Source organism: Amphritea sp. GJ51-11 (assembly GCF_055808735.1).
Genome location: NZ_CM147881.1, coordinates 662,255 through 777,597 on the forward strand (window position 1 = coordinate 662,255; position 115,343 = coordinate 777,597).

The window sequence follows — 115,343 nt, forward strand, 5'->3', positions numbered from 1 at the left end:
CAAGCAGACTATTCGGCAAGCTTGCGCAGCACCAGCGAGGACACCTTTCTATTGCTGACTGCCGCGGCGCTCGAACCAGTGATTAGCGAAGATATTCCACAGCTGCGTAGTATCGTCAATGAAACCGCTCGATTACAGCCGGACATCCATGCTATCCGAGTCGTGAATGAAGAGGGGGTTTTGCTGGCTTCATCCTCTCGTGATGAAGACAAAGTGAGGCATCACCTCGTGAGCTTCTCCAAAGAGCTAATCTTTGAGTCTGAGTTGTTTGGAGTGTTGTCAATTGACTGGAGCACCGAACGCCTCGATAACGAGGTGATACATCATATTAATATGATGCGTTACTGGGTGATTGCGTCATTACTCACATTAACCCTGATTATTCTGGTGTTGATCCATTTCTTTGCTGTTCGCCCGATCGGTAAAATTCATCAACACCTGCTAGCCCTCAATCGAGGTAATTTAAAAAGCCGTATCGATATCCATTGTTCACGCGAACTGTCGCTGCTGAGTAATGCGGTCAATAACCTTGCGGATGCGTTGGCGATGCAGAAACTGCGGGAAGCGGAGCTTGAGTCAGCTCGGCGAGAGTTATTCGAAGCCAAAGAGATTGCCGAAATTACCCTACACTCCATCGGCGATGGTGTCATTTCGACCGATGTTGATGGCAATGTGCAGTACCTCAACCCGATCAGTGAACGATTAACCGGGTGGCGTACCGACGAAGCCCGTGGCCAGCCGATTGAAAAGGTGTTTAACCTTATTGATGAGATCACTCGTAACGCCTTGCCCTGTATTATCCGTCGCTGTTTAGAAGGCACTGAGACCGTTTCGTCTGAGAGCCATCCGTTGCTCATTGGCAGGAACGGGCTGGAGTCCGCAATTGATAATGCCGGTTCTCCTATTCGCAGCCGCAGTGGTGAGGTTATCGGTGCGGTGATGGTCTTCCATGATGTGACCGCATCCCGAAATATGACCCGTGAACTGCAATATCAAGCCGCTCACGATAGTCTGACCGATCTGATCAACCGAAAAGAGTTTGATCGACAACTGTTTCAGTATCGGGAAGACCTGCGTCACAAGGATCAGCGGCATACGCTGTTATATATCGATCTTGATCAATTTAAAATTGTGAATGACACCTGTGGTCATGCGGCTGGGGATGCGCTGTTACAGCAGTTGTCGCAGCTTATCGGCAACGAGCTTCGTCGAGGAGATATTTTTGCTCGGCTTGGCGGCGATGAATTCGGAATCTTGCTCAACGAGTGTCCGCTGTCGTTCGGTATCGAGATTGCGGAATCGATCCGTCGATCGGTCGAGCGCTTCAGGTTTGTTTGGAATGATATTGGTTTTTCTATCGGATCGAGTATTGGCATAGTGGCGATCACTTCGACATCGGCCGATGCTGCGCGCCTGCTTGAGCAAGCAGATGAAGCCTGCTATTCGGCGAAGGAACTCGGTCGAAACCGATATCATGTGTACACCGCTAAAGATGACCAGGTGATCGGTCGCCAAGGTGAGATGAACTGGCTCGGTAAAGTAAATGCGGCGCTCGCAGAAGACCGCTTGGTGCTATATCAGCAAACTATTTTACCGTTGCAACAGGGAGGTTGTAGTGAAAACCATATTGAAATCTTGGTTCGTTTGGTTGAACCCGATGGTAGCTTGGTGCTCCCCTGCGCCTTTATTCCCGCTGCCGAGCGCTATGGGCTGATGCCTAAGGTTGATCACTGGGTTGTGAGCCACACGATGGATTGGTTTAGGCGGAATCCAGAAAAAATGAAGGCGTTGGTGCTGTGCAATATCAATCTATCGGGTAAATCGTTGTCGGATGATGCGTTGCTTAGCTACATCGAAGCGCAGCTTGATTCGCCCGAAATTGATGCCAGTAAGTTCTGTTTTGAACTAACAGAAACCGCGGCCGTATCGAACTTAGCCTTGGCGCTCAACTTTATTCAGCGACTCAAACAGAAGGGATGTCTGTTCGCGTTGGATGATTTTGGTAGTGGCATGTCTTCTTTTGGCTATTTAAAAATTCTACCGGTCGATTATCTAAAAATTGATGGCATGTTTGTCAAAGATATCGTCCACGACAAGACTAGCCGCACCATGGTGGCATCGATCAACGAAGTTGGCCATGTTATGGGCAAGCGTACTATTGCCGAGTTTGTTGAAAACGACGAAATACTCGAACATCTAAGAGAGATGGGCGTCGATTTCGCACAGGGCTACTGCATCTCACGGCCGGCCGCGCTGGAATAAGAGTATTGTGGTCGAGAATTTCTCGGTGATCGCTTTGAGTGTCAGCGCGTTGTTTGGTTTTAATATTCCCTTTTCGTTCCTATCTTTAATTTCGATTCCCTCGTTGTTTAGGGCTGTTTTTAGCCGTAAAACATAAACAATAAAAGCCTAATGTCATGCCTATTATATTTTGTGACTATCGGTCATAATCTGACTATTAGTTCTTATGGGTGTGTAAATCGTATGAATGATCGTAAAGCGAGAGAGTTTGCGCGCCGTGAACAGGATATTCTCGATGCGACGCTGGCGTTATTATTGGGTGAACAATGGGAAACCCTCAGCGTCGATAAAATTGCGCGGCATACGGGGATTGGTAAAGGCACCGTTTACAAGCATTTTGGCTGTAAAGATGATATTTACGCCCGGTTATTATTGGATAATTACCAGCGCATATTGATGCACTTTCAACAGATAGCGGCGGATAAAAGCTTAACCGGAGTGCAACAGGTGCGTCGTATGCTGATATACGCATTTGAGCATCATCGGGATAATATTGCTGAGCAACGCATGCATGTGCACTTTATTCAGAATGCGTTTCGTGAACGTCTTAGTGGTACTTATCAACAGCAACTCATAGAGAATGAGCAACACTTTACCGCAGCCTTTGGCCAAGCGATCCAGCAAGGCATTGCCGAGGGCGATGTTAATCCGGATATGCCACTCGATGTGATGATGGCGGGTATGAAAGCGACGTTTGAAGGCGCCATGATTATGCTACAAGAAGATAGCGGTTGTTATCAGTCGTTGATACAGACCAGAGAACAACAAAACACCTATATGAACCATGTGGTTGATTACATGATCGCCGCCCTTATCCGTCAGCCAATCGGTGAGCAGAAATGAAGATGAATAAATCAGTCTTAATGGCCGTTATTGTTGCTATCGTGATTGCTGTGTGGATGGCATCGGGTATGCAAAAAGAGGCAGAGCCTGCGCCACAAGCGCCATCAGACCAAGATAAGTCGCTAATGAAAGTTAAAGTTGAACATTCGAGCGCGAATCGAGTGCAACAGTTCGTTTTGGTGCAAGGGCATGTCGAGGCGAATCGATCTATCGATATCAAAGTAGAGGTTGATGGCCGTGTTGCGGCACTGATGGTCGATGAGGGGCAACGTGTGAAGGCCGGGGATCAGCTGATGCAATTATCGGCTGATTATCGTACCGCGCAGTTGGCCGAAGCTAAGGCTGTGTTAGCCCAGCGCAAAAGTGATTTGGCCGCCAGCCGTCAGTTGAAAACCCGCGGCTTACAATCCGAGAGTAAACTGTTTGCCGATGAAGCGGCGGTGCAGGCAGCCGAAGCGCAGCTGGCAAAAGCACGTTATGAGTCACAGGGTACACGCATTGAAGCGCCTTTTGCTGGGGTGCTAAATAAGCGTATGGTTGAACTCGGTGACTATATGAAAGTCGGTGATGTACTGGGCGAGTTGGTTGACGATGGCACGGTTAAAGTGACCGCTCAAGTGCCGCAGCACAGCGTCGGGCGCTTGGTCGAAAGTCAGAGGGTTCAGGTTGTTCTGAGTAATGGCCAGGAGATGACCGGTAGATTAAGTTTTATTGCCCCGGTTGCCGATGCGGTTACCCGCAGTTACCGGGTTGAAGTACAGATTCCGAATCCGTCGCACCAGCGTATTATTGGTTTGTCGGCAAGCCTGCAACTGCCTGCTGGTGAAGCGCTCGGCCACCTTTTACCCGGTTCGGTTCTAGGATTAGATGCTGCAGGTAATCTGCAAGTAAAGTTGGTTGATGACAATAATCGGGTCGTTACCGTGCCGGTCGAGATTATCCGCACCGATACGGAGGGATTCTGGCTGAGCGGCTTAGATAATGAGGTGCGCATTATCACCATCGGGCAAGATTTTGTTGCCGTTGGGGAAGAGGTTGAACCGGTAAGCGATACTGAATTGGCGCCGGCATCCGCCAATGACGCGCCGCTGCAGGAGGGTTGATCGATGATTGCAGCCTTGATTGCCGTGGCGATAGACCGTAGCCGCACCACGATTCTTATTCTGCTGTTTTTTCTTATTGGCGGGATGGCCGCGTTCCAGAGCATCCCTAAAGAAGCCGAGCCCGATGTGGCGATTCCCATTATTTATGTCTCTATTGGTTATGAAGGTATTTCGCCGGATGATGCGGTGCGCTTGTTGGTGCGGCCGATGGAGAAAGAGCTGAAATCGATCGAGGGCATTAAAGAGATGCGTTCGATCGGCTCCGAAGGGCATGCATCCGTTACCCTTGAGTTTGATGCCGGGTTCGATAGTGACACCGCACTGCAGGATGTGCGTGAAAAAGTCGATATTGCCAAGGGTAAGTTACCTTCCGGTGCCGACGAACCGCAAATTCATGAGGTTAACGTCGCGCTGTTTCCGGTGTTGAATATTGCTATTTCGGGTCCCGTTTCCGAGCGCCTAAAACTTAAAGTCGCTAAAGATCTGAAAGATGAAATTGAAGGGATTGCGGGGGTGCTTGAAGTTGATATCGGCGGCGAGCGTGAAGAGTTAATGGAGATCCTGATTGAGCCGCAATTACTCGAAAGCTATCAACTGAACTTTGAAACGGTGCTGAACGTTGTGGCTCAGAATAACCAGTTGGTCGCGGCGGGTGCGGTTGATACGGGCAGTGGGCGGCAAGTATTGAAGGTGCCTGGGGTGGTCTCCGATTTGGACGATATGCTCAATATGCCGATAAAGTCTGACGCTGGCACCGTTGTGACGGTTGGCGATGTGGCCACTATCCGTAAAACCTATAAAGACCCTGAAGGCTTTGCTCGCGTGGGTGGCGGTGATGCTATGGTGCTGGAAGTTAAGAAAAAAGTTGGCGCCAATATTATCGAAACAATCGAATCAGTGCAGGCGATTGTGGCAGAGCGGAGCCAGTTTTGGCCGCAGGGTTTACAGTATTCCTATATTTTGGATCAATCCACTCAGACACGCACTATGCTGAGAGATCTGATGAATAATGTCTTAAGTGGCATTGTGTTGGTTATGATCGTGGTCTTAGCGGTGATGGGATTGCGCACCTCATTGCTGGTGGGCTTGGCGATTCCAGGCTCTTTTCTGGCCAGTATGATGGTGCTGAATCTAATCGGTTTCACGCTTAATATCGTGGTGTTATTCAGCCTGATTTTAGTGGTTGGTATGTTGGTCGATGGCGCTATTGTCGTTGCTGAACTGGCCGAACGCCGCATGAGTCAGGGGCTGAGTGCTCGAGAGTCTTTTCGTTATGCGGCATCACGGATGGCGTGGCCGGTAATTGCCGGGACGGCGACCACACTGGTGGTATTTATGCCGTTGATGTTTTGGCCGGGGGTGATCGGTGAGTTTATGAAATACTTACCGGCAACGGTGGTGGTGTGTCTCACGGCATCTCTGTTTATGGCATTGATTTTTCTTCCGGTGCTAGGCGCCATCAGTGTGCGTAAACAAACGGGCACCATTGGTAGTGATGAATACGAACTGCCGCAAACCCCCGTGAACCGAGCTTATACACGATTGATGGCTAAGTTGCTGCACTATCCAATTACGGTGCTACTGGTGGTCTTGATGGCGCTCGGCAGCAGCTATGCCGCCTATGGCGTGTTTGGCAAAGGGGTGGAGTTTTTCCCCGATGTTGAGCCTGAAATGGTGTTGATTAATTTACATGCGCGGGGCGATTTATCCATCTATGAAAAAGATGCACTGTTAAAGCAGGTCGAAGCCCGAGTGATGGATGTTCCCGGTCTTAAGTCGATTTATGCCCGCAGCTTCAATCAAGCCTCTAATGATACCGCTGAAGATGTTATTGGGGTGATTCAGTTTCAGTTAGATGATTGGGACACGCGGCCAAAAGCCGCCGAGATTCTGGCCCTGCTACATAAGCGAACAGCGGACCTACCGGGTATTAAAGTCGAAACCCGCAAAGCAGAAAGTGGCCCGAATTCAGGTAAGCCGATTAAGCTGTTGGTCAGTGGTTATGACAGCGAAGTACTCTATCAAACGGTCGCGGATATTCGTCAGATGATGACAGAGATGGGCGGCTTTTCCGGGGCAGAAGATGACCGACCATTGCCGGGGATTGAGTGGCGGATTCTCGTTGATCGGGAGGAAGCCGGTCGTTATGGTGCCAGCATTGCCCTCGTTGGGCAGGCGGTTCGTTTGATCACCAACGGTATTAAAGTCACGGATTATCGTCCCGACACCTCTGACGATGAGGTGGATATTATGATCCGTTTCCCCGAGGATAAACGCAATATTGATCAGTTGAGGCAGATGCAGCTGAGCACCAGCTTTGGCATGGTGCCAATGTCTAACTTTATTGAACTTGAGCCCGCGCCGAAAACGGGGATGTTGAAACGGGTCGATAGTCGCCGAGTGATTACTATTCAGGCGGATGCGCAAGATGGCTATCTGGTTAATGATTTGGTGGTCGCGATGCAAAAGCGTTTCGCGCAGCATACCTTTGACCCTCAGGTGCGTTTAACCTTTAAAGGTGAAGATGAACAGCAGAAAGAGACCGGTGACTTTTTGATCAGCGCGTTTGGCACCGCACTGTTTTTGATGGCTTTGATACTGGTTACTCAGTTCAACAGTTTATACCAAGCGGGATTAGTGTTGTCGGCTATCGTTTTTTCTACCGCCGGGGTGTTGATCGGTTTGATGGTGGCGGGGCAAACATTTGGGATTGTTATGGTGGGTGTAGGTATCATCGCTTTAGCCGGTATTGTTGTGAATAATAATATCGTGCTGATCGACTGTTATAACGATCTGCGTAAGCAGGGGCGGTCTCCCTATGATGCGGCGTTACAAACCGGTAGTTTGCGTTTACGCCCGGTAATGCTGACAGCGATCACCACGGTGCTCGGTTTGCTACCGATGGTGTTGTCGATGAATATCGACCTGCTGAATCGGGATATCAGTTTTGGTGCGCCATCAACCCAGTGGTGGACCCAGCTCGCCAGTGCGATTGCCGGTGGGCTGTCGTTTGCTACCATACTGACGTTGTTCTTAACACCTTGTTTGCTGGTGTTAGGTGAGCGAAGGCTGTTTAAAAAGCGAGAATAGACACGTGCTGTGAGCTAATGAGCGGCACAGTCGTACTTACCGACTGGCCGCTTTAGCGAAGTTTTTTACGCCGTGATTATTTCAGCAAAAAGCCTTTTTCTTTCAGGAATGCGAGCATGTGTGGCCGTGCTTCTTTAACGAGCATGCCGGACATCTGTTCGCTCCACGTCATCTCTTTATTGCCACCGGTGCGGGTTTGGTAATATTCGCGCACTGATTTGTCGTAATCGGCGATGGTTTCCTGATTACCGTTGTTGTTATAGCTATCTTGTTTGAGCACAACTTCAACCGGCAGGCGTGGTTTAACCTCTGGATCCTGATCAGGATAACCGAGGCAGAGGCCAAACACAGGATAAACCAGTTCAGGCAGGTCGAGCAGCTCTGCAACGCGGGCGATCTGGTTGCGGATACCGCCAATATAGACGATGCCGAGACCAAGAGATTCCGCTGCAACGGTCACGTTTTGCGCGAATAGGCCAACATCAACGGTGGCGGTAATAAACTGCTCGGTGAAGCCTGAGTTGATTTCGGCATCATTCATCTCGCAAGCCAGTTTCAGTCGCTGCATATCGGCACAAAAAACCAGAAAAACCGGAGCTTGACCGACATAGGCCTGACCGCCAGAGCATTCCACTAGTTGGTTGCGCTTGTCCTGATCATTGACCTGAATAACCGTGCAGGCCTGAATGAAGCTGGACGTGGCAGCCGCTTGTCCGGCCTGTATCAGCGTATTCAAAGTGTCCTGTGGAATAGGCTGATCGGTAAATTTACGGATTGATCGGTGACTGTTTAATAGTTCGATAACGGCGTTCATCGGTTATTCCATTTGGGTATCGGTGGTGAAGGTCTGCCGGAAGGTTAAGTTGATACGCCCCTCCAGCTGCCGACTGGTTTTTGGCACACTGTGATGCCAGTAATGTTGTAACTGACCTGACATTATCAGCAGAGAGCCGCTATTGAGCAAGTGTTCTTGTCGGGCAATATTTTTATCATAACGGTGGCGCAGCAGAAAACGGCGGGACTGCCCTAAGCTCAAGGAGGCGATCACCGGATTTTTGCCAAGTTCGGGTTCGTCGTCGCTATGCCAGCCCATACTGTCTTGGCCGTTACGATAATAATTAATCAGCACGGTATTAAAGGGCTGCTGGCTAAGTGCTTCGATGCGCCCTTTGATAGCTGCTATCAGCGGGTGCCAGGGTTCTGCTTGTAGTGACAGGCCCGAGTAACGGTAATGTATGCCCGGCTCGCCTTGAAAACACTGCAGCCGCGGAATGCTAACAGCGCGGCCAAACATACGGATTTCGGGTTGCTGCCAATGTAGTTCTTTCAGTAGCGATTGATAGAGCCGTTGAGCCGCATCAGGGGCGATAAATGCTGACTCGAAGTGTAGCTCTCCCTGTGGCAGGCGCGTTTTACTCATGCCTGCAGCAGTTCCTGGGTTGCCCGCGCAATGGCTGATGCGATTTCAATCTGGTTGCTGGGATGGGGGATCGTGCGGCTGGTGATAACCTCAGCAACTGCTTGCAGTTCGGCATAGGCATCGGCGGCAAAGATCCCATGCACGGCAATACAGGTGGTGCGAGGCATTCCCGCGTGCTCGAGATGGTTGATGGTTTCCAGCATGGTACGGCCGCTGGAGATGATGTCATCGACTAACACCGGCGTATGCAGACGCCAACGCTCAACCTCCGGGAGGGTTACTTCCACGTCATAGTCGCCGCGGCGAATTTTATGGAGAACCTGAAAGGGGGCGTTAGCCAGCTCGGCCACCTGAGAAACCCACTGTTCGCTTTCGCTATCGGGACCGATGAGTAGGGGTTTAGGGATATGGGTTTTAATCCAATCGGCGATGAGCGGCGCAGCATGCACCACTCGAGAGGGGATGCTGTAGATCTCATCTAACGAGTCGTAACGGTGTAGATGAGGGTCGACGGTAACCATAAAGTCGAGGGAGTCCGAGATCAATTTGGCAAATGGCCGTGAACTGACACATTCACCGGCATGAAACTGCTTATCTTGCCGCATATAGGCCAGATACGGGGTAATCAAGCCAACTTTTAGCGCGCCCATTTGCCGCAGTGTATAACTCAGCAGTAGTAGCCTGAGTATCTTACTGTCCGGCTGATAGAGGTTGCAGAAGATTACGATGTTATGGTCTTGGCAATCGGTGAGCACCCGTAGGTAACTTTCATCATCGGGAAAGCGACGTAGCTCTATCTTACCGAGCTGTGCATCGAGGGCTTGGCACAGTTGGGCTGCGAGTGCCGGATCGGATTCTAAGTTAATCAGAATGGTTTTCAATGATGCTCTCCTCGGTGTTTAGTCTGATGATGTCAGGGTGGCTTTCCAGATATTCGACGGCATAGTTAAGTTCGCCGGAGCTTTCCGCATGGATGGTTAACAAGGGGTCATGGATATGCACCTGCTGACCGACTTTGACATGGATCTCTAAGCCTGCGGTTAAGTCGACAGGTGCCCCAGCTAATTTGGCGACCTGTGCCAGACGGCGATTGTCCACTTGAGAGACGATACCCTGTTTATCCGCCATGAGTTTAAATAGGTAGGGCGCTTCACCGGGTTGCTTCATACCGCCCTGAGCCATACAGATGGCGGTAAATTTTTTCCATGCAGCACCACTTTCTAGCACCGTACTAGCTTTGGCAACGCCACAGCCGGGTTTTTCTACCCCGGCCATTTCTAACATAGTGCCGGCCATTGTGAGGGCTCTTTGCTTTAGGTCTTGGGGAGCATCAGCCGCGTTTTGTAACACCGCAATCACATCTTTTGCTTCGAGGGCCGGGCCAATACCGTTGCCTACCGGTTGGCTGCCATCGGTGTATAAAATTTTAATATAAATCCCCAGTTGCTCACCTACTTTCATAAAAGAGGCGGCCAGTTTATCGGCAGCTTTTTGTGAGCGCACTTTGGCGGTAGGGCCGACCGGAATATCGATTAAAACATGGGTGGCGCCGGCGGCGATTTTCTTCGACAGCACCGAAGCGATCAGTTGCCCTTCGCTATCAATATCGAGGGCGCGTTCGACCTGAATTAAAATGTCATCCGATGGGCTTAGGCGGACTGATCCACCCCAGGCGAGACAGGCACCTTCTTGTTTCACCACCTGTTTCATCTGTTCGAGTGACAGACTCACTTCGGTCATGGTTTCCATAGTGTCAGCGGTACCCGCGGGAGAGGTAATAGCCCGGGATGAGGTTTTCGGCATGGTCAGGCCGCTGGCTGCTAGAATCGAGACTACGATTGGCGTGGTGCGATTGCCCGGTAAGCCGCCAACACAATGTTTATCGATCACCATGGGTTGGCCCCAGTCGATGCGGCTACCGGAATCGATCATCGCCCGGGTCAGCGCGGTAATCTCGAGATCATTGAGTTTGTCATCGCCGCAAGCGGTGATAAATGAGGCAATATGCACATCGGCATAACGGCCATCAACGATATCGTTAATGATCTCTTGAAACTGTTGCTTGTTGAGTGTGTGGCCATACACTTTGGCCCGCACATGGGACAACGACTGCACCGGTCTCGGGTGAGAGAGCCAGACATTATCGTCGGCATTGAGTTGCAACCGAAGCCAAGCGGATTCGGAAAAACCGATTTGGCCTCGACGCAGCATTTCGCCGGTAATAATGTTGAGGGTCGCTATGATCTTGCAATGTTCGGTGTGTACTAGTACCCGGGAGAGGGCAGAAAAGCCCTCCGAGCGGCATACCGGGCTGTCGGCTCTTAGATAGATGATGGGTTCTTGACGGGTATCGATACCTAACCTGCGGGCCTGTAGGGTTGTGGCTCGTTCGGGGGTGGAAATCATCGTTGCTTTGCTCCCAATCCAGACGGTAGACGGCTGTCTGGCTGCCAATTTAGCGTGGTCTTTTGTCTTGTTTATAGCAGAGATTCTTCATCTGTGTACATGTCATTGCCACTTTTATTGATCCATCGAAGTGATCTGAGCTAAGACAGGTGGCGCGATATTCGATTGCTGATAGAATGTCGCCTACTTCAAAACTGATAGACAAAGTGGAACATCATGGAACGCAGATTCAGACTGGTATTGGCTTGCCCGGATCGACTGGGTATCGTAGCAATGGTAAGTAATTTTATCTCTAGTCATGGCGGCTCGATTGCCGACGCCAATCAGCATTCTGATAGTTCTACTGGCTGTTTTTTTATGCGGGTGGAAATTGTTACCTCCCGAGGAAGTTTCGACCGTGAACAATTGATCGAACAGTTTACGCCGATTGCTCAGTCCTTTCAGATGCAGTGGGAAATAACTGACGCGTCAATACCTAAAAAAGTGGTATTGATGGCCAGCCGCGACTCCCATTGTCTTGCCGATTTGCTGTATCGCTATCATGAAGGCGAACTGGATTGTGAGATTCCCTGTGTAATTTCCAATCACGATGATCTGCGTAGCATGGTCGAGTGGCATGGCATTCCTTACCACCACGTACCGGTGGATAAAGAGAATAAACAGCCCCATTTTGATCGCGTGCATCAGCTGATTGTGGAGCATGAAGCCGATACCGTTGTGCTGGCCCGTTATATGCAAATTTTGCCAAGCAGCGTATGTGATATTTATCGCCACCGGATTATCAATATACATCACAGTTTCTTGCCTTCTTTTGCCGGAGCGAAACCTTATCATCAAGCCCATGAGCGTGGTGTAAAACTGATCGGTGCTACCTGCCATTACGTGACCGAAGAACTCGATGCCGGGCCTATCATTGATCAGGATGTGGTGCGGGTAAGCCATCGTGACCTGCCAGAAGAGATGGTGCGCTTAGGTAAAGATGTTGAAAAAACCGTGCTATCACGAGGACTGCGCTGGCACTTAGACGATAGAGTCTTGGTGCACGGTAATAAAACCGTTGTCTTCAATTAATACCGAATGGGTCGTTTGCGGCCATCTTTTTGTCTAAAGAATCAATAATCGTCTAATTGATAGACATCGGACAGTGTTTTGTTGTGTTCTCCTGAGCTACTATGAATTTAGTATAAGCGCCGGAGTCACCGGCCTGTTTGACTATTTTGATATCCGGTTGGAGGATTCTTGATGCTGCGATCTGTTAAAGCCAGCGATTACATGGCTGAACAACTCATTACTTTTACTCCCGAAACTGATCTGTTTGAGGCGATAAATCAGTTGTTAGAACACCGGATTACCGGCGCCCCAGTGCTCAATAAAGAGGGCCAGTTGGTGGGGCTTTTGTCCGAGGCTGATTGTTTGAAAGCGATTCTGACACTGACCTACCATGAAGAAGAGATGGGTGGCCGGGTTGGCGATTATATGTCGCCCGAAGTGTTCACCATCGCTCATGATGCCGATATTATTTCGGTGGCAGAAGAGTTTATTACCAACAAAAGACGTCGCTTGCCGGTGCTAAAAAATGGTAAACTGATCGGCCAGATCAGTCGCCGTGATGTCTTACGTGCCGTTGAGCAATTCGCTCAAGATGGCTGATCCGGTTGGTATCAGAGCCGTTGTTTTAGATGTCTATCGCTGTTAGGTGAGAGACTGAGCAACGTTGACGGCAGTGGGCTTTCGCATCGCTGCCGAATAGATCGCTCTGTGGTGTCTCTCTGCGTTAGATTATTGGAATCATTATGAGTTTCCGCTTTCCGGAAAAACCCGTACTGTTTTACCCCTCGCTGGCACGTACGGCAGGCTCTGATGAAGCGATCCTTTTAGCGATTTATCACGATTATATTCAACTGCATGGCTTACCTGATAAAGAGGGTGTGCCATCGGCGGTATTAAGCCGTTCTGAATGGCTGTCATTGGCGGCTTTTTGGGATGAAGAAAAGCTGGCGATGGTCACCAGTAGCTTGGTGTCGCAAGGTTATGTGCAAGCCTCCTTTGGCCATGGACGGGCGATTAAGTTGGCGTTGGTGACCGATAGTGACCAGCCGACTGAGCCGATGGCGACAGGCCATTTTTCCGCACCGTCTGAGGCCCCCGAGGCGGTGATTGTGCAGGAGCTTCCGGTGGTTGAGCAGCCGCCTGAGCGTAATGAGATTAGTCGTCGAGTACAGCAGGCTCAGCCGCGCCGACTCGGCCCAGCGCCAACCTTTGGTGGCAGCATTGGTTGGTCGAAAAGCCGCCAGGTAACCCCGAGCCGTCAGACCACGCCAGAAAATGATTTTGCTAGTCGATTAAATGAGATTGAAGAGAAAAACCAAAAACTACACGCCATGTTTTTGGGCTGGAAACCGTCGCGGACGCTGCTTGATATGTTGCCGCGCCACAGTATCCCCGAGCCTTTTGCTGAGCAGTTGCTAGATGAGTTTATTCTCTATTGGCTGGATAAAGACCGTAAAGAATCTAATTGGGATCAGAAATTCCTTGCTTGGGTTAAGCGGGAATGGATTAATAAACAGACACGAGATGCACGCAAACAGCGGGCAGACGAAGCAAATAAAGGTGTAAACCATGAAAACACCCGCCCAGATAATCGGGAAAAGCGCAAGCGGGTTACCGCAGCCATCATGGACATCAAGGACACCGATTGGTGAGCCCGGTGCGGCAGCTGAATCAACGGTAATCAATAACGACACTAAAACCCTAATCAATATGCTGTTTGCTCGCTTTATGGCGATTTACGGGCATAAGTTTAAAAGTTGTTTTGAGACTCAGGATGAGATCCGCATCGCCAAGCGTGAGTGGGCGCTGAGCATGCAAGGTTACAGCGAGGCGGAACTGGTGTCGGCGATCAATCGCTGCAAAGAGACATTGGCGTGGATGCCGACTATTTCAGAATTTATTACTATTCTGAACGAGCAGAGCGGTGATTTTGGTTTGCCGCCAGCGAAAATAGCCTACGAAGAGGTCTGCCGTTATGCGGATCATCCTACCCAGCATGACTGGACCCATATAGCGCTCTATCATGCGGGTAAAGCCACCGGTTGGTTCCGCTTACGCTGCGAAACAGAAGATCGAGTCTATCCTGATTTCCGTTATAACTATCAGGTGATCTGCCGTCGGGTACGTGCCGGTGAAGACCTGAGTGTTGAGGTGCCGGTGGCGCTGGAAGATAAAAGCGATAACACCTTGGTGGCCTTTATTCAGCGCTGGGGTGAAGAGCAAAATCTCAGCCCTGAAAAAGCCAGCACCTTGTTGTTCTACCTTACTAAGCCTGCCGGAACGGATGTGCGTGAACGCTTCCGTGAGGCTAGTCAGCAACGGGCGGAAAGCTGGGGGCTGACGGTCAAGCTACCGGATGACTATCAGTCGTAGTCGCTTTTAGCGTTTTTTATAGATCAATTTTTAGCCCTCTACTCAGAGGGCTTTTGTTATCCACTGTGCTCGTTTGTCTTATCCATCTATTTTATTTATTAGCCGTACTGAGATAATTGGGCTTGGGGTTAACTGTTTGGGCTATGCTGCTTTATCCAGATGATTTCAAGCTAGACAAACTCAATGGAATGAAGCACATTCTACTCTTCCTCTAATAAAAAAGGTTTTAGTTATGTTTAGCCATGTAATGCTGGGTGCCAATGATATTGAAAAGTCTAAAACTTTTTATGATGCGGTTCTGGGTGAACTAGGGTATGAAGCGGGTGTGTTAGATCCCCACGGACGTTATTTTTATTTCAGTGATACGGGTATTTTTGCACTGACTAAACCGATCAATGGTGAACCTGCCTTTCATGGTAATGGCACGACGACGGGCTTCGCTGCTAGTTCACCAGCAGTGATCGATGCTTGGCATGCTGCAGGAGTAGCCGCCGGTGGTGAGACCTGTGAAGAGCCTCCCGGTGTTCGTGTGAGCGGTACTCGGAAATTGTATCTAGCCTACTTGCGTGATCCCTCCGGTAATAAGATCTGCGCTGCTCATTTTATGTCTGAAGGTAAATAACCGCATAGTGATAGCCGGTATCAAAGGGCGAGCGATGTGCTCCCCATTGATGCCGGTTTTTTTATGCCTGGTTTTTGACGGAGTTTTTTTAACACAACGCCTTAGTTCGGCTGTTAGAGAAAACCGTCGCCAAACATCCCGCCAATTGCTCGGCTCAGGGCATCGCTGCGTTCCGGTGAACGGAACTGCTGCAGTGAGAGCGCTCGCAGCGTCGGTATAAACATCAGATCTGCCATGACGCGATTAAAACAGGCTTGTCCGGCGTTATTCTCGGCGAGGGTTGCTAAAAACAGTTGCAGCAGCTGTGGATATTGCAGGCTGGCCCAGCAGCGACTCGCCAATGCCGCGATTACTTCGGCTTCACGGCCGTAATGACTGGTCAATACCTGGCTGAGTACGGCTACTTTTTGTTCGCACTCGGGGGTCTGTGAAATAGCCCGTATCAACGCCCCAATTTGATTGGCTGAGGCTTTCGCTTCAGCGACGTTGTCTGCTAGACGTTGACGGATAGCGGTGCTTAATGCCTCACCAGGCTGGATATGCTCGATAAAGGTACAGGCCGCTTCCAGAGGAACGTCGGGCAGTTGTGAGAATATTTCGGCTAATTTCTGTTCATTGTTATCCTCTTGGTGACGGATAACATAGTCGGCAATACCTTGATAGCCAAGGGTGTCCCAGCTGTTCAGATCGGCTTGGCCATGAAAATATTGCTTAGCCGCGGTATAAAAGGATGATGCTGGCTGTCGTGTTATCTGTTTAGCGGTGGCATGAAAGGCCGCCATTTTCTCTTGGTCTGGGGTGAAGCTAAAAGGGTTATCTTTTAGTGCATCACGATATTCAGTGGCATCGGTGGGTTGGTCTAATGGCCCCTTGCCCATGCTATTGCTGAGGTTCTGTAGCAAGCGATGAAGAAAGTCATCCCGTGCTGCTTGCACTAAGAAGCCCTGCTCGTCTAAAGGTAGTTTGAGAAACCAAACAACATTTTCCTCGGCGTGTTTAGGGTTCCACATCAATATGGCGACCCAGGCTTGATGCAGAAAAGGGCTGGGGTAGGGAATCTGTCCCATCTCAACTTTGCGAAAGCTATCGGGGGATAGTTTGCTAATGCAACGGCCCATATCGAGAATGCGGAACTGTGCTTCAGTTTGCCGGATAAAGTCGGTCAGTGTTTCAAAGTGTGCCATTCTGCTGCCTGTGCCTGATAAGGTGAAAACGCCGGCTATTTTAACAGCGTGGACAGGACAGATACAGCGACGGTTGTTATCAATAGGGATTATCAATCGTTAGCTATTGGGCTTATAAAAGCAGTCGTTCACAGAACTGTTTTGGCGTAGGAGGCTTATTAGTGCAAACAAAGAGTTTAACGGAGGAAGGCGTCGGCGCAATGGGGGGCCATTGCGCCGTAATAGGCAAAGCGGATTAACGCTTGCGTGCTTGCTTCAGGGTATCAGCAATCAAGAAGGCGAGTTCTAGTGCTTGATCGGCATTCAAGCGTGGATCGCAGTGGGTGTGGTAGCGATCGGCCAAGCCCTCTTCAGTGATCTGGTAAGCACCGCCAACACACTCGGTAACATTTTGACCGGTCATTTCAAAGTGAACTCCGCCGGCATAGGTGCCTTCGGCGCGGTGTACTTCGAAGAAACCTTTCACTTCTTTCAGAATGCTACTCACGCTGCGAGTCTTGTAACCGCTGCTGGCTTTAACGGTATTGCCATGCATGGGGTCAGAACTCCAAACTACATTGCGGCCTTCTTCTTTAACTTTACGTGCCAGTGGCGGCAGCATCTCGGTGATGTTGTCGGCACCCATGCGGCTAATCAGGGTCAATCGGCCCGGCAAGTTGTTCGGGTTGAGGGCGTCAATCAACTGGATCAGTTCATCGGGTTTCATGCTTGGGCCGACCTTAACACCGATCGGGTTTTCTACGCCGCGCAGAAACTCAATATGTGCGCCGTCGAGTTGCCGGGTACGGTCGCCGATCCAGAGCATATGGGCCGAACAGTCATACCAACGGTTAGTCAGGCTGTCTTGGCGGGTGAGTGCCTGTTCATAATTGAGCAACAGCGCCTCATGAGAGGTATAAACGGAGGTTTCTTTCAGCTGTGGAACATTATTGCTGCTGATGCCGCAGGCCTGCATAAATGCCAGAGTATCGTCGATCTGATTGGACAGATGTTGATATTTTTCTCGCAGCGGGCTTTTTTGTACAAAGCCGAGGTTCCATTGATGCACTTTGTGCAGGTCGGCAAAGCCACCCTGAGCGAAGGCGCGCATCAGGTTAAGGGTCGAAGTCGACTGATGATAGGCACGGATGAGTCGCTGTGGGTCGGGTTGTCGTGCAGCGGCATCAAAGGCAATATCATTGATAATATCGCCGCGGTAGCTTGGCAGTTCAATCCCGCCAACGGTTTCGGTGCCAGCAGAGCGAGGCTTAGCATATTGTCCGGCAATTCGGGCTACTTTGACGACAGGGCAGCTACCGGCGAAGGTCATTACCACCGCCATCTGTAGTAGCACCTGAAAGGTATTACGGATGTTGGTCGCACTGAATTCAGCAAAGCTCTCAGCACAGTCGCCACCCTGCAGGAGAAAGGCTTTACCTTCGGCAACGTCGCCCAGTTGTTGATGCAGTGAACGTACTTCACCGGCGAATACCAGCGGTGGCATCTGTGCCAGTTCTGCTTCTACCTGTTTGACCGCATCACTGTCCTGATATTCAGGCTGTTGCAGAATGGGTTTGCTTTTCCAGCTTTCTGGAGACCAGTTATCCATCAAAAAAATACCGAGTTGAAAGGAGACTATTTAAGGGGCTTTTATAGGGCCTTAGTTTAGCGCTGTTCGCCTTTTCAGGTAAGGGCTGAACGGATAAATTACAGGCTTTTAGCCTGTCGATACCGCTGTTAGGCAGAAAAACCGGGCATCAGCCGCAGCGTACTTAATACTCTTCTCTGTTTTGTGTTGTCTATCGCTGTCATTTTGCTGACAAGCTGAGCTCAAATGGCCCTTGGTGAGCAGTTGTGGTGCGGTTATGGAGGTGTCTAGGCGGGGGTAAAGGTAGATTGGCAGAATTGATATTGATGGGGCCGCGGGTTATTTTTACGGCCTGTCGCCGGTGAATTTAATCGGCTAAATGCGCTACAACACTAAAATAAGTGAGAAATTATGTCTGAACAGGATAAGCAGAATGGCTTGAAAGTGCGCACCGAAGTGATGGGGGAAACTTTTGTTGCCCGGGCGCAGGCCAATACCACCCCCTTGACTGAGCCGTTGCAGGAGTGGATTAACGAGCATGCTTGGGGGTCTACTTGGCAGCGGCAAGGCTTGCCTCGTTCGACCCGGAGTCTGGTGACCATTGCGATGTTAGCGGCCTTGAAAGCGCCCGCTGAAATGAAGGGACATGTGCGAGGTGCACTCAATAATGGCTGTACGCCTGAAGAGATTCAGGAGGTGTTGCTTCATTCAATAGTCTATTGTGGCGCACCGGCGGCACAGGAAGCTTTTCGAGCAGCGCAAGAGGTATTGGATGAGTGGCAGAACAGCTAGCGGCTAAATGCTTTTATGAGTGGTTTTAGTTGATCAATGAGTTGATTCGGAAACTGCCGGTAATCAGGGTAGGGGGTAAGAATAATATTGTCCCGCTGGAATAGCCGGCTGTTGTCGTCGAGAGCGATAAACTGTTGTGGATCAAACCCAAGCCGCTGCCAGTTGGCTTTGCCGGCGACAATATGTAGGCGCTGCGGGTTTTGGCTGTGTTCGAGTAGCTGCTCAGAGAAGCAGATCGCTTCGTGTTGTTGTAATAGCTGTTGATCTCGGTATTCGCGCCAGTGTGTATCGGATGATTGCAGCTTGGCCAGAATGATTAGGATTTTCCGCCAATGGTTGCCGTTTAAGGAGCATAGCCGATCGTAATCGAGCGGCTGTTGTGGGTCGATTAACGGTGGTGTTGGCAGATAGAGAAGGGTGGTTGCACTATCTGTGTTGCCGAGCGCTTGGCCCGTGAGAGGAGCGCTGGACAGTATCTTGTCTGACTTGGTAAGGGGGTCGAAGGCGGCACTCATCAGGCTGACTTAATACCGCTTAGGTTACGGAAGGTGATCTCTTTGGCGGTGTTTAGAAAGTCGACCATAAAGTCGGCATCTTTCTGATCATCGCGAATCGCCGCATAGAGAGTACACCAGACCCCTTTTTCGCCGAGCGGGCGAGAGGTGATGTATTCCTGTTCAATGTACTGATGAATGGCCCAGTTAGGCAGTGCAGAGACACCTCGACCACTGGCCACCAGTTGCATAATCATCACGGTGAGCTCTGAGGTGCGCACCTCTAAGGGGTCGACGCCAGCGGGGTCGAGGAAATGTTTAAACACATCCAAACGGTGTTGTTCGACCGGGTAGGTGATGAGCGTTTGCTGTTCTAAATCCTGCGGTTGAATAACTTTGCGGGCCACCAGTTGGTGTTGTTTGCTCATCGCCAGCACCGATTCATAAGTGAACAGTGGGATATAGGCGATACCATTGCGTTCTTCTGGGGCGGCGGTGATTACTAGATCAATATCCCCCCGCGCCAGTGCCGGTAACGGCTGAAAGCTAAAGCCTGTGGTTAGGTCCATTTCAACTTCGGGCCAGTTTTGGCGGAAATGATCGATGGTGGGCATCAGCCAATCAAAGCAGCTGTGGCATTCAATGCAGATATTAAGCCGCCCGGCTTCACCGCCAGCTAAGCGGGCGATATCCCGTTCGGCGTTGCGAATCATCGGCAGTACTTCTTCTGCTAGAGTGAGGATACGCTGGCCGGCGCTGGTAAAACAGATCGGTTTAGTTTTGCGAATAAACAGCGAGCAATCTAAACGGTCTTCAAGGTCTTTAATCTGATGTGAAAGTGCGGACTGTGTCAGATGGATACGTTCGGCAGCTTCAACCAGACTGCCCGCATCCCTCAGTGCAGAAAGGGTTTTCAGGTGTCGAAGTTCGATCATGCTGGCAGGCCTCAGAGTTTATGGTGTGAGTCAGAGTATAGTATGAATTCCACTCATGCGGGATCTTTGAATACGATAAGGCTCGCCCAAAGGCGAGCCTAGTAATACTAGAGGCTTGATGAAGCGGCCGGTATGACCGGCTTTGATGGTTATTTGGCTGGCTTAATCAGCAAAAATTCCAGCAGCGCTTTCTGCGCATGCAGACGGTTTTCTGCTTCGTCAAAGACCACGGAACGTGGATCATCCATCATCTCACCGCTAACCTCTTCACCCCGGTGGGCGGGGAGGCAGTGCATGAAAATGGCATCGGGTTCGGCCAGGTCCATCAGCTCAGTGGTGACCTGAAAGCCTTTGAATTCGCGTTCCCGTTGTTTCTGTTCTTCTTCTTGACCCATTGAAGCCCAAACGTCAGTCACCACCAGATGGCTACCATTAACGGCTTCTTCTGGGGTGCGGAAGATACTTACCCGGTCGCTGTTAGCGGCAACCAGTTCAGGATTTGGATCAAACCCTTCAGGGCAGGCGATCTGCAGTTTAAAGTCGAACTGGCGGGCGGCATTGATATATGAATGACACATATTGTTGCCATCGCCGATCCAACTGACGGTCTTGCCTTTAATTTCGCCTCGGTGTTCAAGGAATGTCTGCATATCGGCTAGCAACTGACATGGATGGTAATCATCGGTCAGTGCATTGATCACAGGCACGCGAGAGTTGGCGGCAAAATTGGTCACAATTTCGTGCTCAAAAGTACGAATCATCACCACATCACACATACTGGAGATGACGCGTGCGCTGTCCTCAATCGGTTCACCGCGACCCAGTTGGGTATCTCGTGATGAAAGGAATAGGGCGTGGCCTCCTAACTGAGCCATCCCTGCTTCAAATGAAACCCGGGTGCGGGTGGATGATTTTTCAAAAATCATCGCCATCACTTGGTTGGACAGCGGCTCGTAAATTTCGCCGTTGTTACGAATCTGTTTTAGTTCAGTGGCGCGACGAATCAGCTTATTCAGTTCTTCGGGCGTCAGATCCAATAGGGTGAGAAAGTGTCTTGTCGTCATAATTTAGAAAGCCCGCCCAAGCAGGCTTTTGCTCAATGTCAGTTATTCGTCAGCCATATAGACTTTGATAATACGGGATACGGTGTTAACCAGTAGTTCCGCTTCGGTGTCGCTCATGATGAGTGGTGGCAGCATGCGTACGACTTTACCACCACCGGTTACGTTGAGCAGCACCCCTTTTACTTTACAGAGTACGGCAAGTTCCGTACCGGCTTCGGTCAACTCAATCGCTAATAGTAAGCCTTGATGGCGGATTTCTTTGACATAGGAAGCATCACCGAGTTGCTCACGAAAGCCAGCGGCGATTTTGTCGCCTAGTTCAGCGGCGCGTTGATCCAGTTTTTCGCTGGTAATCGTGTTTACAACGGCCAGTGCGGCTGCGCAGCAGAGTGGGTTACCACCATAGGTTGAGCCATGGTTACCCGGAACAAAGACTTCCGCTGCTTTACCGCGAGCCAGACAGGCGCCAATAGGAACGCCATTGCCTAGTCCTTTAGCGGTGGTGACAACATCAGGCAGGATGCCTTTTTGCTGGTAAGCAAAGTAGGTCCCGGAGCGACCATTACCGGTTTGTACTTCATCCAGCATTAGTAATAGATCGTTAGCGTCGCAGATATCACGTAGCTGTTTGAGGTAATCATCGGCCGGAATGATGATGCCGCCTTCGCCTTGAATCGGTTCAACCAGAATGGCAACCACATTGCTATTGTTGGTGATAATGTTTTTAACTGCTTCAACATCGTTATATGGAGCACGTACAAAACCACTCACTAGGGGTTCGAAGCCCGCTTGAGCAGAGCGATTGCCGGTGGCACTGAGAGTGGCCATGGTACGGCCGTGGAATGAACCTTCAAAGACGATCGTTGTTGGCGTGTCGATGCCTTTCGAGTGACCGTATTTGCGGGCAATCTTAATCGCTGCTTCATTCGCTTCGGCACCAGAGTTGCCGAAAAAGACGTTGTCCATTCCGGAAATTTGGGTCAACCGTTCAGCAAGACGTTCCTGATGAGTGATGGTGTACAGGTTGGATGTATGAATCAGCTGGCTGGCCTGCTCACAAATGGCGGTTGTTACCGCTGGGTGGGCATGGCCAAGGCCGCAGACAGCAATACCGCTGAGGGCGTCCAGATATTTATTGCCATCTGTATCAAACAGCCAGCAGCCCTGTCCGTGATCAAATGCAACGGAAAGGCGCGTGTAAGTATTCATAACGGGCTGTGTAGACATTTAAGTCCCTCTATTAGTCCCTCTATACAATGCAAACCTATGTTCGCTTGTATCGGGCCGCCGAACGGAAAAACCAGCCATTCTATTTACTTGCCTTAGAATAAGCAAGATAGGCGGCTGAAGTTGCTGTTACTTGAGATTGAATGTAGTCGACCCCATATAGTTTTGCATGCAGTTTTTCTAATCAGCGTTTATGATATCGGCGAGCACTGTGTTGATTATTTTTGCGCTATACCTGAGTAAATTGATCGGGTTTATGCTAGGATTTCTTCATCCAATATTGATTAATGCCAGACATCTGGCGACCAGTTAAAGCATAGGTAAGTTTATGAGCGTTGTAGATACGATTAAAGAGCAACTTGAATCCAACGATATCCTTTTATACATGAAGGGTACTCCACGTTTTCCACAGTGTGGATTTTCCTCCCGCGCGTCTGAAGCGATCATGTCTTGTGGTGCTCGTTTTGCATTTGTAAATATTCTGGAAAGTCCTGAAATCCGTGCCGAGCTGCCTAAATATGCCAACTGGCCAACCTTTCCACAACTGTGGATTAAAGGTGAGCTGATCGGCGGTTGTGACATCATTGCTGAAATGGCGGCTAATGGTGAGCTGAAAGAGTTGATCGATTCTGTTGCTTCTGAAGATGATGCAGCAGCAAGTTAAGCCCGTTTGATGATGGAGAGCGGCGTCGTTGATGCCGTTCCTGATTTTACGAGGGTTTGATAGATACAGTTTATCGTTAGCATAGTTGTCTTTTATTAGTGTTCTTATGCGACAGGCACTAAGCTGTTCTACTTAAAATTTTCACGTTATGTAAACCTTTAGTTTGCATAATTGTTTTGCACATTATTTAACAATGGAGATATAAAATGGGCGTATTAGTAGGTAAGCAAGCTCCGGATTTCACCGCTGCAGCGGTACTGGGTAACGGTGACATTGTTGATGCATTCACGCTGTCTGAAGCCATTAAAGGTAAGAAAGCGGTAGTTTTCTTTTACCCACTGGATTTCACATTTGTTTGCCCGTCTGAGCTGCTGGCTTTTGATCACCGCATCGAAGAGTTTACTAAGCGTAATGTTGAAGTAATTGGTGTTTCTATCGATTCTCACTTCTCTCATAACGCATGGCGTAACACCCCTGTTGATCAGGGTGGTATCGGTCCTGTTAAGTACACACTGGTTGCTGATATGACTCACAGCATCTGTCAGTCTTACGATGTTGAATCTGAAGGCGGCATGGCTTTCCGTGGTTCTTTCCTGATCGACGAAGATGGTCTGGTACGTCACCAGGTTGTTAACGATCTGCCACTGGGTCGTAACGTTGATGAGATGCTGCGTATGGTTGATGCTTTGGCATTCCACCAGAAAAACGGTGAAGTTTGCCCAGCAGGCTGGACTGAAGGCGACAAAGGTATGGATGCATCACCAGCAGGTGTTGCTGCATATCTGAGCGAAAATGCTGACGCTCTATAATCGTTAGCACTCAGTACTAAAATAAAAAAACGCGCCTTCGGGCGCGTTTTTTGATGAGGCGGTTTTATTTGTTGGTATAAGACAGGTAAAACCGTTTTATACAGTAGTTATTCGAAGCGGGATTCGGCCATCTGCCAGCCGCCAAGGTCTTTCCAGCGATTGACGATTGTGCAGAATAACTCGGCTGTTTTCATTGTGTCGTACAGCGCAGAGTGAGCTTGCTTACCATCAAAATCGATATCCGCCAGCTCACAGGATTTAGCGAGTACGGTGTGACCAAATGCCAGGCCCGCAAGGGTCGCGGTGTCAAAGGTTGAAAACGGGTGGAACGGGTTGCGTTTGATATCACAGCGTTCGGCGGCGGCGGTGACAAAGCCGTGATCGAAAGAGGCGTTGTGGCCGACCAGAATAGCTCGTTTGCAGTTATGGGATTTGACCGATTTGCGAATCGGCTTGAAAATTTTCTCCATCGCTTCGGCTTCGGCGATGGCGCCACGTAACGGGTTGAACGGGTCTATACCAGTAAAGTCCAGTGCAGACTGTTCTAAGTTGGCACCTTCAAATGGCTCAACATTATATTCGTAGCTCTGGTCGATCATGATATTGCCATCATCATCCATCGTGAGGGTGACGGCTGCAATCTCTAATAAAGCATCGGTTTGTGAATTAAATCCGGCAGTTTCCACATCGATAACAACAGGCAGGTAGCCGCGGAAACGATTCGACATTGGGTGCTGGTACTGAGCGCTTCTGTTCAATGCATATCCTTAGTGGCTGATTTCAACAGCCTATATTGGTAATTCGCTAGGCTTAGTGTAAAGACTTGCTCTGGTTTTCACAAATAACTCTGTAGTGCTTCGTTGGAACTGGGTTGGAGTGATAGACTCTAAAGCTCTTTTAGTTATTGCCGATACAAAAGGGGCAAGCTAACTTGTTAATTTTTCTGGGTTCCGGTTGTTTATGCGCGTAGCTGTTTTGTCTCTTCTGTTGATGTTTTCTCTGCCGGGGTTTGCGGTGGGCTATTCTGCGTCTATTGAACAGTCTAAATGGGAGCTCGAAGCATCTAAGTTTAGCTGCCGTTTATCGCAAAAAATCCCACTGTTTGGTGATGGTGAGTTTAATCAAGAAGCGGGCGAAACCGTGCGTTTTACCCTTAAGCCGCTACAGGGCCATGGTCTGAAAGGGCAGGTGCAGATTATTGAGGGTGCTTCGCCTTGGCAGCCGGGGATTGCCCCCCGTGAAATTGGTGAGGTGACATTTGCGAGCAATGGCACGATATCGGTGCCGACCGGCTATTCGCAGCAGATGCTAGGTAGTTTATTTCGTGGCCGGATGCCAACTTTTTTAGCCCAAAACTGGGCGGATACCGGTGAGTCAGTACGTATTGGTTTGTCGGCGGCTAATTTCCCGCCTGCCTATGAAGCCTATACTGATTGTATTTCGGGTCTACTGCCGGTTAATTATCGACAGATAGCCCGTACTGCCGTGCTATTCCCCTCGGCACAGTGGCAGTTGTCTGATTCAACCAAAGCGCGTCTCGATCTGATTGCGATCTATGTGAATAATGATGATTCGGTGAAAGCCGTCTTTGTTGATGGGCATTCTGATGCTCAGGGGCGGCGATTGGCAAACCGAGATCTCTCAAAAAAACGGGCCGAAGCGGTGACCACCTATCTTGAGAAAAAGGGGGTTAGTCCTGATCGCATTACGACCCGTTATCATGGTGAGCGTTACCCGGTAGCACAGAAGAATGATCGTCTAACTCGGGATCGTAGCCGTCGCGTGACCATCCGTTTAGACCGTAATTAATGATTACCTGCGGCGTGAAGGCAGATGATTTTCTGCCCCTGTTACTCTGTCGTAATCGTGGTACAATTGCGCCCTTTCCTTTTTTAGGTACCCGTTAAAGACAACGATGCTCTTGGCGGGCTGATTTGCGTTGGAGCCTCTCTATTATGTCCGATATCAAAAAGGTTGTGCTGGCCTATTCCGGCGGCCTTGATACTTCTGTAATCGTTCGTTGGTTACAAGATACTTATAACTGTGAAGTCGTTACCTTTACCGCTGACCTAGGTCAGGGGGAAGAAGTCGAGCCTGCTCGTGCCAAAGCCGAAGCGCTGGGTGTGAAAGAGATCTATATCGAAGATCTGCGTGAAGAGTTTGTGCGCGATTTTGTTTTCCCGATGTTCCGTGCCAACACTATCTACGAAGGTGAATACCTGCTGGGTACCTCCATCGCCCGTCCGTTGATCGCTAAGCGATTGATCGAGATCGCCAATGAAACTGGTGCCGACGCCATCTCTCATGGTGCGACCGGTAAAGGTAACGATCAGGTACGTTTCGAGCTAGGTGCTTATGCACTGAAACCTGGTGTTCAGGTTATCGCGCCATGGCGTGAGTGGGATCTGACGTCCCGCGAAACCCTGATGAACTACTGTAAAGAACATAATATCCCTGTTGATTTCTCCACTAATAAGAAGAAATCACCTTATTCTATGGATGCTAACCTACTGCACATCTCTTATGAGGGTGACATTCTGGAAGACCCATGGGCTGAAGCTGAAGCGGATATGTGGCGTTGGTCTGTCTCTCCTGAGGAAGCACCGGATGAGGCGACTTATCTTGAGCTGACTTATGATAAGGGTGATATTGTTGCGATCGACGGCAAAGAGATGAGCCCAGCAACTGTACTGGAATACCTGAACAAGGTGGGTGGCGAAAACGGCATTGGTCGTTTGGATATCGTTGAGAACCGCTTTGTTGGTATGAAGTCTCGCGGTTGTTATGAGACTCCGGGGGGCACCATTATGTTGCGTGCACACCGGGCGATTGAATCCATCACCTTAGATCGTGAAGTCACGCACCTGAAAGATGAGTTGATGCCTCGTTATGCTAAGACTATCTACAATGGTTTCTGGTGGTCTGAAGAACGTAAGATGATGCAGCAGATGATTGACTTCTCTCAGCGTAACGTGAATGGTGATGTACGCCTGAAGCTTTATAAGGGTAATGTTATCGTTGTGGGTCGTCGTTCTGAGAATAGCCTTTTCGACGAGAGTATCGCTACGTTTGAAGATGATGCGGGTTCTTACGATCAGAAAGATGCGGCTGGCTTTATCAAGCTGAATGCATTGCGGATGCGCATTGCCGCTAGTAAAGGTCGCGATCTGCTGAACGACTAAACGCGATTAAGTTAACAAAGCCCTGATATGTACCCATATCGGGGCTTTTTTATGGCTGTCATACTTTGATAGTTGCCTGATTTATATGATACTTTGATAAATTCTATTCTGATGTAAAGCCTATGGAAATCAGTTACTCGGATAAAAAAGTACTGATTGTTGATAACCGTCTTGAAGACCTTGCCGAACTCAAAATGATTTTGGCCAACATGGGTGTGTCTGATATTCAGGTGGCCTCATCGGTCAATATGGCGTTAGTGTTGTTACGCGAGACGCCATACGACCTGTGTTTTGTTGTCTTTGATTTAGGCAAAGAGCATAAGAATGGACTGCAGTTAATTCAAGAAGCGACTGCTGAGCGGGTGCGCCAGTTCTCGACTATTTTTTCCCTCGTGGTTGATCCTGATCGTTCTAAATTATTGTTCGGTTCACTCGATAGCTCCCCTGATACCTATATCTCCAAGCCCTATTCCGAGCCCAAGGTGCGTTTTCGGCTGGAAAAAATCATGCGGGTAAAGCAGGTTATTCGGCCGTTGGATGAATTGCTTGATCAGGGGCGTTTGCCGGAAGCGTTAAAAATGTGCGCTCAGTTGATTAAAAGTTATCCGGCATTGCGTCTTTATGTGAGTCGCTTTCGCGGCATTATCCTGCTGCAGGAGAGACTGTTTAGTAAAGCTGGGCAGTTGTTCTCATCGATTGTATCGCAGCGGGATCAGCCTTGGGCGCGGGTTGGCCTTGGCGCTGCGCTGTGTCAGCAGGGCGACTATCTGAATGCTCGTCAGGTATTACAGCAAGTGATCGATGAATCACACTTCTGTGTAGAGGCTTATACCTGGTTGGCGCGGACTTACCGTTCGCTGGGTGAGCGAGGAGAGGCGATCAGTCTATTGCGAAAGGCGGTTATGTTACAGCCAACGGTGCCAGAGTTACTGGGCTCCTTAGGTGGCTTGGCGGCGCAGAATCAGGAATGGAATGTGGCGGTGGACGCCTACACTCAAGCGATAAAGCATGCTCGGCAGAGCTGCTTTCAATCTGAGGATTATTATTTCAGTTTAGTGGCGGCCTTATTAGCGCGGGATAATTTTGATCGAGAGATCGAAGAAAACGCTATTCGAACCCTAGAAGATGTTATCCAGGCGTTTCCTGATGCCGCTATTGTGCAGTTTAAATCGCGCCTTATGGTGGCGCAGGTGTATGGACGGGCTGGTGCCTCAGAGCGAGCCGATCGGGCTGCACGGAATGCCTTCGATCTGTTTTGTGAACTCGATCTAACGGAGCAAGCTGAGTGGATTGAAGTGTTTCTTGAAGGGATGGAGGGGACCTCTGTCGAGAGTGATGCGCAGATGTTCAAGCAGCGCGTTAACCGTGACAGTGCGGCGTTGGAGTGGGGGAAGTTGAATATTCAGGGGATGCTGGCATATCGCAGTAAAAATTACCGTAAAGCGCTGGGCTTTTTTGTCCGTGCCGATAGTATTTTACCGGGCAACCCTAGCCTAACCTTAAATCTAGTACAGACCGCCCTTGAACAGGCTAAGGTGCCGGGAGATGAGCGTTATGAACTACTGCTGCAATGTGATAATGCACTCTACAGTATTAACTATGGTGCTTTGAGTGTGCGACAGCAGAAGCGCTATCTTACTTTGTCCGAACGGTGCGCGGATATGGTCAAAATAATGGCAGAAGGGAAGCGCGACGCCGAAGAGAATATTTGATCCTCTTCGTTAGTCTGCCTTCTTTTTAATTCCTTTACGCGGCTTCGCGTTTAATCACCATTGATGAGGCGAGCCTTGATTGACGGGCTTCTTATTCAAGCATTCTTATTTGAATATCCAGTGTGGCCTGCACACTTTTTGCTGTAGCTATGACTCAAAGTAAGATGGAATCGTCATCGGTCAAAATTGAACCGCCGATCTCTGATGCCGAATCGTCGTCGCTTTGATACGCCGAACGGGCCAGTTTTCGGGTGAGGAGCTTCTGCTGCGCCGCTTCGGGTAGATCAGTAAACAGGATCGTTTGTTTCGAGATGAGTAGATCGATGAGATCTTCAATGATCCGGCTGACTTCGGTATCCGACTTCTCGAGAATTTCCTGTGGACTATCAATGTTGTTATTGCTGGAGAGAAAGCGAATAACATCAGGATCTGAAATATCGGCGACCGTGGCGTGTTCAGTCGGATGTGCGGACAATGAAGTGACCTGTCCCTGTTCATTTCTGATTGCATACAACATAAGCCAAACTTCCGCAGATTTTAATTTGAATGAAGCTAAGTATGGCGGCGATTCTTTGGATGGGTCAAGTGTGGGTGGGCAGTTTGGGTACAAATGCCGCTAATTGATTTTCTTTGCTAACGGTTTGATGATGGCCCTTGGATTGCATAATGAGGAGTGGCTATATAAAATCCACTCCTTAAACGAGCTTCCTAAAGGGTTGCAATGCAGATCATGTTTTTATGATCGCGGCAGCCCTTTTTTATTGTGCCGAGAGATTATGAAATCCCATAAAATTCATCAAGCACCGATTCCAATGCGCACCGTTGGGCCCATTAAAATCAGTGGGCATATACTGAATGAAAAAGTTTCAGTGCCACTGGCGACCTATGAAACGCCTTTGTGGCCATCGGTCGGGCGCGGCGCTCGGGTTTCCGTATTGACTGAAGAGGGTATTAAAACCACGGTAGTCGATGAGCGGATGAGCCGTTCCATTCTCTTGGAGGCCGACGATGCGTTTGAAGCCTTTAAAGCGCTGGAGTCGATCAAAGCCCGCAAAGATGATTTGAATCAGATAGTGGCGACCTCGAGTCGGTTTGCCAAGCTGATCGACATGAATAGTCAGATTGTAGCCAACTTGATCTATCTGCGGCTTGAATTTACCACCGGCGATGCTTCGGGCCACAACATGGTGACCAATGCCGCGGATAAACTGATCCCGTGGATTTTGACTGAGTATCCTCAGCTGCGCTATTCCTCTATCTCGGCCAATTATTGTTCAGATAAAAAAGCTACCGCGGTTAACGGTATTCTGGGGCGAGGCAAGTATGTGATCAGTGAAATTCTGATCCCCCGAGACCTGTGTGAACGCCGCCTGAAAACTACCCCGGAAAAGATAGTCGATCTCAATATTAAGAAAAACCTGATCGGCACCATGTTGGCCGGTGGCCTGCGCAGCGCTAATGCTCACTATGCCAATATGTTGTTGGCTTTCTATCTTGCCACAGGGCAGGATGCCGCCAATATTATTGAAGGCTCTCAGGGGATTGTCCATGCCGAAGTGCGCAACGGCGATCTGTATTTCTCCTGCACCCTACCTAACCTGATTGTTGGCAGCGTCGGTAATGGTAAAGGGATCGATTTTGTTGAACAGAATTTAGCGGCCCTAGGGTGTAAAGAAGATCGAGAGCCGGCAGCGAATGCACGCCGTTTGGCAGCGATCTGTGCGGCGACGGTGTTGTGTGGCGAGTTATCCTTGATGGCGGCGCAAACCAATCCGGGCGAGTTGATGGAATCTCATCTTAAATTGGAACGCTGATGTCTGATCAGACCAACGATCGAAAAATTGAACATATCCGCGCCATTGAAAAAGATCCGTTAACCGATCGTGATGGTCGTTTCTTTGATCAGATTCAACTCTGTCATCGGGCGTTGCCCGACAGAGCGTTGGAGCAGATTGATACCTCGGTCGAGTTTCTCGGTAAAAAACTGAGTTTCCCGCTGCTGATCTCCTCGATGACGGGGGAGACCACTCGCTGATTAAGACCATTAACCGTAATTTAGCCGAAGCGGCAGAGCGGACCGGCGTGGCATTGGCAGTGGGTTCTCAGCGGGTGATGTTTACGCAGCCTTCGGCGCGAGACAGTTTTGATCTACGGGCCTATGCACCAAACACAGTGTTATTGGGCAATATTGGTGCGGTGCAGTTGAACTACGGTTTCTCGCTGGAACAATGTCAGCAAGCGGCAGATGTGCTTGGTGCCGATGGCCTGTATCTTCATCTGAACCCACTGCAGGAAGCGGTCCAGCCGGAAGGCGATACCAATTTTGTCGGTTTACAGGCGAAGATCGCCTCCTTAGCGGCGCAGTTGAAGCAACCGGTGCTGCTGAAAGAGGTCGGCGCAGGCTTGTCACCGCCGGATATTGAAGCGGGTATTGCGGCGGGAATTAAGTGGTTTGATATTGCCGGTTGCGGCGGCACCTCGTGGAGTCGCATCGAACATCACCGCAGTGAAAGGAGCGGCGATGATCTGGGCATCTGCTTCCAGGATTGGGGCATTCCGACGCCTCAAGCACTAAAATTAGCTCAACCGTATCAAAATAGTGCGGCTTTCATTGCCAGCGGCGGTCTCAGGGATGGGATTGATATGGTTAAATCTGTTATACTCGGCGCCTCGCTCTGCGGCATGGCCGCACCGTTCCTGAAACCGGCAATGGAATCCGCCGATTCAGTGGTCAGGGTAATAGAGCAACGCCGGCGTGAATTTACTACAGCGATGTTTTTGCTGGGCATGCCGGATGTAAATAGTTTATTTATGAATCGGGCTCTCATTCTGGGCGAGCGTTGAGGATTTTAAGTACGTATGTCCGTCGGTATTGATGAAATCAGCTTTTACACTTCCAACTATTTTCTGGATCTGAAAAACTTGGCCATGGTCCAAGAGATCGAGGTTGGAAAATATTATCAGGGTATCGGGCAGGAAAAGATGGGAATGCCTGCCCCAGACGAAGATATCGTGACGATGGCGGCAAATGCGGCCCTGCCTCTGATTGAGCGGGTTGGCACTGATGCTATCAGTACGGTGATGTTCGCCACTGAAACGGGAATAGACCAATCTAAGTCTGCCGGTGTTTATGTGCACCGCTTGCTCGGCTTGACGTCTAAGTGCCGTGTGGTCGAATTGAAACAGGCTTGTTATAGCGCTACGGCGGCTATTCAAATGGCCTGTGCGCTGGTGGCCCGTCAACCGCAACAGAAAGTTTTGGTAATCGCTTCAGATGTGGCCCGTTACGATCTCGGTACGCCCGGTGAAGCGACTCAGGGCTGTGGTGCGGTAGCGATGCTGATTGCGGCGAATCCTCGCTTGGTCGAATTAGATCCTGAAGTGGGAAATCACACCGAAGATGTGATGGACTTCTGGCGCCCCAATTACCGTTCTACCGCCTTGGTGGATGGTAAGTACTCGACCAAAATCTATCTGCAATCCTTGAAGCATGCGTGGGAGCACTTCCGCGAAGTTAGCTCCCTAGCGTTCACGGATTTTCAACATTTCTGTTATCACCTGCCTTTTACCCGAATGGCGCAAAAAGCCCATAAGCATCTGGCGCGGGTGAATCAGAGCGTGTTAACCCCCGAAATGCTGGACCTTCAAGTAGAGGATACGTTGCGCTACAACCGTATTATCGGCAACAGCTATACAGCGTCGATGTATATTGGTTTGGCTTCACTGTTAGAAAACTGTAAGGATAACTTGTCCGGTAAGCGGATCGGTTTTTTCAGTTATGGTTCCGGTTCAGTCGCTGAATTTTTCTCTGGAAAAGTCGTGGCGGGCTATGAAAAGTGTCTGCATGTGGATAAACATCGGGCGATGTTGGATGCCCGGAGCGAAGTTTCCTACGACGAATATCTAGCACTCTATAATGACACCGACCCGGTTGATGGCGGCGTTCATTCTAAGGCGGAAGGCACCACCGGGCGTTTTCGTTTGGTTGGCATTTCCCACCACAAGCGTGAATATATCGCCTGCTAAGGAACGTCTTTGATGAAGGCTTGTGCCCCCGGTAAGCTGATTCTCAGTGGAGAACATTCAGCCGTATATGGGGCACCGGCTATCGCCCTCGCGGTGAATCGTTATATCCGCTGTCACAGCACCTTTACCTCAACTAACGACTTAACACTCCATCTACCCGAAGCCGGTTGGCAGGCGCAGATGAGCTGGTCTGAGTTACGTTATTTAAATGATAATCTAAACCAGCGTTTCGCTCAGTTTGAACAGGGCGAGTTAGGCGCAGGTAATATCCTTGAAGCACCACAGCAACTGGCCTTATATGCCCTGTGTCAGTGCTTACCTGATAACGACCCCGATACCGGTTTAACCCTCGAAATTCGTTCTGAACTACCTTTAGGATCGGGCATGGGGTCCTCAGCGGCATTGAGTGCGGCGGTCACCTGTTTGGCACAAGAACTGTTTTCTACTTCCCTTGATACTGCCGCACTGTTTCAGCGAGTTCGTTATTGTGAGCGCCTGTGTCATGGACGCGGTGGTTTGATTGATGCGGCCACCGTCAGCTATGGTGGGATGGTCAAGGTTGCTGAGGGCGCAGTGACACAGTTACCGGTGCAGTTAGCTAGCGGTTGGTATTATATTCATACCGGCGTGCCGGCGGTGGGCACCGGTGAGTGTGTTGATTATGTGCGCGGGCGATTTGCTGATGCACCTATTTGGCAGCGCTTTGCCACACTGACTGAGCAGCTTCGCGAGGCTATAGTCGCAGGCGATGATCCTCGTCTCTTGATTCAACAAAACCATCGGTTGCTGTGCCAGATTGGAGTGGTGCCGGCACCAGTACAGCACTTTATTAGCCATCTGGAAAGTTTAGGTGGTGCGGCGAAAGTGAGCGGGGCAGGGGCGGTGGCCGGTGATTTCGGCGGCGCTTTGATTGCTTATTTACCGGGTATCGATGTGGACGCCGCCTGTCAGTCAGCAGGGTTTCGTTATATGGCGATTGAAGAAGATAGAGAGGGAGCCCGACTTGAAAATTAAGGTGACAGCCCCCGGCAGCCTGATGTTGATGGGTGAGCATGCGGTATTGTTTGGCCATCGAGCATTGGCCTGTGCGGTCGATAAACGGATAAGTGTTACGCTAACGACGCGAACCGATCGCTTGGTGAATATTGATTCGGCATTGGCACAATACCGTGGCAGCCTCGACGCTTTAACTGCAGAGCCCGCATTAAGCTTTGTTTTGACCGCTATCGAACGTCAGTTACCACGGTTAACTCAGGGGTTTGACCTGCGGATTCGTTCTGAGTTTTCCCATACCGTTGGTTTAGGTTCGTCTGCGGCAGTGACGGCGGCGGTGGTGGCTGCATTACTGGCGTTGATCAGCGGAGTAGATCGTGATTATGATCCTCAAAGCTTGTTTGAGGAAGCTTTGGCGGTGGTGCATCAGGTACAGGATGGTCGTGGTTCGGGCACTGATTTAGTGGCGGCGGTATATGGCGGCGTGGTGGGATACACCGTGGCACGAGCCGGCGCTGTACCACAGGTACATCGCTTGCAGGGCATTCCGACGATCAGCTTGTTCTATGTGGGCTATAAAATGAAAACTCCGGATGTCCTCAAACGGGTAGAAGGCTTTGCCGCGCAATCGCCAGAACTGTATGCCAGTTTGTACCAGTTAATGGGCCAGACCACCGAGCAGGCTGAGCAGGCGGTGGATAGCGCTGATTGGCCACAACTCGGTCGGCTGATGAATATTTATCAGGGGCTGATGGATGCCTTGGGTGTAAATGATGCCTATTTGGCCGAGATTATCTATTCGCTGCGCAGCTCTCCCGATGTGCTAGGAGCTAAAATTTCCGGCTCTGGGTTGGGGGATTGTGTCTTGGCGTTGGGGCATCCGGCGCAGCTGCCGCTCTCTTATAAGCGCTCGTATGAAGGGGCGGATGAACAGTATTATGAACAGATACCAGTGGCCGTGTCGGCGAAGGGGGTAACCGTTGAGTATGTCTGAGCCGATAACAAAACAAAGTGTCATTGCGAACTATCTGCCCACCGTGGTGGCTCCGGTCGCTGACCATATCGATGCCGTTTTTGCGCCGAGCAATATTGCCCTGTGTAAATATTGGGGCAAGCGTGATGTCGAGCTGAATCTGCCGATTAACAGTAGTCTGTCGATCTCATTGGCACATTTAGGCAGTAATACCGCTATCTCGGTTAGCGATGAAGATCAGGTTTGGCTCAATGGTCAACGAGTGGCTGCGGATGATAAGTTTGCCTGTAAGGTGATCGCCTTTATCGAGCTGTTTCGAGGCCCTAATGGCTTACCGGTTAAGGTCGATACGCAAAATAATATTCCCACTGCCGCTGGATTGGCGTCTTCTGCATCCGGTTTTGCGGCCTTGATGCTGGCGATCGATGGTTTTTATGGGTTGCAGCTCGAACCGGCATTATTGTCGGCCTTTGCTCGTATGGGCAGTGGTAGCGCGAGTCGTTCGCTCTATCAGGGGTTCGTTGAGTGGCAGATGGGGGTTCAAGAAGATGGTATGGACAGTATTGCCCTGCCATTAGCTAACCGTTGGGATAGTTTGCGAATCGGTTTGGTGAAGGTTAATATTGCGGAGAAAGCCGTGGATTCTCGCTCGGGAATGAACCGCACCGTAGCCACCGCGCACCTGTATCAAAGCTGGCCATTGCAGGCGGCTGCTGACCTTGAGCGTTTGCATCAGGCGATTGCTGATAACAACTTTACCCTGTTAGGTGAAACCGCCGAACAGAACGCCCTGTCTATGCATGCCACCATGATTGCTGCTTGGCCGCCGTTATTGTATTGGCAGCCGGACTCTGTCGCGGCGATGCAAACTATCTGGCAGGCCCGAGCTGCAGGGGTTGAGGTTTATTTCACCATGGATGCGGGGCCAAATATTAAACTGTTGTTTACGGCGGATAGTGAAGCGGCGGTAAAACAGTACTTTCCCGACCTGGATGTCATCGCTCCCTTTGGCTGATTCCCGCCATACTCACTCATCGGTGATCCCGTCAACTGAAGCCAGCGGCTTTCTGCTGACGAGGCAGCAGTTTGACCGCGCCGATGGTATCTGTTTTCAATTTTGGCTGAAAGCCGCTGGCGGCGCTTTTCCGGTGACGGTAACGGCGCAAGAGGCGGTGTTTTTTGTGCTGGAAGAGGATATCCCTCGGATAGAATCCCTGCTGGCAACGCCGCTAAAGACATCATCGGCAAGCCTCGCGGGTTGGCGCTTGCAGTCACTGCCGCTGAAGGATCTCCAACAACGTCCCGTCTATGGTCTGTACAGCCAATCATTAGCAACGTATCGCCAGCTTATCGACCTGCTGAAAACCTACGCGATTCCGATGATTGAAGAGGATATTCGTCCGGTGGATCGGTTTTTGATGGAGCGGTTTATTCAGGACAGCGCTCGGGTGCGTTTCAGTGAGCATTCGGCACAGTTACAGCCGACAACCTGTGAGCCTCAGTTAACCATGTTGTCGGTGGACATTGAGACCACGATGCGGGCGGATCGTATCTTTTCGATTGGTCTGTACAGCGCACAGATGGCTAAAGTGCTGATTGTCGGTGATGGACCGAATGAACCTTGGCTAGAGTATGTAAACGATGAGCGGGCACTGTTGCAGGCGTTCGTACGTGAAGTCGAACGTTGTGATCCGGATATTTTTATTGGCTGGAATGTGGTCGGTTTTGATTTTCGGGTACTGCAAGAGCGTGCTCGCCGCCTGCAGGTGCCACTCAATTTAGGCCGTGATGGCAGCCGGATACAGGTGATTCAATCGGCTAACGGTAAATGGTTTTGCCGTATGGCGGGCCGGGTAGTGTTGGACGGTATCGATACCCTTAAAGGAGCCACTTATCAGTTTGAAAGCTTCTCGCTGGAATATGTCTCTAATCAGATGCTCGACCGGGGCAAGCTGTTAGGACAGCAGATGGATGAAGGCATGAACCGTGGTGAGGAGATTCAGCAGGTTTATCGTGACGACCCTCGCAAGCTGGCGGAATATAACCTCGAAGACTGTAAGCTGGTGTGGGATATCTTCGAACATGCACAGCTACAGCATTATTTAGTTGAACGGAGTCGTTTGACGGGTTTGCCGTTGGATAAGGTCGGTGGTTCGGCCGCTTCGTTTGATAACCAATATCTGCCGCGGTTGCACCGTCAGGGGTATGTTGCTCCGGTGTATGCCTCCGGTGAGTCACAGATGGGTGCGCCGGGTGGCTATGTGATGGAGTCCCGCCCCGGGCTATATCATCAGGTGCTGGTGCTCGATTTTAAAAGTCTATATCCCAGTATTATCCGTACCTTTATGGTCGACCCTTATGCGCTAGCGGAGGGCACCGGCAGTGAATGTCCTGAGGGTGATCTAGTGCCGGGCTTTAACCATGCTATTTTCACCCGCCAAGGCGCTATTCTACCGGATATTATCGAGCGACTGTGGCAAGCAAGGGACAGCGCTAAAGCGGAGCAGAATGCACCGTTATCCCAAGCCATAAAAATTATTATGAATAGTTTTTACGGTGTGCTGGGCTCGGATGTGTGTCGCTTCTTCGATCAGCGCTTGGCGGGTTCAATCACCTTGCGGGGACACGAAATTCTTACCCGTACCAAAGCAAAGATTGAAGCAGAGTTTGGCTATCAGGTGATCTATGGGGATACCGATTCGGTGTTTGTTTGGCTCGGCGACGAGTTCCCCCAAGCGGATGCGCCAGCAGAGGGGCGCAAGCTAGAGCAGTTTCTTAATCAATGGTGGCAGGAAGAGATACAACAGCGTTTCGGTTTGCCTTGTCACCTCGAACTGGAATATGAAACCCACTACCGCCGTTTTTTGATGCCGACTATGCGTCACTCAGAAAAAGGTACTAAAAAACGTTACGCGGGTATTCGTCATTTTGCCGATGGGCATGAAGAGCTGATATTCAAAGGGCTGGAATCGGTACGTTCCGATTGGACACCACTGGCTCGTCGGGTGCAGCGGGAACTCTATCGGTTGGTTTTCAGTGATGCGTCCTACGTGGATTATCTAAAACAGATCGTGGCGCAGATGAAGGCCGGGCAGTTAGATGCTGAACTGGTCTATCGGAAACGCTTACGTCGACCGTTAGATGAATACAGTAAAAACCGCCCACCCCATGTGCAGGCGGCGTTGAAAGCGCGACAGCAATTTGTTCGTGAGGGCAAAACCCGGACATTCTCTGCCGGGATGTTTATCGAATATTTAATAACCGTTAACGGTCCAGAACCGTTGCTGTTTGCCCGCTCCCCAATTGACTATCAGCACTATCTTGACCGGCAGCTAGCACCGGTGGCCGATAGTATTTTGATGTTCTTAGATGATAGCTTCGAAGCACTCCACGCTCCGCAGATCGATCTGTTTTAATCGAGGCATAGTTAAAGCATTAGGTTTTAGCGATAGCCGGCTTGCTTTAACAGCACCACCGCTTGCTCCCTAAACTGACCGCTGGCGGCGACATTGTGTTGGTCTTCAATAAATTGTCCCCGTCGTCCGATCTGTCGGGCAGGATAGACCTTCTTGTTAACCGGGTATTCGAGGCTCAGTTTTGCATACTGTGCTTGGGTCTCTTTTAGTGTTAGCCACTCCAATAGGTCTGTGGCACCGGCTTTATTCGGAGCATGGGCCGTAACCGCCGCTCCGGTGATATCAACATGTACCCCACTGCTGTCCTGATCGGCCCAGAAGAGTTTCAATGGGGTGTCGGGGTGGTCATGTTTATAACGGGCAAAGTAATAACTGTTGACGATGCTGACCTCACAGAGGTTTTGTTCCAGCGCTGGGAACATTTGCGCATCCTCGGCGAATGGACGAACCGCTAGATTATTAACCCAGCCTTGCAGGGTTGCGAGGGTTTTCTGTTCGCCATCGCGATTGATCATCATGGCGACCAACGCTTGAGTGTAAGGTTGTTGTGAGGTACGCAGGCAGAGGCTGCCCTCCCATTTAGGGTCGGCGAGATCAGTGAAACCTTTGAGTTCGCTTTTATCCAGCGTGGTGCTGTTATATATCAGTGTCTGAGTGCGTTTTGAAAAACCGAACCAGTAATTGTCCGGGGCACGAAGATGCTCGGGCACATTGTTGGTTAAGGTGGATGAATCGACGGCAGCAGTGAGCCCTTTTTGTGTTGCCAACCACAAGGAGGCAGCTCCGGTGGTTAATAATAGATCGGCTTTACTCTGCTCGCCTTCCGCTTCTAAGCGGGCGATTAGCGCGCTGGCAGGTTCCACTAGGTAGCCCACTGGAGTGCCGGTTTCGGCGGAATAACGATCAAGTAGGGGAGTGAGATAACTGGCATTTTTAGTCGAATACACCAGTAATTCTGGCGCGGCCTGCAATGGTCCACACAGGCTGGTCGCCAATAATAGGGTTAAGGTACGCGATAAATATTTCATAATATGTCTTACCTATAAACGAAGAAGATTAAGAAGGCGTGGCCCACTGGCGTATCAAGTTGTGGTAGATGCCGCTTAGATTGACGACCTCAGAGTGCGCGGCGCCCAGTTCAGTAGTGAGTTTTTGCACTGAATTATCCAGCTCAAACAGCATCTCTCGCTGCTGGATATCTTTGACCATGCTTTGTATCCAGAAAAAGATGCCACCCGGGCGCCGCGTGTCACTGGTGAGACCGAGTGCAGGCTGGTGGAGGGATAGAGCACCATATCACCGGCGGCTAACTTGACGGTTTGAGTGCCATATTGGGTTTCGATACTGAGTTCGCCACCATCATATTCATCGGGATCGGCGAGAAATAGCGTGGCCGAGAGATCTGTTCTGAGGGTCAGGTTTGTACCGGGTATTTGCATCAGTGCGCCGTCAACATGTGCGCCATAGGTTTCGCGTTCACTGTAACGGTTAAACTTAGGCGGGTAGATGCGATCCGGCAGGGCCGCGGAAATAAAGGCCGGATGACGGGACAGGCTTCTGAGAATATGGTTACCGAGGCTGATCGCTGGTTCTTGGGTGTCATCCAGTTGCTGATTGCGTTTTACATGGCGGGCAATCGAACCTGCAGTGTTCAGACCATCTTGCCAAGGGGCATTGTCTAGGTGCTGGCGAAACTGTTGGACTTCATCGCGGGTTAATATTTTTTCAAGCGTAATGAGCATATTAATGTCCTGATAACGTAGTCTGCAGTTGTGTTGCTCTGATTGCCGCGAGTGATGCGCAGCCGGTCATGGCCATACAGAGTTCCAGTTCTTCACGTAGCAGTTTGATCATATGGGCAACGCCTAATGCACCGGCGACGCTGAGGCTATACATTTGTAGCCGCCCGATCAGTACTGCGTCGGCACCGAGAGCGATCGCTTTGAAGATATCGCTACCCGAGCGGATGCCGCTGTCGAAGAGTAGCGGGAAGTCATCACCTACAGCGCATCGAATGGCAGCTAAGACGGATAGACTGGCGGGAGCGCCATCGAGAGTGCGTCCGCCATGATTGGACACAATAATACCTGCGGCGCCAAGGGCTTTTAGTTGTAGAGCATCGTCGGGATGCATAACGCCCTTAATGATTACGGGGACTGGGCTGGCTTTGATCAATTCTGCGAGATGCTGTAGCGCGGGTGCCTGTTGCCGGTAACGGGCAAAGATAGGGCTATCACCGGGGCGCTGTTGCAGTGGCTCGTCAGGGCGTTGATGGGCAAGGTTCGCTGCTGAGATGTTGCCAGGCAGTTTAAAACCAGCACGAATTGCGCGGATACTGGGGGCTTGAATGGCGGCATCGAGGGTGACCACAATGGCTTCATAGCCAGCGGCGAGGGCGCGGTTAATCAGGGCGTGAGTATCCTCTGGGCGAGATTGAAAGTAGAGTTGAAACCAGCGGGGTGGTTTAGCGCGGGCCACAATTTGCTCGAGTGTTACAGACGCTAGGGTACTGGTGATCATACAGCTGTCAGTCGCCTCTGCGGCAGAGGCGGTTTCCCGTTCTCCCTGAGGATGCACCAGTGATTGGTAAGCAACCGGAGCTAGAAACACCGGGTGCTTGAAATGTTGGCCAAACAGTTGCGTCTCAGTGTTGGCGTTAGTTAAATCGGCGAGTAGCCTTGGGACTATGGCCCAGTCTTCAAAGGCCGTTTGGTTATTGCGTTGGGTTATATCATGACCACTGCCACCGGCAATATAAGCCAGAGTATCGGCTGGAATAAAGGCTTGGGCCAGCTGTTCATAGTCGTAGGCGCAGGCAATATCGGCCGGAATATAATCCAAGGGAGGAAGAGGCTTTTTGATATCATTCATGGTGGGTTGATAGGTTTTTAAAGTAAGTCAGGGCAGCCGTGGCTGCCCTGTAACGGATGACCGTCGAGGCTACTTTAGAAACTGTACTCCATGGTCAGTTGAGCATTACGCTTGTCGCCGATGTAGACAAATGAGCCTGAGCGATAGGCGGCGAGGTAGTAATCTTTGTTGAACACATTACCGACATTAAGACGGAACTTCAGATCACGATTGGCTTGATAAGTCGCAAAGGCATCGAAGACGGTGTATTCAGGCACACCCAAGTCTTCATTGGCAGCAGTATCAGGCTGTCCGACATAGCGAGCGCTTTCATAGGTGGCGGTACCGCCGAAGGCGAAGGCAGACGTGGCTTGATATCGCAGTTGCAATGACGCCGATTTGTCGGCGAAGTTAGCCAAGGTTTTACCTTCGTTAGACGCTGTGATTGAATCCAATACCTCAGCATTCATGATGGCAAGACCTGCTTGCACACTTAAGCGGTCAGTTAAGTTACCCGCCAGCCCTAATTCAATACCTTCAACGCGGTTTTTACCGGTATTCAAGCTTCCTTCGGTGCTATACGAATCGCCGGTTGGTTGTTCCATCACATCATGTTTAGTGATGCGGAACACTGCCGCGGTTGCTAATAACTTGTCATCCTGCAGACGCCACTTGGTACCGAGTTCCCAGCTTTCTGTACGTTCTGGATCACCCAAACGCGGATCACTAGAATCGACACAGATACCGCCATAACCACAGCTAGTGCCAACATCAGACTCACCGCCGTTCAGGTTGGTCGCAGTGGAGAAGCTGGCGTAGATATTAGCGCGAGGGTTAATATCATAGCTGGCACCGACGTGACCATTCCAATAGCCGCCATCGTCTTTGAACTCGTAAGGGACTCGGCCGTTACCATCGCCTGCATCAAAGTTAGCGATGTTGCTGTAGTCATAGTAATCATGACGAATACCACCGAACACGGTCCATTTATCGGTTAGGTCGACGGTGTCCATCAATGACAGGGAGATAGTTTCAACATTCCAATCGGAATCTTGATTACCCTTACTGATATCCCGTTGCATCAGATTATTAATGTCACCTACACTGCCACCGCTAGCATCAGTCAGGCAGTAGGCACCGCCGACACCGCCACGGCCACTGGTGGAACAGTTGGTCGCACCGGTTGAGCTAGTGTTATACACCCCGTTGAGAACACTTTGGTTACTGTATTCTGCACCGATGACCAATTCATGATCGAGGCCGCCGATCTCTTGAGTGGTGATCAGGTTTAATTGGTTAGCGAAGTATTCTACTTCTTGCCAACCTTGGTGATTGTTTAAGCTCACGGAGGAGTAACCGTTGGTGCCGTTGGTGGCATCGGCATCGGTTGGGTATGCCGTGGTGGCGCTGGCGCCGGTGGTTACATAACCGTTATCTGTGGTGCCATAACGGGTCAAGTTAACCAAGCGTGTTTTTGGATTGATCTCATAACCCATACGCACGGTAAAGGTGTCAACGGTTGATTCAAGAAAGTCTTCATCCTGTACATAGGATGGAACATCTTTGACAACCTTGCCGGTAGAACGGTCGATATAGGTGCCCAGATCCGGGCTATCGGTGCCTTCAAAGTGATAGTAATCGGCAGTTATTTCCAGCTTATCAGTTGCTTGATGAGACAGTGACAACGCTGCACCGATACGTTCACGGTCGGCAGGGTCACGATCGGGCACATCTTCTTCTGCATGCAGGATATTAGCCCGGAAAGCCGTGTCGTAGTTGATCACTTGGTTGGTATCGAGGGTTACCCGGTGATAGTTATCGGTACCGATACCCGCAGAGACCTTGGTAAAATCGTACTCGGTGCTAGCGCGTTTAGTGGCGGAGTTCACTGCGCCACCGGTGGTGCCTCTGCCGGCAAAAGAGGAACTTGGACCTTTACTGATTTCGACCTGTTCAACGGCAAAGCTTTCCCGCACGGTCATGCCTGGGTCACGTAAACCATCGATGAAAATATCGCTGCGTGCTTCGTGCCCACGGATGATATAACGGTCACCAAAGGCGTTGCCGTTTTCGCCGGTGCCTAGGGTAATACCCGGTTGTCCATCAAGGATGTCACGTAGATCGCTGCGTCCAGAATCAGCGATTTCAGCGGCGGTCAGCACCGTAATTGTTTGTGGTGTCTCAGCTAGCGAACGGGTTCTACGTGGATCTGAGACTCGCTCTGCCAGATAAGGTGCGCCAGGAACTGCATAAGGGTTAGTATCGGGAGTGACGGATTCTTCAATCTTGAGTTTATCCAACGCAATACTGTTGTCATCTGCGGTTGCTACGTTTGCCATGAGGGCGCCCGAAATAGCCAGTGCCAGTGTACTCGGCGCAAAACCAGAGGTTCTATGCTTGCGTATCGACTGCGTGGGCGTGTTAACAATAGCGTCGTTCGCTATCGCCATGTTCTTCATAGTGACGTTGTTCATCTGTGTTCCTTAAAACAATTTGCGGGTTGGATTGAGTGAAAATTCCACAGGAAGCGTTAGCTCAAGATGACTGCTGGTTAGCTCATCAGGAATCGAAGCGAAGGGGCTTGCGCGAACAAGCATCTCAACGGCTTCCTGATCGAGACGCGGATCACCTGAACTGTTGATGACTTCGGACGATTCTACTTTTCCGTTCTTCCTGATAACGAATTTCACGACAACTACTCCGGTGACACCGTCTTTTCGGGCGCTGCGGGGGTAGCGTTTAAAACGTGCGATTCTGGCCATAACCCGGGCAAGATAACTCTGCCGGGCGGCAGGGTTGCCACCAGTTTCTACACGTTCACCCACACCTGTTGCTCTTGTCTGTGCGTGCGAGGGGACTGGTTTCTGTTCTGACTCAGGGGTTGTTTCAGAACGGGGCGCAGCCGTCTCAGGTTTCGTTTTTTGTTGTTTATCAGGCGTCGGCTCTGCTTTTGGCACAGGCTTCGGCTCGGTTGTGGGCTGCACTGGTTTTGGTTTCGGCAGCGGCACGGGTTGCACTTCGCTTTTTGGTTGTTGTTGCTCCTTTTCGGGTTGCTTTTCAGGTTGAGGCTCCGGTTCTGTTTCAGACTCGGGTTTAACCTCAGGTTCTGCTTGGGGTTCTTCTAGCGGTGTTTCTTCGCTATCTTTTTTCGGTTGATTCGGGGTTTCCATAAAGCTACCGGCTAAGCCAACACTGACTTGCAAACCATCTTGGCCTTCAGCGATTGCTCCTTCGGTATTAATCGGTTTCATCCAGATCATCAAGGCTGCTAGGTGTACGGTGATCGCGGCGACAATACTGAGGGTCACTTTTCGAGTGGTGATCATCAGCTCTGCTCCGTCGCGATTAACAGCGACTTAATGCCAAACTGTTGTACAACCTGAAGCACCGGGTCTAACGCGGATGATGGTAGATCTCGGTGAATATGGCAGATCACCACGGTCTCCGGTGTCAGCGTCAGGCTGCGCAGCGCGGCTTTTAGGTCTTGATGGCTAGGTTGGCCATTCAGAGTGAAGCTGCCAGAGGCCGAGATTTTGATCTCCAGTTCTGACATCTTTAGTTCACTCTCACTGTTTGATGCTGGAATCTTCAACTGTGCATCCTGGGCTTCAATATGCCCTGCTAGCATGAAAAAGATCAGTAGCAGGAAAACGATATTGATAGCAGGGATCATGCTGTTATCGAGATTATTCCGCTGTGATGAACGGTTGTGTATGGTAACAATCTTCATTGGCTTACCGACGGGCTTAGATCCAGCTGTAAAATTCCCATTGAACGAAGCATATCGATCAGGTGGATGGTGTCCTGTACTTTAACGCTCGATACCGCCGCCAGCGTCACAGACGCTTGGTTGTCGGCCATAGTGCGCAGTTGCTCGGTAAACGATGCAGCATCAATAGCGTAAACCGTCCCGTCTAGCTCGGCCTTTTGTTCGGGCAGGAGACGTAGGTTATGACTGCGGTTTTCGCTGCTTTGGGTACCGGGTGCCGATGCTTCAAGTTCTAACTGCCGGGTTTTGCTGAAGGTTGAGGACAGCATAAAAAATAGCAGTAGAATAAAGACCACATCGATCAGCGGTGTCAGGCTGATTGACTGTGATGCACGGGGAGTGACCTCAAGCAGCACGCTGATGCTCCTGCAACGATAATGGGGCGGCTTTAGCCTGATATAGCGGGCAAGTGAACACCTGGGTAACTGAGTCATTGATTAGCATGGCAACGCGTTCAACTTTGCGTTCTAAAATACTATGGGCTGTGGCGACAGGAATGGCGACGGCTAGACCGACGGCGGTCGTCAATAATGCCTGCCAGATACCGCCAGACAGCACGGAAGGGTTAACACTGTTACCGGCCGCTTCCATCTGTTGAAAAGCAACGATCATGCCCAGCACAGTACCCATTAAGCCGAGCAGCGGACTTAGACTGGCGATGACTTCCAACGGGCGAAGCAGGGCTCTAAGCTGGTTAACTAAGCGGTTTGCTTGTCGGGATAACTCTTCTTGCAGCAGTGCTTGATCTTGTTGCTCTGCGACACCTTGCATGGCATAACGAATAATATTGGCGACAGGGCGGGTGGGGTGCAGCGCTTTGACCGCACCAGCGGGGTCATGGCTACGCCATTTTTTCAGGCTTTCGGCAATGTCATGGGTGCTTTCCGGTTTGGTAACCGCAAACTGCCAGAGTTTGAGAAAAATAATACTGAGCGAGAACACGGATAGGGCGATTAAAATCCATACGACCGGACCGCCGATTTCGATCATATTGATAATCGGGTCAAAATTCTCACCGAGCAGGTCGTGGCCTATATTCTCGCCATTGATGCTCGTTGTTGCGTTTAGGTCGATACCGTTTTCAGCCCCTGAGACGCTGTTAAGCGGCACGCTTAAGTCGTTATTTACATCGGCGATGAGACCCTCTTCTGAAGCTGTGGTTGGGCTAGGGACTGTCTCAGTCGAAGACGCTGGGAGAGAGTGACTGAGCGTAGTTGGCTCTATAGAACGGTTGTCAGAAGGTGTGCTCAAAACGGAACCTAAATATTAATGGTAGTGAGAATGATTCGCATTATAAGGTTGTGGGGTTTTGATTTTCAAGGTGTTTCTGTAAAAAAATTTGAATTTATTACAAAGCTTGCTGTCACGGTGGCGGCAATGTGTGGTTTAGATAACCACTGCTATTGGTACAATTACAGTCGTTTTAAGGGTACTGTAGATGAGCTATGTAGCCCGTCATAATAGCGTTTCAGATGAATGGCTATGAACGATTTAAAGATCTAATAAGCGCCGTATTGCACGGTACTTTTTCAATTAATTTTATGAGTAATAAGCTTTGCAAAAACCTTTGATAAATTCTCAGCAGGGCAGTGGGCAACCACAGATGCAACCGGTTTATTTACGAGTGAAGGATCAGCTTTGGCAATGGATCCTGCTTGAGCGGCTAGGCAGTCAAGCGCGTTTACCAGCCGAACGGGAGCTGGCGCAACGTTTTAAAACGACCCGGGTTACTCTGAGACAGTCGTTGGGTCAGTTGGAGGCCGAAGGTAAAATTTATCGTTCCAATCGGCGAGGTTGGTATGTTACGCCACAACGGCTCGACTATGATCCAGCCAAGGATGTTGGCTTTTATCAGATGGTCGCAGGACAGGGTTATACCCCAGCCACGGAAACGTTGAGTAAAACCATGCAGGAGGTGCCCGAATGGATGGCTCAACGTGCAGGTTTAGCTATGCAAAGCGATATCTGTTATCTGCTGCGCCGCCGCTCTATCGATGGCCGTTCGGTGCTGCTGGAACACAACTATATTAACCCGCAACACTGTCCTGATTTACTCTTACAGGACACCGATCGATCGCTCTGGCAGCAACTAAGAGAACGCTACGACCTGCAACCCTCTAAGCGTCAAATTGAATTTTATCCACAGGCGCTAGACGGAATAGCTGCTGAGGCGTTGGGTGTCAATCCAGGCACCGCAGGGCTTTGTCTACAGCGCTTAACCTATGATCAGCAGGGTCGTTTTCTCGAGTTTGATCAGGAGTACTGGATTCATGATGCGCTCAAAGTGACGGTTAACGTCGCTTAGCGCATAACAGCTGCTAATACCTCAAACATTTTGTATTGATACGTCACTAAAAATTCATAGTAAAAATCTGGTCTATACCAGATAATGCTTCTATCGTTTTTTAAGTGGTAGACATCAGATGGCTGAGCTAGCAATACCCCCTTTTCTACTGACCCCAGGGCCAATCACGACCAGTATGACCGTCAAGCAGGCGATGCTGTGTGATTGGGGCTCTTGGGACAGTGATTTTCGCGCGATGACCCGTTCATTATGTGAACAATTGGTCGCCTGTATTAGTGATACGGGGGAGTTTGTCTGTGTCCCCTTGCAAGGCAGTGGCACTTTTGCGGTTGAAGCTACGCTAGCAACGTTAATACCACAGCAGGGTAAAGCATTAGTGCTGATCAACGGCGCTTATGGTCGGCGAATGACGCAGATACTGGATTATTTAGGCCGTGCTTATGTTGTGCTCGATAAAGGGGATTACGCACCGCCGCGGGCAGACGAAGTTTCGGCCATATTGCAGCAGGATAGCGGTATTAGTCATGTATTGATGGTGCACTGCGAAACCAGTTCTGGGATTTTAAATCCAGTGGCTGAGATTGCGGCTATCGTCGAGCAACATGATCGACGTTTGATTATCGATTCGATGAGCGCTTTTGGTGCTATCGATATTCGCGCTACAGACTTACGCTTTGATGCGCTTATCTCTTCTGCTAATAAATGTTTTGAAGGGGTGCCAGGATTTAGTTTTGCTCTGCTTCGGCGCACGGTACTAGAAGCATCAGCGGGCAATGCGCACTCTCTGAGTTTAGATCTCTTGGATCAATGGCGTTATATGAACGCCACAGGGCAGTGGCGTTTTACTCCTCCTACCCATGTAGTGGCCGCATTTATACAGGCTCTACGTGAACATGCAGCCGAGGGCGGTGTCGCAGGGCGTTTTACCCGCTATCGCCGTAATCAACAACGGCTGGTGGAAGGGATGAGGCAACTTGGCTTTACAACATTGCTAAGCGATGAATGGCAGTCGCCGATCATCGTGACCTTTTTATCACCTACCGATCATTACTTTAGTTTTCAAGGTTTTTACGATCGCCTTAAAGCCCGCAATTATATTATTTATCCGGGCAAACTGACGGTCGTGGAGAGTTTTCGGCTGGGCTGTATTGGGCAGTTGTATGACGCTGAAATTGACGGCCTTTTAGAGGCGGTTAGAGACGTGATGGATGAATTAAAAAGTGTGCAAGTGCAACCTTAGTAATAACCTAACAAGTAGCCGGTTAACGGCTCAGGAGTATCGTATGTACCGTTATGAACGTCAGTATACAGGCCCTTTACAGGCGCTAATTATGGATTGGGCGGGCACCACCGTCGACTTTGGTTCGTTAGCCCCTATTCGGGCTTTTCAAAGTCTATTTGCCGCTCAAGGGGTGCCTATTTCCGAGGCTGAGGCACGTGGCCCGATGGGCGTTGAAAAACGAGAACATATTCGACAACTCTGCGCTTATCCACGTATTCACGCGGCTTGGATTGAACAAACTGGAGCGGCTCCGGTCGATGCTGATATCGACCGGATGTATAACGATTTTATTCCTATACAGGTAGCGGCGATTGCTGAAACCGCAGTATTGATTCCTGGCTTGCTAACGCTGCTTGAATGGGCCGAGGCGCGTGAGATTAGGATCGGAGCTAATACCGGTTATGCAGACGTTATGATTCAAGGGTTACTGAGCGAAGCGGCGGCACAAGGCTATCGACCGGCTTCCACCGTTTGCGCGACACAGGTGCCGAAGGGGCGTCCTTATCCTTATATGGCGATGATGAATGCGATTGAGTTGGGGGTCGAAAACCTCGCTGCTTGTGTCAAAATCGACGACACCCTCAGTGGTATTGATGAGGGCCTGAATGCGGGAATGTGGACGGTTGGTGTGGCGATCAGCGGTAACGAAGTCGGTATGAGTTTAGCGGCTTGGAATGCCTTAGATGATGCCGAGCAACAGACGTTGCGGTATAAAGCTTACGACCGCTTTAATCGCGCAGGAGCGCACTATGTTGTTGATAGTGTTGCCGATATCATTCCGGTGTTAGAAGAGATTGAACTGCGCCTTGCTGCCGGAGAGAAGCCCTAATTAGCTGATTTTCATCAGTGGATTCTTGCCCGTCAACACGGTTTTCGAGGGGTGGTATCCACTGATGTTACATTGCATATTAGTCTTTTTTATCGATGGTTATTTCAATCGATTTACTGTTGCCGGCAAACCACTTCTGAAGATACAAAGAACCGATAATCGGGGCCGTGCCCTCATCGGGAACTTCTTTATAACGGACACTGTTTTTGGTTTCTTTTTCGTACTCAAAGGTCACAACTTTTTTAGTCATCAATTTTTCCACTCAGCTATTGTTTCGGTGAACCGGTGATTATCGGCTTGGCATGTTCGGCGCTAGGTTTCGCGACGGGCCTACGCCATCGGGTAAATGTCAAAGGGTGTCGAATAAAGCATTACTGGCTCAATCTGCCTAACAGGCATCAGTGTAATCATTGAGTCGCGCAAAAACATCTTTTAACTGGGTATTAAACCGCTTTCATTGAGCATAGTGGGGGGGGGCGGTAACTGTTTTCGGTTTGATAGGTGCTTAGGCGTTGTTGCGCTACCCTGTGCTGCGACAGGATGGCCACACCGCCAGAACAGCGGTGTGGGATTTTACCGGTTAGATGAGATCGAAGCGATCTGCGTTCATGACTTTTGTCCAAGCGGCGACAAAATCCTCAACAAACTTTTCTTTATTATCATCCTGAGCGTAAACCTCGGCATATGCCCGTAGGATCGAGTTAGAACCAAAGAGGAGGTCGACCCGACTGGCCGTCCATTTGACCTGATTCGAATCCCGCTCAATGATTTCATAGAGGTTACTTGCGACAGGCTTCCAACGATAATTCATATCCGTTAAATTAACGAAAAAATCGTTGGTGAGTGCGCCGGGCTGGTCGGTGAAAACACCCTGCTGAGTTCCGCCGACATTGGTGCCGATAACGCGCATTCCGCCGATCAGGACGGTCATCTCATGGGCGCTAAGTCCCATCAATTGGGTACGATCGAGCAGTAGCTCTTCCGCTGTGACCACATAATCTTGCTTCAACCAGTTACGGAAACCATCGTGCAATGGTTCTAGTACATCAAAAGAATCGGCATCGGTGAGCGCCTCGGTGGCATCACCTCGGCCCGGCGAGAATGGCACATTGATATCTACCCCTGCTGCTTTGGCCGCGAGTTCGATGCCGACATTGCCCGCTAATACGATCACATCGGCGACACTTGCACCGGTATCGGCGGCGATAGCCTCAAGCACTGGCAACACTTTAGTGAGACGTTCAGGCTCGTTGCCCAGCCAGTCTTTTTGTGGACTCAGGCGGATACGGGCGCCGTTGGCACCGCCCCGTTTATCTGAACCACGGAAGGTTCGAGCGCTGTCCCAAGCGGTACACACCATCTCACTGACGCTTAAGCCACAGTCGGTGAGGCGCCGTTTAACGGCTTGAATATCATGACCGGTGCTGCCGGCTGGAACAGGGTCTTGCCAGAGGAGGGTTTCTTGCGGCACGTCTGGGCCAATATAACGCGCTTTAGGCCCCATATCTCGGTGTGTTAGTTTGAACCAAGCCCGTGCAAAGACATCCGAGAAGTATGCTGGATCACGGTAGAAACGCTCGGAGATCTGACGGTAGTCAGGGTCCATTTTCATGGCCATATCCGCATCTGTCATGATGGGGTTGTGGCTCAGTGAAGGGTCTTCAACATCGGCGGGTTTATCTTCCGCTTTGATATTGATGGGTTCCCACTGCCATGCACCTGCCGGGCTTTTCTTGAGTTCCCAGTCATAATTGAGCAGCAAGTCGAAGTAGCCGTTATCCCATTGGGTTGGGTGGGTGGTCCAGGCGCCTTCGATACCGCTGGATACGGTATCACGCCCGATGCCCCGTTGGGTTTTGTTGAGCCAACCAAAACCTTGATCTTCTAATTCGGCACCTTCCGGATCAGGACCGAGTAGGTTGGCATCGCCGTTACCGTGACATTTACCTACCGTATGACCACCGGCGGTCAGGGCGACGGTTTCTTCATCATCCATTGCCATACGTTCAAAGGTGACGCGGATATCGTGGGCGGTCTTGAGCGGGTCGGGTTTGCCATCCACGCCTTCCGGGTTGACATAAATAAGGCCCATCATCACCGCCGCCAATGGATTTTCTAAATCACGCTCGCCGGAATAGCGACTGCCTTTACTGCCGCTTGGGGCTAGCCACTCTTTTTCAGAGCCCCAATAGGTATCTTTTTCGGGATGCCAAATATCTTCTCGGCCAAAGGCGAAGCCGAAGGTTTTTAGTCCCATCGACTCATAAGCCATGGTGCCTGCATAGGCAATTAAATCAGCCCAGCTCAGTTGATTGCCGTATTTCTTTTTGATTGGCCAGAGTAGGCGGCGAGCTTTGTCTAAATTAACGTTGTCCGGCCAGGAGTTTAGTGGCGCAAAGCGTTGGTTGCCGGTACCTGCACCGCCGCGCCCATCAGCGATACGATAGGTGCCGGCGGCGTGCCAGGACATGCGGATCATCAAACCGCCATAGTGCCCCCAGTCTGCCGGCCACCAAGATTGGCTGTCGGTCATCAGTGCTAGCATATCCTTTTTTAGCGCCGCTACATCGAGCTTTTTGACTTCATCCCGATAGTTGAAGTTTGCGCCCATCGGGTTGGTCTTATGATCGTGTTGATGCAGAATGTCGAGGTTTAGCGACTTAGGCCACCACTCCATATTCGACATGCTGCTTTCTGTCGCACCCCCATGCATTACTGGGCATTTATTATTCGACATCAGTTGCTCTCCTGTTATGGGTGTCTCGTACGTCAAAAAGGTTATTAACTGCGCACATTGATATTGCACCTTCAACCCAGTATCGGCCGTTTAAATGGGCTTGTGAAACTGTAAATTTTGATCTCGACGATAGCTTTTTCCTATGTCTTAGACATGCAGCCTAGTGCATAGCAACGGGCTTTGCTGCGTAATGACATCGCGACTGATGATGTTTAGGCTTATCGAGAAGGGGATAAGGTTATCCGCAGGCAACCGTAGTTAACGGTAATCGTGAGGGTAAATCGTTTCTTGGTTGCTTCTTAACCTATTGAGGTTCGATAACAGGCTTTAGTATGCACTGCGGTATTTTTTATCTTCAGAGGTCGTCGCTGTTTTGGGTTCAGTTGTACTAAGCCCTCGAGTGTGGGTGAGGGGAGTTATTTGTCACTCAAAAAATCTGTTATACACCTGAGCTAAGAACCTGTTATTGCAGGGTATTTAGCGTGTGCACAATGGTTTTTTATAGAGATATCTTCTTTAAATTTAGACATTTAAAAGAATATTTATAATTAATTCATAGATAATTGTTGCACCGCAACATAGAAGGGTTGTAGTATCACTACATCAACCACATTTCTTTATGGGTACACATCATGTTCAAGACTCTTCCTACTGCTGACTTCTCTGCTTTTGGCGCTCCAATTCAAAAATTGATCGAGCTAAACACCGCTACTTTTACTAAAGCATTCGAGCTTCAGAAAGCAGCTATCGAAAAGCAGATCGCTCAAGCGCAAGCGGACTTTAAAGCGTTCTCTTCAATCAAAGACGTTGAAGCTTTCACCGCTTTCGTTACTGTTAAATCTGAAGAAGCTAAAAGCAAAATCGAAGCGCTGCAGACTGAAGCTCAAGAAGCTGCAGAAACGTCTAAAGCTTACTTTGCTGAAGTTCAGGCTATCCTGACAGCTGGTAAAGAATCAGTAGCTGCTGCACCTGCACCTAAAGCGCCTGCTAAAGACGCTGCATAAGTTACGCTATTCTAAAAAAGCCTCCATCAGCAATGATGGGGGCTTTTTTGTATCTAGAAATCATAGAATTGCTAAAAAGAGGTATCAGGCACGCCGGGAAGGGCATGGTTGTGGAGCCAATATCATCATAAAAAAGCCGCAATTAGACAGCGTCTTGCTGCTACATTGCGGCGCATAAATCGGCTTAACCTGCTTGTGCATATCGGTTAAGTTGTTGGAGCCAGAGTTTTTCTATGCTGAGCGGTCGTGTAGCACCATAAATAGCGCCGGATGCATGGGTGTTGTAGGCCCATAATTGGTTACCGAAATCATAATGCCACCACTCACTGGGTAGGTTTGAGAACCCCGCTTGTGTCATCGCATTAAAAAGCAGTCTGCGATTATCTCTGGCTGAGATATCATCTTGTTTGAGGGACTTTTCTAACGCATAGGTCCAAGATCTGGGGCTGGCTTCATCAAAAAGCGAGCCCATATCTAATAATCGTCCATCGATGTCAGCCAAGGTTACATCAACCGAACCGCCAGTTAGGTGGGGGCTCGGTGCTTTCGGGTCCGTGCTTGGTGGAGAGACTAAATTCCTCGCTTCTAGGTTAACTTCATCAGGGCTTAGTGCTTTGTTCGCATGGCTGATTAGATTGACCAGCGTATCGAACAGATACTGTTGTACCGCGAAAGGCCGCCAACCATCTAATACAACTAGTTGTAAGTTATCAGGAAGAAAACTGGCAGCACGCAGTAAACGCTCAAGCACCTGAGATCGAACATGGCACTCAGGAATGGCGTTAGCCACGCCCATCTTGAAATAGGCCGGATAGATACCCATTTTCTTGGAGATACTCACCGGCACTAGGGGGTCGTAGTTCTCGATAATCGATGTTGACTGATAGATATCCCAGTCAGGCATTTTTTGCTCAGGAATCGGAATATTCATATATTTATTTAAACAGGCTTGGAATAAAGAGAGTAAGAGATGGAAACAGGATGACAGTGATTAATACGGCCAATGCCACCATTACGAACGGCCAGATAGCTTTAAACATCACAGTTAGATCTAACTTACTCACCGCTGCCGCAACAAAGACACAGGCGCCCATCGGCGGGGTGATCAAGGCGATGGTAATGTTCATCGTAATGATGATGCCTAGGTGTACCGGGTCTACGCCAGCGTGTAGCGCGATGGGTAGAAATACCGGCGTTAGCAGCATCAAGGCTGACACTTCTTCCATCAGCATACCAACCCCAAAGGTGATTAGGCTAAGCATCAGCAAGATCGTGATAGGGCTGTCTACGTAAGGGGTTAGCAATACGGCAAACTGCTCAGGCACTTGAGCATAGGCAAGCAGCCAACTCACCACGGCGGAAGCGCCAATAATTAAAAAGATAGCGCTGGTTAATAATGCTGTTTCGACCAGCGCTGTCCAAGCGGCTTTTAGTGACAGGTTGCGGCTGATGATTCCAATCGCAAATGCGTATCCGACGATGAGTGCCCCGGACTCTGTTGGCGTGACAAAACCAAATACGATACTTGAAACGATAATAAAAGGTGCAGCGAGTGCCGGTGACGCCTTAATTAAGGACGTTAAAATATTTTTTAGGGTTGGCTTATCGTGCTGAGCCGTTAAATTCGCTTTTCTCGCGTAATACCAATTCATGGCCATAAAGGCCAAGCCTAAAGCCAAGCCTGGAATGACGCCGCCTAAAAACAGGTCGCCGACCGAAGTATTGGTTAATGAGGCATAAAGAATCATGAAGATGCTTGGCGGAATAATAGGCCCGATTAATGAGCTTCCTGCCGTTAGGCCCGCAGCATAGCTAGTTGAGTAGCCCTCTTTTTTCATTGCTGGCACCAGCAGTGAGCCTAAAGCTGAGGTATCTGCTACGGCAGAGCCATTCACCCCTGCAAAAAAAACGCTTGATACAACATTTACATAGCCGAGCCCACCGCGTAGGTGACCGACCATTGAATTTGCCAGTTTAATCAACTGAGGCGTCAGTCCAGCACCATTCATAAGGTTACCGGCTAAGATAAACAGCGGTATAGCCATCAGGGCAAAGACATCGATGCCACCAAACAGCTGCTGTGGCAACATTCTGGCGGCTAAATCGATATCGATAAACAGGAATCCGGCGAGAGCGGCCACAAGCAAGCAAACAAACAGTGGCAGGCCTAAAATTACATTAACAACGAATGTGCCTAATAGTGCTAGTAACATACGGGCTTCTCCGAAGTATATTTCTCGTGATAAAACGGTCCCATCAAGAGGGAAACCAAAGCGAGTAATCCAAATCCGATGGGCATAGCCATTAAGGGGATCGTTTTGCTAACGCCTAATCCCATGGTGGTAAATTTGGCTACAGAGAGAGCGTAGTTTGCACTGGCATAGCAGACAAAGATGCTTAAGCCCGTGATTATCAACCAATGATAAACCTGCAGTGCGCGACTTAGTTTGCCTGTTAACATTTGCTGCAAAATAGTGACTCGCATGTGGTCATCTCGCATATATACAACGGCGGCGATTAACATCACGCTAGTAATGATGAGATAGCGAGATAATTCATCCATCCAGATCGGTGAATGGTTAACTAAATACCGGGCAATAACGCCATACAGTAGGATAATTACATTCGCACATAATAGTGCTGTTGATAGATTGAGAAGGGCGGTTGTTAGCTTGGAACGGATTCTTTTTATATTCATTATTGGCCTCACAAGGGGCTCTAGCGAGCCCCCCTTTATCTCGATGTTACTTTACGTTTTTTGCATCTTTGAGTGCCATATCAATCCATGAGCTGTCGATAGACTGCTCAGCTAACCATGCAAGGAACGAAGGCTGGCCAACCTCTTTGAATTTTTGCAGTTCTTCAGCGGTAGGACGGTACACCTCCATGCCATTTTCAGCCAAATACTGAATGCGAGCTTCAACCTGGCTTTCAACGGCCGTGCGGTTGATGTTATTCGCTTCGACAATCGCTTCTTCAAGTAGTTTACGGTTTTCATCACTGAGGTCTTTCAGCAACTCATCATTGGCGACCAGGAATTGATCCGAGTACTGAATATTTGCCAGCGTTAGGTGCTTCTGAACTTCATTAAGGCTGCCCAGAATAATATACATTGGCGGGTTCATCTGGCCATCGGCTACACCGGTACGCAGCGCGAGATAAACTTCTGTCCATGGGATTGGCGTGCCTGATGCCCCAAATGCTTCATAGAGGGCGACCTGGCTTTTATCCATGGCGCGAAAGCGTAAGCCTTCAAAATCTTCAGGGGTATGAATAGGACGGGTGTTGTTGGTGAATGCTAGGAAGCCACCTTCTTCGACAACGGCCATCATATGAGCGCCGGTCTTTTCATAGAAGGCTTTACGGGCAGCTTTCCAGTACTCGCCTTCATCGAAGAAAGTACGCGCACTATCAAAACCATCAAACATAAATGGAATGGCACTGACAAAAATTTCAGGGAACAGCGGAGAGATACCGCCAAAAGACGCAACGTTCAGGCTCGGCGTGTTGATAACCTGCTCCATACGTTCTTCCTCTTCACCTAACATACTGTTGGGGTAGAGGCGAAGAGTGAGGTCTCCTTGGGTTTTTTCTTCAACTATCTTTTTAAGGTTTGTGGCAAAAAGGTGTACGGCATTTTCTTCAGCATTAGGTGCGCCGTTGTAGCTCAGGTTGATTGTTTGAGCATGCACGTTCGCAGCTAATGCCGCGATACCGACGCCCAATGTTAGCTTCTTTATACAGCGTAACGCTGTGGAACTATTGAGACTGACTTTCATTTTTACCATCCTATTTTTATAAGTGAAGAGACCTCGATCATACTAGTTGCGTTGTTGACATCGCAATATGTCTTGTGTTGCATAAAAGTCAACACTGTATTTCGTCGGCATTGAACATTAAAAATGACATCGAATGCTTTAAATGATCTAAAAATGCTTGCGCCGCTAATGTTAGTTCTCTGCCTTCTGCGCTCAATACGCGTGCATGGGCTTGGGATAAGGTTGGATGTTCCATCGATATTACGGATATCTTTCCGGCTCTAATCTCTTCAATTACGGTAAATTTGGGCATGAATGTAATCCCCATGCCGGATGTGACAAAGTTTGTTAAAACGGCCACTGAGTTCGTTTTAAGTTGAGGTTCAAGCCTTACATGGCTTACCTCTTCAACAAAGCTAACCAACCGGCCCATACCCGTTGAACGATCGATAAGGGCTAACGGATAGTTAAGAATATCTTCAATCGCTAGAGGTGCGGTAGTGTTTGAAAGAGGGTGGTCACTGGGCATAATCAGATCGAGTGGATGCCGCTTTTCGATTAAACAGTTCAGCTTGGGGTGACGAGCCGGGGCGTAGGTGATGGCAAAATCAATTTCATTATCTTCAAGCATCTGTACTGCATCCAGAGCGCCAGCCATCTCAACGCTGATTTGGATACCGGGATAGGCGGAAAGAAAGCTTTGTAACGAGGAGGAGATTAAATCACTAATGAACCCCTCGCCGACGGCAATACGCACTTCCCCGGCCCTTAGTCCGACAAGATCATGCAGGCGTGACATCGTGGCGGCTTCACTCGCCTGCATCTTCTTGAAATATCTTAAAAGCTCTTCGCCAGCAGCGGTAATCGGTTGTTTTGGATTACTGCGATCCCAGATGGTCATTTCGACAACATCTTCAAGCTGGGAAAGCATTCTGCTCACCGCAGAGGGATCAACGTTTAACCGCGCGGCTGCTTTTCGAATGGTGCCGAAGCGAGCGACGGCATTTAGGTATTCAAGCGCGCGGGGGTTCAAATGCTGCATGGTTACTATCCAACTAAAACCGGTATGAAGAGAGAATATAGCGCTTAAGCTGATTCAATAGTAGTGAGGTAGAGGACTCTAGCGGCAGTTGTGAAAGCAAATTGGTTATTGATGAAATAGCATCTAAACAACGATTGCTGCGGATAAAACAGCTTGTAGTTCGGTGGCGCGGGAGTGCTAGAAAGGCCAGTGGTGTAGCCTAAAATAGTGGGCTTTAAACAACCGAAGTCGCCGGATTGAATGAGTTTCTAGTGCAAGGCGCTAGCGAACTTGCATCTACTTATTCGCAAGGGCTAGTCATCATTGAGGCTTGCTTCTCAGTTAACCGCGCTTTGAGGGAGATCATTGAGTTTAGTTGAGTTGTCTTTTGGCTGCTCTGTCAGATAAATATAGATTGCAAGCAGCAGTAACAATATCGCGTCAACGGTGATGATCCCATAGATACCGGCTAGGCTGCCGGTGGATTGTTGAATAAAGCCTGCCAAGAGGTTGCCCAGTGCACCACCTAGGCCAAAGGTGACCATGCCGATACCGTTGATCTGCATCGTGGCAGTTGATGAATAGTGTTGATTGACCCAACCGGCAATAATGCCCCACATCGGGAAATACATCAGACCATAACCAAACCCGGCCAATACGGCATAGGTGGCGGGATCATAGATGAAGGCGAGTTGGCCTAAGGTAAACCCTCCAAAGATAACGATTAAAGCCATACCGTGGCCCTTTTTATCGGCCAGCTTTCCCGAGAAAAAGCCTGCGGCCATGCCGGTAATTCCCGACATAGTCCAAGTATAACCGCCTAGCGCGGCGGGCAAGCTGAGTTCTGCGAGATAGGTATTTAGCCAAGTAGAGAATGGCATCGTGGCAAAGCCAACCATAAAGCAGATGAGACAGGCGAAAAAGGCGGCTCGTTCTTGCACAATAATGCGAAATAGTTGTCGTGGTGCTAGGGCGGTCTTCGCTTGGCGAGGTGTCGAAACCTTGCGCTGTTTAAGCTGTTTTAACAGGAACAGGGTCAATATCAAGGTGATGCAGCCGAACATCCCGGCCAGTATCCAGCCGCTGCGCCAGCCGAGTAAGGGAACGATCAAGAGAATAAGGAGGCCGTTTAGGCCATAACCCCATGCCGTGCCGCTTGATGCACTGGATAAACAGGTGGAACAACATGAGGCCGGTGCATAACGGGTGATCAGTTCGATAATAGCTCCCCAGCTAATGGCAGCACTGGTGGCTAGGCAGGTTAGCACCAGCAAAATGAGCCTTGTATCATTTAGGGTGGCCATGATGAGCAGTAAGGTGCTGGTGGTAGCACCGGTGATCAGAACCAACCGGCCAGAATCGATACGGTGACCAATAAGTCCCAGCAGCATGGCCCCGCCCAGATAGGATAGTTGGGTTAAGGCGCCAATGGTTGCCAGATACCAGTGGCTGATGGCAATTGATTCTTGCATCAATGGTACCAGTGCTGAAAATAAGAACACGCCGAAGCCATGACTGATGATCTGGTTCATGCCAAAGGTAGCGGTCATTCGCATTGCGCATACTCCATACCCGTTGAGACGCCGCTCAACTGACTATCAATATTGATTCAATATCCGCTGGAATAGTCCCGTTAGTTACACCTTGCTGGCGTCGTTGCGAGGCATATTTCATCTCACCGCACTGTGACAGAAATGCAATTTTTCAATTGCCTAATTGCGAACGTTTTAGGTCGTTATGGGTGCGTTTAGTGATAAAACGTCCAACATCCGGCTGTGAGCTGCTCTGTTTACTGCTATGAGGAGCGGTGAGGCATCTTAAAGGTAGAGACCACCGAGTCCGCACAGGGTAAAGATCACCACTAATACGACGATGGGGAGTTTTAACCGCTGCAGCAGAAATAAGCCGACCAGTATAAGGGCAATATCGGTTGCGCTACCGACAGCTGAGATAAAGACCGGCTGGTAGAGTGCTGCGAGTAGTAAGCCGACCACGCTGGCATTCACCCCCTGGATCGCGGCACTCACGCTGGGGCGAGCGGCGAGAATCTGCCAGTTTTTTAGCACGGCCAATAGCAGAAGAAAGCCGGGTAGAAAGATTCCAACGGTGGCGAGTAGGGCACCACTAATAGGGGCTGATGGTAGCAGTTGATAACCGAGATAGGTGGCTAGGGTGAACATTGGGCCGGGAACCGCTTGGGCAATGGCGTAGCCGGTTAGAAAACTATCATCGCTGAGTTGATCGGCAAGGCTGGTCTGCAACAGGGGTAACACCACATGACCGCCGCCAAACACAAGGCTACCGGCATGGAAGAAATCTGCGAAGAGTTGTAGCGGTGCGCCTAAATATCGGATCAATGGCAGCCCAACTAGCAACAGTATAAAGAAAGTGAGCGGTATCCAGTTGAGGGTTGCTTGAGTGTTTTTTATCGTATCGGTGGTGCTCGTTTGCGGTTTAAACCATAGGTATCCGCTGATTGCGGCGATGATAAGCATAATCATCTGATTTTCTAGTCCCGGCATTAATAACAGTACAACTGCGGTTGCAATGGCAAGCCCGGCGGTTAGATTGCATTGGCAAGTGTTAGCGGCCATACCTCGAATGGCATCGGCGATCACCATGACCGCTAACAACTTCAGCCCGTGAACGGCCCCCTGAAAGAGAGGGTTTTGTGTCCCTGTTTCACTCAACAGTCCTAGCCCTAGCATCAGTATGACTGATGGGAGTGTGAAGCCAGCAAAGGCGGCGATAGCCCCCGGTAATCCTGCACGATGATAGCCTAGGGCAAAGCCGACTTGGCTCGAGCCTGGACCGGGCAAAAACTGACTCAACGCGACCAGTTGAGCGTATTCCTTATCACTCAACCAATGCAGCTTTTCAACAAAGGTTTTGTGGAAGTAGCCAAGATGGGCTGCCGGGCCGCCAAAGCTGATCCAGCCTAAGATAAAAAATTGTTGAAACACTGCGAATATGGGCTGCATTGGTGAAGGCTCAAAAAATGGATCGACGATTATCGATCAATACTGTTACAGCCTGAGTACTGTGTGAGACTAATGCCGATGAAACTTATCCTGTTGATTTGAATGGATGAAAACCCATAACTAAAACTTTGGCTTACAGCTGTTTCTATGGAGTTGTAATAAAAATACCTTTTGTCTGTCCCCTGAAATTCACATTAGGGCCATAAGCTACTGCCCTAAGATGTGAAATATGGATCGGGTAGACAATATGTTGAACAAAGTGATTTTGGTGGTGCTGGATGGTCTTGCCTATGAAACCGCACAGCAGTGCATGGGGTTTCTGCAAAGCTTGACCGATAGACCTCAGACGTCGCAGAGCAAAGCGACGCTTTATAAAGTGCAATGCGAGTTGCCATCGATGTCGCGGCCTCTGTATGAAGCGATTTTAACCGGGGTTGCGCCGGTTGATAGCGGTATTGTCCATAATCATATTATCCGTAACTCCAATCAGCAGAGTGTTTTCAGTTTGGCGCGTCAGGGAGGTTTAACCACTGCGGCGGCTGCCTACCATTGGGTGAGTGAGCTCTATAACCGTAGTCCTTATGATGCGGTGCGGGACCGTTTTACCCACGATCCAGAACAGCTGATTCAGCACGGCATTTTTTATCATCAGGATCATTATCCCGATAGCCACCTTTACCTCGATGCTGAATGGTTACGGGTACAGCATGACCCTGATTTCTTATTGGTTCACCCGATGAATATCGATGATGCTGGTCATCGTGCAGGCCTCGATAGTGCACATTACCGAAATACGGCGCGGCATTCTGACACCCATCTGTCGACTCATCTGCAGCAGTGGATAAAGCAGGGTTATCAGATTTTGGTGACTGCTGATCATGGTATGAATAGGGATCAGAGCCATGGGGGCGCATTGGCTGAAGAGCGAGACGTCCCCCTGTTTGTGATCGGCGAAGGTTTTTCACATGACCCCTCGGCGCAACCAACGCAACTAGAGCTGTGCGGTACGGTTTGTCAATTGCTGGGATTACATGATCACGGGAAATCGGTGGCTGCTGCGTTATTAAAGGATGAGGCACCGCTAAAGCGCCAGAATCTCGGGAGCGCGTGCGCATGAGTCTGGCTATTTTTGATTTGGACGAAACCCTTATTGCCGGGGATAGCTGCACCCTGTTTTGTCAGTTTCTGGTGGATGAAGGGATTGCCGCGCCAGACTTTTTGCAACAAGACGCGCAGATGATGACGCGTTATCACGCCCAAACGTTAGTGCTGTCTGAATATATCCGCTTTCTGACGGGGCCCGTTAGGCATCTATCGATCACCGAGATTGATGCGCTAATGCCCCGTTTTGTGCAGCGTTATATCACTCCGCGTATCTATCCACAGGCGCAGCAAATATTGGCGAACTATCAGCAGCAAGGAGTGCGCCCGCTGATTATTTCTGCCACCTCTGAATTTATTGTTAAGGCGGTTGCCGAGGCGCTGGGGGTGGATGATCTGCTGGCCATTCAATTGGCCACGGAAGGGCAGTTTTATAACGGCGATATCCACGGGATACCAACCTTTCGTGAAGGCAAGGTGAGCCGCTTAAAGCATTGGTTGGCCGAACAACAAGAGAGCCTCAAGGGGGCTTTTTTCTACAGTGATTCAATTAATGATCTGCCGCTGTTAGAGCAGGTTGAATACCCAGTGGCGGCTAACCCCGATCCTCGGTTAATGGCAATTGCCATCGAGCGACGCTGGCCGGTACTGCAATGGCGAATGCCGACGAACAACACCCTAACCCAAGACCAACCTTTAACACGACAGGAGCTAAACCATGTCTAAACTTTTCATCGCCGGTGCTGTGGCATTGATGGCGGGTAATGTAATGGCGGTATCATGCCTGCCCGTTACCGGACCTGAAGCAGGTGGTGTTTATCCACACCTGTTTGAAAAAACTGAATTTGAATCGAAGCAGGGTTGTACTCTGAACTTCAGTGAAAACCCGTCGATCAGTCAGTTGAATAGCCGTATTGCTGGTAATCCTAAATTGCTACCTTTGGTACAGCGTTTGCCGCAGGAGCCATTGGTGATTGCGCCTTACCAGAGTATTGGTCAGTACGGTGGTGTGTTGGATGGCATCTCTAAAGCAACCGAGTCGGGTACCTCGGACTTCTTGTCTATACGCCATGTCAATTTAGTCCGTTTCAGCGATGATCTGGCGACAGTGGTACCTAACGTCGCTAAATCTTGGGAGTGGAGTGCGGATTATACCCTGTTGAAAGTGAACCTGCGTCAAGGTCATAAGTGGTCTGATGGTGCGCCGTTTACCGCCGCTGATATCGCCTTCTGGTATAACAATATCTTGATGGATAGCCAGGTAATTGAGAAGCCTAAGGACCGATTCCTCTCTGGCGGCAAGCCGATTAAAGTAGAAGTGCTGGATGACACTACCGTGCAGTTCACCATGAATGAGCCAGCCCCAGGCTTTCTGGATAACTTTGCTCAGGATTATGCTCAGCCATTTCTACCTAAACACCTGTTAGAAACGTTTCACCCAGCCTTTAATAAAGATGCCGATAAGCTAGCTAAATCACTGGGCTTCGATAACGGTTATGCATTGGTTAACTTCTATTATGGTCAGTCCGATTGGAAAGATATCCCCACGCCATTGTTAAAAGATAAAGCCGCCGCCGAGCGTCTAGTAAAAGCCGGCTATACCGCAATTATGCCAACCCTTGAATCGCACATAGTCGTTGAAGAGTCTTTGGAAAAACGTCATCTGGTGGCGAACCCATATTTCTTTCAAGTAGATACGGCGGGAAATCAACTGCCCTATATCAATGAGATCAATGAGGTGTATATCGGTGATGAGGATATCCAAACCGCTAAGTTGATCTCCGGTGACGTGGACTACAAAGCGCAGGCCGTTAATCTGCCTCAAGCGCCGGTACTGCTGGAAAATAAAGATAAAGGTAACTATGACGTTGCGTTGCGCCCAACCATCGCCCAAACCACTTTTGCCTTCAATCTGACGGATAAAGATGTCGAAAAACGGGCAGTCTTCAATGATGTCAATTTCCGCCGGGCGATGTCGGTTGCGATGGATCGTGAGCAGATAAATGAGATCGCTTATTTTGGTCTAGGTACGCCGACGCAATACACTGCCTTTGATGCTGATACCACGTCGTTTATTACCGATAAGCTGAAAAATAGCTGGATTCAGTTTGATCAAACGCTGGCGGGCAGGTTGTTGGATAAAGCGGGGGTTGTGGATAAAAACGGTGATGGCCTGCGTGATCTGCCATCCGGTAAGAAATTCGAGCTAAATATCCAATATGCGACCCAAGGTACACCCTCTGAAGTGGTCGAGATTGTTGCTAAGAGTTGGAACGATGTTGGGGTTAAAACCACGATTAAAGAGGTCACCTCCGATGAATACCGTAACTCCCAGACCGCAAATGATCTGAGTGTACTGAGCTGGGTCATGGGCCGTCCATTAGCGAATATCGCCAGTAATACCGAAACGTTGGTGCCACCCTATGGTAGCTTCTTTGATCTGCGTACGGGGATGCTATGGGGACAATATCTTGAGACCAATGGCGCTGAGGGTGTGGCGCCACCCGCCACGGTTGCTGAGATGAAGAAGCTCACCGATAAGTTTGTCACGCTGAAAGCCGGCACTGCCGAGTCTAATAAGGTGGGCCTGCAAATCGCTGAAAAAGTCGTCGATGACTTATTTATTATCGGCACGGTAAAAGCGGTATCTCCGGTTTATCGCAGTAACTTACTGGCTAACTTTGAAGTACCTAAAACCTCTTCTTATGAGTTCTATCGCATGTACCCCTATCTGCCAACGCAGTGGTATTTGAGTAAGTAATTTACAGAGTGTAACAAGGGAGAGATCAGCTCTCCCTTTTAGTGTTTTCTACTGCTGATTAACCCAATGCTCACTGTTGGGCATTGGGTTAATCAGCTTAAAGATATGTTGATTCGTTAAGTTTAGTCGGAGTTCGCCTGTGATCTCATTCTTATCCGATACCTGGTTGCTGTGGATACTCCTCAGTATTGGCGCGTTACTGTGGTGGAGCGGTCGTAAAAGTCAGTATTTTCATTATGTGTTTAATCGCTATTGGTTGGCATTAGTCACGCTGCTGTTAGTCAGCGGCATAGTCTTTTCACTGATGGAAGTACTGCCGGGTGATTGTGCCGAAAAGTATATTGCCTATAAAAACACTCAAGGTGAAACCATTACCCAGGCGGATATTCAGGCTGAGCGGGTGCGGATGGGATTGGATAAATCGTTACCCGAACGCTGGGGGCGTTGGGTGACTAACTTAACCTTGCGAGGCGATTTAGGGTTTAGCTGTGCTAAGCGACAATCGGTCAATTTGGCCCTCGGGGATCGGTTCTGGATGAGTTTTATGTTCTGTATCGCGGGGTTGCTATTTGCCTACCTGATTGCCGTACCCTTTGGTATTTTGTCGGCCTTTACGATTAATAAAGCGTGGGTGGATAACAATCCCCAGCATAGCAAGTGGGAACAACTGTTTGGCACCTTCATGCTGAGTTTACAAAAAGTGCTAGACCTGCTGTTACGTATCATTAGCTATCTGGGACTCGCGCTGCCTAACTTCTTGTTGGCGCTGACCATTATTTTACTCTACGTGTTCGCCGGAGAGCCGATGCCGACAGGGCTGTTCTCTGATCAGTGGGCGAACGTACCTTGGTTTGGTGATAACGGTTTTTCCACCGGCAAACTGTATGATTTTCTGGGGCATATCTGGCTGCCTATTTTTGTTATCGGTTGGTCGGCTACTGCATTGCAGTTGCAAACTGTAAGGGCCTTAGTGGTGGATGAATCAAACAAGTTATATGTCGACGCCGCCCGTGCCCGTGGCGTTGATGGAGTCGCCCTCTGGGCCGGTTATCCGGTACGCCATTCGATTAGTCCACTGTTTAATTCCATCGGTTTTGATTTTCAGCGAGTGTTTAATGATCTACCGATTGTTGCAGTGGTGATCGGCCTTACCGATGCTGCCGCGCTACTGATCGAAGCATTATCGATGACTAATGATCAGGAGCTAGCTGCTGGTATTTTGTTTTTGGTGGCATTGGTGGTGATTAGCATGAACTTTATCACCGATGTTGTATTAGCCGCGATTGATCCTCGTGTGCGTAAAAGTGTGCTGGGGAGTTAATGATGAATGCACTGTTAGTCCGTTTTGGACGTAAGGCCAAGCCGCAAACTGAAGAATCGTATTACACCGCCGGGCAATTGGCGTTAATTAAGGCGCGCTTTAAACGCAAGACCTCTGGCGTGGTCGCCGCATGGGTGCTTGGCACATTGGTGATGATGGGTTTCTTGGCGCCGTTTTTCTCGCCGGTAGACCCGACGATTCGCGGCGCTGATGCTGATTATCGTCGCGGTGTACCGCAGGCGGTGTATTTTTGGGATGACAACGGCTTCTCGTTACGACCGTTCAGTTATAGCTATCAGAAAGCAAAAAGCAAAATTGATTTGCGAGTGTTGGCCGGTGGCGGCCTGGATGCCTTGGATGCGTTCACTTCCAGTGGTGCGCTTAGCTCTTCGAGCCAAAATAAGTTTGAAGTGGATAAAAATCAACGCCGTTATCTACAGTTTTTTGTTAAAGGTTGGGAATACAGTCTGATCGATTTGAGTGTTGCCGGTTTGGATCTGGATATCCGCTGGGACCGTCATCTGTTTGGTGTCGAACAGGGACAGATCCATGTGATGGGTACTGATGAAGATGGCAAAGATATCTTTAGCCGTACTCTGCATGCAATCTGGGTGACGATTAGCATTGCTATTGTGGCGTTGGTCGTGAAGTTGATCGTTTCCTTGTTTGTTGGTGGGGTGAGTGGCTATTTCGGTGGCCGGGTGGATACCCTGATGATGAGCATCACTGAAGCGGTGCGGGTGATCCCTCCTATTCCTATCTACCTCGCTTGTGCGGTGGCATTAGCACAGATTGATCTAACGCCCGTGCAGCGTTATTTTGCCATTGCGGTCGTGATTGGCGCGTTAGATTTTGCCACCCTTGGACGACGCTTACGTACCCATATTCTTACCGAGCGAAATCAGGATTATGTGTTGGCTGCTCAGCTATGTGGCGCCAGCACTGGTCGGATTATCTGGCGGCACCTGATTCCCAGTTTTACCAGCTATATCATAGTTGATACGTTGATCAACTTTCCCTATGTGATTTTGGCAGAAACCAGCCTGAGCTTTTTGGGCTTAGGGTTGACCGAGCCGGTGAACAGTCTAGGGGTTTTACTACAAAAAGCGCAGGACCCCGATATCCAACAAAATATGATTTGGCAGTTTTTCCCGGTGTTGGTGTTTGTGGTGTTGATTATGGCATTTGTGTTTGTCGGTGATGCGTTGCGGGATGCTGCGGACCCCTATTCGGAGAAAAATAACATGATGATCAATCAGAAAATCAGCGAAAACCTGCTAGAGATCCGAGATCTGAGTATCGATTTTAATACCGATGAGGGGATGGTTCGGGCGGTCGATAGCCTCAACTTGAGTATCCGCCCCGGTGAAGTGATGGGGCTAGTGGGGGAGAGTGGCTCAGGTAAGTCGATCACAGCGAAGAGTATTATGGGTTTAACACCCCGTAATGCGATTATTCAGCACCCTAGTCAGATGACGCTGAATTACCAAGAGAAGGCGGTCAATATTCTTAAGCTGCGCGGGCGAGATCTTCGGCTAGTGCGTGGTGATGCGGTGTCGATGATATTCCAAGAGCCGATGGCCAGCTTTGCGCCGGCGATTCGTATCAGTGATCAGATTATTCAAACGATGCAAATCCATCTTGGTTACGACAAAGATCAAGCCCGTCGGGCGGGGATCGAACTATTTGATCGGGTTGGGATTGTTGAGCCCGCGAAGCGTTTTGATCAATATGTATTCGAGCTTTCCGGTGGTATGCGTCAACGGGCGATGATCGCCATGGCATTGTCGACTCAGCCTAAACTATTGATAGCCGATGAGCCAACTACCGCACTGGATGTCACCATACAGGCGCAAGTGCTAGAGCTGATGATGGAGTTACGCGAGCAGTTGGGCATGGCGATGCTGTTTATTACCCATGATCTTGGGGTGGTCTCTAAAATTGCCGATAACGTCACCGTCATGCAACAGGGTAAGGTGGTCGAGGCGGGCAGTGCCGATCAGGTGCTGTTTCAGCCAGAACATCAATATACTCGGCGTTTGCTGGACGCATTGCCAAATTTAGATAACTTACCGGAAGCCCCTGCACATACTCCCGAGCCATTGCTATCGGTGCGTGATCTAACAATCAGTTATCCGGTGATGAGCAGTGGTCGGCAACGAGAATCGTTTACAGCTGTGAAGAATATCAGCTTGAAGCTACCCAGAGGGCAGATCATCGGGCTAGTGGGTGAGAGTGGTTCCGGTAAAACCTCACTGGGTAAGGCGATGCTAGGGGCTGCGCCGATTACGTCTGGCACCGTTGAATATCACCACACTAAAAAGAAAGTGAAATTTGGTGCTGGTAAAGCCATTAAACGTAAACGATTGGCGCGTACAGCACAGCTGGTGTTTCAGGATCCGTATAGCTCACTGAACCCTCGTATGACGGTGCGAGACATTATTGCTGAACCGTTAGAGGCAATGAACTTGACTAAAAGCCGCGAAGAGACCGATCAACGAGTCATTGAAGTGGCCCAGCGTTGCCATATTGCAGTGGAACATCTGCGTCGCTTCCCCCATGCTTTTTCTGGTGGGCAACGGCAGCGTATTAGTATTGCACGGGCGTTAGTTTGTAAGCCTAAGTTTATCGTGGCTGATGAGTCGGTCGCAGCGCTGGATGTGTCGATTCAAGCCGAGATCCTAAATCTGTTGAAAGAGCTGAAAGAAGAGCTGAGTCTGACCATTTTGTTTATCTCTCACGATCTCAGTGTGATTGCCAACCTGTGCGATTGGGTCTGCGTGATGAAACAGGGAGAGCTGGTGGAACAGGGCTCTGTGAGACAGATATTCCTCACACCTCAACAGGCTTATACCCAAAAGCTGATCGCCTCAATTCCGTTGCTGGATTCGCCCGCAGGGCGCCAGCAACGTCTACCAGATCTGCTACAAATCGCAGAGCGCTCGATGCAGGCGGACTCGACGCAAGGAGTGTGAGATGGATTTTTCCATGGCAGAGATTCGCGCTTTTAATGCTACCTTGAAGGCGGGTAACTTTACGCGAGCCGCGGTGCTGCTTTCGGTGAGTCAGCCGGCCATAACAGCGCAGATTCGTAAGTTAGAATCCCGTTTTAGTGCCCCCTTGTTAGAGCGTTTTAGCAAAGGGGTACAAGCGACCGACTTAGGCCGGCAGCTATATCAGATCACTCGACAGTATCATGATCTTGAAGCAGCCATTGAAGTCTTATCGAACCCGGCCTTATCACCGGGCAAAATGACGTTGAAGGTAGCGAACGCCTCGTCAATTATCTTTATGCCATTAATCGCTGAGTTTAGTCGCCGTTTTCCCCAAACAACGTTAAAAATCAGATCGGTAACGACCTCAGAGTGTCGAGCGTTGGTGCTCAATAGGGATGTTGATATTGGACTGTTTCCACTACAGGATGACAATAGCGAGCTTTCGCGTTTGGCATTTTCGGCCCATCGCTTGATGGCGGTTTTACGGACTGATCACCCACTGGCAGAGAAACCCTGTGTTTCGGTAAGCGAATTGGCCGATGAGTCGTTGATTATCTATAAGTCGGAGGCCTGTACCCAACAGTTATTAGAAGCGCTGTTTGGTCGCCAGCAACTGACCGTCTCAGGGAATGTTGTGGTGGATGGCCGTTTGGATATGTCTGAAGCGGTGAGTCATGGTTTGGGTATTGGTTTTGCATTGGCTCAGGATATTCGTCCTGATCCGCGTTTGACCGTGGTACCTATTGTTGAGGCTACCGATGAAGTGGTTGAACATGTGGTGTGGATGAAAAACCGTCGTAGCTTGCCGGGGATTCGGGATTTTATCCAATTGGCGTTGGAGCAACGCTGTGGTGCTCTGTCAGAAGTGAGTGAGTTCTAGTTTGTTATCAGTTCATTGACTGCGTTATGGTTATGTCTTCATTTTAATCATTCAGTATGATCACACTCAGCGCAATACCATAGATAGCTAAAATAAGAGCGCTCTCAAAACCAATTTTGCCAATGCCATAAGTCTCGCGTCTTACCATGCCTAACAGTAAAGTCGCTGTCATTAAAATACTCACTAAAGCCCATGTGACTTGAACTGGCGCCATATCATGATAGATAGAACCTTGGGTATAACCCACATCTGCAGCGGCAACCACCAACATATTAAAGCAGTTAGTGCCAAAAATATTGCTGACGGCGAGGGTTAAAGCACCAATACGTATGGCAACAATGGTAGTGACTAACTCCGGTGTCGACGTTGCCAGTGCAGTGAAAAAACCACCCATCAGCGTTTCAGAAATACCGGTCTGATCTGCAATCTGTTTTGCTGATTCCATTAAAACCCAACCAGAAACCCCCGTTAGAGCCGCCATGCAAATAAACGTTATCCATACCGAGGATAAATTACCGTGATGATGCTCATCGGGTTGGTCTGCAACCGTTTGACATGTTTGTCGAGGAAACCACATAGGCTTTGCTTTAGTATGAAGAACCAAGTGTAAACCGGATATATAAGCGACAATAATCACCGGTGTGACGGGGTGAATATTGAAAAAAGTAATTGCGGGGCTAAAGACCGCCAGCAGGGGTAATGTCAACAATACAATGAGCAGACCTGCGAGCATAAGGTTGACGGAAGAGGCTGCCGCATGTTCCAAGTTAGCTTTGCGATAAACAATATCAGCCACCGCAAGAAACACCAGATTAACCGCCATACTTCCCATAACATTACTCATCGCCAAATTAGGGCGATTGTCTATTGCCGCCGTCAGTGTCGCTGCAAAATCAGGCAGCGAGGTCACGCCAGCCAAGAGAAAAATGCCAAATAAAGCCTCACCTAAACCTGTTTGATCGGCCAATGAATCTGAGAGTTTCGCTAACTTGCTACCTGCAATGATAATCACCAATGCAGCAACAACAAAAGCAGTCATGCTGAACGTTAAAGAAGTAAACATACAACCCCTACAAACAATGAGAGTGGGTTAAGTGGTGTTATTACAGCGCCTGAAACATACATAACCATAGTTGTATTTTATCATGCTAACGCTACTGTAATGGTTTCAAAGACAGTTAAGGCTAAAGGCAGATGCTTTTTCGCAGTGACTTTTAAATCGTAGTCATTATCGTTAATTTCAAAACAGCACCTTTATTAGATTTTTGACGTTCAGAGATTCATATAATAAGTGTGATTTTTTACTAAAGGGATAAAAGTACCTACTACTGACCGTGATAAAGGTAAACATTGAGCGGCAATGGCCGATATATAGTCTAGGCCTGTTTGAATAAACGCATTGGAGATGAGTTTTATGGAATTAACAGCTGCATCAGCGTCGGCATATCAGCAAGCTTCGCTACAACAGGATGTTGCAGTGGCTGTGGCCGGCAAAGCAAAAGACAATATTGAGCTGCAAGGCGCAATGGCATTACAGCTGCTGGAAAGTACCGCCGTGCCTGCGGTCGATCTGAGTTCTTCGTTGGGACAGAATATCGATATCCGCGCTTAATGGTTGGCGGGTTCTCTTTAAACCGCCTTAGGGCGGTTTTTTATTGCCTCCATTAAATCTCATAATCGGTCGGCAGTAGCCGGGGAAAGTCGGCTTTTATCTGTTCAATAACCGCCGGTAGCTGCTCGGCCTGCACCGGTTTGCTGAACAGGAAACCCTGAATATTGGGACAGTCGAGCTGATGCAGATACTGCAACTGCTCAATGGTTTCGACCCCTTCAGCGATCAGTTCTAACCCTAAACTTTTTGACATCGCAATAATGGCATTTACGAGGGTGGCATCTTCTTTATTATCCGGCAGGTCACGAATAAAGGCCCGGTCAATTTTTAGTTTGTCGATCGGGAACTGTTTAAGGTAGCTCAGGGATGAATAACCGGTGCCGAAATCATCGATGGCCAGTTTTGAACCTAGGGCTTTAAACTCCTGCAACCAGGCGATCGCTTCGGTTGAATTTTCCAGAAACATGTTTTCGGTGATTTCAAAAATGATCTTGCTTGGATCGACACCGACGCTGTGCATGATATCGGCGGCGACCTCGGCATCGAAGCCTAATAAACGCTGATTGCTGGCGACATTGACGGTGATGCAAAGGTTGTTGATGCCCTGTAGCTCCCATTTAACAATCTGTTCACAACTTTGTCTGAGTACCCACAGGCCAATGGGTTGGATTAAACCGGTTTCTTCCGCTAGGGGAATAAACTCGGTGGGGCTGATGAGGCCGCGCTCTGGATGGTGCCAACGAATCAGAGCTTCAGCAGCCACTACTCTATGTTGCAGGCAGTTACTGATGGGTTGGTAGTAGAGTTCAAACTCGTGATTATTGATCGCCTGACGTAGCGCCTGTTCGAGTTCGGTGCGATTTTTTACCTGCTCACGCATCTGTGCATTGAAGAATTGATACTGGTTGCGACCATTGTCTTTAGCCAGATACATCGCCATATCCGCATGGCGCAACATTACTTCTCCGCTGTCGCTGTCGTTGGGATAACAAGAGATGCCGACACTCGCGCCAATATAGAGGGTTCGGCCCGCCAGTTGGAACGGCGGTTGTAATATTTCGATCACCTGCTTAGCGATTATGGCGGCTTCCTCTTGATCGGTGAGGTTTTGCAATACAATGACAAATTCATCACCGCCAAAGCGGCTCAGTAGATCGTTTTCACCGATCACCGATGTTAACCGTAAACTAACCTGTTGTAGCATCTGATCGCCCACAGAATGCCCGAGGGTGTCGTTAACCGCTTTGAACCGGTCAAGATCAATAAACAGTAGGGCGCAGAGGCAGCCTGCTTGATCGCAGCGGTGGTGTATCTGGGTCAGCTCCCGTTTAAGCATAATGCGGTTGGGTAGTGAGGTGAGGGCATCAAAGTTTGCCTGCTGACGAATTTGTTCTTCATCATTCTTGCGTTGGGTCATATCAGAAAATACCGCGACATACTGTTCTAGCAGGCCATCACGATTTTGCACTGCGGCGATCGATAACCATTGTGGATAAACGCTGCCGTCTTTGCGTTTATTCCATATTTCACCTGACCAACTGCCGGCTTTTTCCAGCGATAACCACATGTTTTGATAAAAGGTATCTTTCTGTTTGCCCGATTGGAACATGTTAGGCTTTTTACCCACCACTTCGGCAGAGCTATATCCGGTGATTTCACTAAAGGCGGGGTTAACCGAGATAATAGTGGCATCCGGTGCCGTGATCATGATCCCTTCATTGGTGGTTTCAAACACGGCGGCATTCATTCGGAGCTGCTCTTCGGTGGCGCGTCGTTCGGTAATATCTTCTTTCACCGCTACAAAGTGGGTGATCTGGCCCAGCGAGTCTCGCACTGCCGAGATAGTAGCGGCTTCCCAATATAATGAGCCATTTTTACGGCGGTTGAGAAAGGTGCCTTGCCAAGGTTGACCGGATAGCATCTGTTGCCACATCGCTTGATAGTTGACCGGCGATAGATCACCTGAGCTGAATAGACTTGGACGTTTGCCGACAACCTCATCAAGAGAGTAACCGCTAACTTCTTCGGCTTTTGGATTAATATATTCAATGATGCCGTTAATATCGGTAATGACCACTGCGGCAGGGCTTTGCTTGAGGGCTCTTGAGAACTTACGCAGCTCTTGTTCTTTGCGTCGTGTTTCGGTGATATCCACTCTGATCCAGACTTCGCCAGTTTCGTTAGTGGTGCTATTGCTGCATAGGTAGTAGTTGCCATTATCGGTTTGTTGAATCAGCCGATGATCTGAGTGGCGGTCTTTTTGATAGTGGCATTTAGCATCGATTGCGGTTTGGATGATCTCCTTCGGTGTTCCAGGCTGCAGTAGTTCACTGATCCAGGGGTAGTAATGGGCGAAGTTACGATTGCTGAGTACCAATTTATCGTCAGTATCAAAGAGCGCAAAGGCTTCTCTGATGTTATCCACACCGTCTTTGAGACGTATTTGTGCCTGTTCTGTCTGATTGTGTGAGCGAATCAGGCGCAGATAAAGAAAGCTCAGTAGTAATATCAATACGGTGGTTAGGCCAATTAGTACGGAGTTAAAATAGTCTGTTTGCTGGGTGGCTTTCTGCCGGTAGCTAAGAAACGCGCTATAGAGTTGGTTAAAGGCGGATTTATTGGGGATCTGTTTATACTCCGTTAGTAGCTGGTTCAGCTGAGTTTGGGCTGTCAGGTTTGAGCTGATATGAAACTTAAGCGCCTGCAGGCTAGCGGATGAATTGGTCAGTTGCTGCAGCTTATTTCTTAATGCGGAGGCATCTAACTCACTTTTGAAAATATGGAAATGGTATAGCTGATTTAAGATGTCTCTGGCCGGGAGTACGTTGTCAGGGTCTCTTTCTTCGATGGCTGCAATTAGCATGGGAATATAGTTCATACCGTTGCGAGCTTTCGCTGCATGGGTTTTGATCTGTTCGGCTAATGTAATGCGTTGATGCAAGGTGTGACGGTATTGTTGCAGTTTTTCGCTTAGATCAACGGGAAGGCCATTAAACAACGCGGCAATATCGGGATTGTTTTCCTGCTGCTGCAGCTGTCGAGTGAGTTTGACGATCTGGTCGTAATTTTGCTGCTTCATTGAGCTGATGGTTAACACTTCCAAATCCAGTGCATTATCAAACGCTTGAAGTTGTAATAAGACTTCAGCCCGTTGCTGGCTAGGCTGGGTGTGTCCGTTGTGGCCTAAATAAAACAAACACCCCAATAAGACGATTGCCAGTAGGGATGTCAGATAGAGGCGGGCTTTGAACCAGATCATTCAGCGAGCTCCGGATGTTCTCCGGCTAGGGAGCGAATAAAGGCGCTGATGGATGCGATATGTTGTTCAGGGATCTCCCGACCTAACTGAAAGCGGCCCATGATTTTGATCGCTGCGGCCAAATCGTTAACGGACCCGTCGTGGAAGTAGGGGGCTGTTCGCGAGGCTAATCGTAAGCTAGGTACTTTGAAAAGGTAGCGATCGTCAGGATTATTGGTTTCGCTGAAGCGTCCTAAATCGGCTTCACTGAGTGGGGTTCCCCGGGCTTTAAAATACTCAGAGATGTCGTTGACCGCACCGAAAAAAGCGAACATATTGCCGCCGACATTTTGACCTTGGTGACAACTGATACAACCGTAGGATTTGAATAGCCGATAACCCTGTTTTTGCTCCACACTCAGCGCGGACTCATCGCCTTTAAGCCAGCGATCGAAGGGGGCGTTCAAAGTCATCAGCGAACGTTCAAACTCGGCGATAGCATCGCGGATGTTGTTGGCTGTTAGCCCATCGGAATAAAGCGCGGCAAAGTTCTGTTTGAGTCTCTTATCCTGCTGTAGCCGGTCGATGACCTCGGGCCAGGTGGAGTTCATTTCAACCGGGTTGCGTACTGGCCCGTTAATCTGCTCGTGTAAATTGGCGGCGCGACCATTCCAAAATTGGACGAAATTCAAGCGAGTGTTATACACCGTGGGAGTATTAGTCGTCCCCGGTGTGCCGTTAACGCCAAAAGACAGTGGGCCTTTATCGGCACCGCCGGCGCTTAAATCATGACAACTGGCGCAACTGATACTGTTATCGTGAGACAGCCTTGGATCGTTGAACAGCGTTTTGCCTAAGCGGATTTTAGCCTGGCTAAGATCGTTGGCGGGCAGAATAGGTGTGATCGGTTCTGAACTGAGATCTCTAGCGGACGTGGCTGTGGCTAACAGTAACAGCGTTATTGCTATTAATATCAGATTCAGACGGGTAATCATGGCCCGATTGTACTGCTGCAATGCCTGCATCTAGGCATCCTCATGTCAGGTCGTAGCTTGAATAGGAATGCCTATTTTTATCGTATTTTTGGATCTCTGACCATGATCTGTGTTATCAGATCGGTATTTTGTTGATTTTTCGGCCACTTTTATCCCTGTTTTGGGGCATATTAGTGTTAATCGACGTGGTTTCGTTTTAAACCGTGGTTGAGAGGATAACAGGTAGTGCGAGTGGTTTGTCACGCTAAGAGAGTGCTGCCGAGATGGTTGAAGGCCTTTAGTTGTTGAAAAAGGAGTTGACCGGACGGATGTCCGGTCAGGCAGCAAGTTAATCGTTAATCAGCAAGATAACCAGCGTTTTAGGGCCGTGGGCACCCATCTGCAATGTTTGTTCGATATCGGCGCTGCGGGACGGGCCGGTAATCATATTAACGGTACGGGGTAATTGGTTCGCGGTGTTGTCTCCGAAACATTGCTGACGGAGGTTTTTCCATGCCTCTTCATAGCAGCCGACAATCGCTGAACGGCGCAGTACAACCAGATGATTATCTGGCAGAAAGTTGAGAGTGGTGGGGCTTTGAGCGCTGGAGTGCAACATCAGGGTGCCGGTTTCAGCGATGCCGGCAAAACTGGTGGTGAGGCTGGCAATATCACCGGCTTGCGCCACCCGTTCTGTTCGTGTGATCTGCTGCTGCACCAGAGGGCTCCAGTCGAGCGCGCTAAGTTCCGGATTGCTGGCACTGTTGAGTTCGTTAAACTGATGCTCTGCTAACCAGTCGGCACAGGCTTGCGGCACTTGTTCAATCGAATCCAATTCAATGAGTTCGGCAACCGCTTCGAGGGCCATAGTTTTAAACAACTCGATCTGTTCGGTAACAGGGAGTTGTGAACGTGCGGGTATTAGGTTATTTGCTTTGGCTGATAGTCGGTTAGTGACCCGTTGCTGCCGCTGAGTATCGGCAGGGTCGAGCTTCAGCCCGCGACGAATATTGGCAAAAATATCGGCCCGGCTGGTGTGGGATGCTGACTCAGCACGACTATGTTGATTAGCATTCACGGTTTTTGTTGTCGTGCTCATGGCTGTTTTCCCGCTTTTTGTTGTTCTTTCCACGTTTGCATAAAGGTTTTCCCTTGTGGCGCCGGCATATCACGCCAATCGGTCCAGCCACTGGCTAGGGGCAGTTTTTTAAGTCGTCCATTTTTACCGGCCCAGGTTTTCATTAGCCAACTGGCCATGCGGGTGTAAGGCTTATATAGGGCTGGCCGTTTAGCAAAAAATGCCCAGCTTGCTAAGCCATAACGGGCGGCTTTAGGTTGCAGGTGTTTTTCAAATTCGTCTTCACGCCAATGACGCATCAATTTGGGGAGTGGGATTTTAACCGGACAGACGGATTCGCACTTACCGCAAAACGTAGAGGCGTTAGGCAGCATGCCGCCTTTTTCGATACCGATCATCTGTGGGGTGAGTACCGACCCCATCGGACCAGGATAGACCCAGCCATAACTGTGTCCACCCACCGCACCATAGACTGGGCAGTGGTTCATACAGGCAGAGCAGCGAATGCAGCGCAGCATATCCTGAAATTCGGTGCCGACCATTTCGCTACGACCATTATCCACCAGGACAACGTGAAAGTTGTCCGGTCCATCTTGATCACCTTCGCGACGGGGGCCGGTTGATAGGGTGTTGTAGACTGAGAATTCCTGTCCGGTGGCCGAACGGGCTAAAAGCCGTAGAAACAGCGTCATATCTTCCAGTGTCGGAACGACTTTTTCGATTGAGGTGACCACAATATGGGTTTTTGGCAGGGTTTGCGTTAAATCACCGTTGCCTTCGTTGGTGACAATAATGGTCGAACCGGTTTCGGCGACACAGAAATTAGCGCCGGTAATACCCACGTCGGCGGCAACAAATTTTTCACGCAGTACCTCTCGGGCTTCCTGCATCAGTACGGCGGGATCGTTGGATTTAGGCCGGTGGTGGTTAGCATGAAAAGCTTCGGAGACATCTTCTAAATTAAGATGGATCGCCGGGGCGATGATATGGCTGGGGTGATCGTGGCGCAGTTGCAGGATATATTCACCCAGATCGGTTTCAATCGGCTGCACACCGTTTTGTTCGAGGAAATCATTCAGACCGATCTCTTCGGTGACCATTGACTTACCTTTGGTCACGGTTTTGGCATCAACCTGCTTGCAGATATCGAGAATGATCTGATTGGCGCCGTCTGCGGTTCTGGCCCAATGAACATGACCGCCATTTTCGATCACTTTACTCTCGAACTGCTCTAGGTAAAGGTCGAGATGCTCCATGATATGGTTTTTGAGATCACGTCCCTCATCACGTAATTGTTCAAATTCAGGCATCCGGTCAACGGCAATGGCGCGTTTTTCTGGAAAGCCTGTTTTTAGCTTAGCTAACGCTTTTTGCAGGTTTTCATCGGCTAACGCATCATGGGCGCGCTGCTTAAAGAACGGAGTATTGATTTGCATTGTCTCGCTCCTTAAAGCTGTTGTGCCAGATTGTAATCGGCTTCGCCAATCGCAGGGGTATCCGTCATGCCGGCTAATACTTCGACAATATGCCGAGCTTCAACCGGTTTGCCTTCCCGTTTGAGTTTGCCGGCCATGTTTAGCAGGCAGCCTAAATCACCACCGAGCACGGTGTGGGCACCGGTATTGCTGATGTTGTCGGTTTTATTCGATACCATGCGGTTGGATACTTCGGGATATTTCACACAGAAGGTGCCACCAAAGCCACAGCAGGTTTCTGCTTCATCCATCTCTTCGAGTTCGACGCCCTGTACATGGCTCAGTAGTTGCCGCGGTTGCTGTTTAATACCCAGTTCTCTTAGGCCAGCGCAGGAGTCGTGATAGGTGACCTTATGATCAAATTGCAGTTGTTTTAGCTGGGATTCGAGTGCTTCGGAATACAATACATCAAATAGGAATGAAGTGATTTCGTGGGATCGTGCAGCCAGTGACTTTGCTTGCAAAAAATAGGGATCGGCAGGATCAAATAGATCCGGGTATTGATGTAGCATGCCGATACAGGAACCCGACGGCCCGACCACGTACTCATAACCATCAAAGGCATCGATCGTTTGCCGGGCAATTTCTGCGGTGGTTTTGCGATCACCGGAGTTGAAGGCGGGTTGGCCGCAGCAGGTCTGCTGTTCAGGTACCTCGACGGTGCAGCCCGCCTGTTCTAATAGTTTTACCGTGGCGAAAGCGACGGATGGGCGAAACATATCCGCTAGACAGGTGACGAACAGGCCGACACGCGGACCCGAAGATGTATTTGGCATTTGTGGTTACCGTTTTTTATCGTTATTGGCTTAAGGGCTGGATGAATGTGGTCAGCGCCTAAGTCTTATTATTGCGTTGCTGCTACTCAAGATAGTTAATGACGCGCAGGAAAGAAATGTTACACTCGAAACTGGTCTGACCAAAAGCCTAGGGTTATCTCTGTATGAAGCCGAATTTGAGTGACGATCTGTTACAGCAATTGAAAGAGTGTTTATTTACGGGTGCGTTACTACCGGGGGCCGAGCTGATGTCTCAGCGGCGAATGTCGGCATCGTTAAAAGTATCCCGTGCAACGGTGCGAGAAGCCGTGGGTCAGTTAGAGGCCGAAGGTTATGTTGATGTTCGTCACGGAGGGAAGACTCGAGTAAAAAACCTGCTCGAACCCCATTTCAATATGCCCCTAGGTGAAGGTAAAGCGCTGGGGGATAATCCTGAATTTCAGCGTCAGGTGTTGGATGTTCGGGCGATGTTGGAGGGTGAGGCGGCCTTCTATACAGCACAGCGAGCCACCGATGATCAACTAAAGGCATTGGATGCGGAATACCGCAAGATGCAGCAGCGTGGGCAGCAGGAAACAACATTGGAAAAAGCGAAAGAGGATCTGCGCTTTCATATGATGATTGCCGAGTCGTCACACCACCTGCTGATTATTTCTTTTAGTCAGCTATTTTATACCCGCTTTTTTAATGCCATCTATGGAGTGCTCTCGCGGACACTGAAAACCTCGGGGCGTTATCCCGAGGGGATTCGTGCGCAGCATAGCGCTATCCATCAGGCCATTATGAATCGAGATGCAAAGGCCGCCCGCAGCGCGGCGAGTGAGCATATCCTCTATACCCGCCGGCATCTGGAAAATGAATAGTGGGTTGTGGCATTGAATTTTAAACAATGATCAATATTGAGTTTTGATTGGGCTCAATCGCCCATAGAAAGGGCTCCCACAGAGCCGTATTTTTATAGCAGGCGATGCCTTCGTCGTGACTAACCGTCATTAAGCATATCTCATCGGTGTGAGGGCATGCTTCCTACAAAAATGTATGGTTCCCCTCATGATTGCAACATAGATTTGTGATCGTGAGGTGGTTTTGCGCTAATGTATTCGGAGTCTTAAGTTGGGAAGCTTTTATTCCCGCTCCACGATGAGCATCCGCGCCAGATAGCCCTTAAAAAAGCCGACAGCTTATAACAGCTGTTTTTTGTGACAGGTTTACTACCCAGACGGTCAACCGTTTTCATCATCACGCTCTATTATTGCAAACCCGATTAAACTTGTTGCACCTGATAAGGCTCATTCTTACTTAAAATGGCATAGGCTATTCTCGATAGCTTATTCGCTAAGGCAATGCACACTGTATTAAATGATTTTTTTGCGCGTAGCTTTCTTAGCCAGTCGTACATTACGCCTCGATAACTGTCTAATCGCGATAAGATCGCTCTCGCACCCTGTACCAGTAAACACCTGAGGCGCTTATTACCTCGTTTACTAATACCTAATAATGTCGGTTTTCCTCCTGTTGAATATTGCCGTGGCACCAACCCTAACCAGGCAGCCATTTCCCGACCGTTTTTAAACTGATGCGCATTGCCTACTTCTGCCGCTAACTGGCTTGCTGTCATGTCACCAATGCCTGGAACCGTTTTTAATAGCTGACAACGACTACTTTCCTTAACCTGTTTAACGATTTTTGCGTCCTGAGCGGCGATTTTTTCATTTAAATAACAGTAGTGCTCATGCAGCACCTGAAGCTCACCAATGATGGCTGGGCATAGTGTTACTTTTTGCATACTTAACCATGAAAACAGTCTTTTCATGGCCGAGTGCCCACGCGGGAAAGATAATCCAAACTCTAGTAATAACGCACCTATACGCGACATACAGGCGGTACGATCGGCGACAAAGCCTTCACGCACTCGGTGTACGATGAGCTGACTTTGTGACTCAATCGACTTAACGGCGACAAAACGCATGTCAGGACGACGGGCCGCTTCAGTAATCGCCAATGCATCGATAAAGTCATTTTTGTTGCCTTTAACGAAAGGTTTAACGTATTGAGGTGGGATTAATCGAACGTCATGGCCATGATCCAAGCAGAGGCGACCTAACCAATGAGCACCGCCGCAGGCCTCAAATGCAATGAGACATGGTGGGAGTTGAGCGATAAACGTAATGAGTTTTTGACGAGAGAGTTTCTTTTTGCAAACTTGCTGATCTTGGGCGTCACGACCCATTAAATGAAAAGAAGACTTGCCTAAATCGATTCCAAGGACTTTGATATACATGAGATGGTTCTCCTTGTTGGTTTCGTCACCTTTCCAGCATAGCTGGTTAAAAGCGAGGGGAACCATCTCATTAAGCCATCACTATAGTTGTTAGATGGTTCTTTTTTGCAGTAAGGCTGTTGTAGGTTATTAACCCTTTCAAAATAGCTTTATTACGTCATTTCCGGTAGAATACGCCGCCTTTAATGCTGCTACTTGGTTTGTAACAGCGATGTAAATTTCAGCGTGGCCTGTGGTACTGGCCATGCCTGAGCAGATAGGAATAAACAATGCCTGTAATTACTCTTCCGGATGGCAGCAAACGCGAGTTTGCTAACGCCGTTACTGTTTTTGATGTTGCCGCTGATATTGGTGCAGGACTGGCCAAAGTTGCTTTGGCGGGTAAAGTGAATGGTGAGCTGGTGGATACCTCTCACATCATTACTGACGATGCCGAACTGGCGATTATTACCCCGCGTGATGAAGAGGGTCTAGAAGTGATTCGTCACTCCTGTGCCCATTTGATGGCGATGGCGGTACAGCAATTGTTTCCGACTGCTCAGGTAACCATCGGACCTGTGATTGACGATGGTTTTTACTATGACTTCGCTTATGAACGTCCGTTCACCCCGGATGATCTGCAGAAGATCGAAGCGAAGATGAAAGAGTTGGTTAAAGCGAATTATCCGATTTCCCGTTCAGTGATGAGCCGGGAAGATGCGGTTCGTTTGTTTGAAGAGAAAGGTGAGAAGTATAAGGTCGAATTGCTGCAAGCGATTCCAAGTGATCAAGACCTGTCATTCTACTCTCAGGGTGACTTTATTGATCTGTGCCGTGGACCTCATGTGCCGTCTACCGGCCATATTAAAGTATTCAAACTGATGAAACTAGCCGGTGCATACTGGCGTGGTGATTCAAACAATGAGATGTTGCAGCGTGTTTATGGTACGGCTTGGGGCGATAAGAAAGACCTTAAAGAGTATCTGCACCGTCTAGAAGAAGCGGAAAAACGCGATCACCGTAAGCTGGGTAAACAGTTAAACCTGTTCCACTTGCAGGAAGAAGCGCCGGGTATGGTGTTCTGGCATCCAGATGGTTGGAAGCTATATCAAACAATTGAACAATATATGCGGACAAAACAGCGTCAGCATAGTTATGATGAAATCAAAACCCCGCAGGTCGTTGAACGTACCCTGTGGGAGAAATCGGGTCACTGGGATAAATTCTCAGAAGAGATGTTTACCACGCACTCTGAAAACCGCGATTTTGCGATTAAGCCGATGAACTGCCCATGTCATGTGCAGGTGTTTAATCAAGGGTTGCGCTCATACCGTGATCTGCCGTTGCGTCTGGCTGAGTTTGGCTGTTGTCATCGTAATGAGCCTTCTGGCGCATTGCACGGTATTATGCGGGTGCGTGGCTTTGTTCAGGATGATGCACATATTTTCTGTGCTGAAGATGATATTCAAAACGAAGTGGCGCGCTTTATAGACTTCCTGCATGAAGTCTATGCGGACTTTGGTTTCAGCGAAGTGATCTATAAGCTGTCGACCCGTCCTGAAAAACGTGTCGGCTCGGATGAGGTTTGGGATAAAGCCGAAAAAGCCTTGGGCGATGCTCTTGATGCGGCTGGACTGGACTGGGCAGAGTTGCCGGGTGAAGGTGCCTTCTATGGCCCTAAAGTAGAGTTCTCACTGAAAGATTGTCTTGGGCGTGTTTGGCAGTGCGGTACGATTCAGGTCGATTTCTCAATGCCGGGTCGTTTGGGTGCACAGTTTGTTAACGAATCCGGTGATCGTGAAACACCGGTTATGCTTCACCGAGCCATTTTAGGTTCATTTGAACGCTTTATCGGTATTCTGATCGAAAACTTTGCCGGCGCATTGCCGACTTGGTTAGCACCAAAGCAGGTGTCGATTTTGAATATTACCGATAAACAAGCCGATTATTGCCGTGAACTTGAAGAAAAACTCACAGAACTTGGATTCTTTGCATCTGCGGACTTGAGAAATGAGAAGATCGGCTTTAAAATCCGCGAGCACACAATTCAGAAAGTACCTTATTTGCTGGTTGTCGGCGATAAGGAAGTAGAATCTGGTGCCGTGGCAGTTCGTACCCGCACCGGAGAAGATCTCGGCACATTGTCGATTGAAGAGTTTTGCGAGCATCTGAAGCAGGACGTTGCTCAGAAAGGCCGCAAAGAATAATTAATAGATTGGAGATACAGCTATCAAGCGAGATAACAGAAGAGGGCGTAATGAGCGGAATAAGCCGCCTATAAATGAGAATATCAGCGCCCGCGAGTGTCGGTTGATTGGTCCAGATGGAACGCAGATAGGTGTTGTACCTATCAAAGACGCCCTCGAGGCGGCACAAGAAGTTGGCCTTGACCTGGTACAAATTTCTGATTCTGATCCTATCGTCTGTAAGGTGATGGATTACGGTAAGTTTTTGTACGAAAAGAAAAAAGAAGCGAATGCTGCTAAGAAGAAGCAGACGCAGATGCAGGTTAAGGAAGTAAAATTCCGTCCTAATACGGAAGTAGGGGATTATCAGGTAAAACTACGCAACCTGATACGTTTCCTTGAAGGTGGCGATAAGGTCAAGGTAACACTACGTTACCGCGGCCGTGAAATGGCACACCAGGAGTTAGGCATGCAGCTATTAAACCGGATCGAAAAGGATCTGGAAGAGCTGGGTGTCGTTGAGCAGCGTCCAAAAATGGAAGGCCGCCAATTGATCATGGTCATAGCTCCGAAAAAGAAAAAGTAGTCTGACATAAGCGTAAAACCCGTGCTGACTCCTTGTGGGCCAGATACGGGTTTTGTTGTTTGTTCAGGTGAAAGATAATTAACGAATGCGTGGGGATTTAGTAATGCCTAAAATGAAATCTTGCAGCGGTGCTGCGAAACGTTTTAAAAAGACTGCTAAGGGCTTTAAGCACAAACAGTCTTACACAAGCCACATCCTGACTAAGAAAACGACTAAGCGTAAGCGTCAGCTTCGCCCAATGCTGCAAGTTGCAGCGGCTGATCAGAAATTGATCCGTCGTATGCTGCCTTACATCTAAGTCGTAGTAACCACAAATTCTAAGTTAGGAAGAAAGTAATATGGCACGTGTAAAACGTGGTGTCATCGCACACCGTCGTCACAAAAAGATCCTGAAAAAAGCTAAAGGTTACTACGGCGCTCGTAGCCGTGTGTTCCGTGTAGCTAAACAGGCAGTAATTAAAGCAGGTCAGTATGCGTACCGCGACCGTCGTCAGCGTAAGCGTCAGTTCCGCGCGCTGTGGATTGCTCGTATCAACGCTGCAGCCCGCATTAATGGTTTGTCCTACAGCCGCTTTATTGCTGGCCTGAAGAAAGCATCTATCGAAATCGATCGTAAGGTGCTGGCTGATCTGGCTGTTCACGAAGCGCATGTATTTGCCGCTATCGTTGAAAAAGCAAAAGCAGCACTGTAAGACACCCTTACCTTCTGGTAAGTATTGATCGTTGTGATAGGGGAAGGGTGCAAACTCTTCCCCTATTTTTATCTGGAGCGGTAAATGGAAAACATTCAAATCCTGTTGGCCGAAGGCAAGCAGGCTGCAGAACAGGCAACAAGCGCACAGGATCTTGATCAGGTGCGGGTTCAGTATCTGGGTAAGAAAGGTCATCTTACCCAGCTATTGAAGGGTCTGGGCGCACTGAGTGCTGAAGAGCGACCTCAGGCAGGCGCGAATATTAATGAAGCCAAGCAAGCGCTACAGGATGTGCTTAACACCTGTAAAGCTAACTTGGAATCGGCGGCACTGGAAGCGAAGCTGGCGGAAGAGACTATCGATGTCACTTTACCTGGTCGCGGTCAGTCACTGGGTGGTTTGCACCCGGTCACTAAAACGCTACAGCGGATTGAAGAGTTCTTTGCTCGGATCGGTTATTCCGTAGCGGAAGGACCTGAAATCGAAGATGATTATCACAACTTCGAAGCGTTGAATATTCCGTCCCACCACCCGGCGCGGGCGATGCACGATACGTTTTATTTCAATGCCAACACATTGCTGCGCACCCACACTTCGGGTGTCCAAGTGCGCACGATGGAAACGCAACAACCGCCGATTCGGATTATCTGTCCAGGCCGTGTGTATCGTTGTGACTATGATCAGACTCACTCCCCGATGTTCCATCAGGTTGAAGGGTTGATCGTTGATAAAGATATTAGCTTTGCTGATCTCAAGGGTACGCTGGAACAGTTCCTACGCGAATTCTTTGAAGAAGATGTCAAAGTGCGTTTCCGTCCCTCTTACTTCCCATTTACAGAGCCATCTATCGAAGTCGATATCGATCGGGGTGATGGTAAGTGGATGGAAGTGCTTGGTTGCGGCATCGTACATCCGAAAGTATTTGAGTCTTCCAATATCGATCCGGAGCAGTACACCGGTTTTGCCTTCGGTATGGGGGTAGAGCGTCTGGCGATGCTGCGGTATGGCGTTAATGACCTGCGCCTGTTCTTTGAAAACGATCTGCGTTTCCTTGGCCAGTTTAACTGAAGCATTGGTTAGCTGTACCTCGGAGCGACAAGGTCGTTTAAAAGTAGATAAAGAATTTTCGGAAACAGAATTATGAAATTCAGTGAAAAGTGGTTACGTGAACTGGTAGATCCGGCGACGGATACACAGGGAATTGCCGATCAGATCACGATGGCCGGTCTCGAAGTCGATGAGATTATTCCGGTTGCGGGTCAATTTAGTGGTGTGGTTGTGGGTGAAATCCTCTCCGCTGAGCCGCATCCTAACGCCGATAAGTTACAGGTATGTCAGGTAACCGACGGCAATGAAACATTCCAAATCGTCTGTGGCGCGCCGAATGCCCGTGGTGGACTAAAAACTGCCTTTGCCAAGGTCGGTGCAGTGCTGAGCTCCCCCGACGGTAGCGACTTTAAGATCAAAAAAGCCAAGCTACGTCAGGTTGAATCGTTCGGTATGCTCTGTGCGGATGACGAGCTGGGGATCTCCGACAATCATGCCGGTATTATGGAATTGGCCGCTGATGCGCCGGTCGGTACCGATCTGCGTGATTATTTAGGTCTGGATGATTCTATTATTGATGTTGACCTGACGCCAAACCGTGGTGACTGTCTCTCTATTGCGGGTCTGGCCCGTGAAGTGGGCGTATTGAATAAAGCGCCCGTTAGCTATGTCGATATTGAGTTTACCGTACCGACTATCGATGATACGTTACCGATCACACTGGAAGATCCAGAAGGCTGTCCTCGTTATCAGGGCCGGATTATCCGTGGTGTCGATATGACCGCTGAAACGCCGCTGTGGATGGTTGAGAAGCTACGTCGCTGTGGTATTCGCTCAATTGATCCCGTAGTCGATGTGACCAACTATGTCTTGCTGGAGTTAGGTCAGCCGATGCATGCCTTCGACCTGAATACGCTCAATGGTGGCATCGTGGTGCGTAAGGCGCAGCCGGGTGAAAAACTGACCTTGTTGGACGGTAACGAAGTCGAGCTAACAGAGGGTACACTGGTAATTGCCGATCAAGAAAAAGCTATCGCGATGGCAGGTATTTTTGGTGGAGAAGCAACCGGTGTAACGGCGCAGTCGAAAGATATTTTCCTTGAGTGTGCCTACTTCAATCCGATTAATATTGCCGGTCGAGCACGTTCTTATGGTTTGCATACCGATGCTTCCCATCGCTATGAGCGTGGTGTTGATTGGCAGTTGCAACGTAAAGCCACTGAACGCGCTACCCAGCTATTGCTGGATATTGTTGGTGGTGAAGTCGGTCCTGTGGTCGAGGCGGTGTCAGAAGAGCATCTGCCGACCGCAACCTCAGTCACGTTGCGTCAAAGCAAAGTGAATCAGGTGTTGGCATTCGAGATGCCTGCGCTTGAGATCGAAGAGATTCTGACTCGCTTAGGCATGACGGTTGAACTCAGTGCGGAAGGCGAATGGACGGTTGCAGTACCGTCTTACCGTTTTGATATCAGCATTGAAATTGATCTGATTGAAGAGTTGGCGCGGGTGTATGGCTACAACAACCTACCCGTTAAAGTGCCGACCGCTGAACTGAATATGATCGCCAATGATGAGTCTAAAGTCACACTGAACAGCGTGCGGGCTCAGTTAGTTGGACGGGGTTATCAAGAAGCGATCACCTACAGCTTTATCGAAAAGGGCTTAGCGGCTCAGTTTGATGATAAGCATGAGGCGAAAGCATTGGCTAACCCGATCTCTGCTGAGATGGCTGTGATGCGTACCTCTATTTGGCCTGGTCTGGCTAAGGCGTTGCAATATAACCAAAACCGACAGCAAGCGCGGGTGCGCTTGTTTGAAACCGGCCAGCGTTTCTTGCCTGAAGGCGATCAGCTGATTCAGGAGAATGTTGTTGCGGGTCTGATTTGCGGTCCACGTCAGTCTGAAGGCTGGAGTGCTGATAACACTCCGGTAGATTTTTATGATCTGAAAGGTGATGTGGAATCTTTGTTGGCGTTGGGTGGTTGTGCCGATCAGTTCAGCTTTGTGGCTGAACGTCATGTGGCCCTGCATCCGGGTCAATCGGCTGCGATCCAACGTAATGGCAAGACCGTTGGCTTTATGGGCGCGTTGCACCCTGAGTTGGTGAAGAGTCTTGGCCTGACCGGTCCTGTCTTCCTGTTTGAAATTGTTCAGGAAGTGCTGCTTGAAGGTGCTTTGCCTCGCTTTAATAGCCTGTCTAAATTCCCTGAGAGTCGTCGTGACCTAGCATTGCTAGTAAATGACACCGTTGCCTTCGAGCAGATTCGCGCTGTTGCACTGCAGCACGGTGGTGAATACCTCCAAGCAGTGACCCTGTTCGATGTTTATCAGGGTAAAGGTGTTGAACCTGGTCAAAAAAGCATCGCTTTGGGCTTGACCTGGCAGCATCCTTCGCGCACTCTTAACGATGAAGAGATCAACGAAGTTATTGATTTTGTTGTGTCTGCACTGAAAAATGAGTTCGGTGCAACATTAAGAGTGTAATCGACAGGGGTATTCTGATGGGCTCTTTGACTAAAGCAGATATGGCTGAGCGCCTGTATGAAGATCTGGGGCTTAACAAGCGCGAAGCAAAAGAGATGGTGGAAGCCTTCTTTGATGAAATTCGCATGAGCCTTGCTGAAAATGAACAGGTAAAACTATCGGGTTTTGGTAATTTCGACCTGCGTGATAAACGTGAACGTCCGGGTCGAAATCCTAAAACCGGTGAAGAGGTGCCTATTTCAGCACGTCGGGTGGTAACTTTCCGCCCGGGCCAAAAGCTTAAGGAACGTGTAGAAGCCTATGAAGGAGACTGATTCAGTCTCGGATGATCTACCCAGTATCCCGACAAAACGCTACTTCACCATTGGTGAGGTAGCCAAGTTGTGCGATCTTAAAGCACATGTTTTGCGCTATTGGGAGCAAGAATTTCCACAGATCCGTCCGGTTAAACGCAGTGGTCGGCGTTATTATCAGCGCCAAGATGTGCTGATTATTCGTCAGATTCAAGGTTTATTGCATGATCAAGGGTATACCATCAATGGTGCCCGTCAGTGGCTTAATGGCGATCAGGCAGTTGATGATACGGCCCGTTATAAGCAGCTTATCCGCCAGACGATTACCGAACTGGAAGATATTCGTAAGCTACTGAAATCGGTAAAGTAAATCGATTAAAAAGTTCTTTTCAGACGTGAATTGTTGGCGTAGTATAGCCACCTCTGTTGCAGCGCTGAATGCTCTAGGTGTTTAGTGCTCATCGTCGGGACATAGCGCAGCCTGGTAGCGCACTACTCTGGGGGAGTAGGGGTCGTGGGTTCGAATCCCGCTGTCCCGACCAACTTATTTGCTTCAAACACTATCTTATAAAAAGACCCTTATCGGGTCTTTTTTTGTTTTAGGTACACAATAAAACCACTCTGAGAGCGTATCGGCTAAGTTGTTGTTAGCGGTCTCGATCACCTTATACTCCATCGTTTGAAAATATCGATGCATTACCTATGAGTATTTGCTGATAACGGGTAGTCAGTTTTCGCTTCGATCTGAACATTCTGTGACTGATTTCAGGGCTGCGAAAGTTGTGTATGACGTTTTAGTACAGCGTTAATGTCAGCCTTAAATCTTCTGCCTTTTCTTGAAACGCTTTCTGGATGATATGAATGCGTCTTAATGATGAACTGCATGTCTGTGTCGAGAATCACAACCACAGACCGTCTAAAAAATATGCCGGTTAGGGCCGTATTTTCACCACTGGTCGTTTGGGGCAGGTGTGTTGGGTCATAAGGGTTAACACATCCCGCACGGCATCCACTGTAAAGGGGATTTGTACTACTTCAGGGGGGATAATGTCGCCACTGGCGACGTCCTGTAATAGTTGCGAACCCATAAAGCTTAAGTGCTGCTGCGCACATAAGCTGTTGGCCAACCATGCGCCACCGAGTGAGACCACCCCGATCAGCGGTGCTTTTTCAAATAATAACGCTTCGCTGATATCGCTAAAGCCATTGAGGCAGGCAATGTGGCCACAAAAGCGTAAACGATGGAGGTCGTCGATAAAGCTATCTCCGCCCTGAGTATTGAGTATGCAATCAAAGCCACCTGGCCCAAGTTCGCGTTTAATCTGGTGACAGATGTTGTCGGCATGACAGTCGAAGGTAAAGTCAGCGCCTAATTTAGTTAGACGCTTATGATGCGATTTTTCGGCAAAGGCAAAAACCTGTGCGCCTTGGCGTTTAGCGTACTGCACAGCGAAGTGCGCAACGGCTCCCTGAGCGCTGTTAATTGCAAATGATTGGCCTTCTTGTAATTGCAGTTTACCAAGCGCTAATAATGCGGTCATACCGGCATTAGGTAGAGCTACCGCGACCTCGCTGGCAATGCTGTCGGGCACTTCAGAGACGGCGAAGTTGGGTACCACCGCATACTCTTTAAGCATCCCTTGTTTTGCCAAGCTGCTGTTAAATAGCACCCGAGAGCCCTTGCTTGGAAACACACCTTTAGGGGCGTTCACTACCGTGCCGATAGCATCTGAGCCTAATATATGAGGGTATTGCCATTGGCAAAAACCATCTCTAGCAAGCCGTGCATCGAGATGATTGATTGCTACATATTCGATGGCGATCAACAGCTCATTGTCACCGAATGTGGGGATCGGGTGTTGTGACATGTGCAGGTCAAACTCTGCACCGCACTGGCACAGCTGAATGGCGTTCATTTTTGCTGTCGACATTTTACCTCCATTGTCTCCCTTGGGCGTTAAGGCTAAGTATTAACGGCTCGCCAATAACGCCTGCGTCCACTGTCCGTTGAGTTCGCTGTAAACGTTGACGCCAGCGCTCAGCCATTGGTCGCGGATAGTCATTTGCGCTTGCTCTGCAGCGAGGACATCTTGCCGGGCATCGAGTAAATCGAGATAGGCTAGCTGTCCCTCTTGATATTCATGGTTCGCTTGTTGATAGGCCTGCTGTGCGGCATTGACCCGGGCCTGAGCATAACCTAACTGCTGTTTAACTTGAACCAAGGTGCGCAGCGATAGCTCTGTTTTTGATAAAACTTGGGTCAAGGTCTGTTTATACGCATGGTAGCTTGCCTCGCTGAGTGCTGTTTGCGCATCCAGTTGGGCTAACAGTTGTGGATAACTAAACAGTGACCAGCTCAGAGTTGGGGTTATCTGCCAGTTCGACTGACTGTGGTCGAAATTCAAGCCGGGTGCACTGAGTACGCCGGCAAATGCTGCGAGGCTGATATCCGGATATAGCGATCGTGCTGCGCTGTTCGCCAGTTGGCTTTGTTGCGTGAGCTGTGCCACGGCTGATTGTACATCGCCACGGCTCATTAGTGCATCCTCGGGGGATTGTACTGCGACGTTAATACGTTGCTGATCGTATTGAGCCGCGCTCATCGGTGTCAGAGCTAGTTCACCGGCTTGTGTATCGAGTAGCATTGCCAGGGTTTGTTCTACTTGCGCTTGTTCAGTGGCAATCTGTGGTAACTGCTGTTTCAGTTGGTAATATTGCGATTCGGTGCGGTTGAGTTCAAGTTCGGTGGCAATGCCCTCTTGAAGTTGCACCTGTAAGATGGTCATGGTGTCTTCTAGGGCGGCCAGTTGTCGCTGGGTCAGTTCAAGGCGCAAGCTTTGATTCTGCCACTGTAAGTAGCTGCGTACCGTGCTGCTAACGAGTTCAGCCACCAGGGTTTGATACTGCCCCTGCTGGTCCTGTGCGACGGCTTCTGCCGCTAAGCTTAGCGCCTGAAGGCGGCCAGATAGATCCAGTTGCCAAGTGAAATTCCCATTGCCGGTGGTGTAGCTACTGGTTTCACCGTTTGGATTTTGCGTGCTGATGGTATTCCCACGAACGCCAGTAATATCCACACTGCCTTGCAGCCATTGTGCCCGTTGTTGCTCCGTTAACTGCGCCAGGGAAGCACGCAAGCGTGCTGCCGAGACTTGGAGGTTTTGGTTACGGGTTAAGGTTTGTTGCACTAAACGATTCAGTTGCTCATCGTCTAGTTGTTGCCACCAGTCTAATTCGCTTTGTTGTGCAATCGATTGGACTCTCTGATGTTGCTGCACCTGAGCGATGAACTGTTGCGTGGCTTGTGCCTTTTCCTGTTCTAGCGGGGTGCTGGCGCACCCTGCTAGAACGGCCAGTGTTAACGACGATAACGCCAGTTTAACGGTCTTCATGTGACAGCTCCTTAGGCGTGAGCATTCGGTAAAATACAGGGGTAAACAGCAACCCGAATAGGGTGACACCTATCATGCCGAAGAACACTGCGTTACCCATCGCTTGGCGCATTTCGGCTCCCGCTCCGGTGGCGAGCACGAGCGGTATGACACCGGCAGTAAAGGCGATTGAGGTCATTAAGATGGGACGTAGGCGTAAGCGGCAGGCCTCAATAATAGCGTCCATATGGCTGGCTCCGTTAAGCTGTTTGTCGCGGGCAAACTCAATCATCAGAATGGCATTTTTCGAGGCCAGCGCCACCAACACTATCAGGGCTACTTGGGTGAAGATGTTGTTATCCCCTCCAAGCATATAGACCCCCGCCAAGGCGGAGAAAATAGTCATCGGCACGATCAGTATGATCGCCAGCGGTAAGCGTAGGCTTTCATATTGGGCAGCCAGCACCATAAACACAAGTAGCACAACCAGAGGGAACACATACACCATCGTGTTACCGGCTAGGATCTGTTGATAGGTGACTTCGGTCCACTCATAGGTGATACCGTCGGGCAACGCTTGAGCTAGCACCTGTTCAATCGCCTGTTTTGCTTGATCTGAACTGTAGCCTGGCGCCGGGCTGCCGTTTAGTTCTGCGGTGACATAGCCGTTGTAATGTTGAACACGATCCGGGCCGGTAGTTGGTTCGACGGTGACCACCGAGCCTAGCGGTACCATTTCGCCAGCTGCGTTACGCAGTTTAAGGTTTAAGATTTGCGCACGTTTGCTACGATATTGAGCATCGGCTTGAGCGTTCACCTGATAGGTGCGGCCAAAGAGGTTGATGTCATTAATATACGCGGAGCCGAGATACACCTGCAACGTCGTGAATACATCATTCAGGGCGATGCCTTGAATCAGTGCTTGTTCACGGTCGATGTTGATGTCCATTTGTGGCACTTGGATGCGGTAGCTCGAGAATAAACCGGTTAAGGCCGGATTTTGCTGTGCCGCCGCGATGGTCCCTTGTAAGGCGCTAAACAGGGCTTCAAAGCCTTTGTTGCCTCGGTCTTCTAGCTGTAGCTTAAACCCACCGGTAGTGCCAAGGCCTAAAATAGGCGGTGGTGGAAATACCGCGACAAAGGCTTCATCAATGACGCTGAAGCGCTGGTTGAGCTGCATAGCAATAGCGTTCGCTGACATCGATGGATCGGTGCGTTGCGAGAAATCCTCCAACGGTGTAAACATCACCGCGCTGTTGGTGCTGTTGGCGAATCCATTAACTGATAAGCCGGGGAACGCTACTGTATGTGCTACACCCGGTACATCTAGGGCGATCTCTTGGATCTGTTCGACAACCGATTGCGTTCTATCAAGGCTGGCGGCATCGGGTAGCTGTACCACGGCGACCAGATATTGCTTATCCTGTTGTGGAATAAAGCCACCGGGCACCGCGTTGAATAAACCAACCGTTGCTCCCACTAAGCCAAGATAGACCAGGCCGACGACAATACTTAGGCGGATCAGTTTTTTGACCAACGCTTCATAGCCTTTAGCACTGCTATCAAACAGGCGGTTAAAAGGCTTGAATAACCAGTTACCGAAGAGTTTATTAAGCACCTTGGTGAGCCGGTCGTCGGGGGCATCATGGGACTTCAGCAAAATAGCCGAGAGTGCAGGTGATAGGGTCAATGAGTTAAACGCTGAGATCAGTGTTGAAATCGTGATGGTTAAGGCAAATTGCTTATAAAACTGGCCAGAAAGTCCGGTGATAAATGCTGTTGGAATAAAGACTGCGCACAGCACGAAGGCGATGGCAATAATAGGCCCGGTTACTTCACTCATGGCGATCTTGGTCGCCTCGACAGGGCTATGGCCTTCACTAATATTACGTTCAACGTTTTCCACCACCACGATGGCATCATCAACGACGATACCGATCGCGAGTATCAAACCGAATAGCGATAGGGTGTTAATCGATACCCCGAGCAGTTGCATCACGGCGAAGGTACCAATCAATGACACCGGCACGGCAATCAAGGGGATGATGGAGGCGCGCCATGTTTGCAAGAACAGCACAACCACTACGACCACTAATAGAATGGCTTCAATCAGCGTTTTGATCACCGCATCGATCGACCCCTGTACGAATACAGTGGGGTCATAAGCGATCTCATATTCCATACCTGCTGGGAATTTTTCCGACAGCCGTTGCATGGTGTCACGCACGCTATTAGAAAGCTCAATGGCGTTAGAGCCGGGGCGTTGGAAAACCGGTATAGCCAGTGCGGCTTTGTTATCCAGCATGGCCCGCAATGCATAATTTTCTTGGCCTAGTTCAATGCGAGCAACATCGTTGAGGCGGGTAATTTGTCGATCGTCACCAACCCGCAGTACTACATTTTCAAACTCTTCGATGCTTGATAGACGGCCTTTAACGTTCAGAAGTATCTGAAACTGGTTTTCTTCTGGTGATGGCTGGGCGCCTAGTGAGCCTGCGGCGACCTGTTGGTTTTGTTCGCTCAAGGCGGCCATGACATCGCTTGCGGTAAGGTTGCGCTCTGCGAGGGCATCCGGGTTAAGCCAGACACGCATAGAGTATTTCGAGCCACCAAACAGACGAATATCACCTACGCCGGGTAAGCGTTTTAACTCATCTTGGATATACAAGTCGGCATAGTTAGCCATATAAGATGTATCTTGGCTGTCATCCGGCGAGAATAGATGTACCACCAACGCCAAATTCGGCGATGATTTTTCCGCCGTGACGCCGAGCCGTTGCACTTCTTCGGGCAAACGGGGAAGGGCATTACTTACTCGGTTTTGCACCTGCACCTGGGCTTGATCTAAATCGGTACCTAAGGCAAAAGTGACGGTGAGTGTTAGACGCCCGTCGCTGGTGGCCTGGGATGAGTGATACAGCATGTTCTCTAGACCGTTCATCTCCTGCTCAAGCGGGGTGGCGACGGTTTCGGCGATAACCTTGGGGTTGGCGCCGGGGTAAGTGGCGCTGACGACCACGGTCGGTGGCACCACTTCAGGGTATTCGCTGACAGGCAATTGAAACAGCGAGATAGCACCGGTGATCACAAACACCAGTGAAAGCATCGCTGCAAATATGGGCCGGCTAATGAAGAAATGTGAAAAGTTCATAGGGGTCTCTTATGGTGCAACGCTCAATAGGGTGTCAGTTTGTTGATCTTGGTTGAGCACAAACTGAGTGCTGTCAAAATCAAAGCTCACATCGTTAGGCGTAATGGGCATGCCGGGGCCGACGCGAGCGGGTCCATTAGCCGCAATACGATCGTGTTGCTCCAGGCCTGAGGTGATTGCACGGTAAGCACCGTAACGTTCTCCGAGTGTGACCAAGCGGTATTGCAGGGTGTTGTTGCTATCGACTACTAATACAAAACGGTTTTTGAGATCGGTGCCGATCGCGCGCTCTGGCACAATGGCCATGGCTTTAGCATCGTTCGCCGCCAGTGATATACGGGCAAATGCCCCCGGCTTAAGGTGATAGCGTTGTGCATCAAACACACCACGGACACGCAGGGTGCCTGTTGTGGGGTTGATTTCGTTATCAATGAAATCCACATAACCGGGTACGGGTTGGTTATCACTGATGCGGGTTAAGGTGAGAGGGGTGCTATCTTTTGCTTCGACAGAAGCAAATGCTTGGTTCCACGTGCGTTCATCGACATCGAAATACGCATACACTTTATCGTTGGAAACAAGCGTGGTGAGTGTGGTTTGTCCCGCGGTAACAAAGTTGCCCTGGGTGGCGATAGCGCGGGAGATTACCCCAGAAATGGGTGCTTCAACTTGGCTAAACTCTAAGTCGAGTTTGGCTGATTGCAGCTGCGCCGCAATGGCGTTACGGCCGGCAATGGCTTGACGTAAGGCCGCAGCCCGTTGATCGGCTTGTTCTGTCGACATGGCTTTTTTCGCCAGCAAGCGTTTGGCCCGCTGAGCTTCACCACGCGCTTGTTCAAGCGCAGCTTCGGCGCTTACTCGCTGAGCTTCAAGGTTGGCAACTTGAGTATTAAAGGGGCGTGGATCGATGCTAAAAAGTACCTGACCTTTCTGGACGTATTCGCCCTCTTTAAACAGCACATTATCAATTTGACCAGACACTCTAGGCTTTAATACCACGCGATGCGGTGCTTCGAGACGTGTGGTAAAGGTGTGCCAAGATTGTACCTGTTTCAGCTGAACGTCGGTTACATCGATAGTCAATGGTGATGGTTTTTGCCCTTGTTGTGCGCTTGACTGGTCACAGCCGCTCAAGAGCACGGTCAGTGCAATAGCGCCGAGAGTATAACTAATTTTCTTCATGACGTTTTCCAATCAGATTGAGTTGCAGGCATCCTACGCACTGTCATTGAAGATAAAAATAGTATGTTTTGGATTATATTAATGCCAAAATTGCACCAATAAAGTGGTTTATCAATCTGGGGTAGTGTGTGGATACAACGAGTCGGTTAATTCTGTTGCTGGATGTGGTCGAGCAGGGGTCATTTGCGAAGGCCGCGGAGTTAAGACATATCGATCGCTCAGTGGTATCGAAACAGGTGAGTAAGCTGGAAGATGATTTAGGAGTGCGGCTGTTAAACAGAACAACTCGATCGTTTTCGCTTACTGCCGCCGGGGCCGAAATGGTCAAAAAAGCCGCAGAACTACGCCTGTTGTTGCAAGATACGGTGCAGTTGGCCGAGAACTACCATCAAGAGCCGCGGGGTTTATTGCGTATCACTGCCGCTAGCTTTATTGGTAAGCATTATTTATTGCCAGTGATTAATGATTTTCAAAAACGCTTTCCGCAAGTGAGTGTGGAGCTGCGCCTTGATGATCGCTTGGTGGATATGATTGCAGAGGGGTTCGATTTGGCGTTCCGGGTGGGTGAGCCGCGAGATTCATCGCTGATTGCACGTAAAGTGGGACGCAATCGGATGTTGATACTGGCCACTCAGCCATTTATTGACACCTTTGGTGAACCCAAAACGATGGCTGACTTGGCCGACCTACCCGCCGCAGCCTACAGTAGCGCACACTTTCGTCATGAATCTATCCATTATATTGATGAAAATGGCGAGCCTCAGGAGCAGACGATCAAACCAGTGTTTCGCGCCAATGATGCTGAAATATTGATTGATAAGGTGCTGTCTCATACCGCCTTTTTCTCAGCGCCGACTTTTCTTTTTGCGGATGATATTAAGATTGATCAGCTTGTGCCTTTACTTACCCATGTGCAGTTGCCGGAATATAAATCGGTGTATGCGGTCTATCCGCATCGTGATTTACCGGTGCGTACGCGGCTGTTTTTGGATGCCGCCCGCCACTATATCGGCGACCCTATTCCCCGTTGGGAGCGCAACATCCCCAACTTAGAGAGCCTGTATCAAGCACAATAGTGGTTCTCGCTTTGGTTTTCATGAGTCAGGCTCGGCGGTGAACTATAATAAGAGGCAAAGAAAATAAACGAAAAGAGGTTACCGCTATGGGTTGGGCATGGATAAGACGGTTGCGGCCTGAAGACCCTCAGCGGTTGGGTAATTTTAGACAGACGACGCAAGATTTAAAATGGGATGAAGAGGATGTCGCCGAATCGCTGGCTATACTTTTTAATGCCGTTGATCTCTTGGCTGAGGCTGAGGTGGCTTACTACTATCGCCGTCGAGGTACGCGCGCTTGGATATCGGGGGTAACACGCTTTGGTGGCTGGTTATTTGGTTCTATCGGATTGCTTCTACCGTTGTTGGCCTCCGCCGCGGGTAGCGCGTTTCAGCAATGGGCGGCATTTGGCTATGTTGCACTGGCAATAGCGGCCAGTTGTTTTGCTGCTAATTCATTGTTTGGTGGTACTGCAGGTCATATCCGTTTTGTCGCGACCCAGCTCGAATTAGAAAAATTAATGACGGCCACGCGTATTTCGTGGTGTCGTTATCTTTCTCAAGATCATGCCGGCGATATTTCTAATGCGGGCTTCTCATTGATACTCAATTACGCAGAAGAGCTGTATGCCATAACGCTGTCAGAGACAGGGTTATGGGGAGAACTTTTATTGAAAGAACTTTCAGCATATCAACAAGATATGACAACTCATAAAGCTGACTCACCTCAATAATCATGCTTCTGATAAGGTGAATAACCTTGTTTGAGGTGTTGTTTTTATAGGTTATGCCATTTTGGGTAAATTCCTCTATCAGTAGTAGGGCTTTTAGGGCATAGTCATTTGGTTTAGGTGGCTTTTTTGTAATCATCTTTGATGGCTGCTTTGCCTCTTTACTCCTTTATAACTATAACGATTAAGCTGTCTGGAGTTTGTACATGAGAATAGTTTCTTTCGCTGCATATGCAAAAGCGACGTTTGCGAGTTTAGTATTGGTATCCGGGTCTTATGTGCATGCTGAAGGCGTAGATGGCAGTTTTAAATCGAGAGTTAATTTAGTTCTAAATGAGCATTACCTAGCGAAGATGGTTGATGCCGATCTTGTGGCCGCAAAGGCTCAAGTAAATGCAGAACGTTCGGCTTACTTTCCTAAAATTGATCTAAAAGCATCAACCGGTTATCAAGATATTGACCGGGATGTGGGGGCGAGTGGTACCTACGAACCTAAAGAAGCGAGCTTGAGTGTTAACCAGCTGGTTTATGATTTTGGTACTACCTCCGCTAAAGTGGATGTGGCGCGTCATGTGACCGAAAAAGAATCGCTTGAGAATGCATTGCAGCGGCAGAATTTGATTTTTGCAGCCGTTGAAGCACACCTTGAGTTAGTTAAAGCTCACCGGCTTAAACAATACGCAGAAAAGTCTGAAGAAAATGTCAGAGTATTGACGCAGCAAGAAAATGCGCGTGTTGATGCAGGAAAAGGGTATGCGACAGATGTTTTGCAGGCAAAAGCTCAGTTAGCTTCAGCAGAAGCCCGTAGAGTTGTCTCGAATAGTGATTTGAATATTGCTGAAAACCGCTATCGAGCGGTCTATGGGAATTTGCCCCCTTTGGCTGTTGAGTTAGAGGCGTTGAATGTCCCTGCGGCCTTGTTACCGGCCTCCTTGTCTGAAGTTGAGCAGCGAGTTCAGGAAGCAAGCCCAGATGTGTTAGCGGCACAAGCTAGGCATCAGGTTGCCCGAGCGAGCTTGCACGCAACAAGTAAATCCGAATATATGCCACGGGTTGATCTTTCCCTTAGTCATGCTCGTTATGATGACCGAGATGGTACTGAAGGGTATCGCGATGATTCTCTCGCCACGCTTAATTTTCGCTGGAGCTTTGATTCAGGATCAAAAGCGAGCCATCTGGTCACGGCGGCTAATGCGCAAGCACTTAGTGAGTCTGAGAAAGCAAACTACGTTCTTGTACAATCGGTAGAAGAGGCGCGCAACGCTTGGAATAGCTGGGGCATGTCGAGAGACCGCACTCGTTACCTACTGAATCAGGTTGAGATTTCAAAGTTATTTCTAAAGTTAGCACTTAAAGAACGAGGCTATGGTCGTCGTTCTTTACTCGATATTCTTAATGCCGCAACGGCTTTAATTAACGCTGAAAGCGCCGCTGCTGAGGCTGAGTTGGATGAGACTCTGGCAGCTTTTCGGCTTTTACGAGCATCAGGTCGTCTTCAAATTGGGTTGTTTGATCAACCTGGCGTCGTCATGGCGAGAGGAGCTCACTAGCGTCATTAGTGAGTTTGTCTAAGAAGTATTACCAAGAAAAACGATCCGATTGCTACTTTAGGAAAGATATCTGATATGAATGCCATTACTCTAGATGCCATTGTTGAAATTGTGCAGAACACTAAAGCACTTAGTGCTGCCGGTCTACCACAGGAACTATTGTTTCAGCAGGCGGCACAGCAGGTTGCTGAAATACTGCGAGATAGTGGTGTAAATGAAACGGATATCCTTGCTACGTTAAAACTGCTTGAACAGGTGTTTCAGAACCCTGAAGATCCAGGCCTGTTCGATGAGTTTCAAGTGCTTTTGAATGAGAAGGTTTTAGATAACGCAGTTACAGAAACGACAGGTTTGTCGGCATCTCAAAAAACGCCGACGAGTGATGATCCCGGCGGCGATGGTGATGTTGGTTCGCAAGGAGCCCCCCTGAAACCTCTAGCCCTCCATTAGGTTCCTCGACTCCTCCTTTAGATTCTTCTCGCTCCCCGCTTGATAACTCAGACCCAACCCCTTTTAAGCCACCGATTGACTTAGGCACGCCTGAATTAACAGGGCTGACTTCCAACCTGTTAACGGGAAGACCGGCCCCACTTACTCCTGCAGAAGTTTCTTTTCTTACGCAGGATGGGAGTGATCCATCCTTAGGTGGCGCAGCTCAACAGGGGCCGGAAAGTACACCTCTGACAACAGAGCGTTTTGTTTATAACTCTGGGGCCGAAAATCAAGAAGAAGCGCCGCCAGCAACTAATCTATCCAGTGATTATTCTATTGTTGCGCCAACAGCCTCATATGACGAGGGGACGTCTGGTGTTGTGACCTTGATCTTTGAGGTTGCTAGAACAAACCCTGTTACCGATGCTCAGTTAACATGGCGATTGGCTGAAGCCCTTGATGCGGCGGTTAGCTCCGGTACTGTCGACTTCGTTATTGGGCAATCTCAAGCATTAATCGAAGTACTTGTTCGAGCGGATAAGTTAATAGAGTTAGATGCCGATTATATGGTGGTCCTTGAAAGCTCTGATCCTAATGTGAGCTTGGTTGGACCTCAGGCTTCTATTCGGTTAATTGATGATGATGGGCTTGTTTCGGTTACGGTAGATACCTCGAATATTAATGAGGGAAGTTCTGATACTAGCCAGCTATTAACCTATACGGTAACCCGCACGAATACCGTCAGTGAGACCACTGTCGACTGGGCGCTCACCGGTTTGGATGCAGATGATCTCGTTTCCGGCCAAGACCAAAATGGCAGCTTAAGTTTTGCGGCGGGTGTTGCTAGCCAGACCTTTACCATCGAAGTACTAGGCGATAAAACCATCGAAGCCGATGAGCTGCTGAGTGTGAGTCTCTCCAATGCTGGTGATAACTTAACCCTCGGTACCGTCTCTCAGGTTGAGACAACGGTCGTTAATGATGATGGCACTGTTAGCATCGCTGCCAGCCAAACGTCTATCGAAGAAGGCTCAATGGGCACCAGCCAAGTTTTAACTTACACCGTTACCCGCACTAACACGGTTAATGCCTCCAGCGTCGACTGGGCGCTCAGCGGTTTGGATGCAGATGATCTCGTCTCCGGACAAGTCCAGAACGGCAGCCTTGCTTTTGCGGCGGGTGTTGCTAGCCAGACCTTCACCATCGAAGTGTTGGGCGATAAAACCATTGAAGCCGATGAGCTGCTGAGTGTTAGCCTGTCCAACCCCGGTGATAACCTGACCTTGGGCGCTGTGACTCAGGTGGATACCACGGTGGTTAATGATGATGGCACCGTCAGTATTGCTGTATCTCAAACGTCTATCGAAGAAGGTTCAACGGGCACCAGCCAACTGCTGACTTACACCGTCACCCGCACTAACACCGTTAATGCCTCCAGCGTGGACTGGACGCTCACCGGTTTGGATGCAGATGACCTCGTCTCCGGCCAAGCCCAGAACGGCAGCCTGACCTTTGCGGCGGGTGTTGCTAGCCAGACCTTTACCATCGAAGTACTAGGCGATAAAACCATCGAAGCCGATGAACTGCTGAGTGTGAGTCTCTCCAATGCTGGGGATAACTTAACCCTTGGTACCGTCTCACAGGTTGAGACCACGATCGTTAATGATGATGGCACTGTTAGCATCGCTGTCAGCCAAGCCTCGATTGAAGAAGGCTCAACGGGCACTAGCCAACTGTTGACCTACACCGTCACCCGCACCAATAGCGTCAATGCCTCCAGCGTCGACTGGGTGCTCACCGGTTTGGATGCAGATGATCTCGTCTCCGGACAAGCTCAAAATGGCAGCCTCGCTTTTGCGGCGGGTGTTGCTAGCCAGACCTTCACCATCGAAGTATTGGGCGATAAAACCATCGAAGCCGATGAACTGCTGAGTGTGAGTTTGTCCAATGCTGGGGATAACTTAACCCTTGGTACCGTCTCACAGGTTGAGACAACGGTCGTTAATGATGATGGCACTGTTAGCATCGCTGCCAGCCAAACGTCTATCGAAGAAGGTTCAACGGGCACCAGCCAACTGTTGACGTACACCGTTACTCGGACTAACACCGTTAATGCCTCCAGCGTCGACTGGGCGCTCAGCGGTTTGGATGCAGATGACCTCGTCTCCGGACAAGCCCAAAATGGCAGCTTAAGTTTTGCGGCGGGTGTTGCTAGCCAGACCTTCATCATCGAAGTGTTGGGCGATAAAACCATTGAAGCGGATGAGCTGCTGAGTGTGAGTCTCTCCAATGCTGGGGATAACCTGATCTTGGGCGCTGTGTCTCAAGTGGATACCACGGTCGTTAATGATGATGGCACCATCTCTCTGAGTGTCGATCAAACCAGCATCGAAGAAGGCAGCACTGGCACCAGCCAACTGCTAACTTACACTGTTACCCGGACTAATAGCGTTAATGCCTCCAGCGTGGACTGGGCGCTCACCGGTTTGGATGCAGATGATCTGGTTTCCGGCCAAGCGCAAAATGGCAGTCTCGCTTTTGCAGCGGGTGTTGCCAGCCAGACGTTCACCATCGAAGTGCTAGGCGATAAAACCATCGAAGCGGATGAACTGCTCAGTGTGAGTTTGTCCAATGCTGGTGATAACTTAACCCTCGGTGCCGTCTCACAGGTTGAGACCACGGTCGTTAATGATGATGGCACCGTTAGCATCGCTGTCAGCCAAGCCTCGATTGAAGAAGGCAGTACTGGCACCAGCCAACTGCTAACTTACACCGTCACCCGCACCAATAGCGTCAATGCCTCCAGCGTGGACTGGGCGCTCACCGGTTTGGATGCAGATGATCTGGTTTCCGGCCAAGCCCAAAACGGCAGCCTAACCTTTGCGGCGGGTGTTGCTAGCCAGACCTTCACTATCGAAGTGTTAGGCGATAAAACCATCGAAGCCGATGAGCTGCTGAGTGTGAGTTTGTCCAATGCTGGGGATAACTTGACCTTAGGCACTGTCTCTCAGGTCGACACCACGGTCGTTAATGATGACGGCACCGTCAGTATTGCTGTCTCTCAAACCAGCATCGAAGAAGGCAGCACTGGCACCAGCCAACTGCTAACTTACACTGTTACCCGCACCAATAGCGTCAATGCCTCCAGCGTGAACTGGGCGCTCACCGGTTTGGATGCAGATGATCTAGTCTCCGGCCAAGCCCAAAGCGGCAGCCTGACCTTTGCGGCGGGTGTTGCCAGCCAGGCGTTCACCATCGAAGTGTTGGGCGATAAAACCATTGAAGCGGATGAGCTGCTGAGTGTGAGTCTCTCTAATGCCGGTGATAACCTGACCTCGGGCGCTGTGTCTCAGGTGGACACCACGGTCGTTAATGATGATGGCACCGTTAGCATCGCTGTCAGCCAAGCCTCGATTGAAGAAGGCAGTACTGGCACCAGCCAACTGCTAACTTACACCATCACCCGCACCAATAGCGTCAATGCTTCCAGCGTGGACTGGGCGCTCACCGGTTTGGATGCAGATGACCTCGTCTCCGGCCAAGCCCAGAACGGCAGCCTCGCTTTTGCGGCGGGTGTTGCCAGCCAGACGTTCACCATCGAAGTGTTGGGCGATAAAACCATTGAAGCGGATGAGCTGCTGAGTGTGAGTCTCTCCAATGCTGGGGATAACCTGATCTTGGGCGCTGTGTCTCAAGTGGATACCACGGTCGTTAATGATGATGGTTTAGTCTTTATTGTTGTAGATAAAGCCTCCATTGAAGAGGGGACAGCGGACAGCAGTCAATTGCTGACATATACCGTGATCCGTACTAATACCATCAATGCGTCAAGCGTGGATTGGGCTCTGACGGGTCTTGATGCTGCCGATCTATTAGACGGCCAAGCGCAAAATGGCAGCTTAAGTTTTGCGGCGGGTGTTGCTAGCCAGACCTTCACCATCGAAGTGTTGGGCGATAAAACTATCGAAGCGGATGAGATGCTGAGTGTGAGTCTCTCCAATGCTGGGGATAACCTGGCCTTGGGCGCTGTGACTCAGGTGGATACCACGGTGGTGAACGATGACGGCACCGTCAGTATTGCTGTCAGCCAAGCCTCGATTGAAGAAGGCTCAACGGGCACCAGCCAAGTTTTAACTTACACCGTTACCCGCACTAACACGGTTAATGCCTCCAGCGTCGACTGGGCGCTCACCGGTTTGGATGCAGATGACCTCGTCTCCGGCCAAGCCCAGAACGGCAGCCTGACCTTTGCGGCGGGTGTTGCTAGCCAGACCTTTACCATCGAAGTACTAGGCGATAAAACCATCGAAGCCGATGAGCTGCTGAGTGTGAGTTTGTCCAATGCTGGGGATAACTTAACCCTCGGTACCGTCTCTCAGGTTGAGACAACGGTCGTTAATGATGATGGCACCGTCTCTCTGAGTGTCGGTCAAACCAGCATCGAAGAAGGCAGCACAGGCACCAGTCAACTGCTAACCTACACCGTCACCCGTACCAATAGCGTCAATGCCTCCAGTGTGGACTGGGCGCTCACCGGTTTAGATGCAGATGATCTGGTTTCCGGCCAAGACCAAAACGGCAGCCTCGCTTTTGCAGCGGGTGTTGCCAGCCAGACCTTCACCATCGAAGTGCTAGGCGATAAAACCATTGAAGCGGATGAGCTGCTGAGTGTGAGTTTGTCCAATGCTGGGGATAACCTGACTTTGGGCGCTGTGACTCAGGTGGATACCCCGGTCGTTAATGATGATGGCACCGTTTCTCTGAGTGTCGATCAAACCAGCATCGAAGAAGGCTCAACGGGCACCAGCCAAGTTTTAACTTACACCGTTACCCGCACTAACACGGTTAATGCCTCCAGCGTGGACTGGACGCTCACCGGTTTGGATGCAGATGATCTCGTCTCCGGCCAAGCCCAAAGCGGCAGTCTGACCTTTGCAGCGGGTGTTGCCAGCCAGATCTTCACCATCGAAGTGTTGGGCGATAAAACCATTGAAGCGGATGAGCTGCTGAGTGTGAGTTTGTCCAATGCTGGGGATAACCTGACCTTAGGCACTGTCTCTCAGGTCGACACCACGGTCGTTAATGATGACGGCACCGTCAGCATCGCAGTCTCTCAAACTAGCATCGAAGAAGGCTCAACGGGCACTAGCCAAGTCTTAACCTACACCGTCACCCGTACCAATAACGTCAACGCCTCCAGCGTCGACTGGGCGCTCACCGGTTTAGATGCAGATGACCTCGTCTCCGGCCAAGCCCAAAACGGCAGCCTAACCTTTGCGGCGGGTGTTGCGACACAGACCTTTACCATCGAAGTGTTGGGCGATAAAACCATCGAAGCGGATGAACTGCTGAGTGTGAGTTTGTCCAATGCTGGGGATAACCTGACCTTAGGCACTGTCTCTCAGGTCGACACCACGGTCGTTAATGATGACGGCACCGTCAGCATCGCAGTCTCTCAAACTAGCATCGAAGAAGGCTCAACGGGCACTAGCCAAGTCTTAACCTACACCGTCACCCGTACCAATAACGTCAACGCCTCCAGCGTCGACTGGGCGCTCACCGGTTTAGATGCAGATGACCTCGTCTCCGGCCAAGCCCAAAACGGCAGTCTGACCTTTGCGGCGGGTGTTGCCAGCCAGACCTTCACCATCGAAATGTTGGGCGATAAAACCATCGAAGCGGATGAGCTGCTGAGTGTGAGTTTGTCCAATGCTGGGGATAACCTGACTTTGGGCGCTGTGACTCAGGTGGACACCACCGTGGTTAACGATGATGGCACTGTTAGCATCGCTGTCAGCCAAACGTCTATCGAAGAAAGTTCAACGGGCACTAGCCAACTGTTGACCTACACCGTCACCCGCACCAATAGCGTCAATGCCTCCAGCGTGGACTGGGCGCTCACCGGTTTGGATGCAGATGACCTCGTCTCCGGCCAAGCCCAAAATGGCAGCCTCGCTTTTGCAGCGGGTGTTGCCAGCCAGACCTTCACCATCGAAGTACTAGGCGATAAAACCATTGAAGCCGATGAGCTGCTGAGTGTTAGCCTGTCCAATGCTGGTGATAACTTAACCCTCGGTGCCGTCTCACAGGTTGAGACCACGGTCGTTAATGATGATGGAACTGTTAGCATCGCTGTCAGCCAAGCCTCGATTGAAGAAGGTTCAACGGGCACCAGCCAACTGCTAACCTACACCGTCACCCGCACCAATAGCGTCAATGCCTCCAGCGTGGACTGGACGCTCGCCGGTTTGGATGCAGATGACCTCGTCTCCGGCCAAGCCCAGAACGGCAGCCTTGCTTTTGCGGCGGGTGTTGCCAGCCAGACCTTCACCATCGAAGTGCTAGGCGATAAAACTGTTGAAGCGGATGAGCTGCTGAGTGTGAGTTTGTCCAATGCTGGTGATAACTTAACCCTCGGTACCGTCTCTCAGGTCGATACCTCGGTCGTTAATGATGACGGCACCGTCAGTATTGCTGTCTCTCAAACCAGCATCGAAGAAGGCAGCACTGGCACCAGCCAACTGCTAACTTACACCGTCACCCGCACCAATAGCGTCAATGCCTCCAGCGTCGACTGGGCGTTGACCGGCTTGGATGCAGATGATCTCGTCTCCGGACAAGCTCAAAATGGCAGCCTCGCTTTTGCGGCGGGTGTTGCTAGCCAGACCTTCACCATCGAAGTGTTGGGCGATAAAACCATCGAAGCCGATGAACTGCTGAGTGTGAGTTTGTCCAATGCTGGGGATAACTTAACCCTTGGTACCGTCTCACAGGTTGAGACCACGATCGTTAATGATGATGGCACTGTTAGCATCGCTGTCAGCCAAGCCTCGATTGAAGAAGGCTCAACGGGCACTAGCCAACTGTTGACCTACACCGTCACCCGCACCAATAGCGTCAATGCCTCCAGCGTCGACTGGGCGCTCACCGGTTTGGATGCAGATGATCTTGTCTCCGGCCAAGCCCAAAGCGGCAGCCTGACCTTTGCGGCGGGTGTTGCGACACAGACCTTTACCATCGAAGTGTTGGGCGATAAAACCATCGAAGCGGATGAACTGCTGAGTGTGAGTTTGTCCAATGCTGGGGATAACTTAACCCTCGGTACCGTCTCTCAGGTTGAGACAACGGTCGTTAATGATGATGGCACCGTCTCTCTGAGTGTCGGTCAAACCAGCATCGAAGAAGGCAGCACAGGCACCAGTCAACTGCTAACCTACACCGTCACCCGTACCAATAGCGTCAATGCCTCCAGCGTGGACTGGGCGCTCACCGGTTTAGATGCAGATGATCTGGTTTCCGGCCAAGCCCAAAACGGCAGTCTCGCTTTTGCAGCGGGTGTTGCCAGCCAGACGTTCACTATCGAAGTGTTGGGCGATAAAACCATTGAAGCGGATGAGCTGCTGAGTGTGAGTCTCTCCAATGCTGGGGATAACCTGACCTTGGGCGCTGTGACTCAGGTGGATACCACGGTCGTTAATGATGATGGCACCGTCTCTCTGAGTGTCGATCAAACCAGCATCGAAGAAGGCAGCACTGGCACCAGCCAACTGCTAACTTACACTGTTACCCGGACTAACACGGTTAATGCCTCCAGCGTCGACTGGGCGCTCACCGGTTTGGATGCAGATGACCTCGTCTCCGGACAAGCCCAAAATGGCAGTCTCGCTTTTGCAGCGGGTGTTGCCAGCCAGACGTTCACCATCGAAGTGCTAGGCGATAAAACCATCGAAGCGGATGAACTGCTCAGCGTGAGCCTGTCCAACCCCGGTGATAACCTGACCTTGGGCGCTGTGACTCAGGTGGATACCACGGTCGTTAATGATGATGGCACCGTCTCTCTGAGTGTCGATCAAACCAGCATCGAAGAAGGCAGCACAGGCACCAGTCAACTACTAACTTACACTGTTACCCGGACTAACACGGTTAATGCCTCCAGCGTGGACTGGACGCTCGCCGGTTTAGATGCAGATGACCTCGTCTCCGGCCAAGCCCAGAACGGCAGCCTGACCTTTGCGGCGGGTGTTGCGACACAGACGTTCACCATCGAAGTACTAGGCGATAAAACCATCGAAGCGGATGAGCTGCTGAGTGTTAGCCTGTCCAATGCTGGGGATAACCTGACCTTGGGCGCTGTGACTCAGGTGGACACCACCGTGGTTAACGATGATGGCACTGTTAGCATCGCTGTCAGCCAAGCGTCTATCGAAGAAGGTTCAACGGGCACCAGCCAACTGTTGACCTACACCGTTACTCGGACTAACACCGTTAATGCCTCCAGCGTCGACTGGGCGCTCACCGGCTTGGATGCAGATGACCTCGTTTCCGGACAAGCCCAAAGCGGCAGCCTGACCTTTGCGGCGGGTGTTGCTAGCCAGACCTTCTCCATCGAAGTGCTAGGCGATAAAACCATTGAAGCGGATGAGCTGCTGAGTGTTAGCCTGTCCAATGCTGGTGATAACTTAACTCTCGGTACCGTCTCTCAGGTCGATACCACGGTCGTTAATGATGATGGCACCGTCAGTATTGCTGTCAGCCAAGCCACGATTGAAGAAGGCTCAACGGGCACAAGCCAAGTATTAACCTACACCGTCACCCGCACTAACACCGTTAATGCCTCCAGCGTCGACTGGGCGTTGACCGGCTTGGATGCAGATGATCTCGTCTCCGGACAAGCTCAAAATGGCAGCCTCGCTTTTGCGGCGGGTGTTGCCAGCCAGACGTTCACCATCGAAGTGTTGGGCGATAAAACCATTGAAGCGGATGAGCTGCTGAGTGTGAGTCTCTCCAATGCTGGGGATAACCTGACCTTGGGCGCTGTGACTCAGGTGGATACCACGGTCGTTAATGATGATGGCACCGTCTCTCTGAGTGTCGATCAAACCAGCATCGAAGAAGGCAGCACTGGCACCAGCCAACTGCTAACTTACACTGTTACCCGGACTAACACGGTTAATGCCTCCAGCGTGGACTGGGCGCTCACCGGTTTGGATGCAGATGACCTCGTCTCCGGACAAGCCCAAAATGGCAGCTTAAGTTTTGCGGCGGGTGTTGCCAGCCAGACCTTCACCATCGAAGTGTTGGGCGATAAAACCATTGAAGCGGATGAGCTGCTCAGCGTGAGTCTCTCCAACCCCGGTGATAACCTGACCTTGGGTGCTGTGACTCAGGTCGATACCGCGGTCGTTAACGATGATGGTTTAGTCTTTATTGTTGTAGATAAAGCCTCCATTGAAGAGGGGACAGCGGACAGCAGTCAATTGCTGACATATACCGTGATCCGTACTAATACCATCAATGCGTCAAGCGTGGATTGGGCTCTGACGGGTCTTGATGCTGCCGATCTATTAGACGGCCAAGCGCAAAATGGCAGCCTCGCTTTTGCGGCGGGTGTTGCCAGCCAGACCTTTACCATCGAAGTGCTGGGCGATAAAACCATCGAAGCGGATGAGCTGCTGAGTGTGAGTTTGTCCAATGCCGGTGATAACCTGACCTTGGGCCCTGTGTCTCAGGTCGATACCACCGTGTTGAATGATGACGGCTTAGTCTCTATCGTTGTGGATAAAACCGCTATTGAAGAGGGCACCGGCACCAGTCAGTTATTGACCTATACCGTTACCCGTATCAACACCGTCAATACTTCTAGTGTCGACTGGTCTCTGACGGGGTTGGATGCGGATGATTTAGTCTCGGGGCAGGCACAAAACGGTAGTTTAAGCTTTGCTGCTGGCGAAGCGAGCCATACTTTTACCATCGAAGTGTTAGGCGATAAAACCATCGAAGCCGATGAGCTGCTGAGTGTTAGTCTATCTAACGCTGGTGATAACCTTACTTTGAGCAGTGCATCTCAGGCTGATACCACCGTGGTGAATGATGATGGTTTAGTCTCTATCACGGTGGATAAAGCATCCATCGAAGAGGGGTCAACAGGTACTAGCCAAGTGTTGACCTATATCGTGACTCGGACTAATACCGTTAATGCATCCAGTGTCGATTGGGCGTTGACCGGCCTTGATACCGGTGACCTCGTTATTGGGCAAGATCAAAGCGGAAGTTTAAATTTTGCTGCCGGCGAAGCGAGTCAAACTTTCACTGTCGAAGTGCTGGGTAATAAAAGTATCGAAGCGGATAAGGTGCTAAATGTAAGCCTATCTAACGCGGGTGATAATTTGACGCTGGGATCTGTATCTCAGGTCGATACCACGGTCGTTAACGATGATGGTTTAGTCTTTATTGTTGTGGACAAGGCCTCTATTGAAGAGGGCACCGCGGACAGCAGCCAGGTACTGACCTATACGGTAATTCGTACTAATACCGTTAATGCCTCAAGTGTGGACTGGTCTCTTACGGGTCTTGATACCGCCGATCTACTGGACGGACAAGCCCAAAGTGGCAGCTTAAACTTTGCTGCAGGTGAAGCTAGCCAGACCTTCACGATCGAAGTATTGGGTGATCTAAGCGTCGAAACGGATGAAGTGTTGAATGTAAGCCTGTCTAACGCGGGTGATAACCTGACGCTGGGGCCTGTATCTCAGGTCGATACCAAGGTTGTGAATGATGATGGCTTGGTCTCTATCGTAGTGGATAAAACGTCAGTTGAAGAAGGCAGTCTCGATACTAGCCAATTACTGACTTACACCGTCACCCGCACTAATACTGTTAATACTTCTAGTGTCGACTGGTCGCTCAGCGGTTTGGATGCAGATGACCTCGTCTCCGGACAAGCCCAAAATGGCAGCTTAAGTTTTGCGGCGGGTGTTGCCAGCCAGACCTTCACTATCGAAGTGTTAGGCGATAAAACCATTGAAGCGGATGAGCTGCTGAGTGTGAGTTTGTCCAATGCTGGTGATAACCTGGCCTTGGGCGCTGTCTCTCAAGTGGATACTCCTGTCGTTAATGATGACGGCACCGTCAGTATTGCTGTCAGCCAAGCCTCGATTGAAGAAGGCTCAACGGGCACCAGCCAAGTTTTAACTTACACCGTTACCCGCACTAACACGGTTAATGCCTCCAGCGTCGACTGGGCGCTCACCGGTTTGGATGCAGATGACCTCGTCTCCGGCCAAGCGCAAAATGGCAGCCTCGCTTTTGCGGCGGGTGTTGCTAGCCAGACCTTCACCATCGAAGTACTAGGCGATAAAACCATCGAAGCGGATGAGCTGCTGAGTGTGAGTTTGTCCAATGCCGGTGATAACCTGATCTTAGGCACTGTATCTCAGATGGATACCACGGTGTTGAACGATGACGTATCTGTAGGGATCAGTGTTGATAGCACAGAAATGCTTGAAGGAGCCAATGGTGATGAAACTCTGTTGACGTATACCGTTGTCAGAGGTGCGTCGGTGGGTGAAAACAGTGTCGATTGGTCGATCAGCGGTATTGATCAGACCGACCTGTCTAGCGGTCAGCCGATGAGCGGGACTATTAATTTTGTTGATGGGCAAGACAGAGTGACTTTTACCGTTGCAGTCGCCGGTGATCGTTCGATTGAAACCGATGAAAACCTGATCGTGACACTTTCTAACCCTGGCGATAACCTTGAAATTACGACCTCTTCGGCAACGACAACCCTGACAAATGATGATGGACAGGTCGGTATCGCCGTAAGTCCAGTCAGCCTACTCGAAGGCGATTTAGGTAGTAGCCAGACTCTGGTCTATACCCTGACACGTGACAATGCATTAACCGCCAGCAGTGTTGACTGGGCTTTAAGCGGTTTGGATCCGCTGCGTTTTGGTGGAACATTACCCAGCGGTACGGAGACGTTTGTCGTCGGTGAAAACAGTCAAACGGTCGAATTAATCGTGACGGGTGATCGGGTGATTGAACCGGATGAAAGCTGGACGTTAACGCTGAGTAATCCCGGTGATAACCTTAATCTTGATTCGGCATCGACAAGCGCTAGCGCAGTTGTTCAAGATGATGATTCGCTTATCTCTGTCGCGGCCAGCCAAGCACGAGTTAATGAAGGCCAAGACGGCGAGGTGACTGATGTTGTGTTTAAAGTCACTCGAACATCGGGCCTTGAAGCCACTACCGTCGATTGGCGGGTGACGGATGATGTCGATGCGGATGATTTTGTTGGTGGTGTGGTTCCGTCGGGCTCTCTCAGTTTTGCCGTCGGCGAGACCGAACAATACATTACTGTACAGATTGCGGGTGATCGAACCTTAGAGTATGACGAGACTGTCACCTTAGTACTTGAAAATGCGGGTAATAACGCCTCTATTGGCGTTCAGTCTGCCAGTACGACGATCACGACTGATGATATCGGCTTTGGTATTTTCACCGAGCAGACCGATGTTGTTGAAGGCGCATCGGCTACTCAGACCGCCATTACCTTTCAGGTTGTGCGCACCTCGGTGCTTGATGAGGCAACCAGTATTGATTATCGGTTGATCCCAACCGGTGATAGTGGTGTTGATGCTGCCGATTTTGTTACCGGGCAGGATCAGCTAAATAGTAATGGTGGCCGGCCTAGTGGAACTGTTGATTTTGCCGCTGGGCAAACAACACAAACCGTAACCCTGTATGTTCAGGGTGATGCGATCCCCGAAGCGAATGAAACGTTTAGTATTATTCTGGCGAACGCTCCAGGGAATGCCCAGATTATCTTTGGTGAAATTTCCGGTCAGATACGTAGTGATGAGATGCAGTACAGCGTTGCTGCGGTTACCGCCTCGACGATGGAAGGTACAGGCGAGGGGGGAACGGCTCAGTTCCTTGTGACTCGGGTTGGAGATCTATCGATCGCATCAACGGTTGGTTTCCAGATAGGCGCAGTGGGTGAAAACCCTGCCAACGCGGCCGATTTTGCGGGCGGTGTTTATCCATCGGGTACGGTCTCTTTTGCCGCCGGTGAAGCTTCCCAATTGGTTGATATCGTACTGTCCGGGGATACTCAATTGGAGGGGTTTGAAACATTCGTGATGACCCTGTCTGAGCAAGACGCTAATACCCTGATCACCACCAAAACAGCAACACATATTATTGATCCTGATGATGCGGCGGTTTCTATTGAGGCCACTAATACGGTCTTGAAAGAAGGGTCAGCAGCCTCTCAAGAACATACCTTTACCCTGTCTCGCACCGAGTATGCAGGTTCAACGATAACGGTTAATTGGAGTCTGCTTGGGACGGGTGCTAACCCTGTGGATGCCGATGATTTTGGCGGCACCTTACCCTCAGGGTCCATTACGTTTGCGCCCGGTGAAACATCGAAAACACTGACCATCACGCCTTCTGCTGATACAACATTTGAAGGCAATGAAAGCTACGGTATTGTTTTGACGACAGGGTCTGACGGTTTTGTCTTGCTCAACGATACTGCTGCCGGCGTGGTACTCAATGATGATGTTGGTTTGACGCTGGTTGCCACCAATTTAGATGAAGTAGAGGGCAACCCGAGTAGTGTGTCGCAGCTTTCATTTACGGTGCAGCGTAGTGGTGATCTTAACTCGGTCACTTCGGTGGATTGGACGCTGCTGCCGGATGCGGTTAACGGCGTGTCCGTCGACGATTTTGCGGCTGGCGCAGCGGCTTTTTCCGGCACCTTGACCTTTGCTCGGGGTATCAGTAGTCAAGTGGTGAATATTACGCTGGCAGCCGATAATGATCTTGAAGTTGATAAAGGCTTCAGTGTTCAACTGAGTAATCCTGATCCTGCAATTGGGACTGAAATTTTAGTAGCCGAGGTCAGTGGCAGTATACGTAATGATGATGCGGTCTTTAGCCTGCTACCGCTCAGTGCTGTAAGTGAAGGCCATGGTGGCAGTAAAACGGTCACCCTGACAGTTGAGCGAAGTGGTGATCTATCAGGGTCTGACAATGTTGAGTACTCTCTTGCCGCCGCCATGGGCTCGGCGATTAGTGCCGCCGATTTTGTTGGGGGTGCGTATCCTTCAGGTACTTTGACGTTTGCCGCTAATGAGCTCAGCAAACTGATTAGCTTTGATATTGTGGCTGACTCTATCGCAGAAGACGATGAAAGCTTTTTGGTGTCACTTGGCAATCCGAGCGAAGGCTCGACGATTGCTGCGAGTGCCAGTGAGGCAACGGTCGTTATCACTAATGATGACGACCAGCTCAATTTCACCGCCGCCTCGGCCGATCTTAACGAAGGCGAAAACGGTACCACAACCGAATTTACCTTCACGGTTAACCGCAGTGGATTCCTTGATAAAGCGACCAGCATTAGCTGGAGTGTCTTAGGGTCAGGGGCTGACCCTGCTGATGCCAATGACTTCTCGGGTGGAGTATTACCGAGTGGCACAATCGACTTCGCTGCCGATCAGGCCAGCGCTACCATTACAGTTACCGCTCAAGGGGATTATCTGCGGGAAGTCGACGAAGGCTTTCAGGTGGTATTGGGAACACCCACGGCGGGTACTGAGGTGGTTGATGGCTCTGCCGCAGGCGTTATCCGTAACGACGATACGGGTTTGGTGATTGCAGCGACAACCACCAATTTAGCCGAAGGTGATAGTGGTTCAAATACCCATATCTTTACGGTTTCTCGCACTGGTACGACAAACGGCACAACAACGGTTAACTGGACCCTCTCTGGAGAGGTTGATGCCGCCGATTTTGGTGGCGCAGTACCCTCCGGTGTACTGACTTTTGCCGAGGGTGAGTCGAGTAAAACTATCGAGTTAGCGGCCACTGGCGATACGGATATAGAGTCCGATGAAGCGTTTGTAGTGACGCTGTCGGGAGCGAGTGGTAATTCGGATATCGAAACTGCGTCGGCGTCAGGCTCGATTCTGGCGGATGATATTGCCCTTTCTATTAGTGCGCTTGAGGCTGCGGTCATAGAAGGTGCGAGCGGTAGTAATCAGGTGGTGCAATTTAGTATTACTCGTTCAGGTGATTTAGCGTCAGCGGTTAGTATCGATTGGTTGGCTACCGGTCTTACCGCGGATGATTTTGCAACGGGGGCGCAGTTTAGTGGCACGGTTGCTTTTGCCGCCAATGAAACTAGTAAGTTAATCAGCTTAACCTTGGCTGGTGACAATACCTTAGAGGCAGATGAAACCCTGTCCGTCGCGCTGACTAAACACGCCGGAGATGCGGCCTTTGATCGTACTTGGTTGGGGACTGATACTGCGACTACTCAAATTAATAATGATGATGTGCAATTTACGATTAGCGCGGATGTTGCTGCCATTGTGGAGGGCAACACCGCCGATACGGCCAGCACCGCTTATTCCTTTACGGTAACTCGTAGCAATCAATTTGGGCCTTCATCGGTCGATTGGGCGGTACAGTTAGCCGGAGGGCTTACCTCCGCCGCGCTGAGTGACTTTGTTACCGGTCAGGATGCACTTGGATCTAAC

Annotated in this window: 89 protein-coding genes and 1 tRNA gene (2 of these 90 running past the window's edge); 49 read left to right on the forward strand and 41 right to left on the reverse strand. The window is 49.8% G+C overall.

The features are described 5' to 3' along the window. The 4 genes from AC0L4K_RS02905 to AC0L4K_RS02920 all read left to right on the forward strand — a co-directional run. A protein-coding gene (locus AC0L4K_RS02905) for an EAL domain-containing protein (protein WP_473268110.1) crosses the window boundary here: on the forward strand, positions 1-2,262 show its 3' portion. Its footprint begins 192 nt before the window's first position; the window shows 2,262 of its 2,454 coding nt (coding positions 193-2,454); the start codon falls outside the window, past its left edge; its stop codon occupies positions 2,260-2,262. Positions 2,263-2,484: 222 nt separating this feature from the next. Then, a complete protein-coding gene (locus AC0L4K_RS02910) occupies positions 2,485-3,144 on the forward strand; it encodes a TetR/AcrR family transcriptional regulator (protein ID WP_417224644.1) in 660 nt (219 codons plus the stop codon). A gap of 2 nt (positions 3,145-3,146) precedes the next feature. Further along, positions 3,147-4,247, forward strand: a complete 1,101-nt coding sequence (locus AC0L4K_RS02915) for an efflux RND transporter periplasmic adaptor subunit (RefSeq protein WP_473268112.1) — start codon at positions 3,147-3,149, stop codon at positions 4,245-4,247. A gap of 3 nt (positions 4,248-4,250) precedes the next feature. After that, positions 4,251-7,337, forward strand: a complete 3,087-nt coding sequence (locus tag AC0L4K_RS02920; protein WP_473268114.1) for an efflux RND transporter permease subunit — start codon at positions 4,251-4,253, stop codon at positions 7,335-7,337. Between the two features lie 76 nt (positions 7,338-7,413). Here the strand turns inward: AC0L4K_RS02920 and nfsA are convergent, their stop codons facing one another. Genes nfsA through AC0L4K_RS02940 form a run of 4 tightly spaced genes read right to left on the reverse strand, consistent with a single transcriptional unit; the run spans position 7,414 to position 11,163 of the window. Then, positions 7,414-8,151, reverse strand: a complete 738-nt coding sequence (nfsA, locus tag AC0L4K_RS02925) for an oxygen-insensitive NADPH nitroreductase (RefSeq protein WP_473268116.1) — start codon at positions 8,149-8,151, stop codon at positions 7,414-7,416. A gap of 3 nt (positions 8,152-8,154) precedes the next feature. Further along, entirely contained in the window at positions 8,155-8,757 is a 603-nt protein-coding gene (locus AC0L4K_RS02930) for an alpha-ketoglutarate-dependent dioxygenase AlkB family protein (RefSeq protein ID WP_473268117.1), read from the reverse strand. Continuing rightward, positions 8,754-9,638 (reverse strand): ribose-phosphate pyrophosphokinase, encoded by an 885-nt coding sequence (locus tag AC0L4K_RS02935; protein WP_473268118.1) that lies wholly within the window; start codon positions 9,636-9,638, stop codon positions 8,754-8,756. Before AC0L4K_RS02935 ends, AC0L4K_RS02930 begins: the two co-directional genes overlap by 4 nt. Next, positions 9,619-11,163, reverse strand: a complete 1,545-nt coding sequence (locus AC0L4K_RS02940) for a thymidine phosphorylase family protein (protein WP_417224634.1) — start codon at positions 11,161-11,163, stop codon at positions 9,619-9,621. The genes AC0L4K_RS02935 and AC0L4K_RS02940 overlap by 20 nt, the downstream gene beginning before the upstream one ends. Before the next feature lie 216 nt (positions 11,164-11,379). Between AC0L4K_RS02940 and purU the strand changes: the two genes are divergently transcribed. The 5 genes from purU to AC0L4K_RS02965 all read left to right on the forward strand — a co-directional run bounded on the left by purU (position 11,380) and on the right by AC0L4K_RS02965 (position 15,208). After that, positions 11,380-12,234, forward strand: a complete 855-nt coding sequence (gene purU / locus AC0L4K_RS02945) for a formyltetrahydrofolate deformylase (RefSeq protein WP_417224632.1) — start codon at positions 11,380-11,382, stop codon at positions 12,232-12,234. A gap of 171 nt (positions 12,235-12,405) precedes the next feature. Then, positions 12,406-12,813: a CBS domain-containing protein gene (locus tag AC0L4K_RS02950; RefSeq protein WP_417224631.1), complete on the forward strand. Its 408-nt coding sequence runs from the start codon at positions 12,406-12,408 to the stop codon at positions 12,811-12,813. Between the two features lie 143 nt (positions 12,814-12,956). Further along, complete coding sequence (locus tag AC0L4K_RS02955) at positions 12,957-13,865, forward strand: DnaT-like ssDNA-binding domain-containing protein (protein ID WP_473268120.1); 909 nt, start codon at positions 12,957-12,959, stop codon at positions 13,863-13,865. Beyond that, positions 13,783-14,586: a replication protein P gene (locus AC0L4K_RS02960; RefSeq protein ID WP_417224628.1), complete on the forward strand. Its 804-nt coding sequence runs from the start codon at positions 13,783-13,785 to the stop codon at positions 14,584-14,586. The genes AC0L4K_RS02955 and AC0L4K_RS02960 overlap by 83 nt, the downstream gene beginning before the upstream one ends. 232 nt (positions 14,587-14,818) lie before the next feature. Beyond that, positions 14,819-15,208, forward strand: coding sequence for a VOC family protein (locus AC0L4K_RS02965; protein ID WP_473268121.1), 390 nt, complete (start codon positions 14,819-14,821; stop codon positions 15,206-15,208). Between the two features lie 113 nt (positions 15,209-15,321). On the opposite strand, the gene AC0L4K_RS02970 is transcribed toward AC0L4K_RS02965, so the two are convergent. Both AC0L4K_RS02970 and AC0L4K_RS02975 read right to left on the reverse strand, forming a co-directional pair. Further along, positions 15,322-16,392: a DUF3549 family protein gene (locus AC0L4K_RS02970; RefSeq protein ID WP_473268122.1), complete on the reverse strand. Its 1,071-nt coding sequence runs from the start codon at positions 16,390-16,392 to the stop codon at positions 15,322-15,324. Positions 16,393-16,627: 235 nt separating this feature from the next. Next, entirely contained in the window at positions 16,628-17,980 is a 1,353-nt protein-coding gene (locus AC0L4K_RS02975) for a class II 3-deoxy-7-phosphoheptulonate synthase (RefSeq protein ID WP_473268123.1), read from the reverse strand. 390 nt (positions 17,981-18,370) lie between these two features. Here AC0L4K_RS02975 and AC0L4K_RS02980 point away from each other — a divergent pair, with 390 nt between their 5' ends. After that, positions 18,371-18,751, forward strand: coding sequence for a carboxymuconolactone decarboxylase family protein (locus AC0L4K_RS02980; RefSeq protein ID WP_473268124.1), 381 nt, complete (start codon positions 18,371-18,373; stop codon positions 18,749-18,751). Here the strand turns inward: AC0L4K_RS02980 and AC0L4K_RS02985 are convergent. The 4 genes from AC0L4K_RS02985 to AC0L4K_RS03000 all read right to left on the reverse strand — a co-directional run bounded on the left by AC0L4K_RS02985 (position 18,748) and on the right by AC0L4K_RS03000 (position 22,471). Next, positions 18,748-19,266, reverse strand: a complete 519-nt coding sequence (locus AC0L4K_RS02985) for a DUF6942 family protein (protein ID WP_473268126.1) — start codon at positions 19,264-19,266, stop codon at positions 18,748-18,750. The genes AC0L4K_RS02980 and AC0L4K_RS02985 overlap by 4 nt on opposite strands. Further along, on the reverse strand, positions 19,266-20,180 hold the full coding sequence (locus tag AC0L4K_RS02990; protein WP_473268128.1) for a LysR family transcriptional regulator: 915 nt from the start codon (positions 20,178-20,180) through the stop codon (positions 19,266-19,268). Before AC0L4K_RS02990 ends, AC0L4K_RS02985 begins: the two co-directional genes overlap by 1 nt. Before the next feature lie 149 nt (positions 20,181-20,329). Beyond that, a complete protein-coding gene (gene argF, locus AC0L4K_RS02995) occupies positions 20,330-21,244 on the reverse strand; it encodes an ornithine carbamoyltransferase (RefSeq protein ID WP_473268130.1) in 915 nt (304 codons plus the stop codon). A 42-nt stretch (positions 21,245-21,286) separates the two neighbouring features. Then, the gene (locus AC0L4K_RS03000; protein WP_417224616.1) at positions 21,287-22,471 is read right to left on the reverse strand and encodes an aspartate aminotransferase family protein; all 1,185 of its coding nucleotides are present in this window, start codon (positions 22,469-22,471) and stop codon (positions 21,287-21,289) included. Positions 22,472-22,799: 328 nt separating this feature from the next. On the opposite strand from AC0L4K_RS03000, the gene grxD reads away from it, so the two are divergent. Both grxD and AC0L4K_RS03010 read left to right on the forward strand, forming a co-directional pair. Next, entirely contained in the window at positions 22,800-23,135 is a 336-nt protein-coding gene (gene grxD / locus AC0L4K_RS03005; protein ID WP_417224614.1) for a Grx4 family monothiol glutaredoxin, read from the forward strand. A 206-nt stretch (positions 23,136-23,341) separates the two neighbouring features. After that, the gene (locus AC0L4K_RS03010) at positions 23,342-23,944 is read left to right on the forward strand and encodes a peroxiredoxin (RefSeq protein WP_417224612.1); all 603 of its coding nucleotides are present in this window, start codon (positions 23,342-23,344) and stop codon (positions 23,942-23,944) included. Between the two features lie 107 nt (positions 23,945-24,051). On the opposite strand, the gene rnt is transcribed toward AC0L4K_RS03010, so the two are convergent. Then, complete coding sequence (gene rnt, locus AC0L4K_RS03015) at positions 24,052-24,672, reverse strand: ribonuclease T (protein WP_473269200.1); 621 nt, start codon at positions 24,670-24,672, stop codon at positions 24,052-24,054. A gap of 232 nt (positions 24,673-24,904) precedes the next feature. Here rnt and AC0L4K_RS03020 point away from each other — a divergent pair, with 232 nt between their 5' ends. From AC0L4K_RS03020 to AC0L4K_RS03030, 3 genes are all read left to right on the forward strand, one after another. Beyond that, a complete protein-coding gene (locus tag AC0L4K_RS03020) occupies positions 24,905-25,753 on the forward strand; it encodes a flagellar protein MotY (protein ID WP_417224610.1) in 849 nt (282 codons plus the stop codon). Between the two features lie 146 nt (positions 25,754-25,899). Next, complete coding sequence (locus tag AC0L4K_RS03025; RefSeq protein WP_417224609.1) at positions 25,900-27,126, forward strand: argininosuccinate synthase; 1,227 nt, start codon at positions 25,900-25,902, stop codon at positions 27,124-27,126. A gap of 122 nt (positions 27,127-27,248) precedes the next feature. Further along, complete coding sequence (locus AC0L4K_RS03030) at positions 27,249-28,838, forward strand: tetratricopeptide repeat protein (protein WP_473268132.1); 1,590 nt, start codon at positions 27,249-27,251, stop codon at positions 28,836-28,838. Positions 28,839-28,992: 154 nt separating this feature from the next. Here the strand turns inward: AC0L4K_RS03030 and AC0L4K_RS03035 are convergent, their stop codons facing one another. Then, entirely contained in the window at positions 28,993-29,355 is a 363-nt protein-coding gene (locus AC0L4K_RS03035) for a hypothetical protein (RefSeq protein WP_417224605.1), read from the reverse strand. 259 nt (positions 29,356-29,614) lie between these two features. Here AC0L4K_RS03035 and AC0L4K_RS03040 point away from each other — a divergent pair, with 259 nt between their 5' ends. Genes AC0L4K_RS03040 through AC0L4K_RS03075 form a run of 8 tightly spaced genes read left to right on the forward strand, consistent with a single transcriptional unit; the run spans position 29,615 to position 38,246 of the window. Next, positions 29,615-30,652 (forward strand): hydroxymethylglutaryl-CoA reductase, encoded by a 1,038-nt coding sequence (locus AC0L4K_RS03040; RefSeq protein WP_417224603.1) that lies wholly within the window; start codon positions 29,615-29,617, stop codon positions 30,650-30,652. Beyond that, the gene (locus AC0L4K_RS03045) at positions 30,652-30,873 is read left to right on the forward strand and encodes an alpha-hydroxy-acid oxidizing protein (protein ID WP_473268134.1); all 222 of its coding nucleotides are present in this window, start codon (positions 30,652-30,654) and stop codon (positions 30,871-30,873) included. Before AC0L4K_RS03040 ends, AC0L4K_RS03045 begins: the two co-directional genes overlap by 1 nt. Positions 30,874-30,881: 8 nt before the next feature. Further along, positions 30,882-31,682: a type 2 isopentenyl-diphosphate Delta-isomerase gene (gene fni / locus AC0L4K_RS03050; RefSeq protein WP_473269202.1), complete on the forward strand. Its 801-nt coding sequence runs from the start codon at positions 30,882-30,884 to the stop codon at positions 31,680-31,682. A 15-nt stretch (positions 31,683-31,697) separates the two neighbouring features. Next, a complete protein-coding gene (locus AC0L4K_RS03055) occupies positions 31,698-32,864 on the forward strand; it encodes a hydroxymethylglutaryl-CoA synthase (protein ID WP_417224600.1) in 1,167 nt (388 codons plus the stop codon). Between the two features lie 12 nt (positions 32,865-32,876). After that, positions 32,877-33,878: a mevalonate kinase family protein gene (locus tag AC0L4K_RS03060; protein WP_473268137.1), complete on the forward strand. Its 1,002-nt coding sequence runs from the start codon at positions 32,877-32,879 to the stop codon at positions 33,876-33,878. Continuing rightward, positions 33,868-34,851 (forward strand): mevalonate kinase family protein, encoded by a 984-nt coding sequence (locus AC0L4K_RS03065; protein WP_473268138.1) that lies wholly within the window; start codon positions 33,868-33,870, stop codon positions 34,849-34,851. Before AC0L4K_RS03060 ends, AC0L4K_RS03065 begins: the two co-directional genes overlap by 11 nt. Continuing rightward, entirely contained in the window at positions 34,844-35,845 is a 1,002-nt protein-coding gene (gene mvaD / locus AC0L4K_RS03070; protein WP_473269203.1) for a diphosphomevalonate decarboxylase, read from the forward strand. The genes AC0L4K_RS03065 and mvaD overlap by 8 nt, the downstream gene beginning before the upstream one ends. Further along, positions 35,823-38,246: a DNA polymerase II gene (locus tag AC0L4K_RS03075; RefSeq protein WP_473268139.1), complete on the forward strand. Its 2,424-nt coding sequence runs from the start codon at positions 35,823-35,825 to the stop codon at positions 38,244-38,246. The genes mvaD and AC0L4K_RS03075 overlap by 23 nt, the downstream gene beginning before the upstream one ends. 26 nt (positions 38,247-38,272) lie before the next feature. Here the strand turns inward: AC0L4K_RS03075 and AC0L4K_RS03080 are convergent, their stop codons facing one another. From AC0L4K_RS03080 to AC0L4K_RS03120, 9 genes are all read right to left on the reverse strand, one after another. Next, the gene (locus AC0L4K_RS03080) at positions 38,273-39,274 is read right to left on the reverse strand and encodes an extracellular solute-binding protein (protein WP_473268140.1); all 1,002 of its coding nucleotides are present in this window, start codon (positions 39,272-39,274) and stop codon (positions 38,273-38,275) included. A 28-nt stretch (positions 39,275-39,302) separates the two neighbouring features. Beyond that, complete coding sequence (locus AC0L4K_RS03085) at positions 39,303-39,383, reverse strand: hypothetical protein (RefSeq protein ID WP_473269204.1); 81 nt, start codon at positions 39,381-39,383, stop codon at positions 39,303-39,305. Then, positions 39,350-39,988: a Fe2+-dependent dioxygenase gene (locus tag AC0L4K_RS03090; RefSeq protein WP_473268141.1), complete on the reverse strand. Its 639-nt coding sequence runs from the start codon at positions 39,986-39,988 to the stop codon at positions 39,350-39,352. The genes AC0L4K_RS03085 and AC0L4K_RS03090 overlap by 34 nt, the downstream gene beginning before the upstream one ends. A 1-nt stretch (position 39,989) precedes the next feature. Further along, a complete protein-coding gene (locus AC0L4K_RS03095) occupies positions 39,990-41,117 on the reverse strand; it encodes an alpha-hydroxy acid oxidase (RefSeq protein WP_473268142.1) in 1,128 nt (375 codons plus the stop codon). A gap of 74 nt (positions 41,118-41,191) precedes the next feature. Next, positions 41,192-43,570, reverse strand: a complete 2,379-nt coding sequence (locus AC0L4K_RS03100) for a TonB-dependent receptor (protein ID WP_473268144.1) — start codon at positions 43,568-43,570, stop codon at positions 41,192-41,194. 9 nt (positions 43,571-43,579) lie between these two features. After that, on the reverse strand, positions 43,580-44,422 hold the full coding sequence (locus AC0L4K_RS03105) for a TonB family protein (RefSeq protein ID WP_417224583.1): 843 nt from the start codon (positions 44,420-44,422) through the stop codon (positions 43,580-43,582). After that, on the reverse strand, positions 44,422-44,826 hold the full coding sequence (locus AC0L4K_RS03110; RefSeq protein WP_417224581.1) for an ExbD/TolR family protein: 405 nt from the start codon (positions 44,824-44,826) through the stop codon (positions 44,422-44,424). Before AC0L4K_RS03110 ends, AC0L4K_RS03105 begins: the two co-directional genes overlap by 1 nt. After that, a complete protein-coding gene (locus AC0L4K_RS03115; protein WP_473268146.1) occupies positions 44,823-45,221 on the reverse strand; it encodes an ExbD/TolR family protein in 399 nt (132 codons plus the stop codon). Before AC0L4K_RS03115 ends, AC0L4K_RS03110 begins: the two co-directional genes overlap by 4 nt. Further along, the gene (locus AC0L4K_RS03120) at positions 45,211-46,116 is read right to left on the reverse strand and encodes a MotA/TolQ/ExbB proton channel family protein (protein WP_473268147.1); all 906 of its coding nucleotides are present in this window, start codon (positions 46,114-46,116) and stop codon (positions 45,211-45,213) included. Before AC0L4K_RS03120 ends, AC0L4K_RS03115 begins: the two co-directional genes overlap by 11 nt. A 352-nt stretch (positions 46,117-46,468) precedes the next feature. On the opposite strand from AC0L4K_RS03120, the gene AC0L4K_RS03125 reads away from it, so the two are divergent. The 3 genes from AC0L4K_RS03125 (at position 46,469) to phnX (ending at position 49,281) form a co-directional block, all read left to right on the forward strand. Continuing rightward, positions 46,469-47,170 carry a UTRA domain-containing protein gene (locus tag AC0L4K_RS03125; protein WP_473268149.1) on the forward strand — a complete coding sequence of 234 codons (702 nt, stop codon included), beginning with the start codon at positions 46,469-46,471 and terminating at the stop codon, positions 47,168-47,170. Between the two features lie 118 nt (positions 47,171-47,288). After that, the gene (locus AC0L4K_RS03130) at positions 47,289-48,410 is read left to right on the forward strand and encodes a 2-aminoethylphosphonate--pyruvate transaminase (protein WP_473268150.1); all 1,122 of its coding nucleotides are present in this window, start codon (positions 47,289-47,291) and stop codon (positions 48,408-48,410) included. 43 nt (positions 48,411-48,453) lie between these two features. Further along, positions 48,454-49,281: a phosphonoacetaldehyde hydrolase gene (gene phnX / locus AC0L4K_RS03135; protein WP_473268151.1), complete on the forward strand. Its 828-nt coding sequence runs from the start codon at positions 48,454-48,456 to the stop codon at positions 49,279-49,281. Positions 49,282-49,360: 79 nt separating this feature from the next. Here the strand turns inward: phnX and AC0L4K_RS03140 are convergent, their stop codons facing one another. Beyond that, positions 49,361-49,531, reverse strand: coding sequence for a hypothetical protein (locus tag AC0L4K_RS03140; RefSeq protein WP_417224570.1), 171 nt, complete (start codon positions 49,529-49,531; stop codon positions 49,361-49,363). 330 nt (positions 49,532-49,861) lie between these two features. Then, complete coding sequence (gene katG, locus AC0L4K_RS03145) at positions 49,862-52,018, reverse strand: catalase/peroxidase HPI (RefSeq protein WP_473268152.1); 2,157 nt, start codon at positions 52,016-52,018, stop codon at positions 49,862-49,864. A 632-nt stretch (positions 52,019-52,650) separates the two neighbouring features. Here katG and AC0L4K_RS03150 point away from each other — a divergent pair. Then, complete coding sequence (locus AC0L4K_RS03150) at positions 52,651-53,022, forward strand: hypothetical protein (protein ID WP_417224567.1); 372 nt, start codon at positions 52,651-52,653, stop codon at positions 53,020-53,022. A gap of 184 nt (positions 53,023-53,206) precedes the next feature. Here the strand turns inward: AC0L4K_RS03150 and AC0L4K_RS03155 are convergent, their stop codons facing one another. The 7 genes from AC0L4K_RS03155 to chrA all read right to left on the reverse strand — a co-directional run bounded on the left by AC0L4K_RS03155 (position 53,207) and on the right by chrA (position 60,782). After that, positions 53,207-53,953 (reverse strand): M15 family metallopeptidase, encoded by a 747-nt coding sequence (locus AC0L4K_RS03155; RefSeq protein ID WP_473268154.1) that lies wholly within the window; start codon positions 53,951-53,953, stop codon positions 53,207-53,209. Positions 53,954-53,957: 4 nt separating this feature from the next. After that, a complete protein-coding gene (locus AC0L4K_RS03160) occupies positions 53,958-55,235 on the reverse strand; it encodes a TRAP transporter large permease (protein ID WP_320135831.1) in 1,278 nt (425 codons plus the stop codon). Further along, entirely contained in the window at positions 55,226-55,720 is a 495-nt protein-coding gene (locus AC0L4K_RS03165; RefSeq protein WP_417224563.1) for a TRAP transporter small permease, read from the reverse strand. The genes AC0L4K_RS03160 and AC0L4K_RS03165 overlap by 10 nt, the downstream gene beginning before the upstream one ends. Before the next feature lie 46 nt (positions 55,721-55,766). Beyond that, complete coding sequence (locus tag AC0L4K_RS03170) at positions 55,767-56,801, reverse strand: TRAP transporter substrate-binding protein (protein ID WP_473268157.1); 1,035 nt, start codon at positions 56,799-56,801, stop codon at positions 55,767-55,769. A gap of 88 nt (positions 56,802-56,889) precedes the next feature. Continuing rightward, entirely contained in the window at positions 56,890-57,822 is a 933-nt protein-coding gene (locus AC0L4K_RS03175) for a LysR family transcriptional regulator (RefSeq protein WP_473268160.1), read from the reverse strand. A gap of 317 nt (positions 57,823-58,139) precedes the next feature. Next, on the reverse strand, positions 58,140-59,357 hold the full coding sequence (locus AC0L4K_RS03180) for an MFS transporter (protein WP_473268163.1): 1,218 nt from the start codon (positions 59,355-59,357) through the stop codon (positions 58,140-58,142). 261 nt (positions 59,358-59,618) lie between these two features. Further along, the gene (gene chrA / locus AC0L4K_RS03185) at positions 59,619-60,782 is read right to left on the reverse strand and encodes a chromate efflux transporter (RefSeq protein ID WP_473268164.1); all 1,164 of its coding nucleotides are present in this window, start codon (positions 60,780-60,782) and stop codon (positions 59,619-59,621) included. Between the two features lie 229 nt (positions 60,783-61,011). On the opposite strand from chrA, the gene AC0L4K_RS03190 reads away from it, so the two are divergent. The 6 genes from AC0L4K_RS03190 (at position 61,012) to AC0L4K_RS03215 (ending at position 69,841) form a co-directional block, all read left to right on the forward strand. Next, the gene (locus tag AC0L4K_RS03190) at positions 61,012-61,899 is read left to right on the forward strand and encodes an alkaline phosphatase family protein (RefSeq protein ID WP_473268166.1); all 888 of its coding nucleotides are present in this window, start codon (positions 61,012-61,014) and stop codon (positions 61,897-61,899) included. Continuing rightward, positions 61,896-62,609, forward strand: coding sequence for an HAD family hydrolase (locus AC0L4K_RS03195; RefSeq protein WP_473268168.1), 714 nt, complete (start codon positions 61,896-61,898; stop codon positions 62,607-62,609). The genes AC0L4K_RS03190 and AC0L4K_RS03195 overlap by 4 nt, the downstream gene beginning before the upstream one ends. Further along, positions 62,602-64,644 (forward strand): ABC transporter substrate-binding protein, encoded by a 2,043-nt coding sequence (locus AC0L4K_RS03200; protein WP_473268170.1) that lies wholly within the window; start codon positions 62,602-62,604, stop codon positions 64,642-64,644. Before AC0L4K_RS03195 ends, AC0L4K_RS03200 begins: the two co-directional genes overlap by 8 nt. Positions 64,645-64,783: 139 nt before the next feature. Then, positions 64,784-65,965, forward strand: a complete 1,182-nt coding sequence (locus AC0L4K_RS03205) for an ABC transporter permease (protein ID WP_473268172.1) — start codon at positions 64,784-64,786, stop codon at positions 65,963-65,965. Further along, positions 65,965-68,940, forward strand: a complete 2,976-nt coding sequence (locus AC0L4K_RS03210) for a dipeptide ABC transporter ATP-binding protein (protein WP_473268173.1) — start codon at positions 65,965-65,967, stop codon at positions 68,938-68,940. The genes AC0L4K_RS03205 and AC0L4K_RS03210 overlap by 1 nt, the downstream gene beginning before the upstream one ends. 1 nt (position 68,941) lies before the next feature. Continuing rightward, the gene (locus tag AC0L4K_RS03215) at positions 68,942-69,841 is read left to right on the forward strand and encodes a LysR family transcriptional regulator (RefSeq protein WP_417224548.1); all 900 of its coding nucleotides are present in this window, start codon (positions 68,942-68,944) and stop codon (positions 69,839-69,841) included. 43 nt (positions 69,842-69,884) lie between these two features. Here the strand turns inward: AC0L4K_RS03215 and AC0L4K_RS03220 are convergent, their stop codons facing one another. Continuing rightward, complete coding sequence (locus tag AC0L4K_RS03220; RefSeq protein ID WP_473268175.1) at positions 69,885-70,904, reverse strand: sodium:calcium antiporter; 1,020 nt, start codon at positions 70,902-70,904, stop codon at positions 69,885-69,887. A 351-nt stretch (positions 70,905-71,255) separates the two neighbouring features. Here AC0L4K_RS03220 and AC0L4K_RS03225 point away from each other — a divergent pair, with 351 nt between their 5' ends. Continuing rightward, positions 71,256-71,453: a putative motility protein gene (locus tag AC0L4K_RS03225; RefSeq protein WP_417224545.1), complete on the forward strand. Its 198-nt coding sequence runs from the start codon at positions 71,256-71,258 to the stop codon at positions 71,451-71,453. Between the two features lie 52 nt (positions 71,454-71,505). On the opposite strand, the gene AC0L4K_RS03230 is transcribed toward AC0L4K_RS03225, so the two are convergent. From AC0L4K_RS03230 to AC0L4K_RS03250, 5 genes are all read right to left on the reverse strand, one after another. After that, positions 71,506-74,712 (reverse strand): EAL domain-containing protein, encoded by a 3,207-nt coding sequence (locus AC0L4K_RS03230; protein ID WP_473268176.1) that lies wholly within the window; start codon positions 74,710-74,712, stop codon positions 71,506-71,508. Next, positions 74,709-75,716 (reverse strand): cytochrome-c peroxidase, encoded by a 1,008-nt coding sequence (locus AC0L4K_RS03235; protein WP_473268177.1) that lies wholly within the window; start codon positions 75,714-75,716, stop codon positions 74,709-74,711. Before AC0L4K_RS03235 ends, AC0L4K_RS03230 begins: the two co-directional genes overlap by 4 nt. A gap of 298 nt (positions 75,717-76,014) precedes the next feature. Beyond that, positions 76,015-76,764, reverse strand: coding sequence for a LutC/YkgG family protein (locus tag AC0L4K_RS03240; RefSeq protein ID WP_473268179.1), 750 nt, complete (start codon positions 76,762-76,764; stop codon positions 76,015-76,017). Next, positions 76,761-78,179 carry a LutB/LldF family L-lactate oxidation iron-sulfur protein gene (locus tag AC0L4K_RS03245; RefSeq protein WP_473268181.1) on the reverse strand — a complete coding sequence of 473 codons (1,419 nt, stop codon included), beginning with the start codon at positions 78,177-78,179 and terminating at the stop codon, positions 76,761-76,763. The genes AC0L4K_RS03240 and AC0L4K_RS03245 overlap by 4 nt, the downstream gene beginning before the upstream one ends. An 11-nt stretch (positions 78,180-78,190) precedes the next feature. Further along, positions 78,191-78,994, reverse strand: coding sequence for a (Fe-S)-binding protein (locus tag AC0L4K_RS03250; RefSeq protein WP_473268183.1), 804 nt, complete (start codon positions 78,992-78,994; stop codon positions 78,191-78,193). Positions 78,995-79,158: 164 nt separating this feature from the next. On the opposite strand from AC0L4K_RS03250, the gene AC0L4K_RS03255 reads away from it, so the two are divergent. Next, a complete protein-coding gene (locus AC0L4K_RS03255) occupies positions 79,159-79,857 on the forward strand; it encodes a FadR/GntR family transcriptional regulator (protein ID WP_417224535.1) in 699 nt (232 codons plus the stop codon). 401 nt (positions 79,858-80,258) lie between these two features. Here the strand turns inward: AC0L4K_RS03255 and AC0L4K_RS03260 are convergent, their stop codons facing one another. Then, positions 80,259-81,275, reverse strand: coding sequence for an IS110 family RNA-guided transposase (locus tag AC0L4K_RS03260; RefSeq protein WP_473268184.1), 1,017 nt, complete (start codon positions 81,273-81,275; stop codon positions 80,259-80,261). Between the two features lie 269 nt (positions 81,276-81,544). Between AC0L4K_RS03260 and thrS the strand changes: the two genes are divergently transcribed. The 9 genes from thrS (at position 81,545) to AC0L4K_RS03305 (ending at position 89,084) form a co-directional block, all read left to right on the forward strand. Next, the gene (thrS, locus tag AC0L4K_RS03265; RefSeq protein ID WP_417224534.1) at positions 81,545-83,461 is read left to right on the forward strand and encodes a threonine--tRNA ligase; all 1,917 of its coding nucleotides are present in this window, start codon (positions 81,545-81,547) and stop codon (positions 83,459-83,461) included. Between the two features lie 22 nt (positions 83,462-83,483). Next, positions 83,484-84,026, forward strand: a complete 543-nt coding sequence (gene infC, locus AC0L4K_RS03270) for a translation initiation factor IF-3 (RefSeq protein ID WP_126160090.1) — start codon at positions 83,484-83,486, stop codon at positions 84,024-84,026. Between the two features lie 103 nt (positions 84,027-84,129). After that, complete coding sequence (gene rpmI, locus AC0L4K_RS03275) at positions 84,130-84,324, forward strand: 50S ribosomal protein L35 (protein WP_091357366.1); 195 nt, start codon at positions 84,130-84,132, stop codon at positions 84,322-84,324. Between the two features lie 40 nt (positions 84,325-84,364). Further along, positions 84,365-84,718: a 50S ribosomal protein L20 gene (gene rplT / locus AC0L4K_RS03280; protein WP_126160091.1), complete on the forward strand. Its 354-nt coding sequence runs from the start codon at positions 84,365-84,367 to the stop codon at positions 84,716-84,718. A gap of 84 nt (positions 84,719-84,802) precedes the next feature. After that, positions 84,803-85,786 carry a phenylalanine--tRNA ligase subunit alpha gene (gene pheS / locus AC0L4K_RS03285; protein WP_473268187.1) on the forward strand — a complete coding sequence of 328 codons (984 nt, stop codon included), beginning with the start codon at positions 84,803-84,805 and terminating at the stop codon, positions 85,784-85,786. A 72-nt stretch (positions 85,787-85,858) separates the two neighbouring features. Further along, positions 85,859-88,249, forward strand: a complete 2,391-nt coding sequence (gene pheT, locus AC0L4K_RS03290; RefSeq protein WP_473268189.1) for a phenylalanine--tRNA ligase subunit beta — start codon at positions 85,859-85,861, stop codon at positions 88,247-88,249. Positions 88,250-88,266: 17 nt separating this feature from the next. Then, positions 88,267-88,563, forward strand: a complete 297-nt coding sequence (gene ihfA, locus AC0L4K_RS03295) for an integration host factor subunit alpha (RefSeq protein WP_091357359.1) — start codon at positions 88,267-88,269, stop codon at positions 88,561-88,563. Further along, a complete protein-coding gene (locus AC0L4K_RS03300) occupies positions 88,550-88,912 on the forward strand; it encodes a MerR family transcriptional regulator (RefSeq protein WP_417224527.1) in 363 nt (120 codons plus the stop codon). Before ihfA ends, AC0L4K_RS03300 begins: the two co-directional genes overlap by 14 nt. Before the next feature lie 95 nt (positions 88,913-89,007). Further along, positions 89,008-89,084: transfer RNA gene (locus AC0L4K_RS03305), tRNA-Pro, on the forward strand. 390 nt (positions 89,085-89,474) lie between these two features. Here the strand turns inward: AC0L4K_RS03305 and AC0L4K_RS03310 are convergent. The 4 genes from AC0L4K_RS03310 to AC0L4K_RS03325 are packed head-to-tail and all read right to left on the reverse strand — an operon-like array spanning position 89,475 to position 96,243. Next, positions 89,475-90,473, reverse strand: coding sequence for a zinc-binding dehydrogenase (locus AC0L4K_RS03310; protein WP_473268192.1), 999 nt, complete (start codon positions 90,471-90,473; stop codon positions 89,475-89,477). Between the two features lie 39 nt (positions 90,474-90,512). Further along, the gene (locus AC0L4K_RS03315) at positions 90,513-91,931 is read right to left on the reverse strand and encodes a TolC family protein (RefSeq protein WP_473268194.1); all 1,419 of its coding nucleotides are present in this window, start codon (positions 91,929-91,931) and stop codon (positions 90,513-90,515) included. Further along, positions 91,918-95,061, reverse strand: coding sequence for an efflux RND transporter permease subunit (locus AC0L4K_RS03320; RefSeq protein ID WP_473268196.1), 3,144 nt, complete (start codon positions 95,059-95,061; stop codon positions 91,918-91,920). The genes AC0L4K_RS03315 and AC0L4K_RS03320 overlap by 14 nt, the downstream gene beginning before the upstream one ends. Before the next feature lie 9 nt (positions 95,062-95,070). Beyond that, complete coding sequence (locus tag AC0L4K_RS03325) at positions 95,071-96,243, reverse strand: efflux RND transporter periplasmic adaptor subunit (protein ID WP_473268197.1); 1,173 nt, start codon at positions 96,241-96,243, stop codon at positions 95,071-95,073. 128 nt (positions 96,244-96,371) lie between these two features. Between AC0L4K_RS03325 and AC0L4K_RS03330 the strand changes: the two genes are divergently transcribed. From AC0L4K_RS03330 to AC0L4K_RS03350, 5 genes are all read left to right on the forward strand, one after another. After that, the gene (locus AC0L4K_RS03330) at positions 96,372-97,319 is read left to right on the forward strand and encodes a LysR family transcriptional regulator (RefSeq protein ID WP_473268198.1); all 948 of its coding nucleotides are present in this window, start codon (positions 96,372-96,374) and stop codon (positions 97,317-97,319) included. Between the two features lie 86 nt (positions 97,320-97,405). Further along, positions 97,406-98,032, forward strand: a complete 627-nt coding sequence (locus AC0L4K_RS03335) for an SLATT domain-containing protein (protein WP_473268199.1) — start codon at positions 97,406-97,408, stop codon at positions 98,030-98,032. A 203-nt stretch (positions 98,033-98,235) separates the two neighbouring features. Then, complete coding sequence (locus AC0L4K_RS03340; protein WP_417224515.1) at positions 98,236-99,579, forward strand: TolC family protein; 1,344 nt, start codon at positions 98,236-98,238, stop codon at positions 99,577-99,579. A gap of 75 nt (positions 99,580-99,654) precedes the next feature. After that, complete coding sequence (locus AC0L4K_RS03345; RefSeq protein ID WP_473268200.1) at positions 99,655-100,029, forward strand: hypothetical protein; 375 nt, start codon at positions 99,655-99,657, stop codon at positions 100,027-100,029. Positions 100,030-100,391: 362 nt separating this feature from the next. Next, positions 100,392-115,343, forward strand: partial view of a Calx-beta domain-containing protein gene (locus AC0L4K_RS03350; RefSeq protein WP_473268201.1) — the 5' portion only. Its footprint extends 11,550 nt past the window's final position; the window shows 14,952 of its 26,502 coding nt (coding positions 1-14,952); its start codon is at positions 100,392-100,394; the stop codon falls past the right edge of the window.

Excerpts from the sequence above, each read along its gene's own strand:
- AC0L4K_RS03160 (WP_320135831.1), bottom strand. The coding sequence starts at position 55,235 with ATGTTACTAGCACTATTAGGCACATTCGTTGTTAATGTAATTTTAGGC.
- chrA (WP_473268164.1), bottom strand. The coding sequence starts at position 60,782 with ATGCAGCCCATATTCGCAGTGTTTCAACAATTTTTTATCTTAGGCTGG.
- AC0L4K_RS03150 (WP_417224567.1), top strand. The coding sequence starts at position 52,651 with ATGTTCAAGACTCTTCCTACTGCTGACTTCTCTGCTTTTGGCGCTCCA.
- AC0L4K_RS03325 (WP_473268197.1), bottom strand. The coding sequence starts at position 96,243 with ATGAAGAAAATTAGTTATACTCTCGGCGCTATTGCACTGACCGTGCTC.
- AC0L4K_RS03110 (WP_417224581.1), bottom strand. The coding sequence starts at position 44,826 with ATGAAGATTGTTACCATACACAACCGTTCATCACAGCGGAATAATCTC.
- mvaD (WP_473269203.1), top strand. The coding sequence starts at position 34,844 with ATGTCTGAGCCGATAACAAAACAAAGTGTCATTGCGAACTATCTGCCC.
- grxD (WP_417224614.1), top strand. The coding sequence starts at position 22,800 with ATGAGCGTTGTAGATACGATTAAAGAGCAACTTGAATCCAACGATATC.
- AC0L4K_RS03235 (WP_473268177.1), bottom strand. The coding sequence starts at position 75,716 with ATGCAGGCATTGCAGCAGTACAATCGGGCCATGATTACCCGTCTGAAT.
- AC0L4K_RS03140 (WP_417224570.1), bottom strand. The coding sequence starts at position 49,531 with ATGACTAAAAAAGTTGTGACCTTTGAGTACGAAAAAGAAACCAAAAAC.
- AC0L4K_RS03310 (WP_473268192.1), bottom strand. The coding sequence starts at position 90,473 with ATGTCGACAGCAAAAATGAACGCCATTCAGCTGTGCCAGTGCGGTGCA.
- AC0L4K_RS03010 (WP_417224612.1), top strand. The coding sequence starts at position 23,342 with ATGGGCGTATTAGTAGGTAAGCAAGCTCCGGATTTCACCGCTGCAGCG.
- AC0L4K_RS03315 (WP_473268194.1), bottom strand. The coding sequence starts at position 91,931 with ATGAAGACCGTTAAACTGGCGTTATCGTCGTTAACACTGGCCGTTCTA.
- AC0L4K_RS02980 (WP_473268124.1), top strand. The coding sequence starts at position 18,371 with ATGTCTGAACAGGATAAGCAGAATGGCTTGAAAGTGCGCACCGAAGTG.
- AC0L4K_RS03165 (WP_417224563.1), bottom strand. The coding sequence starts at position 55,720 with ATGAATATAAAAAGAATCCGTTCCAAGCTAACAACCGCCCTTCTCAAT.
- AC0L4K_RS03020 (WP_417224610.1), top strand. The coding sequence starts at position 24,905 with ATGCGCGTAGCTGTTTTGTCTCTTCTGTTGATGTTTTCTCTGCCGGGG.
- AC0L4K_RS02975 (WP_473268123.1), bottom strand. The coding sequence starts at position 17,980 with ATGGATAACTGGTCTCCAGAAAGCTGGAAAAGCAAACCCATTCTGCAA.
- AC0L4K_RS03190 (WP_473268166.1), top strand. The coding sequence starts at position 61,012 with ATGGATCGGGTAGACAATATGTTGAACAAAGTGATTTTGGTGGTGCTG.
- AC0L4K_RS03040 (WP_417224603.1), top strand. The coding sequence starts at position 29,615 with ATGAAATCCCATAAAATTCATCAAGCACCGATTCCAATGCGCACCGTT.
- AC0L4K_RS03200 (WP_473268170.1), top strand. The coding sequence starts at position 62,602 with ATGTCTAAACTTTTCATCGCCGGTGCTGTGGCATTGATGGCGGGTAAT.
- AC0L4K_RS03095 (WP_473268142.1), bottom strand. The coding sequence starts at position 41,117 with ATGAATGATATCAAAAAGCCTCTTCCTCCCTTGGATTATATTCCGGCC.
- phnX (WP_473268151.1), top strand. The coding sequence starts at position 48,454 with ATGTACCGTTATGAACGTCAGTATACAGGCCCTTTACAGGCGCTAATT.
- AC0L4K_RS03080 (WP_473268140.1), bottom strand. The coding sequence starts at position 39,274 with ATGAAATATTTATCGCGTACCTTAACCCTATTATTGGCGACCAGCCTG.
- AC0L4K_RS03130 (WP_473268150.1), top strand. The coding sequence starts at position 47,289 with ATGGCTGAGCTAGCAATACCCCCTTTTCTACTGACCCCAGGGCCAATC.
- purU (WP_417224632.1), top strand. The coding sequence starts at position 11,380 with ATGGAACGCAGATTCAGACTGGTATTGGCTTGCCCGGATCGACTGGGT.
- AC0L4K_RS03155 (WP_473268154.1), bottom strand. The coding sequence starts at position 53,953 with ATGAATATTCCGATTCCTGAGCAAAAAATGCCTGACTGGGATATCTAT.
- AC0L4K_RS02970 (WP_473268122.1), bottom strand. The coding sequence starts at position 16,392 with ATGGCACACTTTGAAACACTGACCGACTTTATCCGGCAAACTGAAGCA.
- AC0L4K_RS03255 (WP_417224535.1), top strand. The coding sequence starts at position 79,159 with ATGAAGCCGAATTTGAGTGACGATCTGTTACAGCAATTGAAAGAGTGT.
- AC0L4K_RS03210 (WP_473268173.1), top strand. The coding sequence starts at position 65,965 with ATGATGAATGCACTGTTAGTCCGTTTTGGACGTAAGGCCAAGCCGCAA.
- AC0L4K_RS02920 (WP_473268114.1), top strand. The coding sequence starts at position 4,251 with ATGATTGCAGCCTTGATTGCCGTGGCGATAGACCGTAGCCGCACCACG.
- AC0L4K_RS03000 (WP_417224616.1), bottom strand. The coding sequence starts at position 22,471 with ATGTCTACACAGCCCGTTATGAATACTTACACGCGCCTTTCCGTTGCA.
- AC0L4K_RS03100 (WP_473268144.1), bottom strand. The coding sequence starts at position 43,570 with ATGAACAACGTCACTATGAAGAACATGGCGATAGCGAACGACGCTATT.
- AC0L4K_RS03045 (WP_473268134.1), top strand. The coding sequence starts at position 30,652 with ATGTCTGATCAGACCAACGATCGAAAAATTGAACATATCCGCGCCATT.
- AC0L4K_RS03225 (WP_417224545.1), top strand. The coding sequence starts at position 71,256 with ATGGAATTAACAGCTGCATCAGCGTCGGCATATCAGCAAGCTTCGCTA.
- AC0L4K_RS02965 (WP_473268121.1), top strand. The coding sequence starts at position 14,819 with ATGTTTAGCCATGTAATGCTGGGTGCCAATGATATTGAAAAGTCTAAA.
- AC0L4K_RS03240 (WP_473268179.1), bottom strand. The coding sequence starts at position 76,764 with ATGAGCACGACAACAAAAACCGTGAATGCTAATCAACATAGTCGTGCT.
- AC0L4K_RS02930 (WP_473268117.1), bottom strand. The coding sequence starts at position 8,757 with ATGAGTAAAACGCGCCTGCCACAGGGAGAGCTACACTTCGAGTCAGCA.
- AC0L4K_RS03300 (WP_417224527.1), top strand. The coding sequence starts at position 88,550 with ATGAAGGAGACTGATTCAGTCTCGGATGATCTACCCAGTATCCCGACA.
- AC0L4K_RS03170 (WP_473268157.1), bottom strand. The coding sequence starts at position 56,801 with ATGAAAGTCAGTCTCAATAGTTCCACAGCGTTACGCTGTATAAAGAAG.
- ihfA (WP_091357359.1), top strand. The coding sequence starts at position 88,267 with ATGGGCTCTTTGACTAAAGCAGATATGGCTGAGCGCCTGTATGAAGAT.
- rplT (WP_126160091.1), top strand. The coding sequence starts at position 84,365 with ATGGCACGTGTAAAACGTGGTGTCATCGCACACCGTCGTCACAAAAAG.
- AC0L4K_RS03180 (WP_473268163.1), bottom strand. The coding sequence starts at position 59,357 with ATGCGAATGACCGCTACCTTTGGCATGAACCAGATCATCAGTCATGGC.
- AC0L4K_RS03195 (WP_473268168.1), top strand. The coding sequence starts at position 61,896 with ATGAGTCTGGCTATTTTTGATTTGGACGAAACCCTTATTGCCGGGGAT.
- AC0L4K_RS02990 (WP_473268128.1), bottom strand. The coding sequence starts at position 20,180 with ATGATCGAACTTCGACACCTGAAAACCCTTTCTGCACTGAGGGATGCG.
- AC0L4K_RS02950 (WP_417224631.1), top strand. The coding sequence starts at position 12,406 with ATGCTGCGATCTGTTAAAGCCAGCGATTACATGGCTGAACAACTCATT.
- AC0L4K_RS03125 (WP_473268149.1), top strand. The coding sequence starts at position 46,469 with ATGCAACCGGTTTATTTACGAGTGAAGGATCAGCTTTGGCAATGGATC.
- katG (WP_473268152.1), bottom strand. The coding sequence starts at position 52,018 with ATGTCGAATAATAAATGCCCAGTAATGCATGGGGGTGCGACAGAAAGC.
- AC0L4K_RS03030 (WP_473268132.1), top strand. The coding sequence starts at position 27,249 with ATGGAAATCAGTTACTCGGATAAAAAAGTACTGATTGTTGATAACCGT.
- AC0L4K_RS03245 (WP_473268181.1), bottom strand. The coding sequence starts at position 78,179 with ATGCAAATCAATACTCCGTTCTTTAAGCAGCGCGCCCATGATGCGTTA.
- rnt (WP_473269200.1), bottom strand. The coding sequence starts at position 24,672 with ATGTCGAATCGTTTCCGCGGCTACCTGCCTGTTGTTATCGATGTGGAA.
- AC0L4K_RS02985 (WP_473268126.1), bottom strand. The coding sequence starts at position 19,266 with ATGAGTGCCGCCTTCGACCCCCTTACCAAGTCAGACAAGATACTGTCC.
- AC0L4K_RS02940 (WP_417224634.1), bottom strand. The coding sequence starts at position 11,163 with ATGATTTCCACCCCCGAACGAGCCACAACCCTACAGGCCCGCAGGTTA.
- nfsA (WP_473268116.1), bottom strand. The coding sequence starts at position 8,151 with ATGAACGCCGTTATCGAACTATTAAACAGTCACCGATCAATCCGTAAA.
- AC0L4K_RS03335 (WP_473268199.1), top strand. The coding sequence starts at position 97,406 with ATGGGTTGGGCATGGATAAGACGGTTGCGGCCTGAAGACCCTCAGCGG.
- AC0L4K_RS03260 (WP_473268184.1), bottom strand. The coding sequence starts at position 81,275 with ATGTATATCAAAGTCCTTGGAATCGATTTAGGCAAGTCTTCTTTTCAT.
- AC0L4K_RS03175 (WP_473268160.1), bottom strand. The coding sequence starts at position 57,822 with ATGCAGCATTTGAACCCCCGCGCGCTTGAATACCTAAATGCCGTCGCT.
- AC0L4K_RS03105 (WP_417224583.1), bottom strand. The coding sequence starts at position 44,422 with ATGATCACCACTCGAAAAGTGACCCTCAGTATTGTCGCCGCGATCACC.
- thrS (WP_417224534.1), top strand. The coding sequence starts at position 81,545 with ATGCCTGTAATTACTCTTCCGGATGGCAGCAAACGCGAGTTTGCTAAC.
- AC0L4K_RS03320 (WP_473268196.1), bottom strand. The coding sequence starts at position 95,061 with ATGAACTTTTCACATTTCTTCATTAGCCGGCCCATATTTGCAGCGATG.
- AC0L4K_RS03060 (WP_473268137.1), top strand. The coding sequence starts at position 32,877 with ATGAAGGCTTGTGCCCCCGGTAAGCTGATTCTCAGTGGAGAACATTCA.
- pheT (WP_473268189.1), top strand. The coding sequence starts at position 85,859 with ATGAAATTCAGTGAAAAGTGGTTACGTGAACTGGTAGATCCGGCGACG.
- AC0L4K_RS03075 (WP_473268139.1), top strand. The coding sequence starts at position 35,823 with ATGTCATCGCTCCCTTTGGCTGATTCCCGCCATACTCACTCATCGGTG.
- AC0L4K_RS02955 (WP_473268120.1), top strand. The coding sequence starts at position 12,957 with ATGAGTTTCCGCTTTCCGGAAAAACCCGTACTGTTTTACCCCTCGCTG.
- AC0L4K_RS03090 (WP_473268141.1), bottom strand. The coding sequence starts at position 39,988 with ATGCTCATTACGCTTGAAAAAATATTAACCCGCGATGAAGTCCAACAG.
- AC0L4K_RS03345 (WP_473268200.1), top strand. The coding sequence starts at position 99,655 with ATGAATGCCATTACTCTAGATGCCATTGTTGAAATTGTGCAGAACACT.
- AC0L4K_RS03250 (WP_473268183.1), bottom strand. The coding sequence starts at position 78,994 with ATGCCAAATACATCTTCGGGTCCGCGTGTCGGCCTGTTCGTCACCTGT.
- AC0L4K_RS02915 (WP_473268112.1), top strand. The coding sequence starts at position 3,147 with ATGAATAAATCAGTCTTAATGGCCGTTATTGTTGCTATCGTGATTGCT.
- AC0L4K_RS02960 (WP_417224628.1), top strand. The coding sequence starts at position 13,783 with ATGAAAACACCCGCCCAGATAATCGGGAAAAGCGCAAGCGGGTTACCG.
- pheS (WP_473268187.1), top strand. The coding sequence starts at position 84,803 with ATGGAAAACATTCAAATCCTGTTGGCCGAAGGCAAGCAGGCTGCAGAA.
- AC0L4K_RS03025 (WP_417224609.1), top strand. The coding sequence starts at position 25,900 with ATGTCCGATATCAAAAAGGTTGTGCTGGCCTATTCCGGCGGCCTTGAT.
- AC0L4K_RS03035 (WP_417224605.1), bottom strand. The coding sequence starts at position 29,355 with ATGTTGTATGCAATCAGAAATGAACAGGGACAGGTCACTTCATTGTCC.
- AC0L4K_RS03230 (WP_473268176.1), bottom strand. The coding sequence starts at position 74,712 with ATGATCTGGTTCAAAGCCCGCCTCTATCTGACATCCCTACTGGCAATC.
- rpmI (WP_091357366.1), top strand. The coding sequence starts at position 84,130 with ATGCCTAAAATGAAATCTTGCAGCGGTGCTGCGAAACGTTTTAAAAAG.
- argF (WP_473268130.1), bottom strand. The coding sequence starts at position 21,244 with ATGACGACAAGACACTTTCTCACCCTATTGGATCTGACGCCCGAAGAA.
- AC0L4K_RS03220 (WP_473268175.1), bottom strand. The coding sequence starts at position 70,904 with ATGTTTACTTCTTTAACGTTCAGCATGACTGCTTTTGTTGTTGCTGCA.
- AC0L4K_RS02910 (WP_417224644.1), top strand. The coding sequence starts at position 2,485 with ATGAATGATCGTAAAGCGAGAGAGTTTGCGCGCCGTGAACAGGATATT.
- AC0L4K_RS03055 (WP_417224600.1), top strand. The coding sequence starts at position 31,698 with ATGTCCGTCGGTATTGATGAAATCAGCTTTTACACTTCCAACTATTTT.
- AC0L4K_RS03215 (WP_417224548.1), top strand. The coding sequence starts at position 68,942 with ATGGATTTTTCCATGGCAGAGATTCGCGCTTTTAATGCTACCTTGAAG.
- AC0L4K_RS03340 (WP_417224515.1), top strand. The coding sequence starts at position 98,236 with ATGAGAATAGTTTCTTTCGCTGCATATGCAAAAGCGACGTTTGCGAGT.